Genomic DNA, 115,343 nt, shown 5'->3' on the forward strand with positions numbered 1-115,343 from the left:
AGACCTTTTTCCGACATGCTTTTCGGATCTGTCTCCTTGCTGGCCAGCCGCTCGTTGGCCTTGTTGAAATCGGCGCCGTACCAGACGCGCAACCCTTCGGCCATGCCATGCACTTCACCGTGGCCCGGTACTGCCGACAGGGGCACGCTGTTGAGGTAATCGCGAATCACGTTCTGCCGGGCTTCGAGGGTCTCCGGTCCGGCCTGATAGGCGCGCACACTGGCAGAAATCATCTGACGGATTTTTTCCGCGCCCGACACGGTCAGGCCATCGGGCGAATGCCGGTACTTCTCAAGTTGCGTTGCCAGGGTACTGCCGCCCGCCGACTGGCCCGGCAGGTGCAATAACTTGGCGACCTGGGACCACGCCGCCATGCCGAACCGAGGCCAATCCACGGCAGGGTTGGCCCTAGGCTGACGGGGGTCGAGCAGAAAGCGGTTTTCGATGAACAGCAAACTGTTGACCACCACGGGGGGGATCGCCGCAAAGCTTGAATACAGTTGTTGTGGGTATTTGTACTGGTAAAGCGGTGCCGCACGGCAATCGGTGATCAACAATCCAGCCTGGATTTTCTCCGCGTAGGGCACGAAAAGGCCCTTGTCGGTGTAGTCCATCAACTTTTGGGAAAACCGGGTCTGTGACGCCACAACGTAGTCACGCTTGATCAGACGCGGCAGGAATTCATCCAGAGAGCTGTAGCCCAGACGCAGGTCGAAAGGACCGGCGCCGGGATAGCGAATGGCATCGCTGGGACCGGGTTTCAGCTCGTAGCTCAGGCTGGCGGCGAATTGGCTGAGTTCCCGGGATTGAAACTTCGACGTGCGCATTTCCTTGGCCGCGGCCAGCCCCAGGACAATCAGAATTATCAGCAACAACAACCAGAACGCCCCCCAGCCGTGCTTTGTGCGACTGCTTCGGGGTTTTTCAGGTAAAGGCGCTTCGTCCATACGTTCAGTCGGAACCACATTTTTACTCGAATCGGTTTGCCACAAAACGCCCATAGTCGACTGATCCATTCACGCAGATTGAGAGGACTTGTCTGAAGCTTAGACGGTGGTTGGCCTTGGTGAAAAAATTGTGAATACACAAATATCGATTCCCCATCATTCCCTGTGGCGAGGGAGCTTTTGTGGCGAGGGGGTTGGTGAGGGGATTTATGTGGTGAGGGGAATTTATGTGGTGAGGGGATTTATCCCCGTTGGAGTGCGAAGCGCTCCCCTGTGTCCTTTCAGTCACACCGCATCCACAGGTTTCACGGCTGCTGCGCAACCGAACGGGGATAAATCCCCTCGCCACATAAATTCCCTTCACCACATCAATACCCTCACCACAGGGAGTTCGGTAGCCACAGAAGGGGAGTAACGTTACAACCAGCAGACATCCCAGAGGGGGTAATCGCCGATTTTGTCTACGAGCCTTGCTCTCAAGGGGTTGGCAACAATGTAACGAGCGAACGGCAGAAGCTCTTCGCCATCACGAATGGTTCGGTCGTGATAACCGGTTTGCCACAAAGAGCCACTTCGGCCGGTCGTTTTGTTCACTGCCTGGGCGCATCGGGCTTTGGTAGCACCAATGACATTCCCTAAATTGTCGTCTTGCAGTTGCATCAGCCAATGAAAGTGATCAGGCATAACCACCCAAGCGATTGAATTCACCAGCCCGGAGTCGTGAGCCCGTCGCATTTCTGCGACAAGCAGGCGGCCCAAGCGCCAATCAGAAAATAGGGGTTGGCGATTGTGGATAACCGTGGTGATGAGATAAGCGCGACCGGTTTCCGAATGTCGGCCGAAGCGCAGGCGATGGGAGTTTGGTTGAGTAGGCAATCCATTGCTTCCTTACGTGATCGTCAAGTGACGCTTTCAGGCTAGTGCCGGATAGGCAGATTGGGAGCTGCAACAGCTGAGAGAAAATTCTGATTCTTGCGAAGAATTTGGCGATGAGGGGCTTTTGTGGCGAGGGGATTTATCCCCGTTGGGTTGCGCAGCAGCCCTAAAGGCTTACGACTGCTGCGCAGCCGAACGGGGATAAATCCCCTCGCCACAAAAGCTCATACATCGCAGTGGAGATGGGGTCTGAAATGGCTGAGTTAGATACGTCGAGCGATAAATAAGGCCTGGATAGGGGCATGACGATGCACCATTACCGTGCAATACTCCGCGCCGTTTCATTGGCGAATAATCCTACGTAATGCAGGTAATGCCCCTCCGTAAACCCGGCTTTTCCCGAGAGTTCTCGCTGAATGTTGTGGTTTATAGAGTGAAAAACCCTGTAGGAAGCTTTTTATACTGCACGCCCCGCTGATCTTGCAGGTTTTGTCCTACAAGACGGGTTTGCCCACGAAGCAGGCCCGGTTTCAGAAAAGCATTGGCTTACCGGTCAGCGCTTCGACACTCGGTGGTCATATCCAATAACAAGACGAGGTTGTACCCCTATGCCAGGCAATCACCTGCCCAATGGCGAGACCGCTCAAGGCGGCCCGCTCAAACGCGAACTCGGCGAACGGCATATTCGCTTGATGGCGCTCGGTGCCTGTATCGGCGTCGGTCTGTTCCTCGGTTCGGCCAAGGCCATCGAGATGGCTGGCCCGGCAATCATGCTGTCCTACATCATCGGCGGTCTGGCGATCCTGGTGATTATGCGCGCCCTCGGCGAGATGGCGGTGCACAACCCGGTCGCCGGCTCCTTCAGCCGTTATGCTCAAGACTACCTCGGCCCCTTGGCGGGCTTCCTGACCGGCTGGAATTACTGGTTCCTGTGGCTGGTGACCTGCGTTGCGGAAATCACCGCGGTGGCGGTGTACATGGGCGTCTGGTTCCCCGATGTGCCGCGCTGGATCTGGGCACTCGCTGCGTTGATCAGCATGGGCTCGATCAACTTGATCGCGGTGAAAGCCTTCGGTGAGTTCGAGTTCTGGTTCGCCCTGATCAAGATCGTCACCATCATTGCGATGGTGATCGGCGGTATCGGCGTGATCGCGTTCGGCTTCGGCAACGACGGCGTGGCGCTGGGGATTTCCAATCTCTGGGCGCACGGCGGCTTCATGCCCAACGGCGTGCAAGGCGTGTTGATGTCCCTGCAAATGGTGATGTTCGCCTACCTCGGTGTCGAGATGATCGGCCTGACCGCCGGTGAAGCGAAGAACCCGCAGAAGACCATTCCCAATGCGATCGGCTCGGTGTTCTGGCGGATTCTGCTGTTCTACGTCGGCGCACTGTTCGTGATCCTGTCGATCTACCCGTGGAACGAAATCGGCACCCAGGGCAGCCCGTTCGTGATGACCTTCGAGCGACTGGGCATCAAGACCGCCGCCGGCATCATCAACTTCGTCGTGATCACCGCGGCACTGTCGTCCTGCAACGGCGGCATCTTCAGCACCGGGCGCATGCTGTACAGCCTGGCGCAGAATGGCCAGGCCCCGGCCGGTTTCGCCCAGACTTCGAGCAATGGCGTGCCCCGTCGCGCGTTGCTGTTGTCGATCTTCGTGCTGTTACTGGGTGTGCTGCTCAACTACATGGTCCCGGAGAAAGTCTTCGTCTGGGTGACGGCGATTGCCACCTTCGGCGCGATCTGGACCTGGGTGATGATCCTGCTGGCCCAGCTCAAGTTCCGCAAAGGCTTGAGCGCCAGCGAACGTGCCGGCCTGAAATACAAGATGTGGTTGTACCCGGTCAGCTCGTACCTGGCGCTGGCGTTTTTGGTGCTGGTGGTCGGCCTGATGGCGTACTTCCCGGACACTCGCGTGGCACTCTATGTGGGCCCGGCGTTCCTGGTCCTGCTGACGGTGTTGTTCTACGTGTTCAAGCTGCAACCGACCAATGTGTCGCAGGGTGCGGTGCGTTCGGCTTCGTAAGGCGTAACGCCTGAAATGAAAAAGCCCCGGTCCATTGGCCGGGGCTTTTTATTGGCTGGCAATCATGTGTCGAGCGAGCTTTTGTGGCGAGGGGATTTATCCCCGTTGGGTGGCGCAGCCGCCCCAAAACCAGCAGTCGCGATGTGTCAGGTATACCGAGTGCTATGGTTTTACGACTGCTGCGCAGCCGGACGGGGATAAATCCCTTCGCCACAAAATCCCTCTCACCACAATGGTAACTATGCCGATATCAAGCGGCGGCGACCTGAACCGGCCGATTCAGGCGTTTATTGAAATCCAGCCACGCCCCCAGCAACGCCATCACCCCGGCACCCACCAACGCTGTGAAAACCTGCATGGCAAACGCGTCGTCGGTCAGGGCGTTGAGCATGTCCGCCAAGGGCGCCAACAGCACGCCGAGGCAGAAAACTTCCAGTGAGTAGCGCCCCATGCGACAGCATTGCTGCGCCAGCCAGTTTTGCGTCCAGCCGTTGCCGGGCAAGAGCCTGGCGGTGACATAAGCCAGCGCCAGGAAGTGCAGCAGACGGACCGGCGACAGATCGGTCTTGCTGATCGGGTACAGCAGGTTGCTCAGGCTGGCTGGCATCACGGCATCGTGTATTTCCGGCCAGCGCCAGGAGACAGTAATCACGCCGGTCACCACCACGTACACCGCCGCGCTGACAAACAAGGGCTGGCGCAACAGCGGGCGAGCGTCGGGCAACCGTGGCCGCTGCCCGTGAATCGCCGCAAAGCCGCCGAGGATAAACAGCAGTTGCCAGGTGACGGGGTTGAAGTACCACACACCGTCCTTGATGGCCGCAAGGTTCCAACCAAACCGCGGTGCCAGCAAGTACACCGCCAATGACACCGCTACGACCGCCCACGGCTTTCGCACCAGCAACGGCAGGACCAGTGGCAATCCCGCCAGCAGCACGATGTACAGCGGCAGCGGGTCCATCAGGTTCGGCTTGAAGCGCAGCAGTAACTCATCCGTCAACGCTTGCTGGGGGTTGGTGATGAAGTGATGCAGGCCCATTTCCTCCACGAGATCGCGGGTTTCCACATGACTGTTGGCGAAGAACACGATGCCCATCAGCATGGCCAGCAGGAAAATATGGACCACGTAGAGCACCCAGGCGCGCCGCAGAATCTTCACGCAGGCGATCAGGTAACCATCGCGCGCAAGGATTTTGCCGTAGGCCAGAACGGCCGCGTAGCCGGCGAGAAACACGAAGATTTCTGCGGCATCGCTGAAACCGACATTGCGCAGGGTGATTTGGCCAAGGGGGTTGTGAGGCACGTGATCCCAAAAAATGAAGATCAGTGCCAGGCCGCGAAAAAAGTCGATTCGGTGATCGCGCTCAAACGTCATGACGGCGGGCTCGTGAACGGGTGTTGAGATAAGGAGTAGCCGAAGGCGCCAAAGGTTGCGCGCCGCATATCGGCGGCGCGCAGGGTGGCGTGATTCGCTGGTAATTGCAAAACCGGGATATTACGGGATGTCTCCTGGCGTCGAGGCAAGCCCTGACCGCTGGTCTGAAAGGCTGTCACACCTGTGATTTCTGACAGCAGTCAGGTTCAAAGTTTTATGACGTGAAACAGGAGGGTCACCATGAAACTTTTGTGGAAAGGATTTTCCAGCTACACGGTGGTCGGGGTCGCCAACACGCTGATCCACTGGCAAATCTTTTTCCTGCTGAGCGTGGGGGCCGGCTTCAGTCAGGCTGTCAGCAATCTGGCTGCCTTCTGCGTGGCCGCCTCGTTTTCCTTCTACATGAACGCGCTGTACACCTTCGACGCCAAGGCGTCAGTCGGCGGTTATCTTCTATTCTTGGGAGCCATGGGGGCGTTGAGTCTGGGCGTCGGCCATGCAGGCGACGTGTGGAGACTTCACGGCCTGCTGACGGTGGCTATCTTTTCGGCATTGAGCCTGGTGCTGGGCTTTCTGTTTTCCAAGTACGTGGTCTTTCGCGAGCGTAACGCATGAAAGTCTCGTTGATCGTTCCGGTATTCAATGAAGAACAGGCGATCAGCCTGTTTTATCAGTCAGTGCGTCGCGAGTTGAAGCTTGACCAGGCTGAGGTCGAAATCGTGTTCATCAACGATGGCAGTTCCGACCGGACGGCTGAGGAGGTCAAGGCCTTGGCGCAGGCCGATGAACAGGTCTTACTGATCAACTTCTCGCGCAACTTCGGCAAGGAACCGGCGTTGTTCGCCGGCCTGGAATATGCCACCGGCGATGCGGTGATTCCCATGGACGTGGATTTGCAGGACCCGATCAGCGTCATCCCGCGGTTGATTGGCGAATGGCAAAAAGGCGCGGATGTGGTGCTCGCCAAGCGCCGGGATCGCACCGCCGACAGTTACCTGAAACGCCACAGCGCGTCGCTGTTCTACCGTGTGCTGAACCGTATCGCTTACACCCGAATCGAAGAAAACGTCGGCGATTTTCGTCTGATGGACCGCAAGGTGGTCAACGTGATTCGCGCACTTCCGGAGCATCAGTTGTTCATGAAGGGCGTGCTGTCTTGGGCCGGGTTCACCACCGTGGTGGTGGAGTACGAGCGAGCCGAGCGAGTGGCGGGCACCAGCAAGTTCAATGGCTGGAAACTCTGGAACCTGGCGCTGGAAGGCGTGACCTCGTTCAGCACGGTGCCGTTGCGCTTATGGACTTACGTCGGTGGCGGTATTTCGATCTTCGCGGTGCTCTACGCGGTGTACATGGTGCTGGACAAGATTTTCTTCGGCAACAGCGTCCCCGGTTACCCGTCGTTGATGACCGCGATTCTGTTTCTCGGCGGCGTACAACTGATCGGCATCGGCATCCTCGGTGAGTACGTCGGCCGCATCTACATCGAAGCCAAACATCGGCCGCGCTATATCGTCAAAGACGTCGTCGGCGGCAAAGACCGGCTCGGGTTTTAGCATGGGCAGGTTCAGCGACTTTTTCAGCAAGGAACTCGGGCATCGGCAGGTCTGGCTGTTTTTTCTGTTGGCGACCTTTGTGTATGTGGTGCCGCTGATCCTTGCGGACTATCCGTATATCGATGACAACTGGCGATCGTTGTCGGCCGGTATGGCTTGGGCGGAGCAGGGGCGGTTGTTCACCGAGCTGTTCTACAACCTGCTGACCTTCAGCAATGCCGCGCCGAACATCTTTCCGCTGCCGCTGTTGATCGCCACACTGGCCATGGCTGCGGCGCTGACCAGCCTGACGTTTCATTACTACCCGCAACCGACGATTGCCTGCTGCCTGGTGGCGCTACCGCTCTGGTACAACCCGTTCTTTCTGCAAAACCTGTCTTATCAATACGACGGGCCCGCCATGGCGTTGAGTGTGGTGGCGGTCATCTATGCGATCACCTTTCGTCCCCCCTCGCGCATTCAGCAGTGGCTGGTGCCGTCCTTCCTGGTTGCCTTGGCGATAGGGCTGTATCAGGTGAGCTTCAATGTGTTTCTCGGGTTGTGTTGCCTGGAGGTACTCAGGGGCGCCAATGACAAACTGGCCTGGCCGCAATGGTGCGGGTTGATCGGCTGGAAAATCGCTCAGGCCTTCCTGGGCTGCCTGATTTACGCCGTCAGTGCTTATCCGTTCACTCAGCAGAATCGCACTCTGCTGCTGAACTGGACCGCGGCGCCGTTGCTGCAACTGCACGTCAACATCGCCAGAGTGCTGGAAAAAGTCGTGCTGCTGTTTCACGGCGGATTTGCCTGGGTGTTCGCCGGGTTGTTGCTGTGTGCCATTGCTGGTGCGGTTCGCCTGGGGCTCAACGTCGTGGCGCGTCAGGACAGCAAAGCGAACAAAATGCTGATCGGTCTCATCTGTGTGCTGGCAATACCGGTAGTGACCTTACTGGTGTCGGGGATGGCGCTGTTTTTCCGGGACTTCAATGAAGGCGCCAGGACCCTGATGGGCTTCGCGGTTCTGTTGGTGCTGTTGTTCTATTTGAGCCATCTGGCGCTGGCACGAATCCACGAGCGGTTGCCGTTGTTGTTGGTGGTTCCACTGCTGGCGATGCTGTCGATTTCGTATGCCTATGGGCGCGTGCTGACGGTGCAGAAAGCCTTCGCGTCCAGCGGGCTATTGAGTCTTGAACACGACATCACGTCGAATCGACAGCTGCGCGAGGCCAAGCGCATTTACCTGTCAGTGACCTATTCCGATCACTGGCTGCTGGGGGCGGCGGGCTCGTTCAAGCAGATGCCGGTGTTGCACTATCTGCTGAACATCGACTTCTTCATGCTGGCCGAAAACCTGCCGAAAGTGGGCATCACCAATGTCGTTGCGGAGAAGGAGCGACGTAACGCGACCCGGGTGGGTTATCAGGGTTATCCACCGGTTGTGGAGAACCTGTACTACCGGATTTATCTGCTCGGCGATTACGGTTTTATTGTCATGAAAGAGCCAGCGCCGATTAAGGCGCTTCGCTGGTGAAATTTAAAAGGCAGGGCTCGCGACGACATCGTCAGAATTACCGCTGGTCTGGAATGCTCGCCTACCTGTTATTTCTGCCAGTAGACCGCTACAGGGTTGTCACTTAGTTTGAAAGGCACCTGAAACAGGGGGATTGGCAGGAGCCAGCATGAAAGTTTTATGGAAAGGATTCTCTAGCTACCTGGTCATTGCCGTGGCCAATGCGCTGATCCATTGGCAGATCTTTTATGTGCTCACTGTTGCCGCCGAATTCAGTCAGGCCATCAGCAACCTAGTGTCGTTTTGCATCGCAGCCTCCTTTTCTTTCTATGTGAATGCTCTTTACACCTTTGAGAGCAAGGTAGCGGCGCTTGGGTATCTGTTGTTCCTCGGTTTCATGGGAGGCATGAGCTACGGCGTCGGTCGTATTGCCGATCTGTGGCAGGTGCATGGTTTGGTGACGGTGACGTCGTCTTGGCTGTTGTACCTGATTGGCGAGTTCTTTTTTTCCAGGTTTGTGGTGTTTCGTGGAGGTGAGTCATGAGGGCTTTCCGCCTATGATTCCAAAGTTCGGGCTGCTTCACTGGTGACGGCGGGCGTCAGAACGCATCCATCAGCACGACAATGCAATCCCTGACTTTCAGCATGGTGTTCTTCCTTGATGTAATGCCAACCTCCCGATGAGGCTGGCGTTCAAACGTTGTTTACGCAGCAGCCACCTCATTAGGCTCAAAACTATCCGCCCGCGCCATCTGCCACATCCGCGAGTAAAACTCGCCATTCACTTCACCGGTCAGTAACTCCCCCGGTTTCAAGAACACATGCAGTTGCGAGAACAGTTTGATCTCGGTCGCCGACATGCGCCGCACCAAATGCTTGGCCGACAATTGCGAAGGATGTTCCAACCCGGCAGCGGCGAGCATTTCGGCCAGGGCCTTGAGCGTGTTGCGGTGAAAGTTGAAGACGCGCTGGGCCTTGTCCGGAACCACCAGTGCGCGTTGGCGCAGGGTGTCCTGGGTGGCGACACCGGTCGGGCATTTGTTGGTGTGGCAGCTTTGCGACTGGATGCAGCCGATGGCGAACATGAAGCCGCGCGCCGAGTTGGCCCAGTCGGCACCGATGGCCAGGACGCTGGCAATGTCGAAGGCGCTGACGATCTTGCCGCTGGCGCCGAGTTTGATTTTGTCCCGCAGGTTCAGGCCGACCAGGGTGTTGTGTACGAACAACAGGCCTTCGCGCATCGGCACACCAATGTGGTCGGTGAATTCCACGGGCGCGGCGCCGGTGCCGCCTTCCTTGCCATCGACCACGATGAAGTCCGGGAGGATGCCGGTTTCCAGCATGGCCTTGGCGATGCCCATGAATTCCCACGGATGGCCCAGGCAGAACTTGAAGCCCACCGGTTTGCCGCCGGACAGTTCGCGCAGCTGCTGGATGAAGTGCATCAGTTCAATCGGCGTGGAAAACGCGCTGTGCCGCGACGGTGAGATGCAATCTTCGCCCATCAGGATGCCGCGGGTTTCGGCGATTTCCTTGGTGACTTTGTGCTTGGGCAGAATCCCGCCATGACCGGGCTTGGCGCCTTGGCTCATCTTGATTTCGATCATCCGCACTTGGGGCGTCTGCGCTTGTGCCGCGAAGCGTTCAGGGTCGAAGCGCCCGTCAGCGGTGCGACAGCCGAAGTAGCCGCTGCCGAGTTCCCAGGTCAGGTCGCCGCCGTTTTCCCGGTGATAGGCGCTGATGCTGCCTTCGCCGGTGTCGTGGGCGAAGTTGCCGAGTTTCGCCCCCTGGTTCAACGCGCGAATGGCGTTGGCGCTGAGGGAGCCGAAGCTCATGGCCGAGATGTTGAACACCGACGCCGAGTACGGCTGCGTGCACTGCGGGCCGCCGACCGTTACCCGGAAACTGCTCGGGTCGCTCAACGGCGCCGGGCGCATGGAGTGGCCGATGAATTCGAAACCCGACTGATACACATCGATCAACGTGCCGAACGGTTTGTCGGCGCTTTCGTTCTTGGCCCGTGAATAGACCAGCGAACGCTGGGCCCGGGAGAAGGGCAGGGCGTCGCTGTCGGACTCGAGCAGGTACTGGCGGATTTCCGGGCGAATACCCTCCACCAGATAGCGGATGTTGCCGAGGATCGGGTAGTTACGGCGCACGGCGTGGGGGCTTTGCAGCAGATCGAACAAGCCCACGAGGCTGAGAATGCCGGTGACGACGGTGATCGGCCAGAGCCAGTCGTGCTCCAGGAAGGGCAGGCTGGCGAGGGTAAACATCACACAGACGGCAAAGAAGGCGTAGCGGCTCAGGAGTGACAGGCTCATACGGTTTCCTTGGGTTCGGACTCGGTTTTAAAAGATCGCAGCCTGCGGCAGCGCCTACAGAATTGTGTATGGTCAGGCTTTTGTAGGAGCTGCCGAAGGCTGCGATCTTTTCATGCAATCAGGCGTTCTGTGCCTGGAGAAAAATCGAAAACAGCTCTGACTGGGATTTGATCCCCAGTTTGCTGTACATGTGTTTCTTATGGACTTTTACGGTTTCGACAGAGATTTCCAGCTTACGGGCGATTTCTTTACTGGAGCAACCGCTGAGCATCAAGCGCCCGACATCCAGCTCCCGGGCGGTCAATTGCGCGCCTTTCAGCTGCTGCACTGAAGCTTCCAGCTGCACGCGCCAGTCGGCTCGCGGCGGTGCTGGTGCGAGGGCCACGACTTCGTTGATTTCGTAGGGCAGGCGCTGGCGCAACAGGCCGAGCACCCAGGGCTGGATCAGCGACAGCAAGGCGATCTGCTGGCCGCTGAAACGCTGCTTGCTGCCCAGTGACAGGCACAGCGTACGGTCGCCTTCGAGTTGGCAATTGAACTGGATTTCATCGGCCACCACATTCAGACGAAAGTAGCGCTGGTAATACTCGGTCAGCTCGAAATGCTCCGGCGCCACTTCCGACAGGCGATAGAGCCCGGTGCGCGACTGCTCGCGACAGGCGATGTAGAACGGATCGAGCAAATACAAACCGCGCAGATAATCCTGGAACAACTGATCGGGGCTGCCGTCCGCGCCCGGGCATTCGGCGAACACTTGCGGGTGCTGATCGGCGCTGAAAAGCAGCGCCACCCAGCTGTCGAAGGTCACGTACTGATCCAGCAACCGTACCAGCTGCGTCCAGAAATTGGGCTTGTCCAGGGCGTCGATCAGTTGCCCGACCGAGCGGTGCCACGCGATGTCGTCTAACGAGAGAGTCATGCCTCTACCCCTATCGGGTTACCCCAGCGGCGTGATTCCCCGGCCGGTGGCTTGCTGCGCATACTGGCGCACAGACACCGACCGGGCAATCTTTCTGCCAGCCCGAGGTTAAGAACAAGGAATACCCATGAAAGTCGAACTCGCCCAGTTGGCGGGCCGTGACAACGACACGGCTTACAACCTCGAACACGCTCTGAAGGCGATGGCTGCCTGTGCTGCCGATACGCAGCTGATCGTGTTTCCCGAAACCCACCTGATGGGCTTCCCTTCCTTCGAGGCGTTGGCCGAAACCGCCGAACCGCTGGACGGTCCGACCGTCAGCGCGGTGCTGGCTGCGGCCCGTGAACGCAACATCGCCGTGGTGATCGGCATGGCCGAGAACGACAACGGCCGTTTCTACAACACCACGTTGCTGATCACCCCCGAAGGCATTGCACTGAAATACCGCAAGACGCACCTGTGGGCGTCGGATCGCGGGGTGTTCGAGGCCGGCGACCGTTACGCCACGTGTGAGTGGAACGGTGTGCGGGTCGGCCTGCTGATTTGCTACGACATCGAATTCCCGGAAACCGCCCGCGCCCTGGCGCAATTGGGGGCCGAACTGTTGATCGTCACCAACGGCAACATGGACCCTTACGGCCCGACTCACCGCACCGCGATCATGGCCCGCGCCCAGGAAAACCAGGCGTTTGCGCTGATGGTCAACCGGGTGGAAGAGGGCGATGGCGGGTTGGTGTTCGCGGGCGGCAGTGCGCTGGTGGATCCGCTGGGGACTTTGTTGTTCGAGGCCGGACGGGAGGAGGGGCAGTTTGCGGTTGAACTGGACCTGAATCAGCTGACGGCGGCGCGGCAGGATTATCGGTATCTGGATGATCAGCGGCTGCGGTTGCCGGGGGAGATTGTTGAGCATGCTTGTGGATTGCGGGAGCTGATGATTCCTAAAAACTGATCCGGATACTTTGTGGATTGAGCTGACCTCATCGCGAGCAAGCTCGCTCCCACAGGGGATCTTCAGCGGATACAAAATTCGTGAACGACAGAGAACAACTGTGGGAGCGAGCTTGCTCGCGATGAGGCCCTGACAGGCGACACATCTCTGTCGGCCAAAAAACCAGAACAACAACGAAACACCCGAAATTTAGCGCCGAACTCGGCTCTGCCATAAATCTAATAATTCGGAGTAGTCGCTCATGGCTCGTTTGCAACGCACCCTGTCATTGGGTTCGGTGGTGCTGTTCGGCATCGCCTACATGACGCCGATCATCGTGCTCGGCACCTTTGGCATCCTCGCTCAATCCACCGCCGGCATGGTCCCGGCCGCTTATCTGGCGGCGCTGGTGGCGATGTTTTTCACCGCCATGAGTTACGGCCGAATGGCCTCGGCGTTTCCCGTCGCTGGCTCGGCCTATAGCTATGTTCGCAAGGCGATCAGCCCGAAACTCGGTTTCATCGCCGGTTGGGCCGTGCTGCTCGACTACCTGTTCCTGCCGATGGCGATCTGGCTGATCGGCGCGGCCTACCTCAACTCCGCGTTCCCGGCCGTGCCGCAGTGGATCTGGGTGCTGGCGTTCATCGGTATCACCAGTGCGATCAACATCGTCGGCCTGAAACTGGCCAACGGCATCAACGCGTTACTGATGCTGCTGCAGTTCCTGGTGCTGATCGCCTTCGTTGCGTTGTGCGTTCATTACGTCGGTGGTGATGCGAGCACGCCGTTGTGGTCGGTCAAACCGTTCTTCAACGGTGACATGCAGATGCCGCTGATCATGAGCGGTGCAGCCATCGCCTGTTATTCATTCCTCGGGTTTGACGCGGTCAGCACCCTGACCGAAGAAACCCGCGACCCGCGCCGCACCATCCCGCGAGCGATCATGCTGATCACCCTGATCGGCGGGCTGATCTTCGTCGGTGTGTCGTACTTCGTGCAGATCGCGCATCCGTCGTTCCAGTTCGACAGCGTCGACTCGGCGGCCTATGAAATTGCCCGCAACATCGGGGGTGACCTGTTCGTGTCGATCTTCCTGATCGGCCTGATCGTCGGCCAGTTTGCGTCGGGGTTGTCGGCTCAGGCCAGCGGCTCGCGGCTGTTGTTCGCCATGGGCCGTGACGGCGTGCTGCCAAAATCGTTCTTCGGCACTTTGCATGAACGCTTTGGCACGCCGGTCAACAGCATCCTGTTGTGCGCCGTGGTCGCTTTGCTGGCACTGAAACTGGACGTCACCACCTCGACCTCGTTCATCAACTTCGGCGCGTTCCTGGCATTCAGTCTGGTGAACCTGTCAGTGATCTTTCACTACTGGATTGGCGGTGAGCACAAAGGGCTGCGTGAATTCGTGTTGTTCCTGCTGTTCCCGTTTATCGGTCTGGCGGCGGATTTGTGGCTGATGGTCAGCCTCGATCACCTGGCGATCTATCTGGGCCTGAGCTGGCTGGCGATTGGCGTGGTGTACCTGGCGGTGCTGACTGGCGGCTTCCGTCGCCAGCCACCGGAGATGGATTTCCAGGAAGCCACATAACCCCCGGACAATGCATAACCCTGTGGGAGCGAGCTTGCTCGCGATAGCGGTGAGTCAGCCAACATCTACGTTGGATGTGACTCCGCCATCGCGAGCAAGCTCGCTCCCACATTTGATTTGTGTTCAGCCTGCCAGTTTGGATTGGTGAATCGGTAACTGGACCCGAAACGTCGTGCCCACGCCAACTTCACTGCGCACCGTAATATCCCCCCGGTGTTTTTTCACGATGCCATAGGACAGGGACAACCCCAGTCCTGTCCCCTGGCCCACCGGTTTGGTGGTGAAGAACGGGTCGAAGATTTTTTGCAGGCAGTCCGGCGCAATGCCGGCGCCGGTGTCTGCGACCTCGATCCACACCGTTTCCGCTTCAAGCCCGGTGCGCAAGGTGATGGTGCCACGCTCCGGGCCGATGGCCTGAGAGGCGTTGACGATCAGGTTCATGATCACCTGATTGATTTGCGAAGGCAGGCATTCGATGTCGGGCAGGACCTGATATTCCTTGAGCACATCGGCCTTGTACTTGAGTTCGTTGGCGACAATGTTCAAGGTCGATTCGATGCCCTGTTGCAGATTGGCCCACTGCCATTCCTGATTGGAGTCCACCCGGGAGAAGTCCTTCAGGTCCTTGACGATCTGCCCGACCCGGTTGATGCCGTCCTTGGATTCCTTGATCAGTAGCGGAATGTCCTCGCGCAGGAACTCCAGCTCCACCCGTTCGCGCAGTTGGTGCAAACGCTCGATGAGCTCGCTGGAGCCGATCGCCTCTTCCGCATCCCGATAGGCGTCGAGCATTTCCTGCAATTGTTTGAAGTAGCCATCCAGGGTGCCGAGGTTGGAGGAAATGAAGCCGATGGGGTTGTTGATTTCATGGGCGACGCCGGCCGCGAGTTGCCCCAATGAGGCGAGTTTTTCCGATTGCACCAGTTGGGTTTCCAGCTGTTTGCGCTCGTCGATTTCCCGCTGCAACTCAACGCTGGCCTCTGTGAACTGACGGGTTCGGCGCTCGACCATTTGCCCTAAATGGTCCATCTGCACGCTGGCCCGTTCGGTCATGTCCCATTTGGTCAACAGGGTGTTGGCCATCTGCTGGACTTCAATGTTGTCGAACGGCTTTTTCAGAATCAGCAGCCGGTCATGCGCCTGCAATCGATCGAGCAGTTCATCCCAGGAATAGTCGGAATAGGCGGTGCACACCACCACTTGCAGGCGCGGGTCGGCCTGCCACAAATGTTCGATAGTCTGCGCACCGTCCCAGCCCTCGGGCATGCGCATGTCGACGAAGGCCAGGGCGTAGGGGCGGTTTTCCTGCATGGCTCCGTTCAGTTTGTCCAGGCCTTCCTGGCCGCCATAGGCCGAGTCCAGCTCGAACAGTGCCCTGGTTGATTTCACTTCGCTGCCAAACAGCGCGGCCTCCATCTCGTCCAGTTCGACGGTCTGCTCCGGCATGGGCGTGAGAATCTTGCGGAAGTCCACGTGAATGGACGGCGTATCGTCGATCAGCAGAATGCGTCGGTTCGAACGCTCGCTCATGCTTCCTCCGGTACGGCTTTCAGCGGAATCTGCAAGGTGAACAGCGCACCCTTGCCCGGTCCGTCGCTATGGGCGGTGAGGTGGCCGTTCATTTCGATGGCGGCCAGGGCGCAGCTGTGCAGGCCGAAGCCATGGCCTTCCTTGCGGGTGGTAAATCCGTGGGCAAAGATGCGCGTCATGTTTTCCTCGGCGATGCCTTCGCCGTCATCCTTGACGCTGACTTGCAGGGTCTTGTCTTCGACGATTTTGACCCCCAGGGTCATTTGCCGCGGGCGGTTGCTGAGGTCGGACATGGCGTATTTGGCGTTGCTGATCAGGTTGATCAGGATCAGCAGCAACCGGTGTTTATCACCCATGACCTGCGGCACATCGCTGTACTCCTTGACCACCGTGACGTGGTGTCGGGTCAGGGCGCCGGAGTTCATGCGCAGGGCATCTTCCAGCAATTCGCTGATGTGCAGCGGTTCCATCAGGCTGTTGGCGCCCGCGTAGGATTGCTGGGTGGAGACGATGTCCTTGATGTGGTCCACGCTTTTGGTCAATTGGGCCAGTTCGTCGGTCATGCCTTGTTGTTCCAGGGCTATCGCGTCCACCAGCTGATTCAGGTAACCCGGTAGCAACTTGCCTTTCGCGTCCTCGGACAGAAAGGTGCCGAGGTCGCCTGGGTGTTCGTTGATCAGCTGCATGGCCTTGCCCAGGCCCTGCGCTTTACTGGCGCGCAGTTTGCGGGTCACCAGGTCGGCCGAAATGTTCACGCTGTTGAGCACGTTGCCGACGTTGTGCAGCACATTGGTGGCGATCTCGGCCATGCCGGCCTGACGCGCGGTGTCGAGCAGTTCGCTCTGGGTATCCTTGAGTTCGCGGGTGCGCTCTTCAACCCGCAGCTCCAGGTCGTCATTGGCGGTTTGCAGGGCTTTATTGACGCGATTGATCACCGTGAAACTGCGCATCAGGTGAATCGCCAGGTACACCAGCAGCAACACCAGCAGCACCGAAAACAACAGCATGTAGAAGTGATAGCGCTGGTCGACCGCATCGGCCCGCTGCTGGTCGGTGTTCAACAGGCTGGTGATGTCGTCCAGGCGTTCGGCCACGGGAATGACTTCGATGTTTTCCAGTAAACGGTTGACCACTGGCTGCTCACGCATAATCAGCGCGATGTGGTTGCTCAGAATATCGAGGGGGCTGTGGAACTGCTCCGGCAGTCGAAGTTTGTTCACGCCCAGTTTGTTCAAACCCACCAGAATTTCGGCAGCCTTGTCGTTAGAGGTCACCATGGCGAATTCCATGGTACTGAGCACCAAGTCATAAGTGTCGTTGGCGATGTTCTGCAGTTGCAGTTTGTCGCCGTCGTGCAGCTGGGCGAGTGGTTCCTGAATGTCGTCTTCGGCAGTCGGCAGAAACGCCAGCGAGTTGCGCAGCACCGCATTGTGGGACTTTAACTGCTCCACCAAGCGGGTCTTTTCCTGGATGGCGGTCAGGTACGCATCATGGCTGGCGCGCCAGACGGGCGAGTCATTGCGGCCGTGGTTCGACTCCATGGTGTCGAACCGCTCCCAAAGGGTCGTTATCTCGGTCAGTGGTGAGACCAACGGATCGTAGTTGTGACTGATGGCGATCCTGGCCTTGAGGATCTCGGTTTCCCATTGTGCGTTCAGCTGCTTGATCCGGCCGATCAAGTCCCGGGATTCGGTGTAGTTCGTCGTCTGGTTCGAGCTGGATTTGAGGTACAGGAACAGCAGCACCGAAGCCAGCATCAGGGCCACGACGCTGAGCAACGCCAGGTTGCGGCGGTTAGATGTTTTCATAAGGGCTTGCCTCCCCATTCACCGGTCAGGGTCTTGAGGAATTTGATGATCAGGGTCTTGTCGTCGGCAGAGGGAATACGACCGAGCTGGAACGTGAACATCACATCCACCGCCTCTTCGAGGGTCTTGGCCGAACCATCGTGAAAGTACGGCGCGGTCACGGCGACGTTGCGCAGGCTCGGGACCTTGAACACGTTGCGGTCCTCTTCGTCCTTGGTGACCAGATAGCGGCCCAGGTCGGCTTCGGTGGGGTTGCCCCGAGTCTTGAAGTAGTCGCCCATGACCCCGAACTTCTGGAACATGTTGCCGCCGATGTTGACGCCCTGATGGCAGGCGATGCAGCCGTAGTCCTTGAAGCGTTGGTAACCGTACTTTTCGTCTTTGGTGAGAATGTCGGTATCGCCCATCAGGTATTGGTCGAAACGCGAGTTGGCGCTGATCAGCGTGCGTTCATAGGTGGCCAGGGCATTCTGCACATTGTTCAGGGTCACGCCGTCCGGGTAGGCGTTGGCGAAGGAGGTCTGATAAGCCGCATCGGCGGTCAGCGTCTGCACCACATGTTCCCAGTTACTGCCCATTTCACTGGGGCTTTGCACCACACCGTGGATTTGGGTTTCCAGGGTGTCGGCGCGGCCGTTCCAGAATTGTCGGAAATTCAGACTGGCGTTGAACACGCTGGGGGTGTTGATCGTCACTGGAACGCCGTTGAACCCGATGGAAAACGCCTTGTTGTCGGCACCGCCGCTTTCCAGTCGATGGCAACTGGCGCAGGACAGTGAGTTGTTGACCGACAAGCGTGTCTCGTTGAACAACTGGCGACCGAGTTCTATCTTCAGCGGATTTTGCTGGGGCACCGCCGGCAATGGTTTGAGCGGTTCATCCAGCGGCGCGGCGCCAGCGTTCAGACAGAGCCCGAACAACGGCGCCAATAGCAGGCGGTGAAAGGAAGGCGACATCTGATAATTCCTTGGCGTAGGGCCTGTGTGTCGTTGCGCATCGTTCACGTGGCTGCGGATGAAGAGGGCTTCACCGACCCCAGATACCGGACGAAGGCGTCCGGCTCCACGGCTTTGCTGAAGTAGAAACCCTGGCCCTCCTCGCATTGATGGGCCTTGAGGAAATTCAGTTGTTCGAGGGTTTCCACCCCTTCGGCAATGATGGTCAGCTTGAGGCTCCGGCCCAGGCTGATGATGGCGCTGACCAGCGCGGCGTCGTTGCTGTCGTTGCTTAAACCGCGAATGAACGACTGGTCGATTTTCAACACGTCGATGGGAAAACGCCGCAAGTAGCTCAGGCTGGAATAACCGGTACCGAAGTCATCGATGGCCAGTCGCACGCCCATCACCTTGAGCCGGGTCAGGGCGGTCACCGTGGTTTCGACGTTCTGCATCAACACGCCTTCGGTGATTTCCAGCTCCAGCAAGGCCGGCTCCAGACCTGTTTGTTTGAGTGTCTGTTCGATGCCGTCGACAAAGTCCCGCTGACGGAAATCGATGGCCGACATGTTCACCGACATACAGATCTTCGGCAGCCCCGCAGCCTGCCAGGCGCAGGCTTGTCGACACGCCTCGGCCAGCACCCATTTGCTCAACGGCACGATCAAACCGCTGTCTTCGGCCACACTGATGAAATCCGAGGGGTAGACCAGGCCGTGCCCCGGTTTTTGCCAGCGAATCAGCGCCTCGGCACCGACCACCTGGCCACTGCCCAGGTCCAGTTTGGGCTGGTAATGCAGGACAAATTCGTTGCGTTCCAGCGCCAGGCGAATGCCGCTCTCGATGCTTTGCTGATCCCGGGCGCGCTGGTTCATCTCGTCGATGAAAAAACTGAAATCGTTCGGGCCGCTTTCCTTGACGTTGCGCATCGCGGTTTCGGCTTTCTTGATCAGCGCGATCGCATCGAAGCCGTCGTCCGGGTAAATACTGATGCCCAGGCTGGCGGTCACGCTCAGGTCATGGCCGGCGATGTGCTGGGGCGCGCGGATAGCGTTCAAGAGTTTTTCGGCGATGCCCTTGGTCTGCTGGGGATGGTGGACATCGGCGAGGATCACCACGAATTCATCGGAACCGTAGCGGAACACCGAGTCGGACTCGCGCACCGTCGCCACCAGATTGCGCCCGACCTGTTTAAGCATTTCGTCACCGGCCGGATGACCCAGGGCATTGTTGATGCGCTTGAAGCGATCGAGGCCCAGAAACATCACGGCCAGTTGCTTGTCATGGCGTCGGGACAGGGCCAGGGACTGGTTCAACCGGTCACCGAGCAATGTGCTGTTGGGCAGCTCGGTCAGTACGTCGTACTGCAACAGGTGCGACACCTTGAGCAGTTCGTGGACCCGCGCTTCAATGGTTTGCTCCAGGTTCAGGACCTTCATCGCCGCGTCCTGTGCCATCTGCCATTTCCAGGTCAGGGCACTGGCCATCTGACGGATTTCCAGGCTGTCGAAGGGTTTTTTCAGCACCAGTAACTGGTCGCCGAATTCCAGCCGTTCGGCCATGTCTTCCCAGGTGTAATCGGAATAGGCCGTGCACAACGCGATTTGCAGGTGAGGGTCGGCCTTCCACAGTTGTTCGATGGTTTCCAGGCCGTCCCAGCCCGGTGGCATGCGCATGTCGGTGAACGCCATGGCATAGGGGCGACCTTCGGCCAGGGCGCGCTTGACCAGTTCGAGGGCTTCCTGGCCCTGGTAGGCCGAGTCGAGCTGGAACGTCAGCCGATCAAGCTGCACGGTGCCGAACAGGGCTTCTTCTGCGCTGGCCAGGGTCTGTTCGCCTCCGGGCTCTTCACCTTCGATCTCAGGGCCAAGAATCTTGCGAAAATCCTCATGAATCGAGGGCGTGTCGTCGATGATCAAGATGCGCCGGTTAGTCCGCACGAAAGGCGTTTTCATCCTTTGTCCTCCGTGAAGCGTGGCGGGTTGTCCAGAATCGGCCCGATGTCGTGGTTCGGGGGCACGATGCTGCCGGCTTTCAGCAGCTCGGCAGCCTGCTGGCTGCTGACCGCTTTACTGAAGAAGTAACCCTGGGCGTTCATCGGTGAACCGGTGGCCATCAGCGAGCTGCGCTGCTCCTGGGTTTCGACGCCCTCGGCAATGATGCCGATCCCGACTTCACGGGCGAAGTTGATGATGGCGCGCAGGGTGTTCGCGCTGGCCGGATCGCGGGCGGCGGTGTCGATGAAGGCCTGAGCGAGTTTCAGGTGATTGACCTGGTAGGTCTTGAGGTAGTCGAACGAGGAATACTCGGTGCCGAAGTCGTCGATGGCGATCTTCACGCCTAGTTCGCGCAGGCGCGGCAGCACATCGTTGTGGGTCCATTTGGTCTGGGCCAGCGTCGCTTCCGTGACGTCGAAGCGCAGGTCCCAGGGGCAGAGTTCCCAGCGCGCGGTGGTGCGCAGCACGTCATAGATCAGTTCTGGACCACTCTTGAGTTGAGCCAGGGACAGTTTGATCGCAATCACCGGCGGCGCCATGCCTTCGTCGCGCCATTGGCGCATTTGCTGGCAGGCGCGATCCAGCACCCAATGACCGAGTGCGATGATGGTGCCGGTCTTTTCCGCCGCGGGCAGGAACGCCGGGGCTTCCAGTAAACCGCGCTCAGGGTGGTTCCAGCTGACCTGAGCTTCCATGCCGAGGATTTTGCCGCTGCTCAGGTCCACTTCCGGCCAGTAATGCAGTTCGAGTTCCTGGTGTTCGATGGCCGCTCTCAAGTCGCTGGCGATGGTCATGCGTTCGACCACCTCCTGATTGATCTCCTCGGAATGGAAGTGGTACTGGTTGCGGCCCTTTTCCTTGGAGCGATACAGCGCCATGTCGGCTTGGGTCAGCAGGCCATCGGCGCTGGTGCTTTCCGGGGTACAGCTACTGATGCCGATACTCACGGAGACCCGCACATCATTGCCGGCCAGGGAATAGGGCAGTACCAACGTGTCGCGGATCTTGGCGGCCAGGGCCGCAGATTGGGTCGGGTCGCCGACGTCCAGCTGCAAGATCGCGAACTCGTCACCGCCGAGGCGGGCAACCACATCGTTTTCGCGCACACAGGCTTTGATCCGGCGTGCAACCTCTTGCAGCAACAGGTCGCCCACCGGATGGCCGAGGGTGTCGTTGATGCGTTTGAAGTGATCCAGGTCCAGGTAAAACATGGCGAACGGTGCCGCCCCCCGACGCGCAGAGGCGAATGCCTGGTGCAACCGCTCGATCAGCGTCGCACGGTTGGCCAGCCCGGTCAGCCCGTCGGTGCGGGCCAGCAGGGCTATTTTCTCCTCGGCCAGTTTGCGTTCGGTGATGTCGATGATGATGCCTTCGACTTCCAGCAAACGGCCCTCATCATCGCGCACCGGGATGTAGCGGTTTTCGACCCAGCGCCAGGCTCCTTCGCCAGTGCGCATCCGGAATTCGATGGAAGCGCCTGCCGCATGACGGTCCAGCACCCGGGCCATGGCGGTGTCGACCTTGGTTTGATCATCGGGATGGATCAGTTCCTGGGCCCAGTTGGCCGAGGCGACCAGTTTCGCCGCGACATGACCGTATTTGGTGATGTTGTGCGAGATATACATCAACGGAAACGACGGCTCGCCGCGCAACCGATACAGAATGGTGGGGCTGTTCTGCACGATGATGTTGGCGTCGGACAGCTCGCGGGTGCGTTCTTCGACCGCCTGTTCGAGCAGCGACATCTTCAGCTCTGCGTCTTCGGTCATTTGCCACTTGGCCGTCAATGCGCTGGCCATCTGGCGGATTTCGATGGCATCGAAGGGTTTTTTGAGAATCAGCAGGCGATCGCCCAGTTCCAGGCGTTCGTCGATGTCTTCCCAGGAATAGTCGGAATAAGCGGTGCAGAGCGCCACTTGCAGCTTGGGATCGACCTGCCACAGCCGTTCGATGGTTTCCAGCCCGTCCCAGCCCGGCGGCATGCGCATGTCGATGAAGGCCATCGCGTAGGGCATGTCGTTGGCCAGCGCCGTTTCGACCTTGTCCAGGGCTTCGAGGCCCTGAAACGCCGAGTCGAGCACGAAGCTCTGCAGCGATAGCGCCGCAGGGGTGCCGAACAGGGCGTTTTCAGCGCTGATCAGGCTGTCGTCATCGATCGATGGCGGACTGAGGATCTTGGCGAAGTCCGCATGAATCGAGGCGGTGTCGTCGACGATAAGAATCCGTCGGTTGGTCCGCGCCAGCAGCGTATTTATCGACATGCGCCAGTACCGGCAGCAGTTTGATGCGGTGTTCTCATAGGGGGCTTCCTTTCCCTGATCACCTGGCCGAACGTACAGATTATGGATCCGAGTCAGCTGAGCATAGTCGCCTGTCCAGCACTTCGCGCAACTCAATGAGCTGAATCATTTCCGTTGGCGGGCTGAAAATCATCTAGCCTGTAGGTCAGGCTCCGGCAATAGGGGATGTTTGCCTCGGGGCCTGCCACAACGATGTGCCCGTTTCACTTGAGGTGACGCCATGGAAGAGCAACTCCCCACGATTTTGTCCGATAAACCCAAGATACTGCTGGTCGATGATGAGGAGTCAATCCTCAACAGCCTGCGTCGCCTGTTACGCGGCCAGCCCTACGAGGTGCTGCTGGCCACCAGCGGTGCCCAGGCGCTGGAGATCATGGAGCAACACTCCATTGACCTGGTGATGACCGACGCACGCATGCCCAATATGGACGGCGCCACGCTGCTGGCCCGCATCCATCAGCTTTACCCGACGACCACCCGGATTCTGCTCACCGGCTACGCGGACATGCCGACGATCATCAAAGCGATCAACGAAGGGCAGATTCACCGCTACATCAGCAAACCCTGGAACGACGAGGAAATGCTCCTGACCTTGCGCCAGGCCTTGGCTCATCAACATTCCGAGCGCGAACGCCAGCGCCTGGAGCAGTTGACCCGGCAGCAGAACGCCCAGTTGAAGTCGCTCAACATCACCCTGGAAAAACACGTCGCCGCCCGTACCGCCGAGCTGCAGCAGACTGCCGACATGCTCGACCTGGCCTACGAAGAACTCAAGCACAGCTATGTCACCGGCACCGAGGTGTTCTCGCTGCTGGCCAACCTGCGCTTGCCGCCGGCCAAGCAGACCAACCGCCAGATCATCGAACTGGTGCGGGTCTACTGCAAACTTCATGGCCTGGACGAGGGCACCAGTCGCGACCTGACCATGGCCGCGGCGCTTTACAACATCGGCAAGCTGAGCTGGACCGACAGCATGATGACCGCGCCCGCGGACCTGCTGCACCACAATGATCGGGAGCGTTATCGCGGTTATCCCAAGCAGAGCGAATCGCTGTTGATGACCCTCGACCCGATGAAGGACGCCGCCCGTCTGATTCTTCATCATCAGGAGCGCTGGGATGGCAGCGGTTTCCCCGACCGGCTCAAGGGCGAGGCGATTCCGTTCGGTTCGCGCCTGCTGAAACTGGCGGTGGATTTCATCGAGTTGCAGCGCGGGCTGATCCTCGAGCGGCAAATGAACAGCGATGAAGCGCTGGTCTACATCCGCAGCTATGCCGGGAGGCTCTACGATCCCGAACTGGTGGAGGATTTCATCCAGGTCTGTGCCGCGTACCTGAGCGATGTCTCGTTGGCCGATCCGTCGGTCAAGGTGCTGACCACACGGGAAGTGGCGGCGGGCATGATCCTGGCGCGCAACCTCAATGCCGACAACGGCATGCTGCTGCTCAATGCCGGCAAGGTGTTGAACGGGCCGCTGGTGGAGAAGTTGATCGCCTTCGAAGCCATGGAAGGCGCGAAATACAGCATATTTGTGAAGGTGCCGGAGGAAGTGAACGGCGCGATTCTCGAGGCGGGTTAAGTTTTCCAGGTCGTGCATTACCCAATGTGGGAGCTAGCCTGCTCGCGAAGGCGGTGTGTCAGACAACCTCTCTGTTGAATGTGACATTGCCTTCGCGAGCAGGCTCGCTCCCACAGGGGCTCGGCCGATGCTTTTTCGGGGTGACGAAGCGGCAGCAGCCATGTGATCCTTGCGCCTTTTTCCAAGGACGATCCTGATCCATGACGCTGTCATCCGCTGCTGCACCCCGCCTCATCCGCATCGCCGCTGCCCTGTTGATCGGTCCGGACGGTCGCACGCTGTTGGTCCGCAAGCGCGGCACCGAAGCGTTCATGCAGCCGGGGGGCAAGATCGAAGCTCATGAGCAACCGGTCCACGCGCTGGCCCGTGAACTGGAAGAAGAATTGGGCCTGGTCATCGATCCGGCCCACGCCACTTATCTCGGGCAATTCTCGGCACCGGCCGCCAACGAGCCCGGCTTTACCGTCCAGGCCGAACTCTTTCAGCTGACCATCGATTCAGACGTTTCGCCTGCGGCGGAGATCGAAGAAGTGCGCTGGATCGACCCGGCCACCGACGGTAATGTCACGCTGGCGCCATTGACACGGGACCTGATCCTGCCGTTTTATCGAGCTTCGCTCACCGAAACTGCCTGATTATTCCCGGACGAAGGACTGCCCATGATCCCGCTTCAAGACTTACTGATCTTCGCCGCTGCCGCGTTGCTGATGGTGCTGACGCCGGGGCCGAACATGATTTACCTGATCTCCCGTTCGATCTGCCAGGGGCGCAAGGCCGGTGTGACTTCGTTGCTCGGTGTGGTCGCGGGGTTTTTCGTGCACCTTTTCGCGGCGGCTGCCGGTTTGACCGCGGTGTTTCTGGCGGTGCCGATGGCCTACGAAGTGCTGAAGTGGGCTGGCGCGCTGTACCTGATGTGGTTGGCCTGGCAAGCCGTTAAACCGGGTGCGCGTTCACCGTTCGAAGCGCAGCAGTTGCCGCCGGACTCATCGCGCAAACTGATCACCATGGGCTTTCTGACCAGCGCCCTGAACCCGAAGATCGCCGTGTTTTATTTGTCGGTGTTTCCGCAGTTCATCACGCCTGAGCATGGCTCGGTGTTCACCCAAAGCATCATTCTGGGTCTGACTCAGATCAGCGTCAGTTTCGGCGTCAATCTGCTGATCGCGCTGTTCGCCGCGGGCATCGCCTCCTGGTTCGTCAACAACCCGTCCTGGCTGGCGGTGCAGCGCTATTTCATGGGGTTCGTGCTGTCGGCGCTGGCGGTGCGACTGATGTTGGAACAACGACGGATGGCTTGAACATGTGGATTGAACGGCTTGATGCCAGTCATGCTCTGGATTATCGGGCGCTGATGCTCGAAGCCTATGACCTGCATCCCCAGGCGTTTACCTCCAGCGTGCGCGAACGCGCCGTGATGCCGTTGAGTTGGTGGGAATCACGCCTGAGCAGCAAGCAGGACGTGGTGTTCGGCGCGTTCGAAGGCGGTGAGTTGGCGGGCATCGTCGGCCTGGCCTTCGAGCCTCGGGAAAAGGCCCGGCACAAGGCGACATTGTTTGGCATGTACGTGTCGGGCAAGGTCCAGCAACGCGGGTTCGGTTATCAACTGGTGCAGGCCGCCCTGGCTGAAGCGCAGAACCATAAAGGTCTGAAGCTGATGCAACTGACCGTCACCGCCGGCAATGACGCCGCGTTCAACTTGTACCAGCGTTGCGGCTTCATCCAGTTCGGTCTCGAACCTTTGGCGGTACGGGTGGGCGAAGACTACTTCGACAAAGTCCACATGTGGCGCGAGCTCTAAAGATCGCAGCCTCGTTTCACTCGACAGCTCCTACAGGGTTTGGCGAACACCTGTAGGAGCTGTCGAGTGAAACGAGGCTGCGATCTTTTGATTACCACTATTTAGTCAGCGAACGGCGCTGACGCCGTCGAGTGTCGAGAACGACGTGTCCTTGGCCGTCAGCAAGAAATCGCGCATGTAGGGCGCATCCAGCATGTCGGCGCGAATCCCGGCGTACAGCGTCGCAAACAAACCTTTCTCGCCCAGCCGCTTGGCCTTCACATAACCCCGTGAGCTGTATTCATGCAGCGCCCAATGGGGCATGCCGCACACGCCGCGGCCGCTAGCCACCAATTGCATCATCATCACCGTCAGTTCCGACGTGCGGACCTGCGCCGGTTCGACGTCGGCCGGTTCCAGGAAACGGGTGAAGATGTCCAGCCGATCACGCTCCACCGGGTAGGTGATCAGCGTTTCCGTGAGCAAATCTTCCGGGACGATGTAGGCCTTATTTGCTAATCGGTGCTGGTTGGCGACCGCGAGCATCGCTTCATAGGTGAACAACGGCACGTAAGTGATCCCGGCCAGTTCCAGCGGGTCGGAGGTCACCACCAAATCCAGATCGCCACGGGCCAGCGCAGGCAGCGGTGCGAATGAGAACCCTGAGGCCAGGTCCAGTTCGACTTCCGGCCAGGCATCGCGGAACTGGTCGATGGTAGGCATCAGCCACTGGAAGCAGCTGTGGCACTCGATCGCCATGTGCAAACGCCCGGCCGTGCCACCGGCCAGCCGCGCGATATCGCGCTCGGCACCGCGCAGCAATGGCAGGGTGGCGTCGGCCAGTTGCAGCAGACGCAAACCGGCGCTGGTGAAACGCACCGGTTTGGTCTTGCGCACGAACAGCGGCATCCCCAGCCGTTCCTCAAGCTCCTTGAACTGATGGGACAGGGCGGACTGCGTCAGGTGCAAGCGGTCAGCCGCATCCACCAGGCTATCGGCTTCGCGCAAGGCGTGCAGGGTCTTCAGGTGACGGATTTCAAGCACCGGGGGCTCCATGAGGAAAACTTGTGATCAACACGAAAAGGTTGAGTTTGTCTCATGTTGGGTTGGGTGTCGACAATAGCGCCATCTTTTACAGGGAGAAATTCACCATGGCTCTGGCCCATACACTTGGTTTCCCGCGCATCGGCGCTGACCGCGAACTGAAAAAAGCCCTCGAATCCTACTGGAAGGGCGATCTGGATCAGGACGCGCTGAAAAGCGTCGGCCGCCAATTGCGCGCCACCCACTGGCAATTGCAGAAAGACGCCGGCATCGACCTGCTGCCCGTGGGCGACTTCGCCTGGTACGACCAGGTCCTGACCCATTCCTTGACCTTCGGCGTGATCCCGGAGCGTTTCGACAGCGCCAAGGACTCGCGCGGCCTGCCGACCCTCGACACCCTGTTCGCCATGGCCCGTGGCGCCACGGCTGCCTGCTGCGGCGGCGAGCACAGCAAAGCGCAATATGCCCAGGAACTGACCAAGTGGTTCGACACCAACTACCACTACCTGGTCCCGGAATTCACCGCTGACCAGCAATTCAAACTGAGCTGGGAACAGCTGTTCGACGAAGTTGACGAGGCGAAGGCGCTGGGCCACAACGTCAAACCGGTGATCATCGGCCCACTGACTTACCTGTGGCTGGGCAAAGCCAAAGGCAACGACTTCGCCAAACTCGACCTGCTGGAACGTCTGCTGCCGATCTATGGCGAAATTCTCGGTCGTCTCGCCGCTCAAGGCGTGGAGTGGGTGCAGATCGACGAACCGATCCTGACCCTCGACCTGCCACAGGCCTGGAAAAACGCCTTCGAACGCGCCTATCACATCCTTCAATACTCGCCGCTGAAAAAACTGGTGGCGACCTACTTCAGCGGTCTGGAAGACAACCTCGGCCTGGCGGTCAGCCTGCCGGTGCAAGGCCTGCACATCGATGCCGTGCGCGCGCCGGATCAGCTCGGCCAGGTGCTGGACCGTCTGCCGACCTACAAGATTCTCTCGGTGGGCCTGGTCAACGGTCGCAACGTCTGGCGCTGCGAACTGGAGCAAGTCCTCGCGCAACTGCAGCCGGCCCAGGAACGCTTTGGCGACAACCTGTGGGTCAGCAGTTCCTGCTCGTTGCTGCACAGCCCGGTGGACCTGGATCGCGAAGACAAACTCGACCCGGAATTGAAAAGCTGGCTGGCGTTTGCCGTGCAGAAGTGCGGCGAAATCGCCGTGCTGCGCGATGCCCTGAACGACCCGCAATCACCCAAGGTGCAAGCCGCACTCACCGAAAGCCGTGCCATTCAAGCCAGCCGCGCCGAGTCGCCGCGTATTCATAAAGCCGAGGTGCAGGCACGGATAAACGCGATCAGTGACAAGGACAGCCAACGTCACTCGCCGTTCGCCAAACGCATCGAGCAGCAACGTGCGCGGTTGAAATTGCCGGCATTCCCGACCACGACCATCGGTTCGTTCCCGCAGACCGGTTCGATTCGTCTGGCACGCCAGGCGTTCAAGCAAGGCAAGCTGTCGGCCAACGATTACACCGACGCCATGCACAGCGAAATCCGCCATGCCGTGCAAGTTCAGGAACGCCTGGGCCTGGACGTGCTGGTTCACGGTGAAGCCGAACGTAACGACATGGTCGAGTACTTCGCCGAGCAACTGGACGGCTACCTGTTCACCCGTTTTGGCTGGGTGCAAAGCTACGGTTCGCGCTGCGTGAAACCGGCGATTATCTACGGCGACCTGAGTCGGCCGAATGCCATGACCGTCGACTGGATCACCTATGCTCAGAGCCTGACCGACAAGGTCATGAAAGGCATGCTCACCGGTCCCGTGACCATGCTGATGTGGTCGTTCCCGCGTGAAGACGTCTCGCGCAAAATCCAGGCGCAGCAACTGGCGCTGGCCTTGCGCGATGAAGTGGTGGACCTGGAAACCGCCGGCATCAAGATCGTGCAGATTGACGAAGCCGCCTTCCGTGAAGGCTTGCCACTGCGTCGGGCGCAATGGCAGGAATACCTCGACTGGGCGGTGGAAGCTTTCCGCTTGAGCGCCTCCGGTGTACGTGACGAAACCCAGATTCACACCCACATGTGCTACAGCGAATTCAACGATGTGATCGAGTCCATCGCAGCGATGGACGCCGATGTGATCACCATCGAAACCTCGCGTTCGGACATGGAATTGCTGGAGGCTTTCGAAGCGTTCGACTACCCGAACGACATCGGTCCGGGCGTCTACGACATCCACTCGCCACGGGTGCCGGACACGGCCGAAATGGTCAAGTTGATGAGCAAAGCCGTGAAGCGCATTCCGGCGGAGCGGTTGTGGGTGAACCCGGATTGCGGGTTGAAGACCCGGGCGTGGCCGGAGACTGAGGCGGCGTTGGTGAACATGGTGGCGGCGGCGCGGCAGTTGCGCAGTCAGTTGGCTTAAGGTCCCCATCGCGAGCAGGCTTGCTCCCACATTGGATTGATGTCGATCAGAGATGTTGTGTACGACATCAATCCTGTGGGAGCGAGCCTGCTCGCGAAGAACGATAACGCGGTCCTGAAAATGACCGTTCGGCACTCTTCATCAAACTGTCACGTAACTGTGGCAGCGCGCTTGAACAAACTTCATCAGACTCGCGCTCTACTGGAGTTCTGCGTTTCGGTGTTTTTTCATGTGTGCACGATTTTTCTCGACAGCGGTTTTCCTGGCCGCGCTGTTGTTCGGCCTGCCGTCCTTGGCGGCGTCTCGTTGCGATATCAATGTTCCGACCGAGCGGGTCGATCTGGCACAGGTGAGCTTGGCGTACCAGAGCATCGGCCGTGCGTCGGACCCTGCGTTGTTGCTGGTGATGGGCCTTGGCGGGCAGTTGATTCACTGGCCGGATGAGGTGGTGGTCGCGCTGTGTCAGCAGGGTTTTCGGGTGATTCGTTATGACAATCGCGATGTCGGGCTCTCGACCTGGCGACAAACGCCCGTCGACGCGAACCTGACCTTCGAAGTGCTGCGCTACAAACTGGGTTTGCCGGTGTCAGCGCCATACACCCTGACCGATATGGCTGACGATGCTTTTGGCTTGATGGATGCGTTGCACGTCGAGCAATTCCACGTGTTGGGCGCGAGCATGGGCGGGATGATCGCCCAGCACATGGCAGCGATGGCGCCGCAACGGGTCGAGAGCCTGACCCTGATCATGACCAGTTCCGGGGCCGAAGGCTTGCCGGCGCCGAGTGCGGCGTTGGTGCAACTGTTGTCGCGTCGTGGGGCGCCCAATCGCGAAGTGGCGCTGGAGCAGCAAGCCGATTTGCTGGCGGCGCTGGGCAGTCCGACGGTGAGCGATGATCGGCAGGCATTGCTGCATCAGGCGGCGCAGTCCTATGACCGGGCATTCAACCCCGAGGGTGTGAAGCGCCAGATCATGGCGATCCTTGCCGAGCGCAGTCGTGTGGCACTGCTCAATCAACTCCGCGTTCCGACGCTGGTGGTTCACGGTACTGCTGATCCGTTGCTGCCAGTCATGCACGGTGTGCACCTGGCGGCGCATATCCGCGGCAGTCAGTTGAAGCTGATTCCGGGGTTGGCGCATCGTTTCCAGGAGGCGTTCAAGGCGCCGTTGCTGGCGGCGGTGTTGCCGTATTTGCAGTCGCATCGTGAAGACACTTCGCATTGGGCGCAGATTGATCCAGTGGTCGAACACAACCTGCTGTAACCCCCCGATTAAATGTGGGAGCGAGCTTGCTCGCGATGGCGGTGTGTCAGTCACCGTAGATGTCGTCTGGAAGGTGGCCATCGCGAGCAAGCTCGCTCCCACAAGGGACCTGCGCGCTCCGGTCTTTCGGGTGTATCGTTCGAACTTTCCGGCGCGTTCCAGTCTGCGAGGTGTGTGATGAGTACCCCCCTGAAAATCGATTTCGTCAGCGATGTGTCCTGCCCCTGGTGCGTCGTCGGCCTCTACGGCCTGACCCGGGCCCTGGATTTGCTGGGCGACGAGGTGCAGGCCGAAATCCGTTTCCAGCCGTTCGAACTGAACCCGAAGATGGGGCCTGAAGGGCAGAACATCACCGAACACATCACCGAGAAGTACGGCTCGACGCCCGAGCAATCCCAGAAGAACCGCGAGATGATCCGCGCACGCGGCGCTGAGGTCGGGTTTGCGTTTCGCACGGACGGCAACAGCCGCATCTACAACACCTTCGATGCCCACCGCTTGCTGTTCTGGGCGGGACTGGAAGGGTTGCAGTTCAATCTGAAAGAGGCGCTGTTCAAGGCGTATTTCACCGAGGGCGGCAATCCGTCCGACCATAGGCAGTTGGCGCAGATCGCCGAAAGCGTGGGGCTGGATCGGCAGCGGGCCGAGGCGATACTAGCGTCGGACGAGTTCGTCAAAGAGGTTCGTGAGGAAGAGCAGCTGTGGCTATCGCGCGGGGTGAGTTCGGTGCCGACCGTGGTATTCAACGGGCAGTACGCCGTCAGTGGCGGGCAGCCGGTGGACGCCTTTGTCGGGGCGATTCGGCAGATCATGAGTGAAGCGAAGGGCGGGACGGTTAATGGCTGAGTTTTAGCGGTCGTTTCTAGAGTCACCCCTCACCCTAACCCTCTCCCCAGGGGTAGAGGGGACTGACCGAGTTGTACTTGGAGCTACATCGACCTGAAATACCGAGTCGAGCTCAGGTTTGAAAAGCACAATGATCGGCTCCCTTTCCCCTCTCCCCCGTGGGGAGAGGGCTGGGGTGAGGGGTGGTTCTAAAACCGATCACATCAGTCAGCCGTGAAGGCGAACCCATACAGTGACCAGCACCGTAGCCGCCATCAACCAAGCCACCGCCGCCACAGCGAGCGAAGCCTCCAGCCGCATCCGGTCCACCATCACATACAACGTCGCCAGGTAGATGAAGTAAGGAATGATCGACCACATCCCAAACACGATGGTGGTCTTCAAGTCCTCCAGCGAACGCCCCTTGCCGACGATGTAATGCGCAATCAGCGCAAAGGTCGGAAACAGCGGCACCAATCCTGCGATGTAATAGTTTTTGGTTTTGGCCAGGGCGGCGAGGATCACCACCACGGCCGCGCCCAGGGTTGCTTTGAGGATCAGGTCCATCAGTGGCTCAGCCCGTACTTCTTCACTTTGTCGAACAGCGTGGTCTTGGCCATCCCGAGTTCCAGACTGGCCTGGGTCAGGTTGCCGCCGCTGCGCTGCAAGGCGTCGCTCAGCAGGTTGCGTTCAAAAGCTTCTACCGCTTCAGCGAAGGCCAGGCCCTGATTGCTGCCACTGGCGCCGGATTTCTTGAAGGCCGGCAGACCGAGGGCAAAACGCTCGGCGACGTTGCGCAGCTCGCGCACGTTGCCCGGCCAGTCGTGGCTCATCAGGTTCGACAGGGTCTGGTTGTCCAGGTCCGGCACGGCACGGTCGAAGCGCAGGGACGATTGCTGCAGGAAGTGCTCGAACAATTGCAGGATGTCTTCGCGTCGTTCGCGCAGCGGTGGTAACTCGAGAGTTACCACGTTCAAGCGGTAATACAGGTCGCTGCGAAACTCGCCAGCCTTGCTCGACTCATCCAGATCGGACTTGGTCGCCGCGATCACCCGGCAATCCACCGCCACGCTCTGGTTCGAACCGAGGCGTTCGAGGGTACGTTCTTGCAACACCCGCAGCAGTTTGATTTGCAGCGGCAACGGCATGCTTTCCACTTCGTCGAGGAACAGCGTGCCGCCGTCGGCGTGTTCGATTTTGCCGATCCGCCGCTTGCCGGCGCCGGTGAAGGCGTTGGCTTCATGGCCGAAGATTTCGCTTTCGAACAGGTTTTCCGGCAGTCCACCGCAGTTCAGCGCGACAAACTGCTTGGTGTGCCGCCGACTGAAGTCGTGCAGGCAACGCGCAACCAGCTCTTTACCGGTGCCGGTCTCGCCTTCGATCAGCACGTTGGCCGAGGTATCGGCAACGTTGGCGATCAATTCCCGCAGGTTCTGCATGGCGGGCGAGCGGCCGATGATCCGGCCTTCGAGGGAATCCCGTTCCGCCAGTTGCCGACGCAACGAAGAGACTTCCCGAGCCAGGCTGCGTTGCTCCAGCGCACGGCGCGCCACATCGACCAGACGTTCGGGGGAGAAAGGTTTCTCCATGAAGTCATAGGCGCCTTTCTGCATCGCACCGACAGCCATGGAGATGTCGCCGTGACCAGTGATCAGCACCACCGGCAGGTTGCGGTCGCGGGCCTTGAGACGGGTCAGCAATTCCAGGCCATCGATACCCGGCAGGCGGATGTCGCTGATGACGATCCCGGCAAAGTTATCGCCGACCCGCTCCAGCGCTTCTTCGGCGCTACCGACGCCCACGCAGGGAATGTCTTCCAGTGTCAGCGCCTGTTGGCAGCCGAGCAGCACATGGGGGTCGTCTTCGACGATCAGCACACTAAGGTCGTTGTTCATATTGGCTCGGCGTGAGTGGGGCTTACCAACGGTAAACTGAGGACGAAGGTGGTACCACCGCTGGCCGGGTGCTCGACACCCAGATGACCGCCGGTGGCGGCGGCCAGGCTGGCGGAAAGGGTCAGGCCGAGGCCCAGGCCCTGTTCGCCGGGTTTGGTGGTGAAGAACGGTTCGAACAAATGCTTGCGCGCTTCGGCGTCGATGCCGTGGCCGTTGTCGCGTACACGAAGGCGATATTTGCCATCGAACTCTTCGCCTTCGAGCCACAGTTCTGGCAGCGGCTGTGCCTGCATGGCGTCGAGGGCGTTGCCGATCAGGTTGACCAGAATCTGCTCCAGGCGGGTCTGGTCGATCTGCACCTGCAGATCGGCGAAGTCTCGGTGCAGTTGCAGGTGAGCACTTTCCACGCGACCACCGAGCAGTTGCAAGGCTGCATCCACCGCTTTACCGAGGCTGGCCTGACCTTTGTCGTCTCCGCGGCGAGCGAATGAACGCAGGCTGGCGGTGATCCGGCCCATGCGGTCGATCAGTTCGTTGATGGTCTTGAGGTTGGTGCTGGCAACGTCCAATTGACCGCGTTCCAGAAACCGCACGGTGTTGCCGGACAAGGTTCGCAGCGCCGCCAGTGGCTGGTTCAATTCATGGGCGATGCTGGTGGACATCTGGCCGATGGCCGCGAGTTTACCGGCCTGCACCAGTTCATCCTGGGCGCGGCGTAGCGTCTCTTCGGCAACACGTCGTTCGCGGATCTGGCCCTTGAGCCGTTCGTTGCTGGCGCGCAGATCAGTGGTGCGTTCGGTAATCCGACGCTCCAGTTGATTGTTGGCTTCTTGCAAGGCTTCCCGGGCGGCCAGGCGCGTGGCAATGACCTTGCGCCGCTCGTTCCAGGCGATCAGCAGGAACGCCACCAGGGCAAACGCCACCGCCACCAGAATCCCCTGATTGATCGCTTCGCGCCGCAAATCCTGCAACGGGGTGAGCAGGGTGAAATTCCACGGGGTATCGCTCAATGGCCGGGTTTGCGACAGGTAGCTGATGTCCTCTTCATCTGATTCCACTTCGCTGTTGGCGGGGAAGGTGAGTTTTTCTTCGCCTTCGGCCAGTCGTTCACGGGCCAGCGGTTGCAGTTCGTTCAGTGGGAACCAGTAGTACTGAAGGCTGCGAGCGAGTTTTTCCTTGGTCTCGTCGCTCAGCGGCACAACCGATTTCAGGCGCCGTGCCGGATCGCTGGAAAGAATGATGATGCCGTTCTCGTCGCTGACGAACGCTTCCAGCCGCGCGCGCTGCCAGCGTTCTTCCATGGCTTCGAGGCGGACTTTGACCACCGCGACGCCGATGATCTTGCCGTGTTCTTCCAGGCCATGAGCCAGGTAATAACCGGGCTCGCCGTTGGTACTGCCGATGCCGTAGAAGCGCCCCGGCTGACCGCGCACGGCGTTTTGGAAGTAGGCGCGAAAGGACAGGTCTTCGCCCAGGTAACTGTCGACATCGCGCCAGTTACTGGTGGCCATGACGCGACCAGTGGTGTCCATCACATAGATAGCCCGACTGCGGCTGCGCCGGTTCAGGCCTTCGAGGTATTCATTGACCGTCTGCCGGTGTTCCGGCGACGGGTCGGCCAACAGCTTCGAAACGCTGGATTCGAGTTCCAGCAGGCTGGGCAGGTAGGTGTACTTGCTGATCTCGCTCTCGACGGCGCGGGCGTGCAGTTCCAGCTGACGCTGGCCGTTCTCGCTGAGGGTGCGAATCCCGTAGTGCTCACTGACCCAGAAGCCGAGGTAACCCAATCCGATCATCAGGGCGATGACCAGCGGCGGCAGGAACAGATGGCGAATCAGACGGGGTTTCACGGCGAGTGATGGCGGCGCGGCGCGATAGAGAGTGGGGTCGCATTTCATCACAGATGCCTTGGGTCAACCACAACACAAATCTCCAGACCACCACCGGCCCCATATGGGAGCAGGCCTGTGTGGTGAGTGGGTTTTGTGGTGAGTGGTTCTGTGGCGAGGGGATTTATCCCCGTTGGGCTGCGAAGCGGCCCCAGCACTTCAAAGTCAAACCGCATGCGATGGGTTGACGACTGCTTCGCAGCCGAACGGGGATAAATCCCCTCGCCACAAAAACCACTCACTCCCAAATCCCTCACCACAGAAATCCCTCACCACAAAAGCCCGCTCCCACATTTGGGGAGCGGTGCCTTTCTTAGTGCTGCAGAATCTTGGCGAGGAAATGCTGCGTACGCTCGGCGCGGGCGTTGATGTCGCCGAAGAACTCCTCTTTCATGCAGTCTTCGATGATCTTGCCCTGGTCCATGAAGATCACCCGGTCCGCCACTTTACGGGCGAAGCCCATTTCGTGGGTCACGCACATCATGGTCATGCCTTCGTGAGCCAGTTGCACCATCACGTCGAGTACTTCGTTGACCATTTCAGGGTCCAGCGCCGAAGTCGGTTCGTCGAACAGCATGACGATCGGGTCCATCGCCAGCGCTCGGGCAATCGCCACACGCTGTTGCTGACCACCGGAGAGCTGGCCCGGATGCTTATGCGCATGGGCAGACAGCCCGACGCGCTCAAGCAGTTGCAGGCCTTTCTTGGTGGCTTCTTCCTTGCTGCGGCCCAACACCTTGATCTGCGCGATGGTCAGGTTTTCGGTGATGGTCAGGTGCGGGAACAGTTCGAAATGCTGGAACACCATGCCAACGCGCGAACGCAGTTTCGGCAGGTCGGTCTTCGGGTCGGCGATGGACGTGCCATCGACCACCACGTCGCCTTTCTGGAACGGTTCCAGGGCATTGACGCATTTGATCAGGGTGGATTTGCCGGAACCGGACGGCCCGCACACCACAATCACTTCGCCTTTTTTGACCTCGGTGCTGCAGTCAGTCAGTACCTGGAAGTCGCCATACCACTTGTTGACATTCTTGATAGAGATCATACGGCAAACCTTTTTTGCAGACGCTTGACCAGCAGCGAGGCGGCAAAGCTGATTGTGAAGTACGTGAGACCTGCAAAGATCAGGAACTCGTTGGAGCGACCGATAATGTCGCCACTGGCACGCGAGGCATTGAGGAAATCCACCAGGCCAACCGCGTAGACCAGCGAGGTGTCCTGAAACAGGATGATGCTCTGTTGCAGCAGCAGCGGGGTCATCTTGCGGAACGCTTGCGGCAGGATGATCAACCGCATCATCTGGCTATACGTCATGCCCAGGGCTTGGGCTGCACCCATCTGGCCCTTGGAAATCGACTGCACGCCAGCCCGGACGATTTCGCAGAAGTACGCCGCTTCGAACATCATGAACGCCACGATGCACGAGGCGAACGCGCCGATCGGGGTGTCTTCGCCGGTGATCCAGCGCAGTACGAACGGCACCGCCAGGTAGAACCAGGTGATGACCAGCAGCAGCGGAATCGAGCGGAAGTAGTTAACGTAGGCGCCGGCAATGTTCGACAGCCATTTGCTGTGGGACAGGCGCATCAGCGCCAGGATCGTGCCGAGGATGATCCCGCCGACGACGCCCAGCGCCATCAGTTGCAGGGTCATGACCATGCCGTTCCACAAACCCGGCAGGGACGGGATGATGCCCGAGAAGTCGAATTCCATCATTTACCCCCTACGGAGATCAGGCCCGGTACGGCTACTTTCTTCTCGACCATGCGCATCAGCAGCATCAGGCCCATGTTCAGCGTGAAGTAGATCAGCGTTGCCAGGGTGAAGGCTTCGAACAGGTTGGCGGAGAACTCGGCGGTCTGTTTGGTCTGCGCGAGCAACTCCATCAGGCCAATCAGCGACGCGACGGAAGAGTTCTTGAACACGTTCAGGAATTCCGAGGTGAGCGGCGGAATGATGATCCGGTAAGCCTGGGGCAGCAGCACGTTCCAGTAGATTTGCGGCAGCTTGAAGCCCATGGCGCGAGCGGCGGATTCCTGGCCGCGAGGCAGCGCCTGGATGCCGGTACGCACTTGTTCGCACACACGAGCGGCGGTGAACAGGCCCAGGCAGACGACGACGCTGAGGTAAGCCGAGGTGGTCGGGTTCAGGTCCTGCTTGTACCACTCTTGCAGGTCCGCAGGCAGCAGATCGGGCACCAGGAAGTACCAGATGAACAGCTGAACCAGCAGCGGCACGTTACGGAAGAGTTCGACGTAACAGGTCGCGATGCCCGATACGATGCGGTTCGGCACGGTGCGCATGACGCCCAGAACCGAGCCCAGCAGCAGGGCAATGATCCAGGCCACGACGGCGATGGCGATGGTCCAGCCCAAACCGGCGACGTACCAGTCGAGATACGTCTCGCTGCCCACGCCGGTGGACTTGAAGAACACGCCCCAGTCCCAGTTGTAATTCATTAGGGTCTCCCCTCAGATCGATCGATGTACAAGTGCCCGCCTGGGGAAGCTCCGTTCCCGCCCGATCTTGAAGATCAGGCACACACGAGCGGCTCGACAGCCACCGGTTCGAGTGTTTCCAAAAAATTCCAGCAGGGAGTGACTATCCCCTGAAAGGGCAGCGGCCCTGTCAGGAGATAAGGTTAGTCAGAATTCAAGACTTTTTTTCTACAGGCTTGTCGTCAGCCGCTTTATCGGTCGGATTGGCGATCAGGGCCTTGAGCTCGTCGCTCATCGGGAAGTTCAGGTTCAGGCCTTTTGGCGGGATTGGCGCCATGAACCATTTTTCGTAGATCTTGTTGATCTCGCCGGACTTGTAGGTTGCAACGATGGCGTCATCCACGACTTTCTTGAACGGCTCGTCGCCCTTGCGGACCATGCAGCCGTAGATTTCGTAGGACTGTGGAGTGCCGGTCACGGCCCAGTCATCCGCCTTCTTGGCTTTGGCCGCTTCACCGGCAAGCAGCGCGTCGTCCATCATGAACGCGACGGCACGGCCCGATTCCAGCATCTGGAAGGATTCGCCGTGGTCTTTGGCAGAGATGACGTTCATGCCCATTTGCTTGTCGGCGTTCATCGACTTGAGGATGCGCTCGGACGTGGTGCCGGCGGTGGTCACGACGTTCTTGCCTTTGAGGTCGTCGAAATCCTTGTACGCGGAACCTTTCTTGGACAGCAGGCGGGTACCGATTTCGAAGATGCCGACGGAGAAGTCAACTTGCTGCTGACGCTCGACATTGTTGGTGGTGGAGCCGCACTCGACGTCCACGGTGCCGTTCTGCACCAGCGGGATACGGGTTTGCGAGGTGACCAGGTTGTATTTGACCTGAAGGTTCGGCAGGTCGAGGTCTTTCTTGATGGCTTCGACGATTTTCAGCTGGATATCGTGGGAGTAGCCCATCGGTTTGCCGGAAGCATCAGCGATGTAGGAAAACGGAATGGAAGCGTCACGATGTCCGAGAGTGATAACGCCGGACTCTTTGATCTTCTTCAGGGTGCCGGTGAGTTCGGCGGCGAAAACTGGAGTGCTGATCAGAGCGGCAGCAATGGCTGCGCCCAGGAGATGGGGAACGATGCGCATCAAATTTTCCTCGACATTGTTTTTATATGGAGCCAGTTCATCGGCCCTTTTTGTGCTTCGAATGCTTGCCGGCTCCGGAAGGGTTGGCACAGCTGTCATTCGTCCAAGAGTGTAGAGCATGACTCGTGCCAGGCCAGGGCTAACAGGTTAACTTATTGATATATAAGGATATTAAATATTTATGGCGCAATTTTTGACGTTGGAGAATCCGGTTAACCGAATCGACCGACAGGTCGCGTTCGGAAAACCGAATGAAATCTAGAGAGCACCGAAATCCCTGTGGGAGCGAGCTTGCTCGCGATAGCGGTGGATCAGTCAGCAATCATGTTGAATTTGAAACCGCTATCGCGAGCAAGCTCGCTCCCACAAGGGATTGGTGGTGTGTTGCAGAATGCAAAAAGCCCCCGAATCTTTCGATTCAGGGGCTTTGCTCTAATCGGATTGCCGATCAGGCCGCTTCGATCTTGCTGCGGTTCCGCTCGACCTTGCTCAGGTATTCCTTGAGCTTTTCCTGTTCAGCTGGAGTAGTGAACAAGCCCAGCTTGCTGCGGCGCCACAGAATGTCGTGCGCGGTGGTCGCCCATTCTTCGCTGCACAGGTAATCGACTTCACGGGTGTAGAGCCCGCCGCCGATGTGTTCGCCCATATCGCCGAGATTCTGCACGCCTTCCAGCATGCGCCAGGTGCGGCTGCCGTAGGTGGTGGCCCAGCGGCGGGCGATTTCGGTCGGCACCCAGTCGAACTTGTCACGGATCAAGGCGCACAAGGCTTGCGGGGTGGTCATGTCTTCACCGCCCGGCAGGGTGGCGCTGGCGGTCCAGCTCGGCTTGATGTCCTTGAAGTACGGAGCCAGTTGCGCCAGCGCCGACTCGGCCAGCTTGCGGTAGGTGGTCAGCTTGCCGCCGAACACCGACAACAGCGGCGCTTCTTCGCCGGTGCCCGACAGCGCCAGGGTGTAGTCGCGAGTGACAGCCGACGGGTTGTCGGATTCGTCGTTGCACAGTGGGCGAACACCGGAATAGCTGTGCAGGATATCGTCGCGGCTGATGCGCTTCTTGAAATGGGAGTTGACCACTTTCAACAGGTAATCGGTTTCGCCTTCGGTGATCGCAACTGCAGCCGGATCGCCGGTGTACTCGCGGTCGGTGGTGCCGATCAGGGTGAAGTGGTTCAGGTACGGAATGGTGAACACGATGCGCTGATCTTCGTTTTGCAGAATGTGCGCGTGTTCGCCTTCGTACAGCTTCGGCACGATCAGATGGCTGCCCTGAATCAGGCGGATGCCGTACGGCGATTCCATCTTCAGGTCGTCACGAATGAACTTGGCGACCCAAGGGCCGGCGGCGTTTACCAGTGCCTTGGCGCGGATCGAGAACAGACTGCCATCGGCGCGTTCCAGATGCAGGTGCCACATTCCCTTGGTGCGACGGGCGCTGACGCAGCGGGTCTGGGTGTGAACGTGAGCGCCGTTTTCGCGGGCAGCCATGGCGTTCAGCACCACCAGGCGCGCATCGTCGACCCAGCAATCGGAGTATTCGAAGCCTTTGGTGATTTCGCTTTTCAGCGGGCTGTCCGGGCCGAACTTCAGGCTTTTCGAACCTTCAAGTTTTTCCCGCTTGCCGAGGTGGTCATAAAGGAACAGGCCGGCGCGGATCATCCAGGCTGGACGCAGGTGCGGACGGTGCGGCAGTACGAAGCGCATCTGCTTGACGATGTGCGGGGCCTTGGCCAGCAGTACTTCGCGTTCGGCCAGGGCTTCGCGCACCAGGCGGAATTCGTAATGTTCAAGGTAGCGCAAGCCACCGTGGATCAGCTTGCTGCTGGCTGACGAGGTGTGGCTGGCCAAGTCGTCCTTTTCGCAAAGAAACACCGAAAGACCGCGACCGGCGGCATCCGCTGCGATCCCCACGCCATTGATCCCGCCACCGATGACGGCGATATCGTAGATCTCAGCGAGAGGGGGCGTAGGCAAGGTAGAAGTGGGCATCGGCTAGCCTCGGGCTTTTATGATTTTCGGTATTGGAATTCGAACATTAATGTTCATTTTCGAAAATGGTAGCCCATAAAGTCGCCCACAGCCAGTTAACTTCGATTGAAAATACTGATCGAAGGGCCGTGAAAGGAAAATTTTCGAACATTAAAAGCAAAAGATCGCAGCCTCCGGCAGCTCCTACAGGGGTGAGTGAACCTGTAGGAGCTGCCGAAGGCTGCGATCTTTAGAGGCTGAAAGCCTTAAACGACTTCGAGCCGAATCTTGTGCTGACTCAACAACTGCGCCAGCGCCGGCACAGGCTGCTGATCGGTCACCAGGCAATCAATCAAACTGATCGGCCCCAGACGAATCATGGCGTTGCGCCCGAATTTGCTGGAGTCAGCCGCGAGGATGACCTGTCGGGCATTGGCGATGATCGCCTGGGACACCCGAACTTCCTGATAGTCGAAGTCCAGCAGACTGCCGTCTTCATCGATACCGCTGATGCCGACCAGGGCGAAATCAACCTTGAACTGGTTAATGAAGTCGACACTGGCCTGACCGACCACGCCACCGTCGCGCCGCACGTTGCCACCCGTCAGCAGGACATCGAAGTCGTCCTTGGCGCTGAGCATCGAAGCCACATGCAGGTTGTTGGTGATGATCTTCAGGTGATTGTGATTGAGCAACGCCCGGGCGATGGATTCGGTGGTGGTGCCGATATTGATGAACAGCGAGGCGTGATCCGGGATTTGAGCCGCAATGGCTTCACCGATACGCTGCTTTTCATCGCGCATCTGATCCGCACGCATGGCATAGGCGGTGTTTTCGACGCTGGAATCGTAGGCTGCGCCGCCGTGGTAGCGACGCAACAAATTGGCTTCCGCGAGCTGATTGATATCGCGGCGGATGGTTTGCGGTGTAACGACGAACAGCGTAGCCATTTCCTCGATGCTGACATAGCCGCGTTCGCGGACCAGTTCGAGGATTTGCTGCTGACGGGGAGGCAGATTCATGGGGCTTCCTTTGGGCTGCCGTGCAAAAATTTGCCCATGATGCCGCAGGAATCTGCTCCCTGCCAGTTACATACAGATACGAGTACTCAGCTTGGCTTATTCAGCGCCTTCATGCGGTTCCCAATCGCGGGTGCGGCTGACGGCTTTTTTCCAGCCGGCGTAGAGTTTTTCCTTCGCGGTTTCGTCCAGGGTCGGTTCGAATTCGCGTTCGATCACAGCCTTGCCGCGCAACTCGTCCAGGCTACCCCAGAAGCCACACGCCAGACCGGCCAGGTACGCCGCGCCCAGTGCGGTGGTTTCGCGCATTTGCGGACGTTCGACCTGAGTGCCGAGGATGTCGGCCTGGAACTGCATCAGGAAGTTGTTCGCGACTGCGCCGCCGTCCACACGCAGGGATTTCAAGCGTTCGCCGGAATCCTGTTGCATGGCGTCCAGAACGTCGCGGGTCTGGTAGGCAATCGACTCCAGAGCTGCACGAATGATGTGATCCACGCGTACGCCGCGAGTCAGACCGAACAATGCTCCACGAGCATACGGGTCCCAGTACGGCGCGCCCAGACCGGTAAAGGCGGGGACCAGGTACACGCCGTTGCTGTCCTTGACCTTGTTGGCGAAGTACTCGGTGTCGTGGGCGTCGTTGATGATTTTCAGTTCGTCACGCAGCCACTGAACAGTAGAACCGCCGTTGAACACAGCACCTTCCAGCGCGTAAGCCACTTCGCCGCGCGGGCCGCAAGCGATGGTGGTCAACATGCCGTGCTTGGATTTCACTGCTTTGTCGCCGGTGTTCATCAGCAGGAAGCAGCCGGTGCCGTAGGTGTTTTTCGCCTGGCCGGGTTCGACGCACATTTGGCCGAACAGGGCCGCTTGCTGGTCACCGGCGATACCACCGATGGCGATGCCGCTTTTGGTATGGCCGTAGATTTCGGATGAGGATTTAACTTCCGGCAGCATCTCGCGCGGAATATCCAGCACCTCCAGCATCTTCGCGTCCCACTCCAGTGTGTGGATGTTGAAGAGCATAGTGCGCGAGGCGTTGGTGTAGTCGGTGACGTGCACCTTGCCGCCGGTAAATTTCCAGATCAGCCAGCTGTCGATGGTGCCGAACAACAGTTCTCCTTTGCGCGCACGTTCGCGGCTGCCTTCGACGTTGTCGAGGATCCACTTGAGCTTGGTGCCGGAGAAGTACGGGTCGGTAACCAGGCCGGTGGTTTCGCTGATGTATTGCTCGTGACCGTCGCGCTTGAGTTGCTGGCAGATCTCGGTGCTGCGGCGGCACTGCCAGACGATCGCGTTGTAGATCGGGCGGCCGGTGGTCTTGTCCCAGACCACGGTGGTTTCGCGCTGGTTGGTGATGCCGATAGCGGCGACCTGGTCGTGATGCAGGCCGGCTTGAGCCAGGGCCTCGACCATCACGGCGCTTTGAGTGGCGAAGATTTCCATCGGGTCGTGTTCAACCCAGCCGGCTTGCGGGTAATGCTGTGCGAATTCGCGCTGGGCGGTGCAGACCACGTTCGCGTCGCGGTCGAAAATGATCGCGCGGGAGCTGGTCGTACCCTGATCGAGGGCAATGATGTAGTTCTTATTCTGAGTGTCGGTCATGTCGATTGCCTTGGACGAAAAAAGGGAGTGAGGTCCGGCGCGTGATCTGATGGGCAGGATCACACGCCAACGGTATCAAGAAGTTCTTGGTTTGCCGTCAATGGCCGGTGCTGCGTCCTTTGTAGCAGGTAGGGCGCTGGGCAGATGACGGGCAATCAGCCCGCGATAAGCTGCAGCACCGAGGCAGGCACCGACAATCGGTGCAAAAATCGGAATCAGGAAATACGGGATATCGCGCCCGCCGGTGAAGGAAATTTCACCCCAGCCAGCGAAGAAAGTCATCAGTTTAGGACCGAAGTCGCGCGCCGGGTTCATCGCAAAACCGGTCAGCGGCCCCATCGAACTGCCAATCACGGCAATCAGCAGGCCGATCAGCAGCGGAGCGAGCGGACCCTTTGGCAAGCCATTGTTGTCGTCGGTCAGGGACATGATCACGCCCATCAGGATGGCAGTGATGATCACTTCAACCAGGAAGGCTTGTCCCGTGGACAAGACCGGGTTGGGGAAGGTGGAAAACACCGACGCCAATTCGAGGCTGGCCTGAGTACCACGAACCATATGGTGAGTTTGTTCGTAATCGAAGAATAAATTGCTGTACAGCGTGTAAACCAACAACGCTCCACAGAAGGCACCAGCGATCTGGGCGAGAATATAGAACGGCAGTTTGCGCTTTTCGAAGTCAGCGAAAATGCTCAGGGCAATGCTGACGGCGGGATTGAGATGAGCCCCGGAAACGCCGGCGGTCAGGTAGATCGCCATGCTCACGCCGATCCCCCAGATGATGCTGATTTCCCAAAGGCCGAAGCTGGCACCCGCGACCTTGAGCGCGGCAACACAGCCTGTACCAAAAAAGATCAGCAGCGCAGTGCCCAGGAATTCGGCCATGCATTGGCTTGAGAGCGACGGTTGTTGTAAAGCAGTTGTCATTGAAAACCTCATTTTTGTTGTTGTCTGGCGCTTTTGCATCATGGTCAAAGCGCGATTTTCACCGAGGCAGGATCCCCATCCTGTTCTCGGCCTACTGCTGGGTGCTGCGATAGGAACATTCGTGCAGTATTCAGATTCGAAAAAATATAGACAAGAAACGCTGCTGTCAAAGGTCGAAAGTGAACCGTCAGTCACAATCGAACTATTAGTCACATGAATGACCGCATCGTTCACGCGGCAGGCTGAAGGTGGACGAACGGCATAAGGCGCCGCCAAGCCTTTGAAATAGCGCCGCAATAGAGCCTTTTATTGATCAATGACCTAGAATCCAGCGCAGTATTTTTCTACTGCCGCCCAGTCTGGAGCTGTCATGACCCCCGCATTGGATTTGTTGAAAAAAGTTCGTGCCGAACATCGCGTGCACAGTTACGAACATGATCCGAAGGCAGCATCCTACGGGCTGGAGGCCGCGGAGAAGCTGGGGCTGGATCCGGCGCAGGTGTTCAAGACCTTGCTGGCGGCCAGCGAGAAAGGTGAATTGCTGGTGGCCGTGGTGCCGGTCGTCGGAAGTCTGGACTTAAAGGGCCTGGCGCATGCTGCGGGGGTGAAAAAAGTCGAAATGGCCGATCCTGCCGCTGCGCAACGATCCACCGGTTACCTCTTGGGCGGCATCAGTCCGCTGGGACAGAAAAAGCGTTTGCGCACCTTTATCGATAATTCAGCTCAGCCCTTCGCCAGCATTTTTGTCAGTGCGGGGCGACGAGGGTTGGAAGTCGAATTGGCACCCGCGGTGCTGGCCGAACATACCCAGGCGAAGTTCGCTGATATCGGCCGTGCCTGACGCGGACTATCAGCCCGGCGCTGTATGGTGCAAATTGACGGGCAGCCGGTCGAGCGTCTGCACTTCATCTGCAAGTCCGGCCCGCTGAGTGTAAGTCGTGAGGGGGAGCGCTTGTGGCTGGACTTTCCGGCGCTCATTCCGTCGGAAGTGGGCGTGACCCTGGATGTCGAGCGCGCGCTAGGGGTGGAAGCAGTTGATGTGCTGGGGTCGAACGAGTTGTTCGTGGTGCTGGAATCCGAGCAGGCAGTGCTCGAATGTCAGCCGGACATGGCGGCACTGGCGAAACTGCCGTGGCCGGGGGCGATTGTCACGGCCAGGGGCAGCCAGCATGATTTTGTTTCCCGCTACTTCGCGCCGGCGATCGGCATCAACGAAGACCCGGTGACGGGTTCGACCCATTGCAGCCTGATCCCGTATTGGTCGAAACGTTTGGGCAAGTCGAGCCTGACGGCTTATCAGCGTTCGTCTCGAGGTGGGGAGTTGTTATGTCGGCTGGAAGGGGATCGGGTGAAAATCGGCGGGAATGCGACGCTCGTTGCAAGCGGAACGCTGATGCTGGGTTGATCCCAAAAAAGATCGCAGCCTTCGGCAGCTCCTACAGGTGTACGCATTCCAATGTAGGAGCTGCCGAAGGCTGCGATCTTTTAGCGTTGGTTCAGTGAGCGCTGCTGTAGCGGCGCACACCGGACTCTACGACCGGAATCTGCGCCGCGATGCTGCCGGTGCCCTGAAACAGCACCAGGTGTTCAGCCGCGACACGAATGCCGACCTCTGAACCCACCTGATGATCGGCATGGCTCGGGAAAATCGACTCCAGCTGCGCGCCGGTTGGCAACTGCAAGCGATACAAGGTGGACGCACCCTGGAAAGACTTGCCGACAATCCGGGCCTTCAACGTGCTGTCCGGTGCATAAACGATATCGTCCGGACGCAGCAACACATCCACCGCACCGCCAACCGGCCAGGTGTAGGCCCGATTGCCGCGTAACTCACCCAGTTCGGTCTGCACCGACTCGGGGCTGCTCAGCTGGCCGCGAATGAAATAACCCTGACCGATGAAACTGGCGACAAACGGCGTCAGCGGTTCGTGATACAGGTTGTAGGGCGTGTCCCACTGCTCCAGGCGACCTTCCTTGAAAACCCCCACATGATCACTCACCGCGAAGGCCTCTTCCTGATCGTGGGTCACCAGAATCGCGCTGGTGCCACGGGCCTTGAGGATGTCGCGCACCTCATGGCTGAGCTTGCGTCGCAGTTCGCCATCAAGGTTGGAGAAGGGTTCGTCGAGCAGCAGCAGTTGCGGTTCCGGCGCCAGGGCGCGGGCGAGTGCGACGCGCTGCTGTTGACCACCGGACAGCTCATGGGGGAAGCGCTTGCCGAGGTTTTTCAGATTGACCAGTTCCAGCAACTCTTCGGTGACGCGATCCTTTTGCGGGTGCTTGCGGATCCCGAAGGCAATGTTCTCGGCCACGCTCAAGTGCGGAAACAGCGCGTAATCCTGGAACACCATGCCGATCCGGCGTTTCTCCGGGGCGAGAGTGAAGCCGGCGCGGGAGATCGTCTCGCCCGCCAACTGGATTTCACCTTCGTGTACCGGTTCGAAACCGGCAATCGCCCGTAGCGTGGTGGTTTTTCCGCAACCCGACGAGCCCAGCAGGCAACCGATGTCGCCGGCATTCAAATGCAGGTTGAGGTTCTGCACGACGCGCTGGTCTTGGTAGCCGCAGGCGAGATTACGCAGGTTCAGCAGTAATGGATGGCTCATGCGTGGTGGTACGCCGGCTCGACGAGAAACTCGAGCAGGGCCTTTTGTGCGTGAAGACGGTTTTCGGCTTGATCCCACGCGACGGAGCGCTGGTCATCAAGCAGGTCGACGCTGATTTCCTCGCCACGGTGGGCCGGCAGGCAGTGCATGAACAGCACGTCCGGTGCGGCCAGGTCGAGCAGGGCGCGGTTGACCTGAAACGGCGCGAACAGTTTCAGGCGCTTGGCGGTTTCCTCTTCCTGGCCCATGGAGGTCCAGACGTCGGTGCTGACCAGGTGGGCGCCGCGTACAGCATCCTTCGGATCGCGGAGGATGGTGACCCGATCACCGGCCTTGGCCACGAATTCAGGATTGGGCTCAAAGCCTTCCGGGCAAGCAATGCGCAACTGGAAGTCGAACTGGATCGCCGCTTCTATATAGCTGTTGCACATGTTGTTGCCGTCGCCGATCCAGGCCACGGTTTTGCCCTGGATCGAGCCGCGGTGTTCGAGGAAGGTTTGCATGTCCGCCAGCAGCTGGCACGGGTGCAAATCGTCGGACAGGCCGTTGATCAGCGGGACGCGCGAATTGGCGGCGAATTCGGTCAGTGTGCTGTGGGAAAACGTACGGATCATCACCGCATCGAGCATGCTCGACATGACAATGGCGGCATCGCCGATCGGCTCGCCACGGCCCAGTTGGGTGTCGCGCGGCGACAGGAAGATCGCCTGGCCACCGAGCTGGATCATGCCGGCTTCGAACGAAATGCGGGTGCGGGTCGAGGACTTCTCGAAAATCATCCCGAGCACGCGGTTTTTCAGAGGCTCGAACAGTACGCCGCGGTTACGCAGGTCTTTGAGCTCAACGCCTCGACGGATCACGCTGACCAGCTCTTCGGGCGTGCAATCCATCAGGGAGAGAAAGTGCCTTGCGCTCATCATTGACTACCTTTTTGCAACAGACCGCAGATACTCAAAGCCTTGTTTAATTGAAAAACGGGCGAGACCTGCGGCGTAAGCCGCACGGGGCGACGAAATAGGGGAAGGCGCGATCTTATAATTAAATGTCGCGTCTTACCAATAGGGCTACGGTGTTTAGGGGATTTCAGAGGGGCTACGGGATGACCGCAGTAGCGCTTTTGAAGCCTGTTTCCTGACTGCAGCCCGTCATTTGTACACTGGGGTCGCGGGGCTTTGCAATCAAACGGGGCGGGGAAGGCGTAGCAACGGTCGGTTTCTGACCTGTCATTCGAAACATTTGTACTCACGATTGAGGGATGTGTCTGGTCTGAAACATTTGCTAATGCAAAGTGGCGGGTTATAACTAACGCACGAACGACGCAGGAAGCCTTCGGAATGGAATCGAAAGAACGACAGTTAATGGAATTACTCGGCCTCACGGCTCGCTCGCTGACCCACCTCACCGCGTCCATGACCTCGATGTCCTTCGAGTTGATGCGCAGTGAAGACGAAGTGACCAAGGCCGCCGGTCGGCGGATGATCGACCGCATGGCAACCATCAGCACCGGGCTCGACGAGCACTGGCGGCTGATCGGCGAACTCACCGGTGTTCATGTCGCTCAAGAGCAGATCGAAACCATCCAGGAGATCCAGTTGCAGGCGCCGCCGAGGCTGCCGCCGAACTGATCCCCAGCGGTCATCGGCTGGCCTGATGGCCGCCGATTCACAAGACGAACGTCGCTGGCGCAGCAGTGGATCAGGCGCCATAGTTTTGTTCCCGCGGCCGATATTGCCCGCCCAGAACAAGACAGAGACTGGCCATGACCAAGACTCTCCATCACCGTGCGTGCCACCTGTGTGAAGCCATCTGCGGCCTGACCATCGAAACCACCGAGGTCGAAGGCGCGGTGCAGATCACGTCGATCAAGGGTGACGCTCAGGATACATTCAGCCGTGGGCACATCTGCCCCAAGGCTGTCGCCCTGCAAGATATTCAGAGCGATCCGGATCGTCTGCGTCAGCCGATGCTGAGGGTCGGCAGCGAATGGCAACCCATCGAGTGGGAAGACGCCTTCAACCTTGTAGCCGAACGTCTGGCGGCGATTCAGGAGCGTCACGGACAGAATGCGGTGGCGGTCTATCAAGGCAACCCCAGCGTGCACAACTATGGGCTGATGACCCACAGCAATTACTTCCTCGGCCTGTTGAAAACCCGCAACCGGTTTTCCGCGACGTCGGTTGACCAGTTGCCCCATCACCTGACCAGCCATTTGATGTACGGCCACGGTTTGCTGTTGCCGATCCCCGATATCGATCACACCGATTTCATGCTGATCCTCGGCGGTAATCCGCTGGCCTCCAACGGCAGCATCATGACCGTGCCGGATGTGGAGAAGCGCTTGAAGGCCATTCAGGCCCGCGGCGGCAAAGTGGTGGTGGTCGATCCGCGTCGCAGCGAAACCGCGGCGATTGCCGACCAGCATCTATTCGTGCGCCCCGGTGGCGATGCGGCGTTGTTGTTCGGACTGCTCAATACCTTGTTCGCTGAAGGTCTGACCCGCGACAGTCATTTGCCGGTGGACGGTCTGAATGAGGTGCGGGAGGCGGTCGCGAATTTCACCGCCGAGGCCATGAGCCCGCTGTGTGCCGTACCCGCCGAACAGATCCGCCAACTGGCGCGGGACTTTGCGGCGGCGCCGACAGCGGTCTGTTACGGCCGCATGGGTGTCTCGACCCAGGCGTTCGGCACCTTGTGTCATTGGGTTGTGCAACTGATCAATCTGGTCACCGGTAATCTTGATCGCGTAGGAGGGGCGTTGTGCACCGAACCTGCGGTGGACCTGGTGGCGTCAACCTCAGGTGGGCATTTCAATCTGTGGCAGAGCCGGGTCTCCGGGCGTCCTGAATATGGTGGAGAACTGCCGGTCTCGGCGCTGGCCGAAGAGATGCTCACCGAAGGGGAAGGGCAGGTCCGCGCGCTGATTACCGTGGCGGGTAATCCGGTGCTGTCGACGCCCAATGGCCGGCAACTGGAACAGGCGCTGGACGGTTTGGAGTTCATGGTCAGCATCGACCTGTACATCAATGAAACCACGCGTTATGCCGACCTGATCCTGCCGTCTACATCGGCCCTGGAAAACGATCATTACGACACGACTTTCAATATGTTTGCGGTGCGTAACGTCAGTCGGTTCAATCGCGCGATCCTGGCCAAGCCCGAAGGTGCGTTGCATGACTGGGAGATTTTCGTGGGGCTGGCCAAGGCGTTTGCTGCGAAGACTGGCAAGGAACTGAAACCGACGATCCCGCCAGCGCAGATGATAGACCGTGGCTTGCGGATGGGGTTGTATGGCGATGCTTCGGAACAGAAATTGTCGCTGGCGACTTTGTTCGATCACCCGCATGGTGTCGATCTCGGGGCGCTGAAATCCAACCTGACGCCTCGCCTGAAAACCGCCAACCAGCGCGTCCAGGCTGCGCCGCCAGCGATCCTTGCCGACCTGGCGCGCTTTGCAGCCTTGCAAGCACCCGCGGCCGATGAGTTGCTGATGATCGGCCGCCGTCATGTGCGCAGCAACAACTCGTGGATGCACAACTATCACCGCCTGGTGAAGGGCAAGCCGCGCCATCAATTGCTGATGCACCCGGATGACCTGGCCAGCCGTGGGCTCAGCGATGGGCAGCGGGTGCGGGTCAGTTCGCGGGTCGGTGAGATCGAAGTTGAAGTGCTCGGCAGTCTGGATATGATGAAAGGCGTGGTCAGCCTTCCGCACGGTTGGGGCCATGCGCGGCCAGGCGTGCAAATGACCATTGCCAGTGGTCAGCCGGGTTCCAGCGCCAATGACTTGACTGACGAGTGTCAGCTCGATGAGTTGTCGGGCAATGCGGCGTTGAACGGTGTGCCAGTGACCGTGGCGGCGGCTTGATCAAGTCTGTCGGGGAGACCGAGCAGGGTGCTCGGGTTTCCGTTACAATGCGCCACCGTGCCGACCCCTGAGTCGGAAAGTTCAGCCGAGGTGCTCCATGGATATCATCGAAACGATTAAAGAGCAGATTGCTAACAACACCATTCTGCTTTACATGAAAGGTTCGCCGAATGCCCCGCAGTGCGGCTTCTCCGCGAAAGCCGCGCAGGCCGTGATGGCGTGTGGTGAAAAGTTTGCGTACGTGGACATCCTGCAGAACCCGGAAATCCGCGCCAACCTGCCAAAATACGCCAACTGGCCAACCTTCCCGCAACTGTGGGTGGGCGGTGAGCTGGTCGGCGGTAGCGACATCATGACCGAGATGGCTGCAGACGGTTCGCTGCAAACCACCATCAAGGCTGCTGTCGAAGCTGCTGCTGCAAAGACTGAAGCCTAAGACGATTGGCTCCCCTGTAGGAGCTGTCGAGTGAAACGAGGCTGCGATCTCTTGATCTCAGCAACTAAAAAGCCCCGCCCTCGAAAGAGGAGCGGGGCTTTTTATTGCGCTTGATAAGTTATGTCGATGTCGCCGCTGCCATCGCCAAGATCGCAGCCTCGTTGCACTCGACAGCTCCTACACAGCTCCTACTCTTCGCCCATCTGCGATTGCAGATAGTTCTCAAGACCGACTTTATCGATCAGACCCAGTTGGGTTTCCAGCCAGTCGATATGTTCTTCTTCTGATTCAAGAATATCTTCAAGCAGTTCACGGCTACCAAAGTCGCCAACGGTTTCGCAATGAGCGATAGCCACTTTGAGATCCGCATGACCGGTGCGTTCGATACGCAGGTCGCACTCAATCATTTCCTTGGTGTGTTCGCCGATCTGCAGCTTGCCCAGGTCCTGGACGTTCGGCAGGCCTTCAAGGAACAGGATGCGCTTGATCAGCTTGTCCGCGTGCTTCATCTCGTCGATGGATTCGTGGTATTCGTGCTTGCCGAGCTTGTTCAGGCCCCAATCTTCGTACATGCGTGCATGCAGGAAGTATTGATTGATCGCGACCAGCTCATTGGCAAGGATCTTGTTGAGATGCTGGATGACTGTAACGTCGCCTTTCATGATGGGGTCCTGCCCTAAGTAGCTGTCTATAAGGCTGAGTTTGAGCCGCGTAATTAAGAGTGTCAAACCTAAGTTATTGAAACTTAAGTGAAAATTAATCGGAATAAGAATGTTTGTGTTCCGCGTCTAGAGCGTAAGCGATTGATTTTCAGACATAAAAAAACCGGACATCAAGTCCGGTTCTTTGAAATACGTTACTTACGCGGCGGTAAATTCTACAGGGTAGGGAATCGCGGCCTGGGCCGATTGCAATTTGGTCAGGGTTTCGCGGACCACTTCCTTGGCAAGGCAGGCACATTTGCCGCATTGGCTAGCTACGCCGGTGGCCTGACGGACTTCCTTATAGCTGCAGCAACCTTCATAGATCGCTTCGCGGATTTGACCGTCGGTGACGCCAGTGCAGAGGCAAACATACATAAGTGAAAACCGTCGCTGGTTGTGACTCAATTGCGATGGATCTTAATGTTAACGAGAATGATTGTCAAAGTGGTTTCTGAAAGCTTTGATCAGGGCTGACGAACGGTTTCCTCTCGGCATCGATCACGAGGAAAACCCGTCGACTGCATTTCCCCTGACAAAAAAACCGTTAAGGACAGGGCAAAAACGCAGTGTATGATGGCCGGTCCTTATGAAGCGGGTTCGTGTCACAGGGCTGTCGCCTGAAGGTGGCAGGCTGGCGCAAACCCGGAACTTCACGTTTTTACACCAGGAGATATCCAATGAGCGTACTCGTAGGCAAACAAGCCCCAGACTTCACCGTACCGGCCGTACTCGGCAATGGCGAAATCGTAGACAGCTTCACCCTGTCGTCGGCCATCAAAGGCAAATACGGCCTGGTGTTCTTCTACCCACTGGACTTCACCTTCGTTTGCCCGTCCGAGCTGATCGCTCTGGACAACCGCATGTCTGACTTCAAGGCACGCAACGTTGAAGTGATCGCCGTTTCGATCGACTCGCACTTCACCCACAACGCCTGGCGCAACACCCCGGTCAACAATGGTGGTATCGGCGAAGTTCGCTACACCATGGCTGCCGACCTGAAGCACGAAATCGCCAAGGCCTACGACGTTGAGTCCGAAGGCGGCGTGGCTTTCCGTGGCGCGTTCCTGATCGACGACAAAGGCGTTGTCCGTTCGCAGATCATCAACGACCTGCCGCTGGGCCGTAACATTGAAGAGCTGATCCGTCTGGTCGACGCTCTGCAATTCCACGAAGAGCACGGCGAAGTTTGCCCTGCCAACTGGAAAAAAGGCGACAAAGGCATGACCGCTTCGACCGAAGGCGTCGCGGCTTACCTGACCGAGAACGCTGCTGCGCTGTAAGGCACGTTTGAGGCATAAAAAAACCGGCCGTTGAGGCCGGTTTTTTTATGGGCGGGATAAACCCAACGATCAGTCGTTGTAGTCTTCCCAGCCGCCCATTTGTTTCCAGCGATTGACGATGCCGCAGAACAGCTCGGCCGTCTTCTCGGTGTCGTAGCGAGCCGAGTGGGCCTCACGACCGTCGAAGTCGATGTCGGCTGCCGAACAGGCCTTGGCCAGTACGGTTTGGCCGTAAGCCAGACCGGCCAGGGTCGCGGTATCGAAACTGGAGAACGGATGAAACGGGTTGCGCTTCATGTCCAGGCGCGCGACAGCGGCGTTGAGGAAACCCAGATCGAAGCTGCTGTTGTGCCCGACCAGAATCGCCCGTTTGCAGCCATTGGCTTTCAGGGCCTTGCGGATGCCACGGAAGATGTCGGTCAGCGCTGCTTCTTCACTCACTGCCATGCGCAGCGGGTGATCGAGTTTGATCCCGGTAAATTCCAGAGCGGCCGCTTCGATGTTCGCGCCTTCAAAAGGCTCTACGCGAAAGAAGTAGGTGTGGTCGGGGTACACAAACCCTTTTTCGTCCATGCCGATGGTGGTTGCGGCAATTTCCAGCAAGGCGTCAGTGGCAGAGTTGAAACCACCGGTTTCAACGTCGACAACGACTGGCAGGTATCCACGGAAGCGCTCAGCCATCGGGTGGCGCGAACCACCTCCGCCGCCTTGACCGTCCTGTTCGTCGTCGAAATGGTCTTCACTCACGCGTGTTCCTCCAGCAGGCGCCAGCGCAGTTTTTCACCGGCGCGCAGCGGGATTACGGTCAGCTCGCCAAATGGCAGGCTGGTTGGGGCGGTCCACTCTTCGCGGACCAGGGTGATGCGATCGGTGTTCACTGGCAGGCCGTAGAAACGTGGGCCGTTCAGGCTGGCGAAGGCTTCGAGATTGTCCAGCGCGTTGCGCTGTTCGAAGGCTTCGGCATACATCTCGATCGCTGCATAAGCGGTGTAGCAACCGGCACAGCCGCAAGCGGCTTCTTTGGCGTGCTGGGCATGGGGCGCCGAGTCAGTGCCGAGGAAGAACTTGTCGCTGCCGCTGGTGGCGGCGTCGAGCAGGGCTTCCTGATGGGTGTTGCGCTTGAGGATCGGCAGGCAATAGAAGTGCGGCCGAATCCCGCCCACCAGCATGTGGTTGCGGTTGTACAGCAGGTGATGCGCGGTGATGGTCGCGCCGACATTGGCCGAAGCTTCGTTGACGAACTGCACGGCGTCGGCGGTAGTGATGTGTTCGAACACCACTTTGAGGCTCGGGAAGCGCTCGACCACACGACGCATGTGCTCATCGATAAAGAGTTTTTCGCGATCGAACACGTCGACATCGCCACGGGTGACTTCACCGTGAACCAACAAGGGCATCCCGACTTCGGCCATGGCCTCAAGTGCAGGGAAAATCTTGTCGATGCTGGTGACACCAGAGTCCGAGTTGGTGGTCGCGCCGGCCGGGTACAGCTTGGCGGCGTGAATGAAACCGCTGGCCTTGGCCTCGCGAATTTCTTCGGGCTGGGTGCGGTCGGTCAGGTACAGGACCATCAACGGTTCGAAGCGACTGCCGGCCGGGCGTGCAGCGAGAATCCGCTGGCGATAGCCGTCGGCTTCAGCGGCGTTACGCACCGGAGGTACCAGGTTAGGCATGATGATGGCGCGACCAAAGGTGCGCGCGACATCCGCAACGGTATTGGTCAACACGGCACCATCGCGAAGATGAATGTGCCAGTCGTCGGGACGCAGCAGGGTCAGGCGGTCGGACATGAGGGGATTCCAGGCGGGTCAAACTGAGGGGAATGCTACCGGAAAAGACTCTTCCAGGCACTCGCTATCAAGTTTTGCAGGAAGCTTCCGATATCCAACAGGTATGCCGTAAACATCTGTATGTCGGTCTTTTTGTTGTAGAAGCCAGTGGAGCCTCCCGTGCGCCAGCGTTATTTAGCCTTGCTCAGCGTGTTTGCCAGCCTTCCTGCGATGGCGCTCACTTTCCAGACGCGTCTGGAGAGCATCGAGTGGACGGTCGAAGGAGACAAGTTCGAGTGCCGCCTGACTCAGCCGATCACCGATTTTGGGTCGGGCGAGTTCGTGCGTCGCGCTGGCGAGCAAGCGACGTTCCGTCTGAAGGCCTATAACTCGATGATCGGCGGCGGTTCGGCCACCTTGTTGGCAGCGGCTGCACCCTGGCAGCCGGGGCGTGGCGACATCAACCTCGGTTCTGTGCGAATCGGCAGCGGCAATGTGTTGTTCAACAGTTCGCAAGTTCAGGCTGGCCGCTTGATCAGTGGCCTGATGGATGGCCGCAGTCCGGTCGTTCGACATTACTCGGGCGATGGCCGGGTGTCGGAAGTGCGTCTGTTGCCAGTCAAGTTCAGCAAGGCATTTAACGACTATCAGGGCTGCGTGGCGAAGCTGCTGCCGAAGAATTTCGAGCAGGTCAAGCAATCGCAGATCGGCTTCCCCGGCGAAGGCATCGATCTCGATGCGCAGGCCAAGGCGCAATTACAAGTGATGCTGGAGTTCATGAAGGCTGATCCGACGGTCAACCACATCGAACTCGATGGCCACTCCGATAACAGCGGCAACCGCCTGACCAACCGTGACCTGTCGCGGCGTCGGGCCCTGGCGGTCATGGAGTTCTTCAAGGCCAACGGTGTTCAGGAGTCGCAGATCACCGTGCGCTTTCACGGCGAGCGTTATCCATTGGCGCCCAATACCAATTCCGCCAACCGGGCGAAGAACCGTCGGGTCAATGTGCACCTCGCGCGCGTTGCGCCCACCGAAAAGCCGGCCCCTCAGGCCACTGCATCGGCGAGCGCCGCGTCGACCTCCTGAACCCGCTGTTATCGTCGCTCACTCGACATAATCTGTCGCTTCGTCGTCATAAGCTGTCGCGCCTCTGTAAATTATCCTGCATGACCGGTAGACTTGACGGCTTTCCGTAGAACCCCGTGGAGTGATGGCATGGCGGACGTAAACAAGGTCGTTCTGGCGTATTCCGGCGGCCTGGACACTTCGGTGATCCTCAAGTGGCTGCAGGATACTTATAACTGTGAAGTCGTGACCTTCACCGCTGACCTGGGTCAGGGCGAAGAGGTCGAACCTGCACGCGCCAAGGCACAGGCCATGGGCGTGAAAGAGATCTACATCGACGACTTGCGCGAAGAATTCGTGCGCGATTTCGTTTTCCCGATGTTCCGCGCCAACACCGTTTACGAAGGCGAGTACCTGCTGGGTACTTCCATCGCTCGTCCGTTGATCGCCAAGCGCTTGATCGAAATCGCCAACGAAACCGGCGCTGACGCCATTTCCCACGGTGCCACCGGCAAGGGCAACGACCAGGTTCGTTTCGAGCTGGGCGCCTACGCCTTGAAGCCAGGCGTGAAAGTGATTGCTCCATGGCGCGAATGGGATCTGCTCTCCCGTGAAAAGCTGATGGATTATGCTGAAAAGCACAACATCCCGATCGAGCGTCACGGCAAGAAAAAATCCCCGTACTCGATGGATGCCAACCTGCTGCACATCTCCTATGAAGGCGGCGTGCTGGAAGACACCTGGACCGAGCACGAAGAAGACATGTGGAAATGGACCGTCTCCCCGGAGAAGGCTCCTGACAAAGCACAGTATCTCGAACTGACCTACCGCAACGGCGACATCGTCGCACTGGACGGCGTCGAAATGTCCCCGGCCACCGTGCTGGCGACCTTGAACCGTATCGGTGGCGAACACGGTATCGGCCGTCTCGACATCGTTGAGAACCGTTATGTGGGCATGAAGTCCCGTGGCTGCTACGAAACCCCAGGCGGCACCATCATGCTGCGCGCTCACCGTGCGATCGAATCGATCACCCTGGACCGCGAAGTGGCTCACCTCAAAGACGAGCTGATGCCTAAATACGCCAGCCTGATCTACACCGGTTACTGGTGGAGCCCTGAGCGTCTGATGCTGCAACAGATGATCGACGCGTCCCAGGCCCACGTGAACGGTGTTGTGCGCCTGAAGCTGTACAAGGGCAACGTGATCGTCACCGGTCGCAAGTCCGACGAATCGTTGTTCGATGCCAACATCGCGACCTTCGAAGAAGATGGCGGCGCCTACAACCAGGCCGACGCGGCGGGCTTCATCAAGCTCAACGCCTTGCGCATGCGTATTGCGGCGAACAAAGGCCGGAAGCTTTTCTGAGATCTTTGAAACCGTAGTGGAACGACGTCAATAGAGTTGTGGCCTTGTCGGTGACAAGGCCACAATTTTGAATAGGGGGAGTTTTCCTGCCGGACATCGTGTTATCAGCGCTCTTTTTGTATCTGTAATACCTTCCTTCTGTTTCCTCTCTCTGAATGCTCTTCAAGCGTTACCTGCTGCGTGTCAGGTAAAAAGAGTGATCAAGAATCGTCAGACCGTGTGAATTCAAATTGTAAGCAATGCAAAGTGTTGGTCCGCTGCGATTCTTTGCCTGTTTTGATTGCTTGCTTGCGCTTTCCTTCAGTAGTGCCTCCGAATCGGTACAGGTGAGAAATACGATCACTTGTGCAGGGCTTCCCTGTGGGTTCCGGTTTTTTTCAATCCAGGCACCGAATTCCATTTTCTTGTTAAGCCACCGCGCATCGACGATGTGCAGGTTTTTTAGCTGCTCGGCCATGCAAACGTGCTGTAGAGCCGAGAGGCCCGTCTGAATATTGATCCGGGCGGGAGGGTCCTTCAGGTTATCGGGGCGCTGACCGCGTCCAGCGTTGTCCATCACTTTTATAAAATGCTTTCCCTTGCCGAAATCGGATGGCGCGTACAGCGACCGGTAGTTGAAGTTGAGTGTGGCGAAGAAAAGAAAAAGCAAATAAAAAGGAAAACTGATCAGGAACCAGACATAGAGCTCCCGCTCCTTGTTGTCGAGAAAGGGCAGTGAGACGGCGGCTGATGTTTCAGAAATAGCGGCAAATATCGCAATGACTGTCATGGGGTTGATGATTTTTTTCTTTAGTTTGTTCATGTTTTTTGCTCATGGGGATATTGTTTTTCTCTATTGATTAGTGTTTTTGGTTTTCATTTTAATAACTAAGTGGGTGGTGTTTATATTTGTGCAGTACTCCTTTTTAAGTTTTAGATTTCGAAGGTTTGATAGTAGCGGTATTGAGTGTGTAGCGGGTACCTCTGTTGTTGAGTTTTAGGTGGTGATGGGTTGAGTTTGTTGTTGAAGTGTTGCCTGGTGTGATTTTTTATTACAGTCGTGATGTGCGGTGTTTGTGGTGTGGGATTTAAAGTGGTAAATATCAGTTACTTTTAAGGGTAGCTCAATAGTCGGTATTCGTTGGAACGTCTTGCGACGAACCCTGTTATTTGGTTTTCTGGTTGTAAACAGAAACAAAAAAACTGCGGATAATCGAAATGTTTTCAGGTTGATTAAACGTTTACCCCCCCACGGTATTTTTGGGAATTTTGTAAGACTATTCCTTAATATCTGTAGGGAATGTCTCTCGGTGCGGGTGGCCGAGGGGGGCGGCATGCCATGGGTGAAACGACTAGGCTATCGTGCGGGCTCTAAAAATTCGAACAGCGAAAATTGGACTTGCCCATGAATAAAGTGCTGATCGTGGATGATCACCCCGTCATTCGTCTTGCGGTACGTATGCTAATGGAGCGTCACGGCTACGAAGTTATTGCAGAGACAGATAATGGCGTGGATGCGTTGCAACTTGCCCGTGAGCATATGCCGGATATTGTCATCCTGGATATTGGAATACCGAAACTTGATGGGCTGGAAGTCATTGCGCGTCTGACATCGACAGCAATGCCCATGAAAGTACTGATACTAACTTCCCAGGCACCTGGGCATTTTTCCATGCGTTGCATGCAATCCGGTGCCGCAGGGTATGTTTGCAAACAACAGGATCTCACTGAATTGCTCAGTGCAATAAAGGCAGTATTGTCGGGCTACAGTTACTTTCCGAATCAAGCCTTGCATACCGTACGTTCCAGTTTGGGGAACGCCAGTGAAGCCGATATGGTGGATCGACTGTCGGGGCGGGAAATGATGGTCTTGCAACAACTGGCCCGAGGCAAGACCAACAAGGAGATCGCCGATGGAATGTTCCTCAGCAATAAGACCGTTAGTACTTACAAGACTCGTCTGTTGTTGAAGCTCAATGCTCGCTCCTTGGTCGACCTGATCGAATTGGCTCAACGCAATGGTCTGGTGTGACTGTCTCAGCGTTTGACAAGGCGCGATGAGCGGGGGGGACCAGGGGTCGGCACTTAGTAAAAAGCCTCCGTTTCGGGAGGCTTTTAGGTGTCATAGGTCAAAATCGTAATCGGCCAATTGCTTTTGCAGTCGGCGCTCCTCCAGCAGATTGTCGATGGTACGGCGTTTGCTCAGGTTTGTCTTCGCCACTTCAACCACTGGTTCAGCATCATCTGCCTCAACAGGGGTGAAATCGTCTTCTACGTCCAATTGCTCTTTGCCAGTGCTCATAGTGTTACTCCAGGCTAAGACTGCCTTTGGCGCTCCTTATATCGATAATCTCCCGGCGGGTAAAAAAGATTTTTTCAATCGATAAATCGAAAAACCTAATAGCGCCTCAATCGTCCGATGTCTTTTGCTTGTATTCGCACAAGTCTTCGATCCGGCAACTGCCGCAGCGAGGCTTGCGGGCAAGGCAAACGTAGCGTCCGTGGAGGATCAGCCAGTGATGGGAGTCGAGCAGATATTCCTTCGGCACGAACTTCATCAGTTTTTGCTCAACCTCGACCACATTTTTGCCTGGAGCAATGCCGGTACGGTTGCTGACCCGGAAAATATGCGTGTCCACGGCCATGGTCAGCTGACGGAATGCGGTATTGAGCACTACGTTGGCAGTCTTGCGGCCGACGCCGGGTAACGCTTCCAGCTCTTCACGGGTTTGCGGGACTTCGCCTTCATGACGTTCCATCAGTAAGCGACAGGTCTCGATCACGTTTTTCGCTTTGCTGTTAAACAGGCCGATGGTCTTGATGTATTCCGACAAACCTTCGACACCCAGGGCATAAATCGCCGCCGGTGTGTTGGCCACCGGATAGAGTTTCGCAGTGGCCTTGTTGACGCCGACATCGGTCGACTGGGCCGAGAGAATCACGGATATCAGCAATTCGAATGGCGAGGAGTAGGCCAGTTCGGTCTTCGGTTCCGGGTTGTCTTCGTGAAATCGGCGAAAAATTTCCAGACGTTTTGCGGCATTCATGGGCAGTGCATTTCCTCGAAGGCGGTCAGTGTGAGGGCGTCGAGCGGGTCCAGGCCTGACGTGCGGCGAACAGCAGTCCCAGCAGAATGAATCCACCAGGGGCCAGGGTGGCCAGGCGCAAACCACCGTCGGCCGTCAGTACCCAGCCTTGCCAGTCCGCTTGTGCAGTGCCAGCCAGCCATGGCAGATGGCTGCCGAATGTTCCGTTGCCGATGAGTTCGCGTAGCACGCCAAGGCCCGCCATCAATGCGCCGAACAAGCCACACAGGCGCAGGCGATCACGCCAGGCGTTCTGGAGAAAACCGGTGTGTTCCAGCACAACGCATTGCAAGGCAATCAATCCTGCATAGAACCCTACATGTTGGTGCCATTGCAGCGACCAGACTTGTGCGGCGAGTTCCGCGCAGCTGGTCAGCGTGGCCGCCAGCAGGACGCTGGCAAGCAAGCGTGTCGCCGGGACAAGTCGGGATCGCAAGGCGCCCATGCTCACTCCAAAGGCACTGATCACCACGATGAACATCAGCCACAAGCCCAGAGCGGATACCAATGAGTCCGTGGCACCGATCAGCGGTGCAAGCATCACCGAGTTCTGCAGCGTCGATGACTTATTCATGAGCGCTGCTCCCGATCAACTGTTGCTGATGTTCGTCGAAATAGCGCAACGCGTCATGGATGGCGTTGATGACCGCTCTCGAAGTAATGGTCGCGCCCGCCATTTGATCGAATTGCCCCTGATCCTTTTTCAAGGCCCAGCCATTGTCGGCAGGTTCGGTTCGGGACTTTCCGGAAAAAGCCTGAAGCCAGGTATTGGGCCAGTCGGCAAGTCGACCGCCCAGCCCCGGAGTTTCCGATTGCTTGAGCGTTTTTACGCCCAGTACCTTGCCGTTTGCGCCGATGGCGATCAGCAATTCGATGGAACCCTCGTAACCCAGGGTTTGGCTGCGCAGCAACACGGCGCTGGTCTGGCCTGTCTTGGTTGCCCGGTAGCCACCCAGCAGCGTGCTGTTGGCCAACCGAGTGTTTTCCAGGATAAGCGGCTGTTCCAGCGGCTGATTGTCGTAGCTTTCAGCAGGGAGCAGGTCCAGCAGGTTACGACTGTCGATCAGGCGCTGTTCGGCCCCAATGCGCGGCGCGCTGGTGTGCTGCACGAGGTAAGTCGCGCCAATCCCCAGGCTTGCCAGCAACACCAGGATCACAACGCTCGACGCCCGGCTCATGGCGCACCCCGTTCCAGTCTGGAGGCGGCAAACCGCTCCAGCGCCGGCACACAGAGGTTCATCAACAGCACGGCAAAGGCTACGCCGTCCGGATAACCACCCCAGGTACGAATCAGGTACGTCAGCAGTCCGACGCCCGCGCCGAACAGCAGTCGCGCGCCGGGGCTTTTTGCGCCGGACACCGGTTCCGTGACGATGAAGAATGCTCCCAGCATGCTCGCGCCAGTGAGCAGATGAAACATTGGCGAACCATGGGAGTCGGAGCCCGAGCCGTTCCAGCACAGCAGGCTGATGATGAACAGGCTGGCGAGCATGCCGACCGGCGCATGCCAGCTGAACACCCGTCGTTGCAGCAGAAACGCGCCACCCGCGAGAAAGGCCAGATTGACCCATTCCATGCCTCGGCCGCCGAAATGACCGAACGCCGGGTTAGCGTCAAACAGTTCATCCATGGTCAGGCTTTTGTTGATCCGCAGGCTGTCCAGCGCCGTCGCCTGGACCCAGGCATCCGGAGTCTGGCTGAGGCTGAACCCGAACACTTGCTGCAAGCCTCCGATCAGGTCCAGCCCATGGGACGACGGCCAGTGGGTCATCTGTTGGGGAAAGGTCACCAACACCAGGGCTAAGCCCAGCATTGCCGGGTTGAACGGGTTCTTGCCAACGCCGCCATACAGGTGTTTGCCGAACACCATCGCGAACGCCGCGGCACAGACCGTCAGCCACCACGGGCAATAAGGCGGCAAGGCCAGCGCCAACAGCGTCGCGCTGACCAGTGCGCTGCCGTCGCTCAAGGTTGGCTTGAGCGGTTGCTTGCGCAAGCGCAACACGGCCGCTTCAACGGCCAGTGCGGTAACACCCGTCAGAATCAGGTTGATCAACACGCCCCAGCCATACAGCCAGAAAAACACAAGTATCCCCGGCACGGTGGCCAGCAATACCAGCTTCATGGCCTGCTGAAGGCGCTCGTCGACCGATTCAAGGGGCTGCATGGGCATCCACCTGACACTCGGCTTCATTCACCGCGAGTTCAAGGGCTTCGATCTGCTCAGCCGACGCTTCGCTGGCTTGGGCTTTCTTGAGTTCGGCGCGGCGCATGGCCAACTGGATCTTTGCCCGATTCAGCTGCGCATTTTTCGCCGGAACGACGGGTGCCGCGGCTGGCGGTGCAGTACTTTCCAGTTTCGCCAACGCCTGTTCGGCAACCTCGAACTGCTGTTGCAGGACGATCAGTTGCGACTGCTGTTCGAAGGTCGGCGGATGCCCGAACGCCTTGAGTGACTTGTTCAATTGCGCCCGACTCATCGCCAGATCGATCTTGGCCTTTTTCAGCGCCGTATCCGCATTCGCTGCCTTCTGTGCACGGACTCGCTCAAGAGCGGCCTGAACCGGATCGAGCGTCGCGACCTCTCTGTGCTGGACGGCGCGCTGGGCGCGGGCCTGACGTTCGGCGATTTTCTGTTCTTCTTCGCGATGCAGGCGAGCGTTGCGCTGTTCAAATCGGCGTCGCGCGTGATTGCGCTTGGCCGCTCGGGCGCGTTGTTCCTCAAGGCTGAACGCCAGGCCGCCGACAATCGGCAGCACCGTGTCCAGCGGCAATGGCCGCATTTCGATGCAATCCACCGGGCAGGGCGCTACGCACAGGTCGCAACCGGTGCATTCATCGACGATCACCGTGTGCATCAATTTCGCCGCGCCGACAATGGCATCCACCGGGCAGGCCTGGATGCACTTGGTGCAACCAATACACTCCGCTTCACGAATATAGGCGATCTGCGCCGGGGCAATACCGCGACTGACGTCCAGTTCCAGCACCGGCACTTTCAACAGCTCGGCCAGGGCGGCGATGGTCTCGCTGCCGCCCGGCGGACATTTGTTGATCGGTTCGCCGCTGGCAATGCCTTCGGCGTACGGTTTGCATCCGGGGTGGCCGCACTTGCCGCATTGGGTCTGCGGCAACAGGGCGTCGATGCGTTGAATCAGACTCATGTTTTGATCAGTCCGCTGAATCCGAGAAAGGCCACTGCAATCAGTCCAGCGCCGATCAGGTCGATGGGCAGGCCGCGAAAGGGCAGGGGGATATCATTTTCGATGGTGCGTTGGCGCAAGTCGCTGAACAGGCTCAGTACCAGCCAGAATCCCAGCCCGGCGCCCAGGCTCAGGGCCAAGGTGTGGAAGAAGCCTTTGTCCTCCTGAGCGTTGAGCAGCGTCAAGCCGAGTACGCCGGCGTTGCCCAGCAGCAGGGGCCAGAGGCCATCGAACGCAAGCTTTGGAAGTGACCGGGAAAGCACTTTCAGCAGCGGGCCAATCAGCAGAACGCTTAATGGCAGGAAGACGAAAAGGCGCAGCGACGTCAGCTCCAGCGGGACCAGCAACCAACGGTAGGCCGAGTAGCCCACCGTGCCGACAATCAACATCAAGCAAGCCGTCGCAAGGCCCAACGCGTGGACTTGCCGATGCTCGTTGCCCAGCAGCGGATCGACGCCCAGCGGCCAGTGCAACACGAGGTTGTTGATCAGGGCAGCGCTGATAAGCGTAAGAAGCAGTTCGGTCATGATCTGTCTACCTGAAGCGTCCGTATCCACAAATCGTTGGGCTGCTGGGTAAATCTGTAGGAGCTGCCGCAGGCTGCGATCTTTTGACTTTGTTTTTTAAAGACAAGGTCAAAGGATCGCAGCCTCGTTTCCCTCGACAGCTCCTACAACGTGAGGCCGCAGTTGAGAGATAGTATGGGCCAGACATGAAAATCCCACAGTCGCGCCAGGCACGACTGTGGGATCGGTTTACAGCAGACCTTACTTGATGCGCTGACCTGGCTTGGCGCCGCTGTCAGGGCTGAGCAGGTAGATTTCTTCACCGCCAGGGCCGGCCGCCATCACCATGCCTTCGGAGATCCCGAACTTCATTTTCCGTGGCTTGAGGTTGGCGATCATCATGGTCAGACGACCATTGAGCTTGGACGGATCCGGATAAGCGCTCTTGATCCCGGAGAACACGTTGCGTTGCTCGTCACCGATGTCGAGGGTCAGGCGCAGCAGCTTGTCGGCACCTTCCACGTGTTCGGCTTTGAGGATCAGGGCGACGCGCAGGTCGACAGCGGCAAAGGCATCGAACTCGATTTCGGGCGACAGCGGATCCTTGGCCAGTTCACCGTTGCCGGCAGGCGCAGCATCGCCGGTGTCGGTCTGGCTGGCGGTCAGGTCTTCTTTCGAGGCGTCGCTCATGGCTTGCACTTTGACCGGGTCGATACGGGTCATCAACGGTTTGAACTCGTTCAGCTGATGATTGCTGAGCAAGGTGGCGTGGTCGTTCCAGGTCAGCGGCGCGACGTTCAGGAACGCCTCGGCGTCGGCGGCCAGCAGCGGCAGCACCGGCTTGAGGAAAATCACCAGCTGGCGGAACAGGTTGACGCCCAGGGCGCAGATGGCCTGGACTTCGTCTTGCTTGCCTTCCTGTTTGTTCAGCGACCACGGTGCCTTGTCGGCGATCCAGGCATTGGCACGGTCGGCCAGGCCCATGATTTCGCGCATGGCACGGGCGAAGTCGCGAGCCTCGTAGGCTTCGGCGATGCTTGGCGCTGCGGCGAGGAACGCTTCGGTCAGTTCCGGCGCGGCATTGCCCGCCACCAGTACACCGGCGTTGCCTTTATGGATGAAGCCTGCGCAACGGCTGGCGATGTTGACGACTTTGCCGACCAGGTCGGAGTTGACCTTCTGCACGAAGTCTTCGAGGTTCAGGTCCAGGTCATCGACGCCACGGCTCAGCTTGGCCGCGTAGTAGTAGCGCAGGTATTCCGGCGACAGGTGGTCGAGATAGGTCCGGGCCTTGATGAAGGTACCGCGGGATTTGGACATTTTCTGACCGTTGACGGTCAGGTAGCCGTGTACGTTGATGCCGGTCGGTTTACGGAAACCGGCGCCTTCGAGCATGGCTGGCCAGAACAGGGCGTGGAAGTTGACGATGTCCTTGCCGATGAAATGGTACAGCTCGGCGGTGGAATCCTTGCCCCAGAATGCGTCGAAATCCAGTTCCGGCTTACGGTCGCAGAGGTTCTTGAAGCTGGCCATGTAGCCGATCGGCGCGTCGAGCCAGACGTAGAAGTATTTGCCTGGCTCGTCGGGGATTTCGAAACCAAAGTACGGCGCATCGCGGGAGATGTCCCACTGTTGCAGGCCGGCGTCCAGCCATTCGGCGATTTTGTTCGCCACGGCTTCTTGCAGGGTGCCGCTGCGGGTCCAGGCTTGCAGCATTTCCTGGAAATCCGGCAGCTTGAAGAAGAAGTGCTGGGAATCCTTGAGCACCGGAGTGGCGCCAGAGATCGCCGACTTCGGATCCTTCAGGTCGGTCGGTGCGTAGGTCGCACCGCATTTTTCGCAGTTGTCGCCGTATTGGTCTTCGGTGCCGCATTTCGGGCAGGTGCCCTTGATGAAGCGGTCGGCCAGGAACATTTTCTTTTCCGGGTCGAAGTACTGAGTGATCGAACGCTGGGCGATGTGCCCGGCGTCGCGCAGCTTCAGGTAGATCTGGCTCGACAGCTCACGGTTTTCTTCGGCGTGAGTGGAGTGAAAGTTGTCGAAGTCCACCAGGAACTCGGCAAAGTCGGCGCTGTGTTCAGCCTGGACGTTGGCGATCAGTTGTTCCGGGGTGATGCCTTCCTTTTCCGCGCGCAGCATGATGGCCGAACCGTGGGCGTCGTCGGCGCAGACATAAATGCATTGATTGCCGCGGTGCTTCTGGAAGCGCACCCACATATCGGTCTGGATATATTCCAGCATGTGGCCAAGATGGATCGAACCATTGGCATAGGGCAGGGCGCTGGTGACGAGGATCTTGCGTGGCTCGGACATGGGGCTCGGCTACTTGATGAAACGGAGGTCGGCCACTATAAAGCGCCAGCGCATATTTTTCACCCCCGCGACCCAAGGGCTTGTTGTTACAAACGTGCTTTCGTGGCGAGGGGATTTATCCCCGTTCGACTGCGCAGCAGTCGTAAAACCATCGAACACAATGTACCGATATGCCGATGTAGCCCATTTTCGGGGCGGCTTCGCCACCCAACGGGGATAAATCCCCTCGCCACAGATAATTCCCCTCGCCACAGGCAAGCTCGCGAGCCACAGTAATCTGTTCGCCTCAAATGTGTGTCCGGCGTAGGATACCCGCCTGATTTTCCAGTCTTGCTATCGGAGTTGCCCATGAGCGTCGTCAATCGCGCAGCGGTGGAAGCCGTCCTTCGCCAATACACCGACCCTTACCTGAACCAGGACCCGGTCAGCGCCGGGTGCGTACGCGGCATCGACATTCAGGGCGATCGCGTCAGCGTCCAGCTGGAGCTGGGTTACGCCGCCGGCCTGTTCAAGAGTGGCTGGGCGCAGTTGCTGCAAATGGCCATTGAAGGGCTGGACGGCGTGACCATCGCCCGCGTCGAGATCACCAGTGTCATTGCCGCGCACAAGGCTCAAGCGCAGATCCCGGGGCTGGCCAACGTCAAGAACGTGGTGGCCGTGGCGTCCGGCAAGGGCGGTGTGGGCAAATCAACCACCGCCGCCAACCTGGCCCTGGCCCTGGCCCGCGAAGGCGCCAAGGTCGGGATTCTCGACGCGGACATTTATGGACCGAGCCAGGGCATCATGTTCGGCATCCCTGAAGGCACCCGACCCAAGGTCAAGGATCAGAAGTGGTTTATTCCGATCGAGTCCCACGGTGTCGAAGTCATGTCCATGGCGTTCCTGACCGATGACAACACGCCGATGGTCTGGCGCGGACCGATGGTTTCCGGCGCCTTGCTGCAACTCGTCACTCAAACCGCCTGGGGCGACCTGGATTACCTGGTCATCGACATGCCACCAGGCACCGGCGACATCCAGCTGACCCTGGCGCAGAAAGTCCCCGTGGCCGGCGCGGTGATCGTTACCACGCCGCAAGACCTGGCATTGCTGGACGCACGCAAGGGCGTGGAGATGTTCCGCAAGGTCAACATTCCCGTGCTGGGCGTGGTGGAAAACATGGCCGTGCACATCTGCTCCAACTGCGGGCATGCCGAGCATCTGTTCGGTGAGGGCGGTGGTGTGAAGCTGGCCAACCAGTACGGCGTCGAGCTGCTGGCTTCGTTGCCGCTGGCGATGGCCATCCGCGAACAGGCCGACGGCGGCAAGCCAACGGTGATCGCCGAGCCTGACAGCCCGATTGCGATGGTTTACCAGGAACTGGCCCGCCATGTCGGTGCGCGGATCGTGTTGCAGGAAGCGGTATCGCCTGCGATGCCGAACATCACGATCAGCGACGATTAATCTGCGTCGACTGTTAAAAGATCGCAGCCTCGTTTCACTCGACAGCTCCTACACATGGGTTTTGCATTCACCTGTAGGAGTTGTCGAGCGAAGCGAGGCTGCGATCTTTTGATCTTGCTTTAGATCCGCAACCCGCCATCCAACTCCAGAATTCGACCGGTGAAGTAGTCGTTCTCGAAAATGTACGCCGCCGAATGGGCGATCTCTTCAGTCTTGCCCATGCGCTTGATCGGAATCGCGGACGTTATCTTCTCCAGCGCCTCAGGCTTCATGCTCAGCGTCATTTCGGTTTCGATAAAGCCCGGTGCAATGGCTGCCACGCGAATACCGTAGCGTGCCAATTCCTTCGCCCAGGTCACGGTCGCCGCGGCGACACCGGCCTTGGCGGCGGAGTAGTTGGTCTGGCCGGCGTTGCCAGCGCGGGAGATCGACGAGATATTAATGATCGCGCCGCTGTTGTTCAGCTCGATCATTTTGGCCGCAACTTCGCGGGTGCACAGGAATACGCCAGTCAGATTGACGTCGATGACCGTCTGCCACTGGGCAAGGCTCATCTTGGTCATCTCGCCGTCCTTGACCTTGATGAGCAGGCCATCGCGCAGTATCCCCGCGTTGTTGATCAGGCCATGGATCGCACCGAAGTCTTCGGCCACCCGGGCGACCATATGGGTCACTTGCTCTTCATTGGCGACATTGCACAGATAAGCGCGAGCCTCGACGCCTTTAGCCTTGCAAGCGGCGACGGTGTCGTCGAGCTTTTCCTGGTTCAGGTCCACCAGCGCCAGCTTCGCGCCTTTACCGGCGAAATACTCGGCCATGGAACGGCCTAAACCCTGGCAACCGCCCGTGATAATGATTACTTTGTCAGTGAGTTGCATTCGCATGCCCCAATAGCAGGTCAGAGGAGTGGTTTCCTTTTAGAGAGTAGCCTCTCGATCTGCACCTGACGGCCTGGCTGCACATGAGAACTGCCCCAATGGCGTACTGGAACTTATCCCCAGGCGCCTGTCCGTTTTTTTGACGGATTCTAATAAGGAGTCATAAATTGAGCGTTGAAGCGGCCAAGAATGCCCGAGAATTGCTTCTCAAGGAATACCGTGGAGTGCTCTCGACGCACTCCAAGGCGATGCCCGGTTTTCCGTTTGGCTCCGTGGTTCCGTACTGTCTGGACGAACAGGGCCGACCCCTGATCCTTATCAGCCGTATCGCCCAGCACACTCACAACCTGCAGAAAGATCCCAAATGTTCACTGTTCGTGGGCGAGCGTGGGGCTGAAGATGTGCAAGCCGTTGGTCGCCTGACCTACCTCGCCGAAGCAGAAAAGCTCGAGGACGAGGCCGCCATCGAAGCGGCGGCTGAGCGTTACTACCGCTATTTCCCGGATTCGCAGAGCTACCACAAGGCTCACGATTTCGATTTCTGGGTGCTCAAACCGGTACGTCATCGCTACATCGGCGGCTTCGGTGCGATTCACTGGGTCGATCAACTGACCCTGGCCAACCCGTTCGCCGGAAAGGCCGAAGCGAGCATGGTCGAGCACATGAATGCCGATCACGCCAAAGCCATCGCACACTACGTAGAACTGGCGGGGCTGCCGAAATCCGAGCCGGCGCAACTGGCGGGTATCGACACCGAAGGCATGCACCTGCGCATTGGCCAGGGGCTCTATTGGTTGCCGTTTCAAGCGCCGTGTAATACGCCGACACAAGTGCGCGAAGCCTTGGTTTTCCTGGCTCACGCCGAACATTGGCCGAAAAATGAAGTGGCCGACGCTTGAATTCATGAATCGGCGACGTCATCTAGGGAAGACTGGCAAGGCATTCTTGCGTTGAGGAACCATTTGATGCGCCCTTTTTTATTGCTCTTTGTACTGTTTCCGGTGTTGGAGCTGTTCGTATTCGTCAAGGTAAGCGGGGCGATCGGGTTTTTCCCGGCCCTGCTGCTGGTCATTCTCGGCTCGATGCTCGGCGTGTTCGTGCTGCGTATCGCTGGTCTGGCAACCGCATTGCGTGCTCGTGAAAGCCTGAACCGCGGCGAGTTGCCGGCCCAGACCATGCTCGAAGGTTTGATGCTGGCACTGGCGGGTGGTCTGTTGATCCTGCCGGGCTTCGTCACTGATGTGCTGGGTCTGATCATGTTGCTGCCGATCTCTCGTCGACTGTTGGCCAATAAAATGCGCCAGCGTGCCGAAGAGGCGGCAATCCGTCAGCGTGCGTTCGCCGACGACCTTCAGCCCCGTGGCGGCCCTGTTCCCCGCGAGACTTTGGGCCGTGAGCCGAACGTGATCGAAGGCGAGTTCGAACACCGCGACTCCAAGTAAATCGTTTCACCTGCACGGCACCTTCGGGTGCCGTGTTCGTTTTCGGGTCATCGATGTAAAAAATTTCGATCCCCACCCTTGTAATAAGCTTATGCGCCCTTATGTAACGGTCACCGCAAGGTTTCTGGCGATCACGCCAGACAGACTTCCGCGGTTCGCTTGACGAACCGCACCCGGCACCGCCGGATTTTGTTAAACCCGCCGGGAATACACCGGCCGATGAAAACCACAATTAGGAGAGATCGACAATGAAGCTTCGTCCTCTGCATGACCGCGTCGTCGTCCGTCGCAGCGAAGAAGAAAAGAAAACCGCTGGCGGTATCGTCCTGCCAGGTTCGGCTGCTGAAAAGCCAAACCAGGGCGAAGTCCTCGCTGTAGGCCCGGGCAAAGTCCTGGACAACGGTGAAGTGCGTGCGCTGTCCGTGAAAGTGGGTGACAAGGTTGTGTTCGGCCCTTACTCCGGCAGCAACACAGTGAAAGTTGACGGCGAAGACCTGCTGGTCATCGGCGAGAGCGAAATCCTCGCTGTTGTCGAAGGCTGATTCCCCGCTCATTTTCCCGCTACTACAAAGTATTTAAGGAATATCGATCATGGCTGCTAAAGAAGTTAAATTCGGCGATTCCGCCCGCAAGAAAATGCTCGCCGGTGTCAACGTCCTGGCTGACGCAGTAAAAGCGACCCTGGGCCCTAAAGGCCGTAACGTGATCATCGAGAAGAGCTTCGGCGCTCCGACCATCACCAAGGACGGCGTGTCCGTTGCCAAAGAAATCGAGCTGAAAGATCGCTTCGAAAACATGGGCGCGCAGCTGGTCAAAGACGTTGCCTCCCGTGCCAACGATGACGCAGGCGACGGCACCACCACCGCTACCGTTCTGGCTCAGTCGATCGTCAACGAAGGCCTGAAAGCCGTCGCTGCCGGCATGAACCCGATGGACCTGAAGCGCGGTATCGACAAAGCGACCATCGCAATCGTCAAAGAGCTGAAAGCCCTGTCCAAGCCTTGCGCTGACACCAAGGCCATCGCTCAGGTCGGCACCATCTCGGCCAACTCCGACAGCTCCATCGGCGACATCATTGCCGAAGCCATGGAAAAAGTCGGTAAAGAAGGCGTGATCACCGTTGAAGAAGGCTCGGGCCTGGAAAACGAACTGTCGGTTGTTGAAGGCATGCAGTTCGACCGTGGCTACCTGTCCCCGTACTTCGTCAACAAGCCAGAGACCATGACTGCCGAGCTGGACGGTCCGCTGATCCTGCTGGTCGACAAAAAGATCTCGAACATCCGCGAAATGCTGCCAGTACTGGAAGCCGTTGCCAAAGCCGGCCGTCCACTGCTGATCGTGGCCGAAGACGTTGAAGGCGAAGCCCTGGCGACTCTGGTTGTGAACAACATGCGTGGCATCGTTAAAGTCGCAGCCGTCAAGGCTCCAGGCTTCGGCGACCGTCGCAAGGCAATGCTGCAGGACATCGCTGTTCTGACTGGCGGTACCGTAATCTCCGAAGAGATCGGTCTGAGCCTGGAAAGCACTACCCTGGAACACCTGGGTAATGCCAAGCGCGTGATCCTGTCCAAAGAAAACACCACCGTGATCGACGGTGCCGGCGTTGAGGCTGACATCCAGGCTCGCGTTCTGCAGATCCGTCAGCAAGTGGCCGACACTTCTTCCGACTACGACCGTGAAAAACTGCAAGAGCGTCTGGCCAAACTGTCCGGCGGCGTTGCAGTGATCAAGGTTGGCGCTGGTTCCGAAGTTGAAATGAAAGAGAAGAAAGCCCGCGTTGAAGACGCCCTGCACGCTACCCGTGCAGCCGTTGAAGAAGGTGTGGTACCTGGCGGCGGCGTGGCACTGGTTCGCGCTCTGCAGGCTATCTCCGAGCTGAAAGGCGACAACGATGACCAGAACGTTGGCATCCAGTTGCTGCGTCGCGCTGTTGAAGCGCCACTGCGCCAGATCGTTGCCAACTCCGGCGACGAGCCAAGCGTAGTGGTCGACAAGGTCAAGCAGGGTTCGGGTAACTACGGTTACAACGCTGCTACCGGCGAATACGGCGACATGATCGAAATGGGTATCCTGGACCCGGCCAAAGTGACTCGTTCGGCTCTGCAAGCGGCTTCGTCGATTGCCAGCCTGATGATCACCACCGAAGCCATGATCGCTGAGATCAAGGAAGACGGTCCAGCTGGCGGCGGCATGCCAGACATGGGCGGTATGGGCGGTATGGGCGGCATGATGTAAGCCAGCCTTACCCCTATAAAAAACCCCGCCTGCGCTAAGCAGGCGGGGTTTTTTATTGCCTGGATTTCGAGGGTTACATCGGTCCATTGTGGGAGCGAGCCTGCTCGCGAAAGCGTTTTAACATTCAACAGATTTGTTGACTGAACCACCGCTATCGCGAGCAGGCTCGCTCCCACATTGTTTTGTATTTCAGGCGCTAACCTGATTTGTCTTGGCCATCGCCTCAATTTTGGCCGCCGGTCGATACAGGATGTAGTAGTAAGACCCCAAACAAATCAGCCAGCAGAAAATCGCCGTCCACACATTGTGCGAAAAGAAGTGCGCCCCCTGCATCATCCGGCTGATGGAAAACACCGTGCCCAACGCGAAAGCGAACACAAACGCCTTGCGTGCCAGACGCGGACGACGGTCACGCAGGACAAAGAACAGCGCAAACAGTGTGAAACCGGTCGCCGCATGACCGCCGGGCCAGCAACGGCCTGGTTTATCGGTGTGCGGGCGAGGGCTGAGCAGTTCGCTATAGGTTTCGTGACCGCCGAATTGCTCAAGGCTCCACGGGCATTGAACGGCCGTCACCGCTTTGACTGGCGTGACAAAGGAGGTCGCCAGCGCCAGAGACAGCACCAGGCAGCCCAGTTCCCGTTTGATCGGTTTGAGCCTGTCGATGAAAAAGGAGGCGATGAAACCGAAGATGGCCAACACCGAGAAGGCGATGACCACCTGTTTGGCGCGGTCATGGAGGATCTCTTCCAGGAAGTAACTGTGCCGCCCGATGAAATCTCCCGCGACCGGGTCATAGAGCAGTTTGGCAAGGTCCATGTCCAGGGATGTCAGTTCGAGCAGCACCAGAATGATCGCCGCAATGGCGGGAACGCCCAGGCACACCCAGAAATTCAGCGGGCGGGAAGCGGGGCGGACAGCAGTCGAAACCATGGCAGTTCCTTGGTCGGTGAAATGTTCTGAAAACGCAGCCGCGCGGAGTTTGAGCCTGATCCTGTCGTCGGCGTGTGAATCGATAGTGAAAAAGTCGTTAAAGTCGCCCCGGGTTTATGGGGTGGATTTACAACTGCACGCAGTCCTAGCCCTCAGCCACACTTGGCCTTAAGCTGCGCGGGCCAAGACGGCCGTTACTGTGTACGCAGGAGATACCCATGCGAATTCTATTGGTTGAAGACAACCGCGATATCCTGGCCAATCTGGCCGATTACTTGGGGCTCAAGGGTTATACCGTGGATTGCGCGCAGGACGGTTTGTCAGGCTTGCACCTGGCGGCCACCGAGCATTACGACTTGATTGTGCTCGACATCATGTTGCCGGGCATCGACGGTTATACCCTGTGCAAACGTCTGCGTGAAGATGCGCGCCGCGACACGCCGGTGATCATGCTCACCGCTCGCGATCAATTGGACGACCGGCTGCAAGGCTTCAAATCCGGCGCCGATGATTACCTGATCAAACCCTTTGCGCTATCTGAATTGGCGGCGCGCATCGAGGCGGTCATGCGTCGCGCCCAGGGTGGCGGTCGCCGCACCCTGCAGGTCAGCGATCTGATCTACGACCTCGATACCCTGGAAGTCACCCGCGAGGGGCGACTGCTGAAGCTCAACCCGGTGGGCCTGAAGTTGCTCGCCGTGCTGATGCAAAAAAGTCCTCACGTACTGCGCCGCGAAATTCTCGAAGAGGCGCTGTGGGGCGATGACTGCCCGGACAGCGACAGCCTGCGCAGCCACGTCCATCAATTGCGCCAGGTGATCGACAAGCCGTTCGCCAAACCGTTGCTGCAAACCGTGCACGGTGTGGGTTATCGCTTGGCCGAGGGCCGAGATGGAGTTTAAACAGAGCCTTGCTCAACGGATCATCATCGCCTTTGCGCTGATGAGCGCATTGGTGGCAGGGGCCTTCGCCATGGGCATTGTGGCGACCGTGCACCTGGTCGAAGAAAAACTGATTTCGGCAGGGCTGGGCGGCGATTTACAACGTCTGTTGCTGATGGACAGCGTGTCGGACTGGAGCCACCGTCCCGAGCCGGACCAGCTGTTCTATTTCAGCGGCGGGCCGGGCGACTTTGAGCTCCCCAAGGACCTGCGGCACCTGGACCCGGGCTTTCACGAGGTGTTTCGCGAACAGCTGTCGTATCACGCGATGGTCGAAGTCGTCGACGGTCGGCATTATGTGCTGTTACAGGATCAGAGCGATTTCGAAGAGCGTGAACGGGTGCTGTTTGCCGTGGTGCTGGTGGGCTTCGTCCTGAGTCTGGCATTGGCGGTGTTTCTCGGTTGGATACTGGCGCGCAAGGTGATGGCGCCCGTGGTGCGACTGGCTCGTCAGGTCCGTCACCGTGATCAATTATTAGGTCTCGCGCCACCGCTGGCGCCGGATTACGCCGCTGATGAGGTGGGCGAGTTGGCCGTGGCCTTCGACGCTACCCTCGGGCGCTTGCGCCAGGCGTTGACCCGCGAACGGTTATTCACCAGTGACGTCAGCCACGAACTGCGCACGCCATTGATGGTGCTCGCCAGTTCCTGCGAGCTGTTGCTGGAAAACCCCGGTATCGATCAGCGTGGACGTGCACAGGTCCAGCGAATCGCCCGCGCTTGTGAGGAGATGCGCGAGCTGGTGCAAACCTTCCTGATGTTGGCCCGCGCACAACGTGAAGACGCCAGCATGTCGCCCCAGCAGACCTTGAGCCAGGTAGCCGATGGACTGCTCAATTTGTGGCGCGAGCCGATCGAGGCCAAGGGGCTGGCGCTGAACTTTGAACCGGGCAATCCGGCCAACACGTGCTACAACGCAACCCTTCTGCACGCGGTCATGGGCAACCTGCTGCGTAACGCGCTGCATTACACCGAGCGCGGGTTCATCCGCCTGACGCTGACGGCCACGGGGTTCATGGTCGAGGACAGTGGCGTGGGCATTCCCGAGGAAAAACGCGAGGCGATGTTCGAGCCGTTCGTGCGGGGTAACGAGAAGCGCGGTGAGGGCTTGGGGCTTGGGCTGTCGCTGGTGCAGCGGATCTGTGAAAACCAGGGTTGGAACGTCAGCCTGACGAACATGGAGCCCAACGGCTGTCGTTTTCAGGTGGAGTTGTCTTCGTCGGATGTGAGCTGATCGGTCGCAACGGCCCAGAGCCATCGTTGCCGCTTTGCAAAACCTCGAAATAGTTTGGGGTTTTACATGACGTTTTTTTCACAAAGGAATGACCTGTCGCTGACACGGCGCTGCCTATCGTGGGTGCCATCAGCAGCTAAGGAGACCTTGGTGATGGCCGGCCCGATCAAACTGGATTTTTCCGAAAAATACGACGATCAACACGCTCAACGATACCTGCGCAAACACCAGGATGGTCTTGGCCGCCGCCTGTCTCACTGGCGTGACGAGCAACTGGCGCGCAAGGCGCTGTCACTGGTCGGCGAGCCGGGGCTGATCCTCGATTTGCCCTGTGGTGCTGGACGTTTCTGGCCATTGCTGGCGGAAAAAACCAATCGTGCGATCATTGGCGCCGACAACTCCGAATCCATGCTGAAGATTGCCATGCAGGCGCAACCTGCCGAGGTGGTGAAACGGGTACAACCCTTGCACACTTCTGCATTCGACATCGCCTTACCTGATAACGCCGTCGACAGCATTTTTTGCATGCGTTTGCTCCATCACATCGGTGAAGCCGAGCATCGACTGGCCATTTTGCGTGAATTCGAGCGCGTCACGCGTGATAGCGTGATCCTTTCTCTGTGGGTGGACGGTAATTTCAAGGCGTGGAAACGCAAGCGCCTCGAGAAAACCCGTGAGCAGGAAGGTTACCAAAATCGATTTGTGTTACCGGCTGCTACGGTTGAAAAGGAATTTGAGCAGGCGGGTTTTCGTATCCAGGAACAACTGGACTTTTTACCGCTCTATGCCATGTGGCGGGTCTACGTATTACGCAAGAGGTAACAGAATGGCAGTGCAATGTGCAGCAGAAACGGACGTCGCTCCTCAGGACCGCTTCGACTATTTCTGGAATCAGCGCGGTGAGTGGGTAGAAGAACCCAACGTCCGTCGCGGTGGAGAAAGTGGCGTGCAGCGCGTCGTGAGCAGCAATGGACAGTTGCTTTACGTTAAACGTCAATCCGGGCATATCCATCGCAGCTTGCTGCACCCGTTCGGTCGGCCGACGGTATTGCGCGAGCGAGATGCGCTCATCGGTCTGAAGCTGCTCGACGTTGGCGTTCCGGAAATCGTTTTCTGCGGTGCACAGCGCGATCCGGTACATAAATGGCGCGCATTGCTGGTCACCAAGGCGCTGGACGGCTTCGAGGAAATTGAACACTGGTACGCTGGCGGTGGTCGCGAACGTCACGGTGAGGCTGTGCATGATCGAGTGTTGAAGGAACTGGCCGAGAACCTGGCCCGGATGCACAAGGGCCGCTGGCAGCACAGCTGCCTTTATGCGAAGCACGTATTCGTGCGTGTCACCGGCGAAGGCGAGGCTGCCAAAGTTGAAGTGGCCTTGATCGATCTGGAGAAATGTCGGCAGCGTTTGACCGCCCGGCAAGCGGCTACTCATGACATGAAGCAACTGCGTCGCCACTCGTCGTTCAGCACGACGGACTGGCAGAAACTCGTCTACTTTTATAAGACGGCGTTTGGCAGCGCTATCAAGGGTTTATAGCAATGAAACTCGAAATTGCACGAGGTATATTTTTGATAGGAGCCTTGGCAGTTGCTTCACTAGCGGTGGCGGCTTGGGAGCAGCCCCGCACGCAAGTCCTCAGTTCAGTGAACGGCGACGCACACTGTCCATTGCCACGCGTTGCGAAGGCATCCGTGGCATCCCAACCCGATCATGATTTATTGCTGTTCATGTTCGGCCTTTCTCAAGGATTGAGGCCACAAAGTTGAACAGATTGAAGCCAAAATAAAAGGCCTCGCTAAGCGAGGCCTTTTTTTCGATTTAGGGTTTATCGGGTTTAGCCAGCAACGTGTAAACACACGGCAGTACAAACAACGTAAACAACGTCCCGATCGACATCCCTGTGGCGATCACCATGCCAATGTCGAACCGGCTGACGGCGCCCGCCCCCGTGGCGATGATCAACGGCACCATACCGAACACCATCGCAGCGGTGGTCATCAACACCGGACGCAGACGAATGGCCGCCGCTTCCTCCACGGCCTCGCGCGGCGTCAGGCCTTTGTCCTTGCGTAACTGGTTGGCGAATTCGACGATCAGGATTCCGTGCTTGCTGATCAGCCCGATCAACGTCACCAGGCCGACCTGGGTGTAGATGTTCATGCTCGACCAGCCCAGGAACAGCGGGATCAACGCGCCACAGATCGACAACGGCACGGTCACCAGAATCACCAGCGGATCGCGGAAGCTTTCGAACTGGGCCGCCAATACCAGGAAAATGATCGCCAACGCCAGGGCGAAGGTGACCCACAGCGCACTGCCTTCCTGGACGTATTGCCGTGATGCGCCGGCATAGTCGAAGGCATACCCCACCGGCGCCTCTTCCCGAGCAATCTGGCGCACGGTGTCGATGGCTTCACCCATGCTGACCAGCGGCACTCCGGACAGGATGCCTGAGTTGAGTTGCTGGAACTGGTTCAACTGCCGTGGACGCGCCCGGTCGGTCACAGTGATCAGGGTCGACAGGGCCAGCAGTTGGCCTTGGGTGTTCTTGACGTAATAGTTGTTCAGCCAGTCGGGGTTATCCCGGAAGGGCCGTTCGACCTGCGCGATGACTTTGTAGCTGCGACCTTCAATAGTGAAACGGTTGATCTCCGCCTCACCCAGCAATGTCGCGAGCGTCCCGCCCAGGTCCTGCATGGAAACACCCATCTGTGCGGCCTTGGCGCGATCGATGTCCACCACCACTTCGGGCTTGTCGAACGCCAGGTCGAGGTCGACGAAGGCGAACTTGCCGGACTCCATTGCCCTCTTTTTGATGCGGTCGGTCACTTGCAGCAGCGACTCGTAATCGTTGGCGGTATTGATGACGAACTGAAACGGCAGCCCCTCGCCGGTGCCGGGCAGGGAGGGCAGGTTGAAGCCGAAGATTTGCAATCCGGAAATGCTCTCCAGTTTGGCCTGTACCTCGGGCAGGATCTGCATTTGCGTGCGGCTGCGTTCGTTCCACGGTTTGAGCAGGAAGCCGCCGATGCCCGATTGCACGCCGTTGAAGCCATTGATCTGGAACGACGAGTAGTACTCGGGAAACGTCTTGAAGATCGTGACGAACTCGTCGGTGTAGGTGCTCAGGTAGTCGAGGTTGGCCGGTTGCGGGGCGTTGGCCATCATGAAAATGATGCCCTGGTCCTCGTCCGGCGCCAGTTCCGACTTGGTAAACGTGAGCAGCACCGGAATCAGGCACAGCACGATCACCGCGAACACCAGCACCACCGGCCTGGTGTTGAGGGTGCCGTGGAGCATGCTTTGGTAACGGCGCTTGAGGCCTTCGAAAATCCGGTCCAGACGATGGGCCAGGCCGCTGGGATTTTCCTCGTGACGCAGCAATAAGGCGCACATCATCGGCGACAGGGTCAGGGCGACGATGCCGGAGATCACCACCGCGCCGGCCAGGGTCAGGGCGAACTCCTTAAACAGCGCCCCCGTGAGCCCCGTCAGGAAGCCAATCGGCGCATAGACCGCTGCCAGGGTGATGGTCATCGAGACCACCGGCATGGCGATTTCCCGGGCGCCTTCGATGGCCGCATCCAGCGGCGTCTTGCCTTCTTCGATGTGCCGGTGGATGTTTTCCACCACCACAATGGCGTCGTCCACCACCAGGCCGATGGCCAATACCATCGCCAGCAACGTCAGCAGATTGATCGAGTAGCCCATCATCTGCATGAAAAACATCACGCCGATCATCGACAGCGGGATGGTGACTACCGGGATCACCACCGAACGCAGCGCGCCGAGGAACAGGAACACCACCACGATGACGATCAGCACCGCCTCGAACAATGTTTTGATCACCTCGTTGATCGAGGCCTGGATAAACAGCGTGGCGTCGTAGGCGATTTCACCTTTGAGGTTTGGCGGCAGCTGGGCTTCCAGGTCCGGCATGATCTTGCGCACTTCCTTGATCACGTCCAGCGGGTTGGCGCCGGGCGTGGCCTTTATGCCGATGTACACCGAAGGGGTGCCGCCGAAGGAGCTGATCGAATCGTAGTTTTCCGCACCCATTTCAACCCGCGCCACATCGCTGAGCAGCACGCGACTGTCGCCCTCGACCTTGAGCGGAATCGCGGCAAAGGCTTCGGCGGATTTGAGCTCGGTGTTGGCATTGATGCTGGTGACGACGTACTCGCCTTTCACTTCGCCGGCGGCGGAGAGGAAGTTGTATTTGCGCACTGCATCGGTCACGTCGCTGGCACTCAGGCCGAAACCGGCCAGCTTGATCGGGTCCAGCCACAGGCGCATGGCGAACACCTGGTTGCCGAGAATCTCGGCTTCGGCCATGCCCGGCAGGGTCGCCAGTTTCGGCTGGATGACCCGCGACAGGTAGTCGGTAATCTGCGGGTTGCTCAGTTCCTTGCTGAAGAAACTGATGTACATCAGCGCCGAGGCGTCGGCGGCTTCCTTGCTCAGCACCGGGTCTTCGGCGTCCTGAGGCAGCTGGTTCTTCACCTCGTTGGCTTTGGCCAGCAGTTCGGTGAACAAGCGGTCGCTGTTGGAGCCGATGCGCGCGTAGATCGAGATCACCGAGAAGTTCTGGCGACTGACCGAGGTCATGTAGTCGATACCTTCGGCACTGGCCAGACTTTGCTGCATCGGTTGGGTGATGTAGCCCTGAATGGTTTCGGCGTTGGCCCCGGGGTAAGCGGTGGTCACCGTGATCAGGGCGTTTTCCATTTGTGGGTATTGGCGCAGCGGCAACTTGCTCCAGGCCTGGAAGCCCAGCAGCACAATTAACAGGCTGACCACGGTGGCGAGCACCGGGCGGCGGATGAACGGGTCGGTAAAAGCCATGGGGATTCCTTGATCAGTCCGCGCGCGGCGGGCTGTTCTTCTCGGCTAAGGTCTTGTCGTCGCTGATCGCGATATGTGCGCCGTTGTCCAGTTTGATCTGGCCGGCCGTGACCACTTTTTCGCCGTTCTGCACACCTTTAGTGATCATCACTTGCCCATCGCGGCGCTCGCCGGTTTCGATGAAACGCCGTTCGGCGATCAGGATCGGTTGGCCCTTGTCATCTTTTTCCAGGCTGCCGTCTTCGGCTTTTTTCTGCGCGACGACATAGAGCGAGTTGCCGTACAGGGTGTAAGTGATCGCGCTTTCCGGCACGACGATGCGCGGCTGCGGGTCGGGCAACAGCACTTGCAGGCTGGCGAACATCCCCGGTAGCAGTTTGCCGTCGGGATTGGCCAGGGTCGCGCGGACCTGGACATTGCGCGTGCTACTTTCGACTTTCGGGTTGATCGCACTGATGGTGCCGGGGAAAGTTTGTGTCGGGTAGGCCGCGACAATGATCTGCACCGGTTGGCCGAGGGCGATTTTCGGTACCGACTGCTCGGGTACGAAGAAGTCTACATAGAGGCTGCTGAGGTCTTGCAAGGTAGCGATCATGGTGCCGCTGGCCACGTAGTCTCCGACGTCCACCTGACGAATGCCGATGGTTCCGCTGAACGGCGCGACGATGCTCTTTTTGCCGAGCGCAGCCTTGAGTTGATTGACCGTGGCCTTGCTCTTTTTCTGCACCGCCGAAAGTCGGTCGAATTCGCCTTTGGAAATGGCCTGGCTGCCTACCAGTTGGCTACCGCGACCGTAATCGAGTTGGGCCAGTCCGAGGTCGGCCAGAGCCGTTTCCAGCAAGGCACTTTCCACGGCGCTGTCGAGTCGCAGCAGTGGTTGGCCGACCTTGACCTTCTGCCCTGACTCGAACTGCAAATCGATGACGGTGCCGTCGGTCTCCAGGCTCAGGTCCACGCCTTGCAGCGCCTTGAGCGTGCCGACGGTAGGCAGGCGGGCTTGCCACGGCCGTTCGGTGGCCGTGGCCACGGCGACACTGATTGCCGGTTTCGGCGCAGCAAAGCCCTGAATCATCGTGTAGATGGAGAAGGCTTTGTAACCGGCCAGGACCAGCACGATCAGCAAAACAACACCCAACATGATCAGCATGCGGCGACGCAGCATATTTCCACTTCCTTGGAGAAAATCAGGTGAGACAGTGCGGCACATTACCCCGAGTGGGAGGTTGATTCCAACTGGTAGAACTTACAGGGTGCAAGGCTATCGATTGGCGTTGGCCTGAAAAGATCGCAGCCTTCGGCAGCTCCTACAGAGTGTACGCATTCCAATGTAGGAGCTGCCGAAGGCTGCGATCTTTTCGGCGTTATTCACGCCATCAGGTGAAGGTGGTTGTCCCAGAGCCCCGCAGGCAGCTCAAGGGGTTTTGCTACAAGATCTGTCTGGCGGCAGTCGTAGAACCGGCAGCGCCCCTGACCCGAGGTCACGACAAAGCCATCGGCTACCGCGCCGACCCCGGCGCAATCGGGAAGCGGCGCGTCCAGGCGCACTTCACCGCTGTCCAGGTCCCAGATGAAAAAGCGGTTGCCCCGTGGTGCGGTCAACGCGACCAGGCGCAGTTCGCTGTGCACCGCGACGCTGGCGGTGTAATGCCCCATGGCCTGCAACTGATGCTCAGGCACCGGGAAGGCCACGAACGGCTGGCCGGGCCGCTTGATCGCCAGCAGCTCCGACGACTCGTGAGACGGCCCCATGAACTGCTGACCGGCGACGATGGTGCCGTCGCTGGCAATCCCCAAATGCCGCACACTATTCATCTGCTGAGCGAGGGTTTCCTTGCTCAGCAGGGTGCCGTCGCGTTGCATCAGGACCAGGCTCGGTTCCATGGCGTTGAGGTTCATCTCGACGCGGCTTTCGGCCTCGGTGCGAATGCCGCCGTTGGCCACCACCAGGGTTTCGCCATCGGGCATCCACGACACCTGATGCGGGCCGACGCCGTGGGTCGAAATCTCGCCGCTGTGGATAAGTCGCTCACCTTCGAACTTATACACACCGAGCAAGCCGCGACCCGGATCGGAGGTGTCGTTCTCGGTGGCGTACAGCCAGTCGCCGCTCTTGTGAATCACCGCATGACCGTAGAAGTGCCGGTTCGGCAGTGAGGTCACGGTTTGCAGCAACGTGCCGTCGCGCAGGTCGATCAGGTAACTCTCGGTACCCGGACGACGGGCGACGAACAACGCAATCGGCAGTGTCGGGTGGTTGATGATGTCGTGGCAACGCTGGCCGACCTGGGTGGCAAACACCCGGGTGCCGTCCAGCCGGTAACCGACGGCGTAGTGTTTGCCATCGGTATCGTCCCGCGCCGAGAGCAGCAGCGGGCTTTTGTCCTTCTGCTTGAACAGCGTCCAGCCGCCCAGTGTCACCGCACCCAGCAGCAAACTACCTAACGTCAGAGCCTGGCGTCGCAGCATGGAACTTGCCCTCATCAGTCACCGTCGTTGGCGTTGAAGCCCAGTTGGATGCCCAGCGCCTTGGCCAGTTCGCCTTCGTGCAGGCGGTGGACGACGTTGAGGCTGTCGTAGATGTCGTTGAGTTGCTGGCGACCGGCATCGTCGTTGAGCATCTCGGTCAGCGAGCGCTGGTTGCTGGCGAACAGTTTCAGGGACGCGGCGTAAGCGGCGTCGATCTTGTCGGCCAACGGTTTTTGCTCGCTCGGCAACAGGCCGCGCAGGCCTTTGTTGTCGACGCCTTCCCACACCGTTTTGGCAGCGGCGAGGCTGGCTTCGAGGCCGGTCAGGGACGACTGGCTGCGCCATGCATCGGCCTGGAACGGTTGCGGAACACCCTTCGTCTGACGGCCCATCGGCGTGCCGAGTTTTTTCTTCAGGCTGTCGAGGGCGGTGACTTGCACGCGCAGCAGGTCGGCGATGGCTTCGTGGGAATCGGCGTAGCGCTGATTCGGGAATTTGCTCATCTGCGCGAGCATGCCGTCGGTGTTGTTCCAGCTTTTCAGAATCTCTTCGGCCAGTTGTTTCTGACGCTCGCCAATCGCGATCAGCAGTGGGCAGTACTTGGCTTTCTGTTCAGCGTTGGCCACATCAGGTTTGCTGTCGAACAGGATGTATTCGTAGGCGGAAAGGCCTTGAACCACAACGCTCGATTTGGCCAGAGCGGCGGCATCGATCTGCGGCTGTGCGGTGACCAGTTGCTCGACCTGACGGCCAACGAGGTTTTTCTTGTCCGGCCAGAACTGCACCTGCCAGGCGCGATTGCCCTCGGCCAGCGGCCCGATCAGCAGCGGTTGCAGCTCGGCCCAGGCTTTCTGCGCATGCAGGAAGTCGGCGCGGGCGGTGTCGAGGTTTTCCTTGCCTTCGCAGTAGGCCAACGCACTGACGGCCAGTTGGCGGTCGGCTTCAACCCAACGCGTGTAGGTCGGCAGGATCACCGACTTGGCGATGGCTGCTGACGTGACGGCCTGCGGATCCTGAGGCGAACAGGCGCCCAAGGCTAGCGCGGCAAGGCTGGTGAACAACAATTTGGGACGGAACATGTCGGGCTCCCGCTATGGAATACGTATTAAAGAGAATTCAAGAACGCCAGCAACGCAGCGCGCTGCTCGGCATTGAAAGACAAAACCTGTTGCTGCGCCGCGGTGGCTTCGCCGCCATGCCAGAGCACGGCTTCGAGCAGATTGCGGGCGCGGCCATCGTGCAAAAACTGGGTGTGCCCACTGACCGCCTGCGTCAGGCCGATACCCCACAACGGCGGGGTGCGCCAGTCGCGGCCGCTGGCCTGGAATTCGGTACGGTTGTCGGCCAGACCGTCGCCCATGTCATGCAGCAGCAGATCGCTGTAAGGGCGAATCACTTGATTAGCCAGTTCAGGTTCTGCGGCGTTGGCGGCGGTGGTGTATTTCGGGGTATGGCAGGACTGGCATCCGGCCTGGAAAAACAGAGTCTTGCCGGCCAGCACCTCGGGGGCGCTGACATCGCGGCGGGCCGGTACGGCGAGGTTTCGGCTGTAGAACAGCACCAGGCGCAGGATGTTATCGCTGACTTCCGGCTCGCCCTCCGGGCCATTGCCGTTGGGCGCTTGCTTGCAAGCAGTTTGCGCGGCGGTGCAATCGTCGACGGTTCTCAGGCTCGTGGTCAGACCCATGTCGCCAGAAAACGCGTGAACGTTCTGTTGATTGAGGTTCGGTTGCCCGGCCTTCCAGCCAAATCGCCCAAGGACGGTTTTTTGCTGCGCGTCGTCCCAGACCCGGTTCGGGCGTCCGGCGATGCCGTTTTTGTGTTTTGCCTGAGCCTTGGCATTGGCCAGGATCGCCTCGTCGGGAATCGCTTCGAGCAGGCCCAGGCCAATCATTGGCGGTGCGACCCTGGCCGAGAAACGCGTGTCAGGGTGCATCGGGCCGTAGCCGAGCTGGGTGATCTGCAACGTCGGCTTGCGCAACTCGACTTCGGTGCCGTCCTTGAAGCGAATCGGAACGGGCGTGTAATCGACGCGCACTTTGCCTTCCGGCACGACACCCGGCACGGACATGTCCTGGAATTGTCCGCCGTAGACCGGCTCCGGAACGACACCGAGCTGCTCGATGACCTTGGCATAGGCCGGCGCATCGGGAATCGATAGGCGCACCAGCATCGACACGGCGTTCTGCGCATCAGGCGTGGGCGGATGACCGCGTCCGTCCTTGATGTGGCAGTTTTGGCAGGCGTTGGTGTTGAACAATGGGCCGAGTCCGTCCCTGGCGGTAGTGGTCGACGGGGCGATCACCCAGGGGTTGCGGAAAAAGCTGTTGCCGACGCTGAAGTCCACGCGCCGTGACGGCGGCAGGTTGGCAGACGGCAGGGAAAATGCGTTCTGATCGGTCTTGCGCACGGTTGCGCTGCCACCGGACCGGGCTTCGCCGGGTTCGGCTTGGGTAAAACGCGGGGCGTCATCGCAGGCACTCAGGCCCAGGGCCAGAAACAGTGCGGACAAGCGAAGAGGCAGCGAGGGCATCAGACATCCTGCAAGACGAGCAAAACAAGGGCGCAAAGTCTAACAGGGCAGGGGAGATTGAATAAGAGGAATTATCGTTTGGTTGATGTAGCGCAGGGTTACTTGGAAACGGTGATCCCCTGTGGGAGCGAGCTTGCTCGCGATAGCGGTAGCTCATTCAACATTGATGTTGGCTGTGATGGGCCCTATCGCGAGCAAGCTCGCTCCCACAGGGGATTGTGTTGTGGCGAACATGAAAAAAGGCGACCCGGAGGTCGCCTTATTATTCAGCCAGCGTTGATCAGAATTCGTGATCAGCGTTGTCCGGGTTCAGGTCACTGATGCCCAGTTTGCCAGCGGCCGCTTCGATCGAACCGGTCTGCTTGACCAGCGAAGCGATCGCGTCGCGGACGATCTGGTTGCCAGCGGTGTTGCCGGCGGCGATCAGTTGGTCGTAGTGCTCACCCTTGTTGGCGTGATCGACGATGACCTGCATCTTGGCTTCGGTCGCCGCCAGGTCGGCTTTCAGCGCGGTGTCGGCAGCCGGGTCAGCCTTGGCCACCAGGGACGACAGGCTGGCGCCGGTCATTTTGGTGCCGTCGACGCGGGTGTATTCGCCCAGGTACACGTTACGAACGCCTTTGGCATCGTAGAACTGCGAATTGTGGGTGTTGTCGCTGAAGCAGTCGTGTTCGTCTTCCGGGGAGTTGGCCTCCAGGGAAACCTTCATGCGCTCGCCCGCCAGTTCGCCCAGGGACAGGCTGCCCATGCCGAACAGCATTTTGCGCAGGCCGGATTCAGCTGGCTCGGCTTCCAGGGTGGCGCGGTAGTTGTCGGCCACGTTCGGCTTCCAGTTACCGACCATTTCTTCCAGGTCGCTGACCAGCAGTTGGGTCACGGACTTCAGGTAAGCGCGACGACGATCGTTATGACCGCCGGTTGCGCCTTTGCCTTCCAGGTAGTCGGAAGCTGGACGGTTGCCGGCGCCAGGGCCGGTGCCGTTCAGGTCCTGGCCCCAGAGCAGGAATTCGATGGCGTGGTAGCCGGTGGCAACGTTGGCCTCGGAACCACCCAGCTCGTTCAGGCTGGCGAGTTTTGCTGGGGTAATGTCTTTCACGTCGATCTTGTCTTCGCCGACCTGAACCTGGGTGTTGGCGATGATGTTGGCCGTGGCGCCCGGGTTACCCAGTGCGTGCTCGTAGGATTTGTCGACGTAGTCGATCAGGCCTTCGTCCAGTGGCCAGGCGTTCACCTGACCTTCCCAGTCGTCGATGATGGTGTTGCCGAAGCGGAACACTTCGCTCTGCAGGTAAGGAACGCGGGCAGCGATCCAGGCAGCCTTGGCAGCTTTCAGGGTGTCGGCGTTCGGCTTGGCGAGGAAGGCGTCGATGGCGGATTGCAGGGTCTTCGCGGTGGATTCGGCATCGCTGTAAACGGCGAAGACGATGTCGGCGTAATGCGCGACAACGGCTTTGGCAGCGGCTTCGTCGACTTTACCGGCAGCGGCAGGTGCAGCAGCAGGTGCCGCCGCCGGGGCCGTGGTGCTGGCGGCCGGAGTCGGCGTCTGCGGAGCGGCAGCTTTGTCTTTGCCTTCGCCACAACCGGCGAGGGAAATAGCGATGGCCAACAGACTGGCGGTAGCCAGAGGCATACGAATCATGGCGAACATCCTGCTTCGAGAGGGGGTGGAATGGCGCAGCAAGCGCGCAAAACTGCGACATAATGCAAATCTTTCGCATTATCTGTAAAGGGTTGTACCTGGAAATATTTCTTATTCACGGAGACACGTGAGGTAGATCAAAAGATCGCAGCCTCGTTTCACTCGACAGCTCCTACAGAGTGAAACGAGGCTGCGATCTTTTGATTTTTTGATCTTCTACAAAATAGCCGCGTTACTGCGCTGGGCCTGTTTCAGATACGCGCTCAATTCCCGCGCCGGCAGCGGCTTGCTGTAGAGATAGCCCTGACCTTCGTGACAGCCCTCGGAGATGATGTAGGCCTCTTGCTCGGGGGTTTCCACGCCTTCGGCAATCACCTGCATGCCCAGGCTCTTGCCCAGCTGGATGATGGCCCGAACGATGGTCGCATCGTCGTCGTCATCGAGCAGGTCCTGAACGAAGCTCTTGTCGATCTTGATCTTGTCCAGCGGCAGGCTTTTCAGATAGCTCAATGACGAGTAACCGGTGCCGAAGTCGTCGATCGCGATCAGCGCACCGGAGCGGCGCAGGCTCAGCAGGTGCTGGGCGGCCGTGCTGATGTCTTCCATCAGGCCGGTTTCGGTGACTTCCAGCTCCAGGCTGCGCGGTGGCAGGCGATACATCTGCAGCAAATTGTTGACCACCCGTGGCAACTCGGCGTGGTGCAGCTGCACCGTGGACAGATTCACCGCCATGCGCAGGTCGACGAAACCCTGGTCATGCCAGTCGCGCAATTGCTTGCACGCCTGATCCAGCACCCATTCACCAATGGCGATGATGGTGCCGTTCTGCTCGGCCAGGGGGATGAACAAGTCCGGCGGAACCAGCCCGTGCTCGGGATGCTGCCAGCGAATCAGCGCCTCGACGCCCACCACCCGGTGATCGCGATAGCTGATCTGTGGCTGGTAGACGAGGTAGAACTGATCCCGGGCCAGGGCGTCGCGCAGGTCTTTTTCCAGCTCGCGACGGCGGCGCATCTCGGTGTCGACGCTGGCGATATAGAACTGATAACGGTTGCGCGAGCGAGTCTTGGCCAGGGTCATGGTCTGCTCGGCTTTTTGCAGCAGTTTCTCGGTGCTGTCACCGTCCTCGGGGAACAGGGTGATGCCGATGGTGGCGCGCAGGCGAATCTCCTGATGATCGAGGGCAAATGCCGCTTCCAGGTCATCGAGAATGCTTTGGGCCAGTTCGGCCGCTTCGTAGGGTTGTTCGATGTCGGCCTGAACCAGGGCGAACTGGTCGCCGCCGAGGCGGGCGAGGGCGCCAAGGCGTCCGCTGTGAGCTCGCAGGCGATCGGCCAGGGCCAGCAGCAGTTGGTCGCCGGTTTGGTAGCTGAATTGTTCGTTGATGCCCTTGAAGTCGTCCAGGCCGACCACCAATACGGCGACCCGACGTTGCAACTTGCCGGCGTCGACCAGGATTTTGTCCAGTTGCTGCTGCAATTGCTGGCGGTTTGGCAGGCCGGTGAGGAAATCGTACTGGGCCATGCGTAGCAGGCTGTTTTCCGCTTCGTGGCGCAAATGGGTGTTGCGCTCGATGGACTCGAGCAACTGGTTGGCGGTGTTGATCCAGATCCCCAGTTCGTTCTTTTCATGCCCCTTGAGCAGCGGGATTTTGTGTTCGCTGGGGCGATCCGGATTGATTTCCGTGAGGTGTTCGATGATCCGCGACAGCGGCTTGGTCAGCAGCCAGTGATAGACCAGGTACAGCACCAGCCCCATGGCCATCGCACGCAACACGCCGGAGATGAAGATGATCACCGAACTGACGATGAAACCCTGGCCGTAGGTGGCGGTGTCGAGGGTGATGCTCAAGTCGCCGTAATACTCGCTGTAAGGGCCGCGACCTACCAGCTGGGTGGTGAAGGTGCGTTCCTTGCCGAGGATCAGGTCGGTTAGCCAGCGACTGTCGGAATGCTGCAGCTCGCGAGACTTTTGCGCGAGCATGGCTTCGTTGGGATGGCCAATAGAGGCCTTGCGCACAGCGTCGTCCTGAAACAGGCCTTCGATAACCTGCATACCCATTTCCCGGTCCAGGCTGTAGACGGCCTGGGTCGAGGGGTCGCGGAACATGTCGAGGATGCGTTGGGCATCGCTGGCCACGGCCTGGCGTGTTTTATAGGCATCGAAAACGATCTGCGCGCAGCTCAAGACCACGCCAACGATCAATGCCGACAGGAGCACGACCCGAAGCAACTTCACCGACAAGCTGTTCTTGAGTTCCAGCTTCAAAGAGTCATTCCTTGTTCCGTGCGGGTAGCGTCAAGTTGCCATGAGTATTGGCAATCCGGTGATGGCAGTCAAAGGGACAATCAATCACATGGGGTTTTGCCTGTAGCTTGGCCGAAATGCTGTCGTTTGGACTATTTGCGCTATTTGTACTGTGTCGGTTGTTGGGGCCTTCAACTTGAGGGGGATAGGGACATATTTTACGTTTGGTTGATGTTAGACGGCTGTGGCGTTGGGGCAAGGGGCTGAAGGCTGGTTTCATCGTGGGAAATCGCCCCAAGTTCTGCGGATGCACCTATTACCCTGTAGGAGCTGCCGAAGGCTGCGATCTTTTGATCTTGGCGGCTAGGTAGCCGACCAGGTTCTTGCTGACTGAGTACATATCCATTCCTGCGGTAACGGCCGCTAATGGTTTCGCTCTTACAGCGAGTCCCTTTTGTCAAACGCCACAAAAGGAACCAAAAAGTCTCGCCCCAAGCGTCCGGCCCCTCGCCTGGGCTCGGCGTTCCTTCGCTCCGGTATTCATCTGGGGGCATCGCCTCCGGTCGGCTTCGCTTCGACCTCCTCTCGATGTGTTCGACTTCGTCGAACGGCGCTGCGCGCCTGCCCCCCAGATGAACACCTCCACTCAGCCTCCCGAAGGGGCGGGTGGATCAAGATCAAGAGCTGCAGGCGAGCTAACGCTCGGCCTGTTGAGTGGTGAGAAGCGAAAGGCGTAACTGATTCATTGTGGGAGCGAGCTTGCTCGCGATGGCGGCCTGACAGCCGACCTGTTTCTTCCTGTAACACATCAATTCACTGTGGGAGCGAGCCTGCTCGCGAAGATGGCGGCGCATCCAATACCAATATGGCTGACTTGCCGCCATCGCGAGCAGGCTCGCTCCCACAGGGTTTTTTGTTGTGTAGGAAGTCGGTAGAACCTTCCCACGAGGTTTTCAGGTTGCCCGTAGGAAGCGGGTTCAATAACCTTTGGCTGTCGCTGAAAACTCAGCGATCGGGTGTGAGAACCCGGCTAGTCATAGTCATCCAGCGCCAGTATCCGCATAATTGCCGCCTTCTTATCTGCTGCAAATGCGTTATGGCGGCTGTGTGCGGGCGGACTTCGGTCCGGCCGGGTGTCTATGACCGGTTTCTCACCTCGCACATAGCTGCCACCTCTTCGTCGCGTGAGAAACGGCAAGGGATTGGCACCCAACGCATAGGCATTCCCTTGGATAAATTAATCCCAGACCCACCCTACAAACCCAATCCCATGTTCATGATTTCCCCGGACATGAACACCGAAACTCTCCTGGCCCACGCCTGTGAGTCATTGGCCTCGGCAAGTGTCATGGCCAGCGACTTCGCCACCTACCTGACCGGCTCCCAGCGCAGCACGGCGCTGGCCATCGCGCAGATCGTCATGCTGGCGGACCTGGCGGTGAACAGGGCGTTGGATATCGTCGACCCGCAGGAATAGGCATTCAGTCAGTTCTACCGAGTCATCGTTCTTCGCGAGCAAGCCCGCTCCCACAGGGGAACGCATTCCAAATGTGGGAGCGAGTCTGCTCGCGAAGGCGTCCGAACAGACAACACTTTTTCAACGCCCATAAAAAAACCCGACCTAAGCCGGGTTTTTTCTTGGGCATCGATCTTAAGCGGTGAAGGTTTTGCCTTCGAACTGCTCAGCCACGAATTTCCAGTTGACCAGGTTCCAGAACGCTTCGACGTATTTTGGACGAAGGTTGCGGTAGTCGATGTAGTAAGCGTGTTCCCAGACGTCGCAGGTCAGCAGCGGGGTGTCGCCGTTGGTCAGCGGGTTGCCGGCGCCGATGGTGCTGGCCAGGGCCAGGGAACCGTCAGCCTTTTTCACCAGCCAGCCCCAACCGGAACCGAAAGTGCCGATGGAAGTCTTGCTGAACTCTTCCTTGAACTTGTCGAACGAACCGAAGGCTGCGTTGATCGCGTCAGCCAGTGCGCCGGTTGGTTGACCGCCGGCGTTTGGCGCCAGGCAGTTCCAGTAGAAAGTGTGGTTCCAGACCTGAGCGGCGTTGTTGAAGATACCGCCCGAGGAAGATTTGACGATTTCTTCCAGAGTCTTGCCTTCGAACTCGGTGCCTGGCACCAGGTTGTTCAGGTTCACGACATAGGTGTTGTGGTGCTTGTCGTGGTGGTATTCCAGAGTTTCCTTGGAAATGTGCGGCTGTAGGGCATCGTGTGCGTAAGGCAGCGGCGGCAATTCGAAAGCCATGATGATTCTCCTAATCAGGTCAGTTGCGGTGAGCGCAAGGCCGATCACGGGCGGCCAGACAAGCGCCGGGGAGTTTGTACTCTTTGCGGCGCATCGGATCGGATCATAGCACCGGGGGTGCGGCATAACCACGCAACAACTGTGTGGGATAGAGGTTCCAGAGCCTTTTGGAATAATCAGCCGGCGACGATTAATTGAAAGGCCACGGTGAACATCATGACCGCCACCAACAGATCAAGGATTCGCCAGGTACTTGGCCGAGCCAACCATGGCGCCAACCACGCCGCGCCGAGTGCCAAGGTGAAAAACCACAGCAACGACGCACTGGCCGCCCCTACGACATAAGCGCCGGGCTCAGTTTGTTGGGCACCGAGGGAGCCAATCAGCAACACGGTATCCAGATAAACGTGCGGGTTAAGCAGCGTGACGGCCAAAGCACTGAGCATCACCGCGCGCAGCGAACGCACCGTCTGGTTTTCGCCCTGTTGCAGGCTCTGTTTCGAGCAGGCTCGACGCAACGCCAGGCTGCCATACCAAATCAGAAACACCGCGCCACCCCAACGGGCGACTGCCAGCAACGTCGGGTTCTGCGCGAGCACCGTCGCCAGGCCGAATACTCCGGCGGCCACCAGCAAGGCATCGCAGGTCACGCAGAGTGCCGCCACGGGCAGGTGATGTTCGCGCCGAAGGCTCTGAGCCAACACAAACGCATTCTGAGTACCGATCGCCATGATCAGCCCCGCGGCCACCAACAGGCCGTTCACATAGCTTTGCCACATAAGATGTTTACTCCGCGTTGGCCGCCAGATCCCGCAGCACGTGCAGGGCGCGTTCGGCATCGGCCTGGCCGACGAATAAATGGTCGTGGTAATAGCCGGCAATCACGTTGCAGCTGATGCCGGCCTGGCCTAATGCCGTGGCGAACGCGGCGGTCAGGCCGACGGCTTCGAGGGCCGAATGCACGTTCAAGGTGATCCAGGCCGCGACGTAATCGAAACTGAAACCCGCCTTCTCGGCGTGGGAACGTTCCAGAATCACCGTCAGACCTTCCTGCTCGCGAAAGCTGCCGACAATTTCAAGACCTGCCGGCAACTTGCCGTCGCGCAGGGTGCAGAACACGTATTCGCCGACGTTGAGGTGCGGGCTCATGCTGCGCAGCAGGGTTGCCAATGAAGTTTCGCCAGCCATGTCGATGATCCTGTTCAAGAGTTCTTGCTGGCCATTCTCCGGTGTCAGGCTGTATAAGAAAAACCAATCATGCTGATCGCTCATTAGGAAAACTGATGTTCGACTATAAATTGCTTTCTGCCTTGGCCGCGGTGGTCGAGCAGGCCGGGTTCGAACGTGCGGCTCAGGTGCTCGGCTTGTCGCAATCGGCGATCTCCCAGCGCATCAAATTGCTCGAGGCGCGGGTCGGCCAACCGGTGCTGGTGCGGGTGACACCGCCGGCGCCGACCGAAATCGGCCGACGGCTGCTCAACCATGTGCAGCAGGTACGTTTACTTGAACGAGACCTGCAAACCCTGGTGCCGGCACTCGACGAAGAAGGCCTGCCGGAACGTCTGCGCATCGCCTTGAATGCCGACAGCCTCGCCACGTGGTGGGCCGTGGCGGTCGGGGATTTTTGCGCGGAACAGCATCTGCTGCTCGATCTGGTGGTCGAAGACCAGACCGTCGGCCTCAAACGCATGCGCGCCGGTGAAGTCGCGGCGTGCGTCTGCGCCAGCGAACGCCCGGTGGCCGGCGCGCGCAGCGTTTTGCTGGGGGCCATGCGCTACCGTGCGTTGGCCAGCCCGGCCTTTATCGCCCGGCATTTTCCTGAAGGTGTGCGCGCCGATCTGTTGTCGAAAACGCCCGCGTTGGTGTTTGGCCCGGACGATTTCCTACAGCACCGCTACCTCGCGTCCCTCGGCGTCGATGGCGGATTCGAACACCATTTATGCCCCTCGTCCGAAGGCTTCATCCGCCTCACGGAAGCGGGACTCGGTTGGGGGCTGGTACCTGAACTGCAGGTGCGCGAGCAACTGGAGCGCGGTGTATTGGTAGAGCTTTTGCCTGATAAGCCGATCGATGTGCCGCTGTACTGGCATCATTGGCGCAATGGCGGTCAGTTGCTGGGGTTACTCACCGATCAGTTGGTGCGTTCGTCGAAGCAATGGCTGGTGCCGTTGGACTGACGGGCAGCGTCAAGTCCTCACGCCTTACGCAATATGCAAAACGCAAAACGAAATATTCGGAGCAATTCATGAAGATTCTGGTTACCGGCGCAAGCGGCTTCATTGGCGGGCGCTTTGCGCGTTTTGCCCTGGAGCAGGGCCTGGACGTGCGGGTCAACGGTCGCCGGGCCGAAAGTGTGGAGCATCTGGTGCGCCGTGGCGCCGAGTTCATCCCGGGTGACTTGAGCGACCCGGAACTGGCACGCGACTTGTGCTCAGACGTCGAAGCCGTGGTGCATTGCGCCGGTGCGGTCGGTTTGTGGGGGCGTTATCAGGACTTCCATCAAGGCAACGTGCAGGTCACGGAAAACGTGGTCGAGGCCTGTCTGAAACAGCGGGTTCGGCGACTGGTGCACTTGTCGTCGCCGTCGATCTACTTCGATGGCCGCGATCATCTGGGGCTGACCGAAGAACAGGTGCCCAAGCGCTTCAAGCATCCCTACGCCGCGACCAAATACCTGGCCGAGCAAAAAGTTTTCGGCGCTCAGGAGTTCGGCCTCGAAACCCTGGCCCTGCGCCCACGTTTCGTGACGGGGGCAGGCGACATGAGCATCTTTCCGCGGCTGCTGAAAATGCAGCGTAAAGGACGGCTCGCGATCATCGGCAACGGCCTGAACAAGGTTGATTTCACCAGCGTGCAAAACCTCAATGAAGCGTTGCTCAGCAGTTTGCTGGCCAGTGGTTCGGCGTTGGGCAAGGCCTACAACATCAGCAACGGCACGCCGGTGCCGTTGTGGGACGTGGTCAATTACGTGATGCGCAAGATGGATGTCCCACAGGTCACGCGCTACCGGTCCTACAGCTTGGCCTACACCGTAGCGGCGCTCAACGAGGGAGTGTGCAAGTTGTGGCCGGGCCGTCCCGAGCCGACCCTGTCGCGCCTGGGCATGCAGGTGATGAACAAAAATTTCACCCTGGACATCAGCCGCGCCCGGCATTATCTGGACTACGATCCGAAAGTCAGTCTCTGGACCGCCCTCGATGAATTCTGCGGCTGGTGGAAGGCCCAGGACATTCGCTGACGCACGGGTTAGCGCCGCAACACTGAACCGAGTTCGGGGTTGAGGGTCAATCGATGCGGCCGTGGGGGTTATACTGCGCCGCACCAAGCCATCACCGCGTTCCACAAAGGTTGACTCAATGTCCATGCGTAACGATGCCAACGACGACTTCGACGATGTACCGAGCCTGCGTGCCGACAGCCTCGACGACGATGATTTTGTGCCCACTGCTCGCACCTCCGTGCATTCGCGGACCACGCCAGTCGTCAAAGTCAAAAGCCCGAGCACCGGCCCGCTGTGGGCGCTGGTTGGCGCCTTGTTCTTTGCTTTTGCGGGCCTTGCCTGGTGGAGCTTCCAGCAGCTCTCGCTGATGGAACAGCAATTGGTGGCGACCCAGGAAAGTTTCGCGCGTATCAGTGAGGATGCGGCGGGGCGCTTGCAGGACATTTCCGGCAAGGTTGTCGCCAGTCAGACCAACGTCAGTAGCGACAGCGAAGCCTTGAAGCTGCAAATCAAACAGCTGGAAAGCAAGCTCCAGGATCAAAGCAAACAACAGCAAGGCGTTCTCGGCCAGACCACCGATCTGGACAAGCGTCTGGCACAGATGACTGCCCAAACCACTGACCTGGATAAGCGCTTGGCGCAGATGACCGCTCAGACTACTGAACAACAGACCGCCACCATTCAATTGCAGGCTCAGGTCAAAGTCTTGAACAGCGATGTAGCCGTGCTGAAAAGCACCCCGGTGGACACAGAAAAATTCGATGCGCAACTTAAAAGCCTTGGCTCCGACATCGTTGCACTGAAGAAACAAGGCAACCCGAGCGCCGCCATCGAGCGCCTGGAGCAGGAAGTCGTTGTGCTCAAAAGCCAACAGGACAATCGCCCGGCCGCGACGCCAGGCGGGACCAATACCGCCGAATTCGACGCCTTCCGTAGCCAGGTCACCCGCAACATCAACACCCTTCAGGCGCAGATCCAGAATCTGCAGCAGCAGCTGCGCGCAAAGCCGTAAGAGTCGGCCAGCTGCACCACAGAGCCCCTGTAGCAGCTGGCGAAGCCTGCGAAGGTGTGGTGAGGGGATTGTGGCGAGGGGATTTATCCCCGTTGGGCTGCGAAGCGGCCCCTGTTTTTTCAGCCACACCGCGTCCAATGGATTACGACGGCTTCGCCGCCGAACGGGGCGGTGCGACGTTTCGCTAAATCCCCTCGCCACAATCCCCTCACCACACCTCGCAGGCTCGGCAGATGCCACATGGATCGTGTTCTGTGCTTTCCTGAATATTCATACATATCCCCAAGCCGTCTACGCTCTTGAAACACCAACAAGAACGAGGGATGCGCAATGGGGTTTTTGCATAGGTTGGCCTTGCTGGGCGTGATGCTTTTGCTGTGTCTTGGCCAGGTTCAAGCCGCCGGCACGGAAAAGGACGACAGCCAGGCTGCCAAAGCCTTGCTGGAAAAAGCCCTGGCGTACTACCACGACAATGGCGACAAGGCCTTCGCTGCTTTCAGCCGTCAGGGGGAGTTTGTCGACAAGGATCGTTACGTGTTCGTGGTCGACACAAAGGGCGTGATGCTCGCCAGTGGCGGGCCGTCTTCGGCGTTGATTGGCCGTGATGTGTCCGATGTGCTCGGGCCGGATGTGCAGAAAGCCTTCAAAGACGCCTTGAAAGTGCCGGAGGGCAATGGCATCCAGCAGGCCGAATACCGCTGGCAGAACTGGTCCGACGGCAAGGTCGAACGCAAGCATGTGTTCTACCAGCGCGTCGGTCAGCGGATCCTGGCGGTGGGTTACTACTTGCCACGGGCCTCAGCGGAACAGGCGATGGCCTTGCTGAACAAAGCAGCGGCCGATCTGGCCAAGGACGAGAAGGGCACGCTCACGGCCATCAACTCCCTCAAGGGCGGTTACTTGCAGGATGATTTGTACGTCTTCGTCGTCGACCTGAATAACCAGCGTTATGTTGCCCATGGCACCAACCTGCGGTTGATCAATACCGATTTCAGCAAGATCAAGGATCCGGAAGGCAAGCCGGTTGGCGAGCCGATCCTGGCGCTGATGGCCAAGCAGGACTACGGCGAATACGAGTACCGCTGGAAAAACCCGGTGACCGGCAAGGTCGAGGACAAGCATGCCTACCTGAAAAAGGTCGGGCATTTTCTGGTGGCTGTCGGATATTACAGCCCTTGATGATCAAAAGATCGCAGCCTGCGGCAGCTCCTACAGTGGAATGTGTACACCCTTGTAGGAGCTGCCGCAGGCTGCGATCTTTTGCTTTTAGCGGACCTTGTCTTCTCGCCCCCGCAACACCATATTCGGCATGGCAACCGCCGCCGCCAGCCCCAGCAGCGACACCGCCGCACTGACCATCAACAAATTCTGGAAGGTCAGCAGCAGCTCGGCACGCAAGGCGTTCTGCGCATCCCCCGGCGCGGCGTTCAAACCATCGAGTAAGACATTTCCGGAACTGCCCTCGGCAATCATCGAAGAGCCGGCCAGGTGGGCAAAACTTGAGTCCTGCAACAATGCCAGCAGCAGGGCTGACATCAAGGCCACACCCACCGCACCACCCAGTGAGCGGAACAGGTTGGTGGTGCTGGTGGCGACACCGATGTCCCGTTGTGCCACCGAGTTCTGCGTTCCGACCAGGGAAGTCGGGAACTGCATGCCGCTAGCGATCCCGCTGAGCAACATGAACAGACTACTGAGCACAAATGCCTGGGGAGGACTGAACGCCATACCGAGAATCGAGATCGGCATGAGCACGGCGCCCGTCAGAATCATGGGCTTGTAGCGCCCGGTCACCGAGGTCCGGCGGCCGGCGAAATACGCCCCGATCGGCAAACCTATCGCCAGCGGCAACAGGTGCAGCGCGGCGCTGTCGGCCCCGGCGCCGGTAACGCTCTGGAAGCGCAGCGGCATCAACACAATCAGCGAGATCGCCTGGAAACTGGTGAAGAAGATCGTGCACCAGCACAGGATCGCATTGCGATTGGCGAACAAATGCATTGGCAGCAGCGGCTCCCGCGCCCGGCGTTCATGCCAGACAAACAGCGCCAGTACCAACACCGCACAACCGAGCAGGCCCAGCACTTCGGCGCTGCGCCACGAATGGCCCTGACCGACTTGGGTGATGCCCAGCAACAAGGCGGTCAAGCCGATGATCATCAGCAACGTGCCGAGGTAATCGATGATCGGTTTGCGTTGTGGCACTGGCAAACCCACCAACGTTCGATTGGCCACCAGCCAGGCTCCGAGGCCCAACGGAAGATTGATCAAGAACACCCAACGCCACGACAGGTACTCGGTCATGTAACCACCGAGTACCGGGCCGGCCACGCTGGCCACGGCGTACATGCTGCTGAAATAGCCTTGATAGCGGCCACGCTCCCGGGGCGGCACGATGTCGCCAATGATCGCCTGGCTGACCGAGATCATCCCGCCAGCACCAATACCTTGAAGAATCCGCGCCAGTACCAGTTGCTCCATGCTCTGGGCCATGCCGCAGAAAAACGAAGCGACCGTGAACAACCCCATGCCAAACAGCATCAACTTGCGGCGACCGTACAGATCGCCCAGTTTGCCGTAAATCGGCACGGCCACCGTCATCGCCACCATGTAGCCGGAAATCACCCAGGCCAGCAGGCTGACGTCCTTGAATTGTGCGGAAATGGCCGGCATCGACACGGCGACGATGGTCTGGTCCAGCGCGCCAAGAAAAATCGCTAGCATCAGGGCGATCAACACGCTGCGAATGGCCGGTTTCGGCGTTTCAGGCTGGTTGAGATTGGTCACGGGTTAGAACCTGCGGACAGTGATTGACCCGCAAGGAGCAAGGCGAGCGGGGATGCTCGCCAGTGTAAGTCGGTAGCAGGCTATTCGATAGCCTCGTATGGAAGGCCGACGTAATTTTCTGCAATGGTTTTTCGACCGGCCTCGGAGTCGACGAAGTACTCCAGTTCCGACTCGGCAATCCGCTGGCTGAAGGCGTCGTTATCGTCAAAGCGGTGCAGCATTGAGGTCATCCACCAGGAAAACCGTTCGGCTTTCCACACCCGGCGCAGGCAGACCTCGGAGTATTTCTCCAGCAAATCCACACGGCCTTCTCGGTAAACCTTTAGCAAAATGTTGAACAGCGTACTGACGTCGCTGGCCGCCAGGTTCAGGCCCTTGGCGCCGGTGGGCGGGACGATGTGCGCGGCGTCGCCGACCAAAAACATCCGCCCGTACTGCATCGGTTCGACGACAAAACTGCGTAACGGCGCGATGCTTTTTTCGATGGAAGGCCCAGTGACCAACAATGCTGCCAACGCGCAAGGCAAGCGGGATTTGAGTTCGTCCCAGAAGCGTTGATCGGTCCAGTTTTCGACCTGATCAGAGGCCGGCACTTGTAAGTAATAACGAGTGCGTGTCGCCGAACGCATGCTGCACAGGGCAAAACCGCGTTCATGGCGGGCGTAAACCAGCTCTTCGTGAACGGGCGGCGTGTCAGCGAGGATGCCGAGCCAGCCAAACGGATAGACCCGCTCGAACACTTTCAGGCACTCGGCAGGAATCGACTGCCGGGCCACGCCATGGAAACCGTCGCACCCGGCGATGTAGTCGCAATCGAGTCGATACAGCTCGCCGTCCTTCTCAAAAGTCACGAACGGCTCTTCGGTTTTCATCCCGTGAGGAACGACGTTGCCGGCTTCGTAAATCGTCTGCGCACCGGCCTCCCGACGAGCGGCCATCAGGTCGCGAGTGACCTCGGTCTGACCGTAGATCATCACCGTTTTACCACCGGTCAGGGCTTGCAGATCGATGTGTACGCGGCGTGCGTCGAGGGCCAGTTCGAAGCCTGTGTGGACCAGTCCTTCGGCGTCCATGCGCTGACCCACCCCGGCCTGGCGCAACAGCTCTACCATGCCTTGTTCGAGGACGCCGGCACGGATTCGTCCGAGCACATAGTCCGGGGTCTGGCGTTCGAGAATGAGGGTGTCGATGCCGGCGTTGTGCAGCAATTGGCCGAGCAATAAACCGGACGGACCGGCGCCGATGATGGCGATTTGGGTTTTCAGCGTTTTCATTGTTTTTATGGCTCGCAAGCTTCACGCGACCAAAGCCGGTGAATAATTTTTATGGATCGAGTGCTTGCATTTTTCTCTTGCGAGTCTGTCAATTGAAGGGGAAAACTGAGCCGATACCTGTACATTCTGCCAATCGGTGCGATTATCGCCCGCCTACCCCCGAGGCCTGGATTGAAGTGATGAACAAGCCTGACCTACCGTCGATTCCAGTGTTCAAGCTCTACGGTGAAAGCCTGGATTGGCCGACCCCGGACTTGCTGCACTGTGAAACCATTTCCAAACGCAGCCGCGAACACCAATGGGAAATCAAACCCCACCGCCACGCCGATTTGTGCCAGCTGCTCTTCGTATTCAAAGGTCAGGCAGAGCTTGAAATCGAAGGCAAACGTACGCAATTGACCGAGCCGGCGATCCAGATCCTGCCACCGCTGTCCGTTCACGGTTTCCGGTTTTCCGAGGACGTCGAAGGGTTTGTGGTGACCCTTGCCGCGCCGCTGGTCGCCCATCTTCAGGCGCAACTGGGCAACGCGGTGAACACCCTGGCCCAGGCCGAAAGTTACCCGGCGGGCAAGGAAGGCGAATACCTCAATAGCCTGTTTTCAGCGCTGCAAGACGAATACACCGGTCACCAGCCGGCTCGCGAAATGCTCATGCATTCGCTGGTCAGCGTCATCATGGTGTGGGTCAGCCGCCAGGTGATTTCCCGTCGCAATGCCAGCCAGCGTCCGCAGCGTGCCCGGGAGTACCTCAACGGGTTTATTCAGTTGGTGGAAGAGACCTATCGCCAACACGTCAAAGTCGAGGACCTGGCTCATCGGCTGGGGATTTCCGTGTCCCACCTCAACGGCACCTGCCGTGAGCTGGCGGGACAACCGGCGTTGCAGATCATGCACGAGCGTCAGTTGCTGGAAGCCAAGCGCTTGCTGACCTATACCAGCATGACCATTTATGAAATGTCCGACGTGCTGGGGTTCTCTGATCCGACCAACTTCACGCGCCTGTTCCGACGTCGAGTGGGGATCTCGCCCAAGGCATTTCGCGACCGCTTGAAGGCCGATCAGGACAACGAGGCCTGATCCCCTTCGTTACTTGAGGGCGTTGAGGGTCGCGTTGTGGGGAATGCAGCGTTCGAAGTTGCAGCTCGCGTATTCACGGGGCAGTTGTCGCAACTGCTCGACGCGCCAGGCCGCGGTGCCATACAGCGCGAGCGTGGCCGCGCAGGTGATGAAAATCGCGAGATATCTTCTTGTTTTGATGTTCATGGCGTTGACCTCTGAACGAATACCTTCCGGTATTACATTCAGCATAGAACAAGATCAAAAGATCGCAGGCTCCTACAGGGTGTACGCCGAGCCGTTGTAGGAGCTGGCGAAGCCTGCGATCTTTTGATTTTTAAAGAACCACATCCCACGCCGGTTCTTCCGGGAATCTGAGCACCAGAAAATCCAGCATGCTGCGCAGTGTCGCCGGCATGTGTTTACGTGAGGTATACACCGCGTAAACGTTCATCTGCCGGGGTTCGGCATGGGGCAGCAAGCGGATCAGTTCGCCGCTGTGGATATGCACGCCGGCCTGATAACTGGGAAGCATCGCCACCCCGGCACCGGCCATCGCCGCGCGCAACAGCGTGCTGGCTTCGTTGGCGCTGATGTTGCCCTGCACCGGCACTGACACCTGCTCACCGTCCTCCTCGAAATGCCAGAGGCTTTTGCCGAAGTAGGAGTGGGTCAGGCAATTGTGCTGGCTCAGATCCTCGACCCGCAGCGGCGTCGGGTGTTCGAGCAGATAAGCGGGGGAGGCGCAGATCACCGAGCGGCAGACCGTCAGCCGTCGCGCGATCAGGTTCGGGTCCAGGTCGTTGCTGGTGCGAATCGCCAGATCGATACGTTCATCCACCAGGTTCACCGTGCGGTCGAGCATCTGCATGTCGATGCTGACGCCGGGGTAACGTTTGACGTAAGCGGCCATGGCATCCGCCAGTTGTGCCTGACCGAACGAAGTGCTGACGCTGATGCGCAACAGGCCGCGCGGTGCATCGTCCGGTTCGCTGATGGCGGCCTGCATGTCCGTGGACAGGTCGAGCATCTGCCGACATCGAGGCAGGATTTCACTGCCGGCGGCGGTCAGGCTCAGCTTGCGCGTGGTGCGGTGCATCAGGCGTGCGCCGACCCAATCCTCCAGCTCCGCCAGATAGCGCGAAACCACGGGTCGTGACAGGTCCAGGTGATCGGCGGCGGCCGACTGGCTGCCGAGGTCAACCACTGTGACGAACACCCGCATTGCTTGTAGACGATCCATCATTTGCTCACTTTCAGAAACAAACTATGTCCCAGCATCGCATTTTTTGTACTGAGTCATGCAACTAAGCTCTGTCCCCTGTAGGAGCTGACGAGTGAAACGAGGCTGCGATCTTTTGATCTTGCCTTTGAAAAGCAAAGTCACAAGATCGCAGCCTCGTTTCACTCGTCAGCTCCTACAGAGCCATCGGCCAACCCTGGCCATCGATAACGGAGCAACAGATGATCGGCTTCACCTCGCTTAAACGTATTTTGCTGGCCACCGCCACCCTCGGTTTCGCCGCCCACGCAGCGGCTGCATCGAGCCTGACCCTGGACGTCTACAACCCGGGCGACAAGGCGATCTTCCCCGTGACCTCGGTGTTGGTCAGCGGCGAGAAAGACGCGATTTTGGTGGATGCGCAATTTGGCAAATCCCAGGCCGAGCAAGTGGTCGAAAAGATCCGCGCCAGCGGCAAGCAACTGACCACCATTTACATCAGCCACGGTGACCCGGATTACTACTTCGGCCTCGACACCCTGACTGCCGCATTCCCCAACGCCAAAGTGCTCGCCTCGCAGCCGACCGTGGAGCACATTCAGAAAACCGTCGACGGCAAACTGGCGTTCTGGGGGCCGAAAATGGGCGCCGATGTACCGGCCAAAACCATCGTGCCGGATGTACTCAAGGGCGACAGCCTGATGCTCGAAGGGCAGAAGCTGCAGGTGGTGGGGCTTGAGGGCAAGCAGCCAGATCGCACCTTTGTCTGGATTCCGTCGATCAAGGCCGTGGTCGGTGGTGTCGTCGTCGCGGAAAACATCCACGTGTGGATGGCTGACACCCAGACGCCGCAGTCCCACGCCGATTGGCTGACTACGTTGCATTCCATCGAAACCCTGAAACCGAAAACCATCGTGCCGGGTCATTACCTCGGTGAGAGCGCTCGTTCGCTGGCCGCCGTGCAGTTCACCGCCGATTACATCAAGGCCTTCGACGAAGAAACCGCCAAGGCAAAAGACGCTGCCGCGCTAATCGCCGCGATGAAAAAACGCTACCCGAAGCTGGGCGAAGAAAGCTCCCTGGAACTGAGCGCCAAAGTCGCCAAGGGCGAGATGAAGTGGGGTGAATGAGTAATGTGGCGAGGGGATTTATCTGTGGCGAGGGGATTTATCCCTGTTCGGCTGCGAAGCAGTCGTCAACGCTTGGGACTGCTGCGCAGTCCGACGGGGATAAATCCCCTCGCCACAGGTAAAGCCCTACAGCCACAGATAAATCCCCTTCACAGATAAATCCCTTCACCACAAAGTCCTTTCATCATCCAGATTTGTACTGACCCACCAAAACCCAACTGGAGAACGTCATGAGCAAGATCGCAATCATTGGTGCCACCGGTCGTGCCGGTAGCCAGCTGTTGGAAGAAGCTTTGAGCCGTGGTCACAGCGTTACCGCGATCGCCCGAGACACCTCGAAGATCGGTCAGCGTGCCGGTGTGGTCAGCAAAAATGTGGATGCCCTGGACGCCGAAGCCTTACAAGCGGCGGTCGCTGGCCATGACGTGGTGATCAGCGCTGCGCATTTTTCGACCCTTCCTGCCAGCGCCGTGATCGGACCGGTGAAACAGGCCGGCGTAAAACGTCTGCTGGTGGTGGGCGGTGCCGGTTCGCTGTTGTTGCCGGACGGAACCCGCGTCATCGACAGCGAGGGTTTTCCGCAGGCGTACAAGGCTGAGGCCAGTGCCGGTGCGCTGTTCCTGGAAAACCTGCGACAGGAAAAAGAGCTGGACTGGACCTTTGTGTCGCCGTCGGCAGAGTTTGTCGAAGGTGAGCGTACGGGGACGTTTCGGGTTGGCAAGGATGATTTGCTGGTGAGTAGCGAAGGGCGGAGCTGGGTTACTTTTGCTGATTATGCGATTGCGATGCTGGATGAAGTGGACGCGCCGAAGCATTCTCGTCAGCGGTTCAGCGTCGGATATTGAACTCACTGAAAACTTGTGGGAGCGAGCTTGCTCGCGATAGCGGTTGATCATTCAACAAATATGTCGACTGACCCACCGCAATCGCGAGCAAGCTCGCTCCCACAGGATGCGCGCCAATCCTGCAGGGCTTAGCGGCTCTGAGCCTGCTCCACCAACCACCCCATCAACTCACGCAACTTCGGCGAAGGCCCGGGTTTTTCCGGGAAAACCAGGTAATACGCCAACCCGGTCTTCACCTTCAATTCAAACGGCATGACCAACCGCCCCGCACTCAAATCATCGCCAATCAACGACCAATCCCCGATCGCCACGCCTGTCCCCTGGGACGCCATCGACATCGCCAGGTCCAGCGTTTCGAAATGCTGACCCTTGCCGACATTGCTCAAGCGAATATCCGCAGTGGCCAGCCAGGCCTTCCAGTCCCGTTCATCCCGTGTCGGGTGCAGCAACATGTGCTGCTCTAGATCCTCGGGCGTCAGCAGCGGCACCGGACCTTCGAGCAACGGCTTGGAGCAGACCGGCGTCAGTTGTTCATCAAACAGATGTTGAGACACCAATGAACTGTCCGGCGGTGCGCCGTACATCACCGCTGCATCGAACTGCTCGCGATGAAAATCCACGCCGTGCTTGACCGTGGTGGTCAATTCCACCGGCACATCCGGGCGTTCCCGTTGCCACTGCAACAGCCGTGGCAACAGCCAACGCATGACACATGTCGGGGCCTTGAGTTGCAGGGTTTCGCGCTTCTCGCCGATCTGCTCCACCGCCTCGTCGATCAAGCCGAAAATCTGCTGGACCCGTGGCAGCCATTCCCGTCCTTCGGCCGTCAGGTCAAGGCCTCGGGCCTGGCGAATGAACAGTTCATAACCCAGATGTTCTTCCAGCCCGGCGATCTGCCGACTCACCGCACCTTGGGTGATGTACAGCTGTTCGGCAGCACGGGTGAAGTTGCAGCACTGCGCGGTAATCAGAAAAGTGTGCAGCGCCGGCAGGGGAGGCAATCGTTTCATTGGGATCCAAGGTATGACGTGAGGACATGGCTAGTATGACTTTTTATCCATTGTTGCGGCTACGTGTCGCCCGTTCCAATGAGGCCATCCCTGGACCTGCCAATTCATCATAAACACTGCGCAGGCCCGGCGTCTCAAACGAACAAGAAGGGCAAAGACATGGCGACGTGCGGCGAAGTATTGGTCAAGTTACTCGAAGATTACGGAGTTGAGCAGGTGTTCGGCATTCCCGGGGTTCACACCGTGGAGCTGTATCGCGGGCTGGCCCGTTCGAGCATCAACCACGTCACTCCGCGTCACGAACAGGGCGCCGGTTTCATGGCCGACGGTTACGCTCGCACCAGCGGCAAACCGGGTGTGTGCTTCATCATCACCGGCCCTGGCATGACCAACATCACCACCGCCATGGGCCAGGCCTACGCCGACTCGATCCCGATGCTGGTGATCTCCAGCGTGCAATCGCGCAGCCAGTTGGGCGGCGGTCGCGGCAAGCTCCACGAGCTGCCAAACCAGAGCGCATTGGTCGGTGGCGTTGCGGCGTTCTCCCACACCTTGATGTCGGCGGCTGAATTGCCGGGCGTCCTGGCGCGTGCCTTTGCTCTGTTCCAGGCCGGCCGTCCGCGTCCGGTTCATATCGAAATTCCGTTGGATGTTCTGGTCGAAGAGGCCGATGACCTGCTCGCCAGCGTACCGGTGAACATCGACCGCGCCGGTGCCTCGCCGAGCGCAATCAGCCGCATGACCGCGCTGCTGGCCGGTGCCAAGCGCCCACTGATTCTCGCCGGTGGCGGCGCCATCGATGCCGCCGCCGAGTTGACTGAACTGGCCGAACTGCTGGACGCCCCGGTGGCCCTGACCATCAATGCCAAAGGCATGCTCGAATCCAACCATCCGTTGCTGATCGGCTCGACCCAAAGCTTGGTCGCGACTCGTGCTTTGGTGGCTGAAGCTGACGTGGTGCTGGCCATCGGCACCGAACTGGCCGAGACCGATTACGACGTGACCTTCGCTGGCGGTTTCGAAATTCCCGGCGTGCTGCTGCGTGTGGACATCGACCCCGACCAGACCGTGCGCAACTATCCGCCGAAAGTCGCATTGGTAGCCGACTCGCGCAACGCGGCTCAAGCCTTGCTGGGCGAGTTGTCCCATCACTCGCTGGCCGAGCGCCGCAACGATTGGGGCCAGGTCCGTGCCGCGCGCTTGCGCGACGAACTGGCCGCCACCTGGGATGCGCCGACCCTGGCCCAGACCCGTTTCCTGGAAACGGTTCTGCACGAATTGCCAGAGGCCGTGTTCGTTGGTGATTCGACCCAACCGGTGTACACCGGCAACCTGACGTTCAACCCGGAACGTCCGCGTCGCTGGTTCAACTCGTCCACCGGTTACGGCACCCTCGGTTACGCCTTGCCGGCAGCGATTGGTGCCTGGCTCGGCGGTAGCGTTGAAAACGGCGCACGTCCTCCGGTGGTGTGCCTGATTGGCGACGGCGGCCTGCAATTTACCCTGCCGGAACTGGCCAGCGCCGTTGAAGCGCGCACCCCGGTGATCGTCCTGCTGTGGAATAACCAGGGCTACGAAGAGATCAAGAAATACATGGTCAACCGCGCCATCGAGCCGGTCGGTGTGGACATCTACACCCCGGACTTCATCGGTGTGGCCAAGGCGCTGGGCTGTGCAGCCGAAGCCGTCTGCGGTGTCGAGCAACTGCGTAACGCCTTGCGCACCGCCGCTGATCGCCAAGGCCCGACCCTGATTGAAATCGATCAGACCCAGTGGATGAAGGCGGTGTCGAAATGAGTTTCCCTACGACCCTTGATGGCTTGTTCATCGACGGCCAATGGTCCGCCGGCAACGAACACCTGCGCGTGATCAACCCGGCGACTGAAGCCTTGTTGACCACTGTGAATGGCGGCGATGAGCAGGCGGTCGATCAAGCCGTCACTGCCGCGACCAACGCCTTCAAGGCGTGGTCGAAAACCACCGGCGCCGAGCGCGGCGCGATCCTGCGCAGAATCGCTGCGGGCGTGCAGGCTGGTCGCGAACAGTTGATGCATTTGCAGTCGAGCAACAACGGCAAGCCGCTGTTTGAAGCGGCCATCGACGTCGACGACGTGATCGCCACCTTCGAGTACTACGCAGGTTTAGCCGAAGGTCTCGATGCCAAGCAAGACAGCAATGTCGAGCTGCCAACCGACGACTTCAGCGCCCGTGTGCGCCGCGAACCCTGCGGTGTGGTCGGCCTGATCGTGCCGTGGAATTTCCCGATGGTCACCACCGCCTGGAAACTCGCCCCGGCCCTGGCCGCCGGTTGCTGTGTGGTGCTCAAGCCGTCTGAAGTGACACCGCTGCCGGAGCTGGAACTGGCGGCGATCATCGCCGAGGCCGGTCTGCCCAAGGGCGTGTTCAACCTGGTCTGCGGCACTGGTCTGGCGGTCGGCGCGCCGTTGTCCGCTGATCCGCGCATCGCCAAAATCTCCTTCACCGGCAGCAACGCGGTCGGCGTGCAGGTCATGCAACGTGCCGCAGAAACCGTGAAGGGCGTGAGCCTGGAACTGGGCGGTAAATCCTCGCTGGTGGTGCTCAAAGACGCAGACATCGAACTGGCCGTGGAAGTGGCCTGTGGCGGTGGATTCTTCAACGCCGGGCAAATGTGTTCGGCCACCAGCCGCGTACTGATCGCCGATGAACTGGCTGACGAATTCCTCATCCGTTTGAAGGCCCGCGCCGAAGCCATTCGCGTGGCCGACCCGTTCGACCCGAACGTGGAAATGGGCGCACTGGTCAATCAGGCGCAATACCAGCGCGTGCTGGGCCACATTGATCGTGGTTTGAGTGCTGGCGCCAAACTGGTTTGCGGCGGCAATCGTCCGGCAGACCTGCCACGCGGTTATTTTTTGCAGCCGACGATTTTCACCGAAGTGCCCCTCGACAGTGCGCTGTGGTGTGAAGAGATATTCGGGCCGGTGATCTGCGTACGCAGTTTCGCCGCTGAAGCCGAGGCGATTGCTTTGGCCAATGACAGCCAGTTCGGTCTAGTGGCCAGCGTGGTCACCCGCGACGCCGAAGCGGCAGATCGGGTCGCCAACGCCTTGCAGGCGGGGCTTGTGTGGATCAACGCGCCGCAAGTGATCTTCCCGCAGACCGCCTGGGGTGGCTACAAACAGAGCAGCATCGGCCGCGAATTGGGGCCGTGGGGCTTGCAGGCTTTCCAGGAAATCAAACACGTGATTCGAGCGGTCTGACGGCTCGAAAAGGGTCAGCGGATGCCTCGTGATGAGGCATGCGCTGGCGTCATGGCTTCAATGAGTTTTTATCGATAGTCAGGTGTTTTGCACGACCTCAGGATGAAGCGGTCGGCTCAACTCAAGCCCTTTGAAACCGGGGGTTTGGTGCTGATCTGGGCGCGCAGATGCAACGGTTGCGACCAACCTCATACTTACAAAAACAAAGGGAGTCCTTCATGGGCGAGCATGATTTAAACAGACGTCAATTCATTAAAACCGTGGGCGTGGCGTCGGTAGCCGCGGCGGCCATGAGTTTGCCCTTCGTCCGGGCCAATGCCAGTGACACACGCTTCCAGGGCAAGACCCTGCGTTTGCTGACCTGGTCGGATGACACCGGTCTCGCCGCACTGCGCAACATCGCGGCAACCTTCGAAGACAAATACGGCTGCAAGGTCATCGCTGACCGCACCGGCAGCACCTCGGAAATGGTCGCCAAACTCAAGGCCGGCGGTGATCGTCCGCAGTACGACATCATCACCCTGGCCGGCGTCGGCGCCGAAGGTCTGGCCGCGGCTAACCTTCTGGAAAAACCCGACCTCAACCGCATCCCCAACCTGGTCGACGTACCGGAGAAATACCGCACCGGCGCCAATGGCCACGGCATCGGTTACCTGCTCTGGTGCAACAGCCTCGTCTACAGCACCCGCACCATCAAAGAAGCGCCGGACAGTTACGCCTCCCTGTGGGATCCCGAGCTGGCGCCGAACATTTTCCTGCCGCCGCCGAACTGGACCGAAGCGATGGACCTGATCATCATCGCCGCCAAACTGGCCGGTGGTGACGAGCACAACATCGAGCCTGGCTTCAAGAAACTCGCCGAGCTGAAAGATCGCGTAGTGACCCTGGGTGAAAACCCGAACCAGATCGCCGAACTGTTCCGCACCGGTTCGCTGGACATGGGCGGCCTGTACGCACCGGCATTCTTCCCGAAACAGATCCGCGACCCGGCTTACGGTCTGGGCGCCACCTTCGGCATGAAGGAAGGTTTCTACACCGACCTGATGCTCTCGGTGATGCCGAAGAATCGTCCGGGCGATACCGACCTGGCCTACGCCTTCATCAACCACTCTCTGGACCCGCTGGTGCAGGGCAAGATGGCTGAGGACATCTACAACGGTCCGGTCAACGCCAAGGCGATCATCTCTGCCGAAGCGCGCAAGAGCCCGTACATCCTCACGCCTGAGCAGATTGCCGAGAAGGCGATCATGCACGACAACGCCTTCCTGGCCTCCGTGCATGACCAATGGATTCGTCGTTACACGGAAATCTTTTCTTCCTGATCCGTAGGCGCTGCCGAAGGCTGCGATCTTTTGATCCTGCTCTTCGGTGGCTCTGAAAAGATCAAAAGATCGCAGCCTTCGGCAGCTCCTACAGGGGGCCGGGCGCGAGATGTTTCTGATCTTCCATTGACGAGACCCTTGCTATGGAACACCAACCTCTGACTCATCCGGTCGCCGTCGCTGCATCGCGCGCTCCCCGGGGTGTTTCGCCGACGACGCGTGCCTGGTTTTTTCTCTCGCCGTCGATGCTGTTTCTGGGCGTATTGATCGCCGCCAGCCTCTTGGTACTGCGCATGAGCGTGGGCACAAAAGGCGCGGAATGGACCGGGTTCAGCCTGGCCAGTTACGCCCAATTGCTGGAACCGTACTACCTCAAATCCTTGCTGCTGACCCTGCGTCTGGCGCTGATCAGCGCGGTGATCGCGGTCGTGTTGGCGATCCCGGTGGCTTACACCATGTCGCGACTGACCTCACCGTTTGTGCGACGGATCTTCCTCGCTGCGGTGCTGCTGCCGTTGCTGGTCAATCTGTTGCTGCAAAGCTACGGCTGGCTGGTGATTCTGGGGCCGGGCGGGATGCTCAACCAGGCGCTGATGGGCCTGGGCCTGATCAAGCGCCCGATCATGTTGCTCTACAACCAGAACGGCGTACTGATGGGCCTGGTGCAAACCGCGTTCCCGTTGGCCGTGCTGCCGATTGCCAGCGCCATGCGCGGCGTCGCCCGTACTTATGAAGAAGCCGCTGCAACCCTGGGCGCCAGCCGTTTGCAGGTGTTCCGCCAAGTGGTGCTGCCGATGAGCATGCCGGGGATCATCACTGGCGCGACGTTGGTATTCGCCTACAACGCCAGCAGCTTCGTGGTGCCTTTGCTGCTCGGTGGCCGACGCGTGCCGATGCTGGCCGTGATGGTCCATGACCAGATCGCCCCGCTGATGAACTGGCCCGCCGCTTCCGCTGCCGGTGTGGTGCTGATTGTCACCACGCTCGCGATCATGACCTTGTCCGAATACATCACTGGCCGTCGTCGGCGCATGCTGGAGGCTTCCCAATGAGCACCCTGATCAAAAAGCGTTATGGGCTGCTGCCCGGCGAGACCGGCAAGTTTGCCGGCATCCTGTCGGGCTTCATCCTGCTGCTGGCGGTGTTACCGATCCTGACCATGATCGTGATGTCGTTCAGCGGTGCGTCGAACCTCGACTTCCCGCCGAGCAGCTACAGCCTGCAATGGTACAAGGCTGCCTGGAACACCTTCGTGTCACCGGATTCCAGCGATGTGCTGAGCCTCGGCAAAGCCATGACCACCAGCCTGATGGTGGCGTGCCTGACCATGGTGTTTGCGACGATTGTGGCGGTGCCGGCAGCTTACGCGCTGACCCGTTGCGAGTTCCGCGGCAAAGCCGTGGCGCTGCAACTGATGTCACTGCCGCTGGTGTTTCCGATGGTGGTGTTGGGGCTGGCGTTGCTGCTGGTGTTCGACAGCCTGCCATTTCAAATCACTACGTCGCGGCTGGTGATTGCCCACGTGATCCTGGCGCTACCGTTCGTGGTGAAAAACTGCACCGCCGCGATGCTCTCGATCGGCAGCGAAGTCGAAGAAGCCGCGCAGATGCTCGGTGCTTCGCCGACCCGGGCGATTATCGATGTGGTGGTGCCGTTGATGAAGTCGGGGATTCTGGCGGGGATGCTGCTGGCGTTCATCGTCTCGTTCAACGAATTCACCGTGACCTACTTCCTCTACACCATCGACGTCATGACCGTGCCGATCTGGATGTACAGCCGCACCGTGTCTTCGCTCGACCCAACCGTTTTCTCGTTTGCCGTGCTGATCGTGCTGATCGACTTCGTCCTGATCTGGGCGTTGGAGAAGCTGGTTGGTGAAGGTGGCGTTTCGTTCTGATTCTTGAGGTGCAACATGACTGGTCTGATTCTGGAAAACGTCGAGAAACATTACGGCTCGGCCTGCGCGGTAAAGGATGTAAACCTGCATTTGCCTGAGGGCAAACTGGTGTGTTTTCTCGGCCCTTCGGGTTGCGGCAAAACCACGTTGCTGCGAATGATCGCAGGGCTTGAAACCCTGAGCGGAGGCGAGATTCGCCTGGACGGTGAAGACATCGGCCACACGCCTGCGCATCAACGTAATTTCGGCATGGTGTTTCAATCGCTGGCGCTGTTCCCGCACATGACGGTGGGGGAGAACATCGCCTATCCGCTGAAACTGCGTGGCGTCAGCAAGGCTGCTCAGCAGGCGCGGGTGGTGGAGTTGCTGCAACTGATTCAGTTGCAGGAAATGATCGACCGTCCGGTGTCGAAACTCTCTGGCGGTCAACGTCAGCGCGTGGCGATTGCCCGGGCGATTGCCAATCACCCGAAAATTCTGCTGCTTGACGAACCACTGTCGGCGCTGGACGCCAAGCTGCGTGAATCGATGCAGGTGGAAATCCGTCAGCTGCAACAACGCTTGAACATCACCACCATCCTGGTGACCCACGACCAGCGTGAAGCCATGACCATGGCGGATATCGTTGTGGTATTGGGTGAACATCGGGTGCAGCAAGTGGGCACGCCGATTGAAATCTACCGGCACCCGGCCAACGAGTTTGTTGCGGACTTTATCGGCTCGGGCAACATCTTCCCGGCCACCGCGCTGGGCAACGGCAAGATCGGGCTGCCCGGTGGCGATGCGCTGGAAGTGCCGATCTGCAGCAGCATTGTGGTCGGTGAGAAGGTGAAGATGCTGATTCGCCCTGAGGACCTGCAACTGTCGCATCCGCAGGCGACGGCGGGGAATCGGTTGCTCGGTAAGGTGACGTTTGTGCGTGACATTGGCGCGACCATCGAAACGACAGTGGAGTGTTCCGGGGTGTCGTTTACGGCGTTGAGTACGCCGTGTCAGGGGTTTGGGTTGAGCATTGGCAATCCGGTGTCGGTGACGTTGCCGGCTGAGGCATGCCGAGTACTCGGCGCCTGACATTAGAAGTGGGTTGATATTACTGGCCCCATCGCGAGCAAGCTCGCTCCCACATTTGATCTGAGGTGTTCACAAATTTTGTGTTCACCGGAGGTCCAATGTGGGAGCGAGCTTGCTCGCGATGAGGCCGGCACAACCAACAAAAATCTCAGCTAGACCGTCAACCGCAACCGCGCCAAATCCCTTAACGGCGGGGCCCCGAACAATCGGCTGTACTCCCGGCTGAATTGCGAGGGGCTTTCATACCCGACCCGATACCCCGCCGCCGAAGCCTCCAACCCTTCCGTCAGCATCAACCGCCGCGCTTCTTGCAGGCGCAGTTGCTTCTGATACTGCAACGGACTCATCGCCGTCATCGCCTTGAACCGGTGATGCAACGTCGACACGCTCAGGTTCACTTCCTTCGCCAGATCATCGATGCGCAACGGCTGTTCATAGTTGCCGTTGAGCCATTTGATCGCCTGGCTGATGCGATGGCTCTGGCTGTTGGCGATAGCGATTTCGTACAGCCGATGACCCTGCTGGCTGCGCAAAAGTCGATACAGGATTTCCCGGCGAATCAGCGGTGCGAGCATGGCGATGTCTTTCGGCGCATCCAGCAAACGTGCCAGACGCAGCACGGCGTCTAGCATCGCGGTGTCGATCCGTTCGACATACAAGCCTCTTCCCGTTGGCCGGGTGGGCACACCGAGAGGGCCGGCGTCGGCAATCAGCGCAGTGATTTCCGCCGGGTCGATATCCAGGCGCACCGCGAGGATCGGTTCTTCAGACGTGACGTTCACCACTCGTCCGCTCAATGGCATCGAGACTGAGACCACCAGGTAATTCAGCGGATCGTAATTGAAGTATTCATCGGCCAGCCTGACCTCTTTACGGCCCTGCGCCATGATGCACAGCGCTGGTTGGGCCAGTACCGGGGCAAACTCATGGGACTTACTGTGGCGAGACATGAAGAGCGAGCCGACGGCAGTCGCATAAGTGCCATCCTCCGCCGTGTTATGGCGAATGATAGCGGCCAGTTCCGCGCGCTGTTTCTCCATGTCGGCGTCCAGCGGGGCTTCAAAGTGATCGAGCGACGACATGCAAGGCATCCTCGGTGAGGCGTTGGTAATGAGCTGAGCTTAAGTTTGTGCAAGACGAAGCGGTAGACACATCCTGCCTCAAGCTTGCCTGATTCTGCACGGGCTTCGTGTGCCGCCCCGTCATGACGTGATGCAGATGGGCAACGGCTGACGCAAGCCTGCCCCCCGTAGGAGCTGCCGGAGGCTGCGATCTCTAGATCTTGAAAACAGAAGTCAAAAGATCGCAGCCTTCGGCAGCTCCTACACAAAGCTCGTGTGACAGTGGTATGACGGGTTTTACCGGTTGTTACAGGTGTTGAGCCAAGTTTCGCAGGATTGTGCAATGCGCCGGCAGGAATCGACTAACCGCGCTTCTACTTGCGCGCTTAACCTTTGATCCTGTCGCAGCCCGTCCCACGGCTGCCACTCGAGTACCTGGGAGGGTTGAACATGTCTACGCAGATCCCCGTCAGTCATATGGCCTTTGTCCGCGCCCGCGCCGGGCGTTCGGCGGAACTCGGTGCGCGCCTCAGCGCCTTGATCGAGCCGTCCCGCAGCGCACCGGGTTGCCTGAATTTTGCCCTGCAACATTCACAGTGCGATCCGGAGTTGTGGCTGGTGTCCGGTTTCTGGATAAACCAGCAGGCCATGACCGCTTACTTCAGCACCCCGGCCATGCAGATTTTTGCCGGGTTGGTGCAAGACCTGGTGGTCAACAGCCTGGATTTTCATACCTTCAAGGACGTGTCGGCCGCCCAAGCGCAGGGGCAGTCCCAGTCGTGGGTACACAAAATGGCGGGTTGAGGGTTTAATGGCTCAATTCTCCATTCAGCCAGGATCCACGACATGGCACGCAAAGCCTTTGAAACCTTCGAAGCTGTATCTGCCGTAGTACCCCGTGAAGGCGGTTATAACGCCGCAATCGCCACCAAGGCCATCGGTGGTTCGGGTGCACCGCGCTTTCACAAGCTGCTCGAAGAACAGACCTTCAAAACTGCCCGCGAGGCCGATGAAGCCGCTGCGCTGCAGTTGACACACCTCAAAGACGTCAGCGAAGACGGCGACCTGATCTGGTAATTACTTGACCGCCCCCGGGCGATACATCTTGAACAACGCCTCAGGCCCCAGCTGGAAATAATCCGCTGGCCCGCCGCCGCGCAGGATCGGTTCTGCCGCGGCGGTGTCGTACACCCCATCCTTCAACAGCCATTTGGCGATATGCACGGCGACCACTTCGCCGAGAATCAGCCAGCTCGGCACCACGTTGCCATCGGCCCGCTGCAACTGAATGATCTGCGTGACCTTGCACTCGAAGGACACCGGACTTTCGGCGACGCGCGGCACCTGAATGATTTTCGACGCTGCCGGGGTTAGCCCGGACAGCTCGAACTCGTTGACCTCAGGCCCGACCATGGCAGAGCACTGATTCATCTGCTCGGCTAGCGGACGGGTCGCCAGGTTCCAGGCGAACTCGCCGGTTCGCTCGATGTTATTCAGGCTGTCTTTGCGCCCGACACTGGAAAAACCAATGATCGGCGG

General features: G+C 59.0%; 104 protein-coding genes and 2 pseudogenes (2 of these 106 only partly in view). 49 read left to right on the forward strand and 57 right to left on the reverse strand.

The window, feature by feature from the left end:
- Positions 1-1,001: the 5' portion of a transglycosylase domain-containing protein gene (locus ACA059_RS05585; RefSeq protein ID WP_497633036.1), read on the reverse strand. The gene continues 2,116 nt to the left of window position 1, outside the view; 1,001 of the gene's 3,117 nt are visible here — the first part of the coding sequence; the start codon lies at positions 999-1,001; the stop codon falls past the left edge of the window.
- A gap of 363 nt (positions 1,002-1,364) precedes the next feature.
- Positions 1,365-1,823: an REP-associated tyrosine transposase gene (locus ACA059_RS05590; RefSeq protein ID WP_497633037.1), complete on the reverse strand. Its 459-nt coding sequence runs from the start codon at positions 1,821-1,823 to the stop codon at positions 1,365-1,367.
- A 608-nt stretch (positions 1,824-2,431) separates the two neighbouring features.
- Between ACA059_RS05590 and ACA059_RS05595 the strand changes: the two genes are divergently transcribed.
- The gene (locus tag ACA059_RS05595) at positions 2,432-3,850 is read left to right on the forward strand and encodes an amino acid permease (protein WP_497633038.1); all 1,419 of its coding nucleotides are present in this window, start codon (positions 2,432-2,434) and stop codon (positions 3,848-3,850) included.
- Between the two features lie 250 nt (positions 3,851-4,100).
- Here ACA059_RS05595 and ACA059_RS05600 read toward each other — a convergent pair whose 3' ends face one another.
- Positions 4,101-5,225 (reverse strand): OpgC family protein, encoded by a 1,125-nt coding sequence (locus ACA059_RS05600; RefSeq protein WP_497633039.1) that lies wholly within the window; start codon positions 5,223-5,225, stop codon positions 4,101-4,103.
- Between the two features lie 240 nt (positions 5,226-5,465).
- On the opposite strand from ACA059_RS05600, the gene ACA059_RS05605 reads away from it, so the two are divergent.
- From ACA059_RS05605 to ACA059_RS05620, 4 genes are all read left to right on the forward strand, one after another.
- Complete coding sequence (locus tag ACA059_RS05605) at positions 5,466-5,840, forward strand: GtrA family protein (RefSeq protein WP_033057427.1); 375 nt, start codon at positions 5,466-5,468, stop codon at positions 5,838-5,840.
- Positions 5,837-6,778: a glycosyltransferase family 2 protein gene (locus ACA059_RS05610; RefSeq protein WP_497633040.1), complete on the forward strand. Its 942-nt coding sequence runs from the start codon at positions 5,837-5,839 to the stop codon at positions 6,776-6,778. Before ACA059_RS05605 ends, ACA059_RS05610 begins: the two co-directional genes overlap by 4 nt.
- A gap of 1 nt (position 6,779) precedes the next feature.
- Positions 6,780-8,288: a glucosyltransferase domain-containing protein gene (locus ACA059_RS05615; protein ID WP_497633041.1), complete on the forward strand. Its 1,509-nt coding sequence runs from the start codon at positions 6,780-6,782 to the stop codon at positions 8,286-8,288.
- A 148-nt stretch (positions 8,289-8,436) separates the two neighbouring features.
- On the forward strand, positions 8,437-8,811 hold the full coding sequence (locus tag ACA059_RS05620) for a GtrA family protein (protein WP_497633043.1): 375 nt from the start codon (positions 8,437-8,439) through the stop codon (positions 8,809-8,811).
- A 160-nt stretch (positions 8,812-8,971) separates the two neighbouring features.
- On the opposite strand, the gene ACA059_RS05625 is transcribed toward ACA059_RS05620, so the two are convergent.
- Together ACA059_RS05625 and ACA059_RS05630 are read right to left on the reverse strand one after the other, a co-directional pair.
- A complete protein-coding gene (locus ACA059_RS05625; protein ID WP_497633044.1) occupies positions 8,972-10,591 on the reverse strand; it encodes an FMN-binding glutamate synthase family protein in 1,620 nt (539 codons plus the stop codon).
- Positions 10,592-10,709: 118 nt separating this feature from the next.
- On the reverse strand, positions 10,710-11,510 hold the full coding sequence (locus ACA059_RS05630; RefSeq protein WP_497633045.1) for a helix-turn-helix transcriptional regulator: 801 nt from the start codon (positions 11,508-11,510) through the stop codon (positions 10,710-10,712).
- Positions 11,511-11,637: 127 nt separating this feature from the next.
- On the opposite strand from ACA059_RS05630, the gene ACA059_RS05635 reads away from it, so the two are divergent.
- Both ACA059_RS05635 and ACA059_RS05640 read left to right on the forward strand, forming a co-directional pair.
- A complete protein-coding gene (locus ACA059_RS05635) occupies positions 11,638-12,459 on the forward strand; it encodes a carbon-nitrogen hydrolase family protein (RefSeq protein WP_497633047.1) in 822 nt (273 codons plus the stop codon).
- 241 nt (positions 12,460-12,700) lie between these two features.
- On the forward strand, positions 12,701-14,026 hold the full coding sequence (locus ACA059_RS05640; protein ID WP_497633048.1) for an APC family permease: 1,326 nt from the start codon (positions 12,701-12,703) through the stop codon (positions 14,024-14,026).
- 123 nt (positions 14,027-14,149) lie between these two features.
- Here ACA059_RS05640 and ACA059_RS05645 read toward each other — a convergent pair whose 3' ends face one another.
- The 6 genes and pseudogenes from ACA059_RS05645 to ACA059_RS05670 form a co-directional block, all read right to left on the reverse strand.
- A complete protein-coding gene (locus ACA059_RS05645; RefSeq protein ID WP_497634628.1) occupies positions 14,150-14,818 on the reverse strand; it encodes an ATP-binding protein in 669 nt (222 codons plus the stop codon).
- Between the two features lie 57 nt (positions 14,819-14,875).
- Positions 14,876-14,962 (reverse strand): annotated as a pseudogene (locus ACA059_RS05650) (hypothetical protein); the annotation flags it as partial.
- 590 nt (positions 14,963-15,552) lie between these two features.
- Positions 15,553-17,364, reverse strand: a complete 1,812-nt coding sequence (locus ACA059_RS05655) for a DAHL domain-containing sensor histidine kinase (RefSeq protein ID WP_497633049.1) — start codon at positions 17,362-17,364, stop codon at positions 15,553-15,555.
- Complete coding sequence (locus tag ACA059_RS05660; protein ID WP_497633051.1) at positions 17,361-18,320, reverse strand: cytochrome-c peroxidase; 960 nt, start codon at positions 18,318-18,320, stop codon at positions 17,361-17,363. Before ACA059_RS05660 ends, ACA059_RS05655 begins: the two co-directional genes overlap by 4 nt.
- Before the next feature lie 44 nt (positions 18,321-18,364).
- The gene (locus tag ACA059_RS05665; protein ID WP_497633052.1) at positions 18,365-20,254 is read right to left on the reverse strand and encodes a putative bifunctional diguanylate cyclase/phosphodiesterase; all 1,890 of its coding nucleotides are present in this window, start codon (positions 20,252-20,254) and stop codon (positions 18,365-18,367) included.
- Positions 20,251-22,557, reverse strand: a complete 2,307-nt coding sequence (locus tag ACA059_RS05670) for a putative bifunctional diguanylate cyclase/phosphodiesterase (protein WP_497633053.1) — start codon at positions 22,555-22,557, stop codon at positions 20,251-20,253. Before ACA059_RS05670 ends, ACA059_RS05665 begins: the two co-directional genes overlap by 4 nt.
- Before the next feature lie 259 nt (positions 22,558-22,816).
- Here ACA059_RS05670 and nosR point away from each other — a divergent pair, with 259 nt between their 5' ends.
- The 4 genes from nosR (at position 22,817) to ACA059_RS05690 (ending at position 25,973) form a co-directional block, all read left to right on the forward strand.
- Entirely contained in the window at positions 22,817-24,175 is a 1,359-nt protein-coding gene (nosR, locus tag ACA059_RS05675) for a response regulator c-di-GMP phosphodiesterase, NosR family (protein WP_497633054.1), read from the forward strand.
- A gap of 200 nt (positions 24,176-24,375) precedes the next feature.
- Positions 24,376-24,810 carry an NUDIX hydrolase gene (locus ACA059_RS05680; RefSeq protein ID WP_497633055.1) on the forward strand — a complete coding sequence of 145 codons (435 nt, stop codon included), beginning with the start codon at positions 24,376-24,378 and terminating at the stop codon, positions 24,808-24,810.
- A 24-nt stretch (positions 24,811-24,834) separates the two neighbouring features.
- Positions 24,835-25,473 (forward strand): LysE family translocator, encoded by a 639-nt coding sequence (locus tag ACA059_RS05685; RefSeq protein ID WP_497633056.1) that lies wholly within the window; start codon positions 24,835-24,837, stop codon positions 25,471-25,473.
- 2 nt (positions 25,474-25,475) lie between these two features.
- A complete protein-coding gene (locus ACA059_RS05690; protein ID WP_497633057.1) occupies positions 25,476-25,973 on the forward strand; it encodes a GNAT family N-acetyltransferase in 498 nt (165 codons plus the stop codon).
- A 105-nt stretch (positions 25,974-26,078) separates the two neighbouring features.
- Here the strand turns inward: ACA059_RS05690 and metR are convergent, their stop codons facing one another.
- Positions 26,079-26,996: a transcriptional regulator MetR gene (gene metR / locus ACA059_RS05695; protein WP_213938382.1), complete on the reverse strand. Its 918-nt coding sequence runs from the start codon at positions 26,994-26,996 to the stop codon at positions 26,079-26,081.
- 107 nt (positions 26,997-27,103) lie between these two features.
- On the opposite strand from metR, the gene metE reads away from it, so the two are divergent.
- The 3 genes from metE to ACA059_RS05710 all read left to right on the forward strand — a co-directional run bounded on the left by metE (position 27,104) and on the right by ACA059_RS05710 (position 31,526).
- Positions 27,104-29,416, forward strand: coding sequence for a 5-methyltetrahydropteroyltriglutamate--homocysteine S-methyltransferase (metE, locus tag ACA059_RS05700; RefSeq protein ID WP_497633058.1), 2,313 nt, complete (start codon positions 27,104-27,106; stop codon positions 29,414-29,416).
- Between the two features lie 229 nt (positions 29,417-29,645).
- Positions 29,646-30,680, forward strand: coding sequence for an alpha/beta fold hydrolase (locus ACA059_RS05705; RefSeq protein ID WP_497633059.1), 1,035 nt, complete (start codon positions 29,646-29,648; stop codon positions 30,678-30,680).
- A 177-nt stretch (positions 30,681-30,857) separates the two neighbouring features.
- Entirely contained in the window at positions 30,858-31,526 is a 669-nt protein-coding gene (locus ACA059_RS05710; RefSeq protein ID WP_497633060.1) for a DsbA family oxidoreductase, read from the forward strand.
- A gap of 207 nt (positions 31,527-31,733) precedes the next feature.
- Here ACA059_RS05710 and ACA059_RS05715 read toward each other — a convergent pair whose 3' ends face one another.
- The 11 genes from ACA059_RS05715 to ACA059_RS05765 form a co-directional block, all read right to left on the reverse strand.
- A complete protein-coding gene (locus ACA059_RS05715) occupies positions 31,734-32,063 on the reverse strand; it encodes a GlpM family protein (RefSeq protein ID WP_415773891.1) in 330 nt (109 codons plus the stop codon).
- Between the two features lie 8 nt (positions 32,064-32,071).
- A complete protein-coding gene (gene aauR / locus ACA059_RS05720) occupies positions 32,072-33,400 on the reverse strand; it encodes a two-component response regulator AauR (protein ID WP_497633061.1) in 1,329 nt (442 codons plus the stop codon).
- Positions 33,397-35,298: a two-component sensor histidine kinase AauS gene (gene aauS, locus ACA059_RS05725; RefSeq protein ID WP_497633062.1), complete on the reverse strand. Its 1,902-nt coding sequence runs from the start codon at positions 35,296-35,298 to the stop codon at positions 33,397-33,399. Before aauS ends, aauR begins: the two co-directional genes overlap by 4 nt.
- Before the next feature lie 304 nt (positions 35,299-35,602).
- Positions 35,603-36,337, reverse strand: coding sequence for an amino acid ABC transporter ATP-binding protein (locus tag ACA059_RS05730; protein ID WP_497633063.1), 735 nt, complete (start codon positions 36,335-36,337; stop codon positions 35,603-35,605).
- Positions 36,334-37,005, reverse strand: coding sequence for an amino acid ABC transporter permease (locus ACA059_RS05735; protein ID WP_497633064.1), 672 nt, complete (start codon positions 37,003-37,005; stop codon positions 36,334-36,336). Before ACA059_RS05735 ends, ACA059_RS05730 begins: the two co-directional genes overlap by 4 nt.
- On the reverse strand, positions 37,005-37,751 hold the full coding sequence (locus tag ACA059_RS05740; protein WP_497633065.1) for an amino acid ABC transporter permease: 747 nt from the start codon (positions 37,749-37,751) through the stop codon (positions 37,005-37,007). The genes ACA059_RS05735 and ACA059_RS05740 overlap by 1 nt, the downstream gene beginning before the upstream one ends.
- 193 nt (positions 37,752-37,944) lie before the next feature.
- Positions 37,945-38,871, reverse strand: coding sequence for a glutamate/aspartate ABC transporter substrate-binding protein (locus ACA059_RS05745; protein WP_497633066.1), 927 nt, complete (start codon positions 38,869-38,871; stop codon positions 37,945-37,947).
- Between the two features lie 448 nt (positions 38,872-39,319).
- Positions 39,320-40,858 (reverse strand): glycerol-3-phosphate dehydrogenase, encoded by a 1,539-nt coding sequence (glpD, locus tag ACA059_RS05750; RefSeq protein ID WP_497633067.1) that lies wholly within the window; start codon positions 40,856-40,858, stop codon positions 39,320-39,322.
- A 245-nt stretch (positions 40,859-41,103) separates the two neighbouring features.
- Entirely contained in the window at positions 41,104-41,859 is a 756-nt protein-coding gene (locus tag ACA059_RS05755) for a DeoR/GlpR family transcriptional regulator (protein ID WP_007916700.1), read from the reverse strand.
- Between the two features lie 96 nt (positions 41,860-41,955).
- Positions 41,956-43,461 (reverse strand): glycerol kinase GlpK, encoded by a 1,506-nt coding sequence (glpK, locus tag ACA059_RS05760; protein ID WP_129438040.1) that lies wholly within the window; start codon positions 43,459-43,461, stop codon positions 41,956-41,958.
- A 75-nt stretch (positions 43,462-43,536) separates the two neighbouring features.
- On the reverse strand, positions 43,537-44,388 hold the full coding sequence (locus ACA059_RS05765) for an MIP/aquaporin family protein (protein ID WP_497634629.1): 852 nt from the start codon (positions 44,386-44,388) through the stop codon (positions 43,537-43,539).
- 370 nt (positions 44,389-44,758) lie between these two features.
- Here ACA059_RS05765 and ybaK point away from each other — a divergent pair, with 370 nt between their 5' ends.
- Positions 44,759-45,229, forward strand: coding sequence for a Cys-tRNA(Pro) deacylase (gene ybaK, locus ACA059_RS05770; RefSeq protein WP_007971306.1), 471 nt, complete (start codon positions 44,759-44,761; stop codon positions 45,227-45,229).
- 39 nt (positions 45,230-45,268) lie between these two features.
- A pseudogene (locus tag ACA059_RS05775) lies at positions 45,269-45,793 on the forward strand (PhzF family phenazine biosynthesis protein); the annotation flags it as partial.
- A 91-nt stretch (positions 45,794-45,884) separates the two neighbouring features.
- On the opposite strand, the gene ACA059_RS05780 reads toward ACA059_RS05775, so the two are convergent.
- On the reverse strand, positions 45,885-46,994 hold the full coding sequence (locus ACA059_RS05780) for an ABC transporter ATP-binding protein (protein WP_497633068.1): 1,110 nt from the start codon (positions 46,992-46,994) through the stop codon (positions 45,885-45,887).
- Positions 46,991-47,911: an ornithine carbamoyltransferase gene (gene argF, locus ACA059_RS05785; RefSeq protein ID WP_497633069.1), complete on the reverse strand. Its 921-nt coding sequence runs from the start codon at positions 47,909-47,911 to the stop codon at positions 46,991-46,993. The genes ACA059_RS05780 and argF overlap by 4 nt, the downstream gene beginning before the upstream one ends.
- Before the next feature lie 417 nt (positions 47,912-48,328).
- Here argF and plzR point away from each other — a divergent pair, with 417 nt between their 5' ends.
- The 3 genes from plzR to grxD all read left to right on the forward strand — a co-directional run bounded on the left by plzR (position 48,329) and on the right by grxD (position 51,295).
- Positions 48,329-48,619, forward strand: a complete 291-nt coding sequence (plzR, locus tag ACA059_RS05790) for a PlzR type 4 pili assembly inhibitor (protein ID WP_008155590.1) — start codon at positions 48,329-48,331, stop codon at positions 48,617-48,619.
- A 134-nt stretch (positions 48,620-48,753) separates the two neighbouring features.
- The gene (locus ACA059_RS05795; RefSeq protein WP_497633070.1) at positions 48,754-50,859 is read left to right on the forward strand and encodes a molybdopterin oxidoreductase family protein; all 2,106 of its coding nucleotides are present in this window, start codon (positions 48,754-48,756) and stop codon (positions 50,857-50,859) included.
- Between the two features lie 97 nt (positions 50,860-50,956).
- Positions 50,957-51,295, forward strand: a complete 339-nt coding sequence (gene grxD / locus ACA059_RS05800) for a Grx4 family monothiol glutaredoxin (protein WP_149419066.1) — start codon at positions 50,957-50,959, stop codon at positions 51,293-51,295.
- 188 nt (positions 51,296-51,483) lie between these two features.
- Here grxD and bfr read toward each other — a convergent pair whose 3' ends face one another.
- Entirely contained in the window at positions 51,484-51,957 is a 474-nt protein-coding gene (bfr, locus tag ACA059_RS05805; RefSeq protein WP_497633071.1) for a bacterioferritin, read from the reverse strand.
- A gap of 198 nt (positions 51,958-52,155) precedes the next feature.
- On the reverse strand, positions 52,156-52,374 hold the full coding sequence (locus ACA059_RS05810) for a bacterioferritin-associated ferredoxin (RefSeq protein ID WP_008155585.1): 219 nt from the start codon (positions 52,372-52,374) through the stop codon (positions 52,156-52,158).
- Positions 52,375-52,676: 302 nt separating this feature from the next.
- Here ACA059_RS05810 and ACA059_RS05815 point away from each other — a divergent pair, with 302 nt between their 5' ends.
- Positions 52,677-53,279: a peroxiredoxin gene (locus ACA059_RS05815; protein ID WP_064679479.1), complete on the forward strand. Its 603-nt coding sequence runs from the start codon at positions 52,677-52,679 to the stop codon at positions 53,277-53,279.
- A 69-nt stretch (positions 53,280-53,348) separates the two neighbouring features.
- Here the strand turns inward: ACA059_RS05815 and rnt are convergent, their stop codons facing one another.
- Positions 53,349-54,026 (reverse strand): ribonuclease T, encoded by a 678-nt coding sequence (rnt, locus tag ACA059_RS05820; protein WP_046047091.1) that lies wholly within the window; start codon positions 54,024-54,026, stop codon positions 53,349-53,351.
- Positions 54,023-55,069: a dihydroorotase gene (pyrC, locus tag ACA059_RS05825; RefSeq protein ID WP_497633072.1), complete on the reverse strand. Its 1,047-nt coding sequence runs from the start codon at positions 55,067-55,069 to the stop codon at positions 54,023-54,025. Before pyrC ends, rnt begins: the two co-directional genes overlap by 4 nt.
- Positions 55,070-55,228: 159 nt before the next feature.
- On the opposite strand from pyrC, the gene ACA059_RS05830 reads away from it, so the two are divergent.
- Positions 55,229-56,137, forward strand: a complete 909-nt coding sequence (locus ACA059_RS05830) for a flagellar protein MotY (RefSeq protein WP_497633073.1) — start codon at positions 55,229-55,231, stop codon at positions 56,135-56,137.
- 129 nt (positions 56,138-56,266) lie between these two features.
- The gene (locus tag ACA059_RS05835; protein ID WP_059406294.1) at positions 56,267-57,484 is read left to right on the forward strand and encodes an argininosuccinate synthase; all 1,218 of its coding nucleotides are present in this window, start codon (positions 56,267-56,269) and stop codon (positions 57,482-57,484) included.
- A 169-nt stretch (positions 57,485-57,653) separates the two neighbouring features.
- Here the strand turns inward: ACA059_RS05835 and ACA059_RS05840 are convergent, their stop codons facing one another.
- Positions 57,654-58,286, reverse strand: coding sequence for a hypothetical protein (locus ACA059_RS05840; protein ID WP_497633074.1), 633 nt, complete (start codon positions 58,284-58,286; stop codon positions 57,654-57,656).
- Positions 58,287-58,868: 582 nt separating this feature from the next.
- Here ACA059_RS05840 and ACA059_RS05845 point away from each other — a divergent pair.
- Positions 58,869-59,495, forward strand: a complete 627-nt coding sequence (locus ACA059_RS05845; RefSeq protein ID WP_008155570.1) for a response regulator transcription factor — start codon at positions 58,869-58,871, stop codon at positions 59,493-59,495.
- Between the two features lie 90 nt (positions 59,496-59,585).
- Here ACA059_RS05845 and ACA059_RS05850 read toward each other — a convergent pair whose 3' ends face one another.
- From ACA059_RS05850 to metG, 8 genes are all read right to left on the reverse strand, one after another.
- Positions 59,586-59,765 (reverse strand): PA3496 family putative envelope integrity protein, encoded by a 180-nt coding sequence (locus tag ACA059_RS05850; protein ID WP_007898493.1) that lies wholly within the window; start codon positions 59,763-59,765, stop codon positions 59,586-59,588.
- A 106-nt stretch (positions 59,766-59,871) separates the two neighbouring features.
- On the reverse strand, positions 59,872-60,510 hold the full coding sequence (gene nth / locus ACA059_RS05855) for an endonuclease III (RefSeq protein WP_497633075.1): 639 nt from the start codon (positions 60,508-60,510) through the stop codon (positions 59,872-59,874).
- 25 nt (positions 60,511-60,535) lie between these two features.
- Positions 60,536-61,123: an Rnf-Nqr domain containing protein gene (locus tag ACA059_RS05860; RefSeq protein ID WP_497633076.1), complete on the reverse strand. Its 588-nt coding sequence runs from the start codon at positions 61,121-61,123 to the stop codon at positions 60,536-60,538.
- Positions 61,116-61,727, reverse strand: coding sequence for an RnfABCDGE type electron transport complex subunit G (locus ACA059_RS05865; protein WP_497633077.1), 612 nt, complete (start codon positions 61,725-61,727; stop codon positions 61,116-61,118). The genes ACA059_RS05860 and ACA059_RS05865 overlap by 8 nt, the downstream gene beginning before the upstream one ends.
- Complete coding sequence (locus ACA059_RS05870) at positions 61,724-62,716, reverse strand: RnfABCDGE type electron transport complex subunit D (protein WP_497633078.1); 993 nt, start codon at positions 62,714-62,716, stop codon at positions 61,724-61,726. Before ACA059_RS05870 ends, ACA059_RS05865 begins: the two co-directional genes overlap by 4 nt.
- Complete coding sequence (gene rsxB / locus ACA059_RS05875; protein WP_497633079.1) at positions 62,703-63,713, reverse strand: electron transport complex subunit RsxB; 1,011 nt, start codon at positions 63,711-63,713, stop codon at positions 62,703-62,705. The genes ACA059_RS05870 and rsxB overlap by 14 nt, the downstream gene beginning before the upstream one ends.
- Positions 63,710-64,279, reverse strand: coding sequence for an electron transport complex protein RnfA (locus ACA059_RS05880; RefSeq protein WP_497633080.1), 570 nt, complete (start codon positions 64,277-64,279; stop codon positions 63,710-63,712). The genes rsxB and ACA059_RS05880 overlap by 4 nt, the downstream gene beginning before the upstream one ends.
- Positions 64,280-64,519: 240 nt before the next feature.
- Complete coding sequence (metG, locus tag ACA059_RS05885; protein WP_497633081.1) at positions 64,520-66,571, reverse strand: methionine--tRNA ligase; 2,052 nt, start codon at positions 66,569-66,571, stop codon at positions 64,520-64,522.
- Between the two features lie 348 nt (positions 66,572-66,919).
- On the opposite strand from metG, the gene apbC reads away from it, so the two are divergent.
- Entirely contained in the window at positions 66,920-68,014 is a 1,095-nt protein-coding gene (gene apbC, locus ACA059_RS05890; RefSeq protein ID WP_149631477.1) for an iron-sulfur cluster carrier protein ApbC, read from the forward strand.
- Positions 68,015-68,133: 119 nt separating this feature from the next.
- Here apbC and ACA059_RS05895 read toward each other — a convergent pair whose 3' ends face one another.
- Positions 68,134-68,892, reverse strand: coding sequence for an SDR family oxidoreductase (locus ACA059_RS05895; protein ID WP_497633082.1), 759 nt, complete (start codon positions 68,890-68,892; stop codon positions 68,134-68,136).
- 167 nt (positions 68,893-69,059) lie between these two features.
- Here ACA059_RS05895 and ACA059_RS05900 point away from each other — a divergent pair, with 167 nt between their 5' ends.
- The 4 genes from ACA059_RS05900 (at position 69,060) to groL (ending at position 72,569) form a co-directional block, all read left to right on the forward strand.
- Positions 69,060-69,791, forward strand: coding sequence for a HugZ family pyridoxamine 5'-phosphate oxidase (locus ACA059_RS05900; protein WP_497633083.1), 732 nt, complete (start codon positions 69,060-69,062; stop codon positions 69,789-69,791).
- A 66-nt stretch (positions 69,792-69,857) separates the two neighbouring features.
- On the forward strand, positions 69,858-70,334 hold the full coding sequence (locus ACA059_RS05905) for an FxsA family protein (protein WP_497633084.1): 477 nt from the start codon (positions 69,858-69,860) through the stop codon (positions 70,332-70,334).
- A 248-nt stretch (positions 70,335-70,582) separates the two neighbouring features.
- A complete protein-coding gene (locus ACA059_RS05910) occupies positions 70,583-70,876 on the forward strand; it encodes a co-chaperone GroES (RefSeq protein ID WP_007948593.1) in 294 nt (97 codons plus the stop codon).
- 49 nt (positions 70,877-70,925) lie between these two features.
- Positions 70,926-72,569: a chaperonin GroEL gene (groL, locus tag ACA059_RS05915; protein ID WP_008155543.1), complete on the forward strand. Its 1,644-nt coding sequence runs from the start codon at positions 70,926-70,928 to the stop codon at positions 72,567-72,569.
- Positions 72,570-72,758: 189 nt separating this feature from the next.
- On the opposite strand, the gene ACA059_RS05920 is transcribed toward groL, so the two are convergent.
- A complete protein-coding gene (locus tag ACA059_RS05920) occupies positions 72,759-73,502 on the reverse strand; it encodes a phosphatase PAP2 family protein (RefSeq protein ID WP_497633085.1) in 744 nt (247 codons plus the stop codon).
- A gap of 218 nt (positions 73,503-73,720) precedes the next feature.
- Between ACA059_RS05920 and colR the strand changes: the two genes are divergently transcribed.
- The 5 genes from colR (at position 73,721) to ACA059_RS05945 (ending at position 77,447) form a co-directional block, all read left to right on the forward strand.
- Entirely contained in the window at positions 73,721-74,404 is a 684-nt protein-coding gene (gene colR / locus ACA059_RS05925; protein WP_123368483.1) for a two-component system response regulator ColR, read from the forward strand.
- Positions 74,394-75,677: a sensor histidine kinase gene (locus tag ACA059_RS05930; RefSeq protein ID WP_497633086.1), complete on the forward strand. Its 1,284-nt coding sequence runs from the start codon at positions 74,394-74,396 to the stop codon at positions 75,675-75,677. Before colR ends, ACA059_RS05930 begins: the two co-directional genes overlap by 11 nt.
- 153 nt (positions 75,678-75,830) lie before the next feature.
- Positions 75,831-76,499, forward strand: a complete 669-nt coding sequence (locus tag ACA059_RS05935; protein ID WP_497633087.1) for a class I SAM-dependent methyltransferase — start codon at positions 75,831-75,833, stop codon at positions 76,497-76,499.
- Positions 76,500-76,503: 4 nt separating this feature from the next.
- Positions 76,504-77,217: a lipopolysaccharide kinase InaA family protein gene (locus ACA059_RS05940; RefSeq protein WP_497633088.1), complete on the forward strand. Its 714-nt coding sequence runs from the start codon at positions 76,504-76,506 to the stop codon at positions 77,215-77,217.
- Positions 77,218-77,219: 2 nt separating this feature from the next.
- Positions 77,220-77,447 carry a hypothetical protein gene (locus tag ACA059_RS05945; protein ID WP_134417431.1) on the forward strand — a complete coding sequence of 76 codons (228 nt, stop codon included), beginning with the start codon at positions 77,220-77,222 and terminating at the stop codon, positions 77,445-77,447.
- Positions 77,448-77,499: 52 nt separating this feature from the next.
- Here ACA059_RS05945 and ACA059_RS05950 read toward each other — a convergent pair whose 3' ends face one another.
- The 7 genes from ACA059_RS05950 to ACA059_RS05980 all read right to left on the reverse strand — a co-directional run bounded on the left by ACA059_RS05950 (position 77,500) and on the right by ACA059_RS05980 (position 89,432).
- Complete coding sequence (locus ACA059_RS05950; RefSeq protein ID WP_497633089.1) at positions 77,500-80,526, reverse strand: multidrug efflux RND transporter permease subunit; 3,027 nt, start codon at positions 80,524-80,526, stop codon at positions 77,500-77,502.
- A gap of 13 nt (positions 80,527-80,539) precedes the next feature.
- The gene (locus ACA059_RS05955) at positions 80,540-81,688 is read right to left on the reverse strand and encodes an efflux RND transporter periplasmic adaptor subunit (RefSeq protein WP_497633090.1); all 1,149 of its coding nucleotides are present in this window, start codon (positions 81,686-81,688) and stop codon (positions 80,540-80,542) included.
- Positions 81,689-81,891: 203 nt separating this feature from the next.
- Positions 81,892-82,992, reverse strand: coding sequence for a DUF1513 domain-containing protein (locus tag ACA059_RS05960; RefSeq protein WP_497633091.1), 1,101 nt, complete (start codon positions 82,990-82,992; stop codon positions 81,892-81,894).
- A 14-nt stretch (positions 82,993-83,006) separates the two neighbouring features.
- The gene (locus tag ACA059_RS05965; RefSeq protein WP_095132496.1) at positions 83,007-84,071 is read right to left on the reverse strand and encodes an imelysin family protein; all 1,065 of its coding nucleotides are present in this window, start codon (positions 84,069-84,071) and stop codon (positions 83,007-83,009) included.
- 26 nt (positions 84,072-84,097) lie between these two features.
- Positions 84,098-85,525 carry a di-heme oxidoreductase family protein gene (locus ACA059_RS05970; RefSeq protein ID WP_497633092.1) on the reverse strand — a complete coding sequence of 476 codons (1,428 nt, stop codon included), beginning with the start codon at positions 85,523-85,525 and terminating at the stop codon, positions 84,098-84,100.
- Between the two features lie 280 nt (positions 85,526-85,805).
- Positions 85,806-87,164, reverse strand: coding sequence for an imelysin family protein (locus ACA059_RS05975; protein ID WP_497633093.1), 1,359 nt, complete (start codon positions 87,162-87,164; stop codon positions 85,806-85,808).
- Between the two features lie 216 nt (positions 87,165-87,380).
- Positions 87,381-89,432, reverse strand: a complete 2,052-nt coding sequence (locus tag ACA059_RS05980) for a putative bifunctional diguanylate cyclase/phosphodiesterase (protein WP_497633094.1) — start codon at positions 89,430-89,432, stop codon at positions 87,381-87,383.
- Positions 89,433-90,639: 1,207 nt separating this feature from the next.
- On the opposite strand from ACA059_RS05980, the gene ACA059_RS05985 reads away from it, so the two are divergent.
- Positions 90,640-90,888, forward strand: coding sequence for a DUF6124 family protein (locus ACA059_RS05985; RefSeq protein ID WP_497271126.1), 249 nt, complete (start codon positions 90,640-90,642; stop codon positions 90,886-90,888).
- A gap of 174 nt (positions 90,889-91,062) precedes the next feature.
- On the opposite strand, the gene ACA059_RS05990 is transcribed toward ACA059_RS05985, so the two are convergent.
- From ACA059_RS05990 to ACA059_RS06000, 3 genes are all read right to left on the reverse strand, one after another.
- Positions 91,063-91,659 carry a superoxide dismutase gene (locus ACA059_RS05990; protein WP_095133215.1) on the reverse strand — a complete coding sequence of 199 codons (597 nt, stop codon included), beginning with the start codon at positions 91,657-91,659 and terminating at the stop codon, positions 91,063-91,065.
- A gap of 176 nt (positions 91,660-91,835) precedes the next feature.
- The gene (locus tag ACA059_RS05995; RefSeq protein WP_497633095.1) at positions 91,836-92,438 is read right to left on the reverse strand and encodes a LysE/ArgO family amino acid transporter; all 603 of its coding nucleotides are present in this window, start codon (positions 92,436-92,438) and stop codon (positions 91,836-91,838) included.
- Between the two features lie 7 nt (positions 92,439-92,445).
- Positions 92,446-92,847, reverse strand: a complete 402-nt coding sequence (locus tag ACA059_RS06000) for an ACT domain-containing protein (RefSeq protein ID WP_497633096.1) — start codon at positions 92,845-92,847, stop codon at positions 92,446-92,448.
- Between the two features lie 95 nt (positions 92,848-92,942).
- On the opposite strand from ACA059_RS06000, the gene ACA059_RS06005 reads away from it, so the two are divergent.
- The 4 genes from ACA059_RS06005 (at position 92,943) to ACA059_RS06020 (ending at position 97,070) form a co-directional block, all read left to right on the forward strand.
- A complete protein-coding gene (locus ACA059_RS06005) occupies positions 92,943-93,836 on the forward strand; it encodes a LysR family transcriptional regulator ArgP (RefSeq protein WP_008156078.1) in 894 nt (297 codons plus the stop codon).
- Between the two features lie 68 nt (positions 93,837-93,904).
- Positions 93,905-94,897 (forward strand): NAD-dependent epimerase/dehydratase family protein, encoded by a 993-nt coding sequence (locus tag ACA059_RS06010; protein WP_497633097.1) that lies wholly within the window; start codon positions 93,905-93,907, stop codon positions 94,895-94,897.
- Between the two features lie 118 nt (positions 94,898-95,015).
- A complete protein-coding gene (locus ACA059_RS06015; RefSeq protein WP_497633098.1) occupies positions 95,016-95,891 on the forward strand; it encodes an ATPase in 876 nt (291 codons plus the stop codon).
- Positions 95,892-96,221: 330 nt separating this feature from the next.
- Complete coding sequence (locus tag ACA059_RS06020; RefSeq protein ID WP_497633099.1) at positions 96,222-97,070, forward strand: cache domain-containing protein; 849 nt, start codon at positions 96,222-96,224, stop codon at positions 97,068-97,070.
- An 87-nt stretch (positions 97,071-97,157) separates the two neighbouring features.
- Here the strand turns inward: ACA059_RS06020 and ACA059_RS06025 are convergent, their stop codons facing one another.
- Positions 97,158-98,675 carry an MDR family MFS transporter gene (locus ACA059_RS06025; protein WP_497633100.1) on the reverse strand — a complete coding sequence of 506 codons (1,518 nt, stop codon included), beginning with the start codon at positions 98,673-98,675 and terminating at the stop codon, positions 97,158-97,160.
- 80 nt (positions 98,676-98,755) lie between these two features.
- Complete coding sequence (gene pobA, locus ACA059_RS06030; protein WP_497634630.1) at positions 98,756-99,940, reverse strand: 4-hydroxybenzoate 3-monooxygenase; 1,185 nt, start codon at positions 99,938-99,940, stop codon at positions 98,756-98,758.
- Positions 99,941-100,128: 188 nt separating this feature from the next.
- On the opposite strand from pobA, the gene ACA059_RS06035 reads away from it, so the two are divergent.
- Positions 100,129-101,025 (forward strand): helix-turn-helix domain-containing protein, encoded by an 897-nt coding sequence (locus ACA059_RS06035; RefSeq protein WP_497633101.1) that lies wholly within the window; start codon positions 100,129-100,131, stop codon positions 101,023-101,025.
- Positions 101,026-101,034: 9 nt separating this feature from the next.
- Here ACA059_RS06035 and ACA059_RS06040 read toward each other — a convergent pair whose 3' ends face one another.
- Entirely contained in the window at positions 101,035-101,211 is a 177-nt protein-coding gene (locus ACA059_RS06040) for a hypothetical protein (protein WP_170206612.1), read from the reverse strand.
- Between the two features lie 130 nt (positions 101,212-101,341).
- Positions 101,342-102,247: a LysR family transcriptional regulator gene (locus tag ACA059_RS06045; RefSeq protein ID WP_497633102.1), complete on the reverse strand. Its 906-nt coding sequence runs from the start codon at positions 102,245-102,247 to the stop codon at positions 101,342-101,344.
- Between the two features lie 221 nt (positions 102,248-102,468).
- Between ACA059_RS06045 and ACA059_RS06050 the strand changes: the two genes are divergently transcribed.
- The gene (locus tag ACA059_RS06050; RefSeq protein ID WP_497633103.1) at positions 102,469-103,356 is read left to right on the forward strand and encodes an MBL fold metallo-hydrolase; all 888 of its coding nucleotides are present in this window, start codon (positions 102,469-102,471) and stop codon (positions 103,354-103,356) included.
- A 230-nt stretch (positions 103,357-103,586) separates the two neighbouring features.
- Positions 103,587-104,201 carry an NAD(P)-dependent oxidoreductase gene (locus ACA059_RS06055; RefSeq protein WP_497633104.1) on the forward strand — a complete coding sequence of 205 codons (615 nt, stop codon included), beginning with the start codon at positions 103,587-103,589 and terminating at the stop codon, positions 104,199-104,201.
- Positions 104,202-104,329: 128 nt separating this feature from the next.
- Here the strand turns inward: ACA059_RS06055 and ACA059_RS06060 are convergent, their stop codons facing one another.
- Positions 104,330-105,211 (reverse strand): LysR substrate-binding domain-containing protein, encoded by an 882-nt coding sequence (locus ACA059_RS06060; RefSeq protein WP_497633105.1) that lies wholly within the window; start codon positions 105,209-105,211, stop codon positions 104,330-104,332.
- Positions 105,212-105,370: 159 nt separating this feature from the next.
- On the opposite strand from ACA059_RS06060, the gene ACA059_RS06065 reads away from it, so the two are divergent.
- The 6 genes from ACA059_RS06065 (at position 105,371) to ACA059_RS06090 (ending at position 112,743) form a co-directional block, all read left to right on the forward strand.
- Positions 105,371-107,008: a 5-guanidino-2-oxopentanoate decarboxylase gene (locus ACA059_RS06065; protein ID WP_497633106.1), complete on the forward strand. Its 1,638-nt coding sequence runs from the start codon at positions 105,371-105,373 to the stop codon at positions 107,006-107,008.
- On the forward strand, positions 107,005-108,453 hold the full coding sequence (locus ACA059_RS06070) for an aldehyde dehydrogenase family protein (protein WP_497633107.1): 1,449 nt from the start codon (positions 107,005-107,007) through the stop codon (positions 108,451-108,453). The genes ACA059_RS06065 and ACA059_RS06070 overlap by 4 nt, the downstream gene beginning before the upstream one ends.
- A 218-nt stretch (positions 108,454-108,671) precedes the next feature.
- The gene (locus ACA059_RS06075; protein ID WP_497633108.1) at positions 108,672-109,775 is read left to right on the forward strand and encodes an ABC transporter substrate-binding protein; all 1,104 of its coding nucleotides are present in this window, start codon (positions 108,672-108,674) and stop codon (positions 109,773-109,775) included.
- A 143-nt stretch (positions 109,776-109,918) separates the two neighbouring features.
- Positions 109,919-110,827, forward strand: a complete 909-nt coding sequence (locus tag ACA059_RS06080) for an ABC transporter permease (RefSeq protein ID WP_497633109.1) — start codon at positions 109,919-109,921, stop codon at positions 110,825-110,827.
- Positions 110,824-111,672 carry an ABC transporter permease gene (locus tag ACA059_RS06085; RefSeq protein ID WP_008156049.1) on the forward strand — a complete coding sequence of 283 codons (849 nt, stop codon included), beginning with the start codon at positions 110,824-110,826 and terminating at the stop codon, positions 111,670-111,672. The genes ACA059_RS06080 and ACA059_RS06085 overlap by 4 nt, the downstream gene beginning before the upstream one ends.
- Before the next feature lie 15 nt (positions 111,673-111,687).
- A complete protein-coding gene (locus tag ACA059_RS06090; RefSeq protein WP_497633110.1) occupies positions 111,688-112,743 on the forward strand; it encodes an ABC transporter ATP-binding protein in 1,056 nt (351 codons plus the stop codon).
- Between the two features lie 152 nt (positions 112,744-112,895).
- Here the strand turns inward: ACA059_RS06090 and ACA059_RS06095 are convergent, their stop codons facing one another.
- On the reverse strand, positions 112,896-113,825 hold the full coding sequence (locus ACA059_RS06095; RefSeq protein ID WP_497633111.1) for an AraC family transcriptional regulator: 930 nt from the start codon (positions 113,823-113,825) through the stop codon (positions 112,896-112,898).
- A 429-nt stretch (positions 113,826-114,254) separates the two neighbouring features.
- Between ACA059_RS06095 and ACA059_RS06100 the strand changes: the two genes are divergently transcribed.
- Positions 114,255-114,608 (forward strand): putative quinol monooxygenase, encoded by a 354-nt coding sequence (locus ACA059_RS06100; protein WP_497633112.1) that lies wholly within the window; start codon positions 114,255-114,257, stop codon positions 114,606-114,608.
- Positions 114,609-114,650: 42 nt separating this feature from the next.
- Complete coding sequence (locus ACA059_RS06105) at positions 114,651-114,881, forward strand: hypothetical protein (RefSeq protein WP_033057544.1); 231 nt, start codon at positions 114,651-114,653, stop codon at positions 114,879-114,881.
- Here the strand turns inward: ACA059_RS06105 and ACA059_RS06110 are convergent, their stop codons facing one another.
- On the reverse strand, positions 114,882-115,343 hold the 3' portion of the coding sequence (locus tag ACA059_RS06110; protein WP_497633113.1) for a flavin reductase family protein. Its footprint extends 168 nt past the window's final position; only the last 462 of its 630 coding nucleotides appear in the window; its start codon lies off the right edge, out of view; it ends in the stop codon at positions 114,882-114,884.

Source organism: Pseudomonas sp. LBUM1647, assembly GCF_059716175.1.

Coding starts and splice junctions, on each gene's coding strand:
- ACA059_RS05680 (WP_497633055.1), top strand. CDS start 24,376: ATGACGCTGTCATCCGCTGCTGCACCCCGCCTCATCCGCATCGCCGCT.
- ACA059_RS06095 (WP_497633111.1), bottom strand. CDS start 113,825: ATGTCGTCGCTCGATCACTTTGAAGCCCCGCTGGACGCCGACATGGAG.
- ACA059_RS05815 (WP_064679479.1), top strand. CDS start 52,677: ATGAGCGTACTCGTAGGCAAACAAGCCCCAGACTTCACCGTACCGGCC.
- ACA059_RS05795 (WP_497633070.1), top strand. CDS start 48,754: ATGACCAAGACTCTCCATCACCGTGCGTGCCACCTGTGTGAAGCCATC.
- ACA059_RS05945 (WP_134417431.1), top strand. CDS start 77,220: ATGAAACTCGAAATTGCACGAGGTATATTTTTGATAGGAGCCTTGGCA.
- ACA059_RS05995 (WP_497633095.1), bottom strand. CDS start 92,438: ATGTGGCAAAGCTATGTGAACGGCCTGTTGGTGGCCGCGGGGCTGATC.
- groL (WP_008155543.1), top strand. CDS start 70,926: ATGGCTGCTAAAGAAGTTAAATTCGGCGATTCCGCCCGCAAGAAAATG.
- aauS (WP_497633062.1), bottom strand. CDS start 35,298: ATGAAATGCGACCCCACTCTCTATCGCGCCGCGCCGCCATCACTCGCC.
- ACA059_RS06005 (WP_008156078.1), top strand. CDS start 92,943: ATGTTCGACTATAAATTGCTTTCTGCCTTGGCCGCGGTGGTCGAGCAG.
- ACA059_RS05755 (WP_007916700.1), bottom strand. CDS start 41,859: ATGAATCTGCCTCCCCGTCAGCAGCAAATCCTCGAACTGGTCCGCGAA.
- ACA059_RS05940 (WP_497633088.1), top strand. CDS start 76,504: ATGGCAGTGCAATGTGCAGCAGAAACGGACGTCGCTCCTCAGGACCGC.
- ACA059_RS06100 (WP_497633112.1), top strand. CDS start 114,255: ATGTCTACGCAGATCCCCGTCAGTCATATGGCCTTTGTCCGCGCCCGC.
- ACA059_RS05665 (WP_497633052.1), bottom strand. CDS start 20,254: ATGAAAACGCCTTTCGTGCGGACTAACCGGCGCATCTTGATCATCGAC.
- ACA059_RS05930 (WP_497633086.1), top strand. CDS start 74,394: ATGGAGTTTAAACAGAGCCTTGCTCAACGGATCATCATCGCCTTTGCG.
- glpD (WP_497633067.1), bottom strand. CDS start 40,858: ATGCCCACTTCTACCTTGCCTACGCCCCCTCTCGCTGAGATCTACGAT.
- ACA059_RS05780 (WP_497633068.1), bottom strand. CDS start 46,994: ATGAGCCATCCATTACTGCTGAACCTGCGTAATCTCGCCTGCGGCTAC.
- ACA059_RS05660 (WP_497633051.1), bottom strand. CDS start 18,320: ATGTCGCCTTCCTTTCACCGCCTGCTATTGGCGCCGTTGTTCGGGCTC.
- ACA059_RS05850 (WP_007898493.1), bottom strand. CDS start 59,765: ATGAGCACTGGCAAAGAGCAATTGGACGTAGAAGACGATTTCACCCCT.
- ACA059_RS05610 (WP_497633040.1), top strand. CDS start 5,837: ATGAAAGTCTCGTTGATCGTTCCGGTATTCAATGAAGAACAGGCGATC.
- ACA059_RS05615 (WP_497633041.1), top strand. CDS start 6,780: ATGGGCAGGTTCAGCGACTTTTTCAGCAAGGAACTCGGGCATCGGCAG.
- ACA059_RS05895 (WP_497633082.1), bottom strand. CDS start 68,892: ATGCAACTCACTGACAAAGTAATCATTATCACGGGCGGTTGCCAGGGT.
- ACA059_RS05920 (WP_497633085.1), bottom strand. CDS start 73,502: ATGGTTTCGACTGCTGTCCGCCCCGCTTCCCGCCCGCTGAATTTCTGG.
- ACA059_RS05835 (WP_059406294.1), top strand. CDS start 56,267: ATGGCGGACGTAAACAAGGTCGTTCTGGCGTATTCCGGCGGCCTGGAC.
- ACA059_RS05705 (WP_497633059.1), top strand. CDS start 29,646: ATGTGTGCACGATTTTTCTCGACAGCGGTTTTCCTGGCCGCGCTGTTG.
- ACA059_RS05740 (WP_497633065.1), bottom strand. CDS start 37,751: ATGAATTACAACTGGGACTGGGGCGTGTTCTTCAAGTCCACCGGCGTG.
- ACA059_RS05600 (WP_497633039.1), bottom strand. CDS start 5,225: ATGACGTTTGAGCGCGATCACCGAATCGACTTTTTTCGCGGCCTGGCA.
- ACA059_RS06065 (WP_497633106.1), top strand. CDS start 105,371: ATGGCGACGTGCGGCGAAGTATTGGTCAAGTTACTCGAAGATTACGGA.
- ACA059_RS06085 (WP_008156049.1), top strand. CDS start 110,824: ATGAGCACCCTGATCAAAAAGCGTTATGGGCTGCTGCCCGGCGAGACC.
- glpK (WP_129438040.1), bottom strand. CDS start 43,461: ATGACCGACACTCAGAATAAGAACTACATCATTGCCCTCGATCAGGGT.
- ACA059_RS06010 (WP_497633097.1), top strand. CDS start 93,905: ATGAAGATTCTGGTTACCGGCGCAAGCGGCTTCATTGGCGGGCGCTTT.
- ACA059_RS05635 (WP_497633047.1), top strand. CDS start 11,638: ATGAAAGTCGAACTCGCCCAGTTGGCGGGCCGTGACAACGACACGGCT.
- ACA059_RS06060 (WP_497633105.1), bottom strand. CDS start 105,211: ATGAAACGATTGCCTCCCCTGCCGGCGCTGCACACTTTTCTGATTACC.
- ACA059_RS05965 (WP_095132496.1), bottom strand. CDS start 84,071: ATGTTCCGTCCCAAATTGTTGTTCACCAGCCTTGCCGCGCTAGCCTTG.
- ACA059_RS05970 (WP_497633092.1), bottom strand. CDS start 85,525: ATGCCCTCGCTGCCTCTTCGCTTGTCCGCACTGTTTCTGGCCCTGGGC.
- ACA059_RS05910 (WP_007948593.1), top strand. CDS start 70,583: ATGAAGCTTCGTCCTCTGCATGACCGCGTCGTCGTCCGTCGCAGCGAA.
- ACA059_RS06090 (WP_497633110.1), top strand. CDS start 111,688: ATGACTGGTCTGATTCTGGAAAACGTCGAGAAACATTACGGCTCGGCC.
- nosR (WP_497633054.1), top strand. CDS start 22,817: ATGGAAGAGCAACTCCCCACGATTTTGTCCGATAAACCCAAGATACTG.
- metE (WP_497633058.1), top strand. CDS start 27,104: ATGGCTCTGGCCCATACACTTGGTTTCCCGCGCATCGGCGCTGACCGC.
- ACA059_RS06070 (WP_497633107.1), top strand. CDS start 107,005: ATGAGTTTCCCTACGACCCTTGATGGCTTGTTCATCGACGGCCAATGG.
- ACA059_RS06105 (WP_033057544.1), top strand. CDS start 114,651: ATGGCACGCAAAGCCTTTGAAACCTTCGAAGCTGTATCTGCCGTAGTA.
- ACA059_RS05860 (WP_497633076.1), bottom strand. CDS start 61,123: ATGAATAAGTCATCGACGCTGCAGAACTCGGTGATGCTTGCACCGCTG.
- ACA059_RS05670 (WP_497633053.1), bottom strand. CDS start 22,557: ATGTCGATAAATACGCTGCTGGCGCGGACCAACCGACGGATTCTTATC.
- ACA059_RS05865 (WP_497633077.1), bottom strand. CDS start 61,727: ATGAGCCGGGCGTCGAGCGTTGTGATCCTGGTGTTGCTGGCAAGCCTG.
- ACA059_RS05745 (WP_497633066.1), bottom strand. CDS start 38,871: ATGCGCATCGTTCCCCATCTCCTGGGCGCAGCCATTGCTGCCGCTCTG.
- ACA059_RS05730 (WP_497633063.1), bottom strand. CDS start 36,337: ATGATCTCTATCAAGAATGTCAACAAGTGGTATGGCGACTTCCAGGTA.
- ACA059_RS05595 (WP_497633038.1), top strand. CDS start 2,432: ATGCCAGGCAATCACCTGCCCAATGGCGAGACCGCTCAAGGCGGCCCG.
- ACA059_RS05685 (WP_497633056.1), top strand. CDS start 24,835: ATGATCCCGCTTCAAGACTTACTGATCTTCGCCGCTGCCGCGTTGCTG.
- metG (WP_497633081.1), bottom strand. CDS start 66,571: ATGTCCGAGCCACGCAAGATCCTCGTCACCAGCGCCCTGCCCTATGCC.
- ACA059_RS05640 (WP_497633048.1), top strand. CDS start 12,701: ATGGCTCGTTTGCAACGCACCCTGTCATTGGGTTCGGTGGTGCTGTTC.
- ACA059_RS05710 (WP_497633060.1), top strand. CDS start 30,858: ATGAGTACCCCCCTGAAAATCGATTTCGTCAGCGATGTGTCCTGCCCC.
- ACA059_RS05975 (WP_497633093.1), bottom strand. CDS start 87,164: ATGATTCGTATGCCTCTGGCTACCGCCAGTCTGTTGGCCATCGCTATT.
- aauR (WP_497633061.1), bottom strand. CDS start 33,400: ATGAACAACGACCTTAGTGTGCTGATCGTCGAAGACGACCCCCATGTG.
- ACA059_RS05625 (WP_497633044.1), bottom strand. CDS start 10,591: ATGAGCCTGTCACTCCTGAGCCGCTACGCCTTCTTTGCCGTCTGTGTG.
- ACA059_RS06000 (WP_497633096.1), bottom strand. CDS start 92,847: ATGGCTGGCGAAACTTCATTGGCAACCCTGCTGCGCAGCATGAGCCCG.
- grxD (WP_149419066.1), top strand. CDS start 50,957: ATGGATATCATCGAAACGATTAAAGAGCAGATTGCTAACAACACCATT.
- ACA059_RS06080 (WP_497633109.1), top strand. CDS start 109,919: ATGGAACACCAACCTCTGACTCATCCGGTCGCCGTCGCTGCATCGCGC.
- ACA059_RS05735 (WP_497633064.1), bottom strand. CDS start 37,005: ATGGAATTCGACTTCTCGGGCATCATCCCGTCCCTGCCGGGTTTGTGG.
- ACA059_RS05690 (WP_497633057.1), top strand. CDS start 25,476: ATGTGGATTGAACGGCTTGATGCCAGTCATGCTCTGGATTATCGGGCG.
- ybaK (WP_007971306.1), top strand. CDS start 44,759: ATGACCCCCGCATTGGATTTGTTGAAAAAAGTTCGTGCCGAACATCGC.
- plzR (WP_008155590.1), top strand. CDS start 48,329: ATGGAATCGAAAGAACGACAGTTAATGGAATTACTCGGCCTCACGGCT.
- ACA059_RS06040 (WP_170206612.1), bottom strand. CDS start 101,211: ATGAACATCAAAACAAGAAGATATCTCGCGATTTTCATCACCTGCGCG.
- ACA059_RS05645 (WP_497634628.1), bottom strand. CDS start 14,818: ATGCTCGACGCCTATCGGGATGCGGAAGAGGCGATCGGCTCCAGCGAG.
- ACA059_RS06075 (WP_497633108.1), top strand. CDS start 108,672: ATGGGCGAGCATGATTTAAACAGACGTCAATTCATTAAAACCGTGGGC.
- ACA059_RS05765 (WP_497634629.1), bottom strand. CDS start 44,388: ATGACAACTGCTTTACAACAACCGTCGCTCTCAAGCCAATGCATGGCC.
- ACA059_RS06055 (WP_497633104.1), top strand. CDS start 103,587: ATGAGCAAGATCGCAATCATTGGTGCCACCGGTCGTGCCGGTAGCCAG.
- ACA059_RS05810 (WP_008155585.1), bottom strand. CDS start 52,374: ATGTATGTTTGCCTCTGCACTGGCGTCACCGACGGTCAAATCCGCGAA.
- ACA059_RS05845 (WP_008155570.1), top strand. CDS start 58,869: ATGAATAAAGTGCTGATCGTGGATGATCACCCCGTCATTCGTCTTGCG.
- ACA059_RS06045 (WP_497633102.1), bottom strand. CDS start 102,247: ATGGATCGTCTACAAGCAATGCGGGTGTTCGTCACAGTGGTTGACCTC.
- pyrC (WP_497633072.1), bottom strand. CDS start 55,069: ATGTCCGACCGCCTGACCCTGCTGCGTCCCGACGACTGGCACATTCAT.
- nth (WP_497633075.1), bottom strand. CDS start 60,510: ATGAATGCCGCAAAACGTCTGGAAATTTTTCGCCGATTTCACGAAGAC.
- ACA059_RS05950 (WP_497633089.1), bottom strand. CDS start 80,526: ATGGCTTTTACCGACCCGTTCATCCGCCGCCCGGTGCTCGCCACCGTG.
- ACA059_RS06015 (WP_497633098.1), top strand. CDS start 95,016: ATGTCCATGCGTAACGATGCCAACGACGACTTCGACGATGTACCGAGC.
- argF (WP_497633069.1), bottom strand. CDS start 47,911: ATGAGCGCAAGGCACTTTCTCTCCCTGATGGATTGCACGCCCGAAGAG.
- rsxB (WP_497633079.1), bottom strand. CDS start 63,713: ATGAGTCTGATTCAACGCATCGACGCCCTGTTGCCGCAGACCCAATGC.
- ACA059_RS05620 (WP_497633043.1), top strand. CDS start 8,437: ATGAAAGTTTTATGGAAAGGATTCTCTAGCTACCTGGTCATTGCCGTG.
- ACA059_RS05870 (WP_497633078.1), bottom strand. CDS start 62,716: ATGCAGCCCCTTGAATCGGTCGACGAGCGCCTTCAGCAGGCCATGAAG.
- ACA059_RS06020 (WP_497633099.1), top strand. CDS start 96,222: ATGGGGTTTTTGCATAGGTTGGCCTTGCTGGGCGTGATGCTTTTGCTG.
- colR (WP_123368483.1), top strand. CDS start 73,721: ATGCGAATTCTATTGGTTGAAGACAACCGCGATATCCTGGCCAATCTG.
- ACA059_RS05990 (WP_095133215.1), bottom strand. CDS start 91,659: ATGGCTTTCGAATTGCCGCCGCTGCCTTACGCACACGATGCCCTACAG.
- ACA059_RS05840 (WP_497633074.1), bottom strand. CDS start 58,286: ATGAACAAACTAAAGAAAAAAATCATCAACCCCATGACAGTCATTGCG.
- ACA059_RS06035 (WP_497633101.1), top strand. CDS start 100,129: ATGAACAAGCCTGACCTACCGTCGATTCCAGTGTTCAAGCTCTACGGT.
- ACA059_RS05880 (WP_497633080.1), bottom strand. CDS start 64,279: ATGACCGAACTGCTTCTTACGCTTATCAGCGCTGCCCTGATCAACAAC.
- bfr (WP_497633071.1), bottom strand. CDS start 51,957: ATGAAAGGCGACGTTACAGTCATCCAGCATCTCAACAAGATCCTTGCC.
- ACA059_RS05960 (WP_497633091.1), bottom strand. CDS start 82,992: ATGCTGCGACGCCAGGCTCTGACGTTAGGTAGTTTGCTGCTGGGTGCG.
- ACA059_RS05955 (WP_497633090.1), bottom strand. CDS start 81,688: ATGCTGCGTCGCCGCATGCTGATCATGTTGGGTGTTGTTTTGCTGATC.
- ACA059_RS05655 (WP_497633049.1), bottom strand. CDS start 17,364: ATGAAAACATCTAACCGCCGCAACCTGGCGTTGCTCAGCGTCGTGGCC.
- ACA059_RS05935 (WP_497633087.1), top strand. CDS start 75,831: ATGGCCGGCCCGATCAAACTGGATTTTTCCGAAAAATACGACGATCAA.
- ACA059_RS06050 (WP_497633103.1), top strand. CDS start 102,469: ATGATCGGCTTCACCTCGCTTAAACGTATTTTGCTGGCCACCGCCACC.
- ACA059_RS05630 (WP_497633045.1), bottom strand. CDS start 11,510: ATGACTCTCTCGTTAGACGACATCGCGTGGCACCGCTCGGTCGGGCAA.
- ACA059_RS05905 (WP_497633084.1), top strand. CDS start 69,858: ATGCGCCCTTTTTTATTGCTCTTTGTACTGTTTCCGGTGTTGGAGCTG.
- ACA059_RS05605 (WP_033057427.1), top strand. CDS start 5,466: ATGAAACTTTTGTGGAAAGGATTTTCCAGCTACACGGTGGTCGGGGTC.
- apbC (WP_149631477.1), top strand. CDS start 66,920: ATGAGCGTCGTCAATCGCGCAGCGGTGGAAGCCGTCCTTCGCCAATAC.